The organism is Niabella beijingensis, from assembly GCF_020034665.1.
Lineage (GTDB): Bacteria > Bacteroidota > Bacteroidia > Chitinophagales > Chitinophagaceae > Niabella > Niabella beijingensis.
The window spans coordinates 345382-460724 of record NZ_JAIQDI010000001.1 but is presented as its reverse complement, the minus strand read 5'-3'; the positions used below and the strand labels follow the sequence as shown (position 1 = coordinate 460724).

General features: G+C 48.6%; 80 protein-coding genes (2 of these 80 only partly in view). 53 read left to right on the top strand and 27 right to left on the bottom strand.

Annotated features, from left to right (window positions below; all coding sequences use genetic code 11):
- A protein-coding gene (locus tag K7B07_RS01755) for an AraC family transcriptional regulator (RefSeq protein WP_223706909.1) crosses the window boundary here: on the bottom strand, nt 1-621 show its 5' portion. Its footprint begins 267 nt before the window's first position; the window shows 621 of its 888 coding nt (coding positions 1-621); its start codon is at nt 619-621; the stop codon falls past the left edge of the window.
- A 662-nt stretch (nt 622-1283) separates the two neighbouring features.
- Between K7B07_RS01755 and K7B07_RS01750 the strand changes: the two genes are divergently transcribed.
- The 12 genes from K7B07_RS01750 to K7B07_RS01695 all read left to right on the top strand — a co-directional run bounded on the left by K7B07_RS01750 (nt 1284) and on the right by K7B07_RS01695 (nt 26835).
- Nucleotides 1284-4439: a SusC/RagA family TonB-linked outer membrane protein gene (locus K7B07_RS01750; RefSeq protein WP_223706908.1), complete on the top strand. Its 3156-nt coding sequence runs from the start codon at nt 1284-1286 to the stop codon at nt 4437-4439.
- 37 nt (nt 4440-4476) lie between these two features.
- Nucleotides 4477-6276: a RagB/SusD family nutrient uptake outer membrane protein gene (locus K7B07_RS01745; protein ID WP_223706906.1), complete on the top strand. Its 1800-nt coding sequence runs from the start codon at nt 4477-4479 to the stop codon at nt 6274-6276.
- Between the two features lie 42 nt (nt 6277-6318).
- Nucleotides 6319-9153: a SusC/RagA family TonB-linked outer membrane protein gene (locus K7B07_RS01740; protein WP_223706904.1), complete on the top strand. Its 2835-nt coding sequence runs from the start codon at nt 6319-6321 to the stop codon at nt 9151-9153.
- A 10-nt stretch (nt 9154-9163) separates the two neighbouring features.
- On the top strand, nt 9164-10885 hold the full coding sequence (locus tag K7B07_RS01735) for a RagB/SusD family nutrient uptake outer membrane protein (RefSeq protein WP_223706902.1): 1722 nt from the start codon (nt 9164-9166) through the stop codon (nt 10883-10885).
- Between the two features lie 400 nt (nt 10886-11285).
- Nucleotides 11286-12893: a hypothetical protein gene (locus K7B07_RS01730; RefSeq protein ID WP_223706900.1), complete on the top strand. Its 1608-nt coding sequence runs from the start codon at nt 11286-11288 to the stop codon at nt 12891-12893.
- 125 nt (nt 12894-13018) lie between these two features.
- A complete protein-coding gene (locus K7B07_RS01725; RefSeq protein WP_223706898.1) occupies nt 13019-14644 on the top strand; it encodes a glycoside hydrolase in 1626 nt (541 codons plus the stop codon).
- Between the two features lie 22 nt (nt 14645-14666).
- A complete protein-coding gene (locus K7B07_RS01720) occupies nt 14667-17447 on the top strand; it encodes a sugar-binding domain-containing protein (protein ID WP_223706897.1) in 2781 nt (926 codons plus the stop codon).
- Between the two features lie 24 nt (nt 17448-17471).
- Nucleotides 17472-18746: a glycoside hydrolase family 88 protein gene (locus K7B07_RS01715; RefSeq protein WP_223706895.1), complete on the top strand. Its 1275-nt coding sequence runs from the start codon at nt 17472-17474 to the stop codon at nt 18744-18746.
- Between the two features lie 37 nt (nt 18747-18783).
- Nucleotides 18784-20793, top strand: coding sequence for a polysaccharide lyase family 8 super-sandwich domain-containing protein (locus K7B07_RS01710; protein ID WP_223706893.1), 2010 nt, complete (start codon nt 18784-18786; stop codon nt 20791-20793).
- A 16-nt stretch (nt 20794-20809) separates the two neighbouring features.
- Nucleotides 20810-21520, top strand: a complete 711-nt coding sequence (locus K7B07_RS01705) for an SGNH/GDSL hydrolase family protein (protein ID WP_223706891.1) — start codon at nt 20810-20812, stop codon at nt 21518-21520.
- A 339-nt stretch (nt 21521-21859) separates the two neighbouring features.
- The gene (locus K7B07_RS01700; RefSeq protein ID WP_223706889.1) at nt 21860-23071 is read left to right on the top strand and encodes a glycoside hydrolase family 88 protein; all 1212 of its coding nucleotides are present in this window, start codon (nt 21860-21862) and stop codon (nt 23069-23071) included.
- Nucleotides 23072-24012: 941 nt separating this feature from the next.
- Nucleotides 24013-26835, top strand: a complete 2823-nt coding sequence (locus tag K7B07_RS01695) for a glycoside hydrolase family 2 TIM barrel-domain containing protein (protein WP_223706888.1) — start codon at nt 24013-24015, stop codon at nt 26833-26835.
- A 124-nt stretch (nt 26836-26959) separates the two neighbouring features.
- On the opposite strand, the gene K7B07_RS01690 is transcribed toward K7B07_RS01695, so the two are convergent.
- Together K7B07_RS01690 and K7B07_RS01685 are read right to left on the bottom strand one after the other, a co-directional pair.
- The gene (locus K7B07_RS01690) at nt 26960-27118 is read right to left on the bottom strand and encodes a hypothetical protein (RefSeq protein ID WP_223706886.1); all 159 of its coding nucleotides are present in this window, start codon (nt 27116-27118) and stop codon (nt 26960-26962) included.
- A gap of 9 nt (nt 27119-27127) precedes the next feature.
- Nucleotides 27128-27679, bottom strand: coding sequence for a DUF6934 family protein (locus tag K7B07_RS01685; protein WP_223706884.1), 552 nt, complete (start codon nt 27677-27679; stop codon nt 27128-27130).
- Nucleotides 27680-28273: 594 nt separating this feature from the next.
- Between K7B07_RS01685 and K7B07_RS01680 the strand changes: the two genes are divergently transcribed.
- The 5 genes from K7B07_RS01680 to K7B07_RS01660 all read left to right on the top strand — a co-directional run bounded on the left by K7B07_RS01680 (nt 28274) and on the right by K7B07_RS01660 (nt 41148).
- Nucleotides 28274-31033, top strand: a complete 2760-nt coding sequence (locus K7B07_RS01680; protein ID WP_223706882.1) for a sugar-binding domain-containing protein — start codon at nt 28274-28276, stop codon at nt 31031-31033.
- A gap of 198 nt (nt 31034-31231) precedes the next feature.
- The gene (locus tag K7B07_RS01675) at nt 31232-32569 is read left to right on the top strand and encodes a sugar porter family MFS transporter (protein ID WP_223706880.1); all 1338 of its coding nucleotides are present in this window, start codon (nt 31232-31234) and stop codon (nt 32567-32569) included.
- Nucleotides 32570-32614: 45 nt separating this feature from the next.
- The gene (locus tag K7B07_RS01670; RefSeq protein ID WP_223706878.1) at nt 32615-35923 is read left to right on the top strand and encodes a DUF5107 domain-containing protein; all 3309 of its coding nucleotides are present in this window, start codon (nt 32615-32617) and stop codon (nt 35921-35923) included.
- 379 nt (nt 35924-36302) lie between these two features.
- Entirely contained in the window at nt 36303-39389 is a 3087-nt protein-coding gene (locus K7B07_RS01665; RefSeq protein WP_223706877.1) for a DUF5107 domain-containing protein, read from the top strand.
- Between the two features lie 40 nt (nt 39390-39429).
- The gene (locus tag K7B07_RS01660; protein WP_223706875.1) at nt 39430-41148 is read left to right on the top strand and encodes a glycoside hydrolase domain-containing protein; all 1719 of its coding nucleotides are present in this window, start codon (nt 39430-39432) and stop codon (nt 41146-41148) included.
- A gap of 214 nt (nt 41149-41362) precedes the next feature.
- On the opposite strand, the gene K7B07_RS01655 is transcribed toward K7B07_RS01660, so the two are convergent.
- Nucleotides 41363-42553, bottom strand: a complete 1191-nt coding sequence (locus tag K7B07_RS01655; protein WP_223706873.1) for a hypothetical protein — start codon at nt 42551-42553, stop codon at nt 41363-41365.
- Between the two features lie 186 nt (nt 42554-42739).
- A complete protein-coding gene (locus K7B07_RS01650; RefSeq protein WP_223706871.1) occupies nt 42740-43204 on the bottom strand; it encodes a response regulator in 465 nt (154 codons plus the stop codon).
- 90 nt (nt 43205-43294) lie between these two features.
- Between K7B07_RS01650 and K7B07_RS01645 the strand changes: the two genes are divergently transcribed.
- The 10 genes from K7B07_RS01645 (at nt 43295) to lolA1 (ending at nt 56889) form a co-directional block, all read left to right on the top strand.
- Nucleotides 43295-44437, top strand: a complete 1143-nt coding sequence (locus K7B07_RS01645; protein ID WP_223706869.1) for a ThiF family adenylyltransferase — start codon at nt 43295-43297, stop codon at nt 44435-44437.
- Nucleotides 44434-45159, top strand: coding sequence for a hypothetical protein (locus K7B07_RS01640; RefSeq protein WP_223706867.1), 726 nt, complete (start codon nt 44434-44436; stop codon nt 45157-45159). The genes K7B07_RS01645 and K7B07_RS01640 overlap by 4 nt, the downstream gene beginning before the upstream one ends.
- Nucleotides 45144-47282 (top strand): sensor histidine kinase, encoded by a 2139-nt coding sequence (locus K7B07_RS01635; protein ID WP_223706866.1) that lies wholly within the window; start codon nt 45144-45146, stop codon nt 47280-47282. The genes K7B07_RS01640 and K7B07_RS01635 overlap by 16 nt, the downstream gene beginning before the upstream one ends.
- A 14-nt stretch (nt 47283-47296) precedes the next feature.
- Complete coding sequence (locus K7B07_RS01630; RefSeq protein WP_223706864.1) at nt 47297-48385, top strand: hybrid sensor histidine kinase/response regulator; 1089 nt, start codon at nt 47297-47299, stop codon at nt 48383-48385.
- 54 nt (nt 48386-48439) lie between these two features.
- A complete protein-coding gene (gene dcp, locus K7B07_RS01625) occupies nt 48440-50584 on the top strand; it encodes a peptidyl-dipeptidase Dcp (RefSeq protein ID WP_223706862.1) in 2145 nt (714 codons plus the stop codon).
- Between the two features lie 674 nt (nt 50585-51258).
- Complete coding sequence (locus tag K7B07_RS01620; RefSeq protein WP_223706860.1) at nt 51259-52443, top strand: acyl-CoA dehydrogenase family protein; 1185 nt, start codon at nt 51259-51261, stop codon at nt 52441-52443.
- 144 nt (nt 52444-52587) lie between these two features.
- On the top strand, nt 52588-53094 hold the full coding sequence (locus K7B07_RS01615; RefSeq protein ID WP_223706858.1) for a shikimate kinase: 507 nt from the start codon (nt 52588-52590) through the stop codon (nt 53092-53094).
- Nucleotides 53087-53476, top strand: coding sequence for a DUF423 domain-containing protein (locus K7B07_RS01610; RefSeq protein WP_223706856.1), 390 nt, complete (start codon nt 53087-53089; stop codon nt 53474-53476). Before K7B07_RS01615 ends, K7B07_RS01610 begins: the two co-directional genes overlap by 8 nt.
- Nucleotides 53477-53562: 86 nt before the next feature.
- Nucleotides 53563-56142: an FtsK/SpoIIIE family DNA translocase gene (locus tag K7B07_RS01605; protein ID WP_223706855.1), complete on the top strand. Its 2580-nt coding sequence runs from the start codon at nt 53563-53565 to the stop codon at nt 56140-56142.
- A gap of 99 nt (nt 56143-56241) precedes the next feature.
- Nucleotides 56242-56889, top strand: coding sequence for an outer membrane lipoprotein periplasmic chaperone LolA1 (gene lolA1, locus K7B07_RS01600; RefSeq protein WP_223706853.1), 648 nt, complete (start codon nt 56242-56244; stop codon nt 56887-56889).
- A 48-nt stretch (nt 56890-56937) separates the two neighbouring features.
- Here lolA1 and K7B07_RS01595 read toward each other — a convergent pair whose 3' ends face one another.
- Nucleotides 56938-57951, bottom strand: a complete 1014-nt coding sequence (locus tag K7B07_RS01595) for a LacI family DNA-binding transcriptional regulator (protein ID WP_223706852.1) — start codon at nt 57949-57951, stop codon at nt 56938-56940.
- 229 nt (nt 57952-58180) lie between these two features.
- On the opposite strand from K7B07_RS01595, the gene K7B07_RS01590 reads away from it, so the two are divergent.
- The 6 genes from K7B07_RS01590 (at nt 58181) to K7B07_RS01565 (ending at nt 68430) form a co-directional block, all read left to right on the top strand.
- Nucleotides 58181-58993 carry an SDR family oxidoreductase gene (locus K7B07_RS01590; protein WP_223706850.1) on the top strand — a complete coding sequence of 271 codons (813 nt, stop codon included), beginning with the start codon at nt 58181-58183 and terminating at the stop codon, nt 58991-58993.
- Nucleotides 58994-59153: 160 nt separating this feature from the next.
- Nucleotides 59154-62357, top strand: a complete 3204-nt coding sequence (locus K7B07_RS01585; RefSeq protein WP_223706848.1) for a SusC/RagA family TonB-linked outer membrane protein — start codon at nt 59154-59156, stop codon at nt 62355-62357.
- Nucleotides 62358-62378: 21 nt separating this feature from the next.
- The gene (locus tag K7B07_RS01580; RefSeq protein ID WP_223706847.1) at nt 62379-64280 is read left to right on the top strand and encodes a RagB/SusD family nutrient uptake outer membrane protein; all 1902 of its coding nucleotides are present in this window, start codon (nt 62379-62381) and stop codon (nt 64278-64280) included.
- A gap of 29 nt (nt 64281-64309) precedes the next feature.
- Complete coding sequence (locus K7B07_RS01575) at nt 64310-65509, top strand: DUF5000 domain-containing lipoprotein (protein ID WP_223706845.1); 1200 nt, start codon at nt 64310-64312, stop codon at nt 65507-65509.
- Between the two features lie 71 nt (nt 65510-65580).
- On the top strand, nt 65581-66729 hold the full coding sequence (locus K7B07_RS01570) for a DUF4998 domain-containing protein (RefSeq protein WP_223706843.1): 1149 nt from the start codon (nt 65581-65583) through the stop codon (nt 66727-66729).
- A 135-nt stretch (nt 66730-66864) separates the two neighbouring features.
- Nucleotides 66865-68430, top strand: a complete 1566-nt coding sequence (locus K7B07_RS01565) for a sulfatase (protein ID WP_223706842.1) — start codon at nt 66865-66867, stop codon at nt 68428-68430.
- Here the strand turns inward: K7B07_RS01565 and K7B07_RS01560 are convergent.
- A complete protein-coding gene (locus tag K7B07_RS01560) occupies nt 68383-69471 on the bottom strand; it encodes a calcium:cation antiporter (protein ID WP_223706840.1) in 1089 nt (362 codons plus the stop codon). The two genes, K7B07_RS01565 and K7B07_RS01560, sit on opposite strands and share 48 nt — an antisense overlap.
- A gap of 10 nt (nt 69472-69481) precedes the next feature.
- Nucleotides 69482-70309, bottom strand: coding sequence for a 3-deoxy-8-phosphooctulonate synthase (kdsA, locus tag K7B07_RS01555; protein WP_223706838.1), 828 nt, complete (start codon nt 70307-70309; stop codon nt 69482-69484).
- A gap of 175 nt (nt 70310-70484) precedes the next feature.
- Between kdsA and K7B07_RS01550 the strand changes: the two genes are divergently transcribed.
- Nucleotides 70485-71444, top strand: a complete 960-nt coding sequence (locus tag K7B07_RS01550) for an NAD-dependent epimerase/dehydratase family protein (protein WP_223706836.1) — start codon at nt 70485-70487, stop codon at nt 71442-71444.
- A 90-nt stretch (nt 71445-71534) separates the two neighbouring features.
- On the opposite strand, the gene K7B07_RS01545 is transcribed toward K7B07_RS01550, so the two are convergent.
- The 3 genes from K7B07_RS01545 to sucC all read right to left on the bottom strand — a co-directional run bounded on the left by K7B07_RS01545 (nt 71535) and on the right by sucC (nt 78239).
- Nucleotides 71535-72989, bottom strand: coding sequence for a SusD/RagB family nutrient-binding outer membrane lipoprotein (locus K7B07_RS01545; protein ID WP_223706834.1), 1455 nt, complete (start codon nt 72987-72989; stop codon nt 71535-71537).
- Between the two features lie 13 nt (nt 72990-73002).
- The gene (locus K7B07_RS01540) at nt 73003-76608 is read right to left on the bottom strand and encodes a SusC/RagA family TonB-linked outer membrane protein (RefSeq protein ID WP_223706833.1); all 3606 of its coding nucleotides are present in this window, start codon (nt 76606-76608) and stop codon (nt 73003-73005) included.
- A gap of 419 nt (nt 76609-77027) precedes the next feature.
- The gene (gene sucC, locus K7B07_RS01535; RefSeq protein WP_223706832.1) at nt 77028-78239 is read right to left on the bottom strand and encodes an ADP-forming succinate--CoA ligase subunit beta; all 1212 of its coding nucleotides are present in this window, start codon (nt 78237-78239) and stop codon (nt 77028-77030) included.
- A 552-nt stretch (nt 78240-78791) separates the two neighbouring features.
- On the opposite strand from sucC, the gene K7B07_RS01530 reads away from it, so the two are divergent.
- The 13 genes from K7B07_RS01530 to K7B07_RS01470 all read left to right on the top strand — a co-directional run bounded on the left by K7B07_RS01530 (nt 78792) and on the right by K7B07_RS01470 (nt 91421).
- Complete coding sequence (locus K7B07_RS01530) at nt 78792-79616, top strand: purine-nucleoside phosphorylase (protein ID WP_223706830.1); 825 nt, start codon at nt 78792-78794, stop codon at nt 79614-79616.
- Between the two features lie 9 nt (nt 79617-79625).
- Nucleotides 79626-81680 carry a putative porin gene (locus tag K7B07_RS01525; protein WP_223706828.1) on the top strand — a complete coding sequence of 685 codons (2055 nt, stop codon included), beginning with the start codon at nt 79626-79628 and terminating at the stop codon, nt 81678-81680.
- Nucleotides 81681-81760: 80 nt separating this feature from the next.
- Nucleotides 81761-82114 (top strand): heavy-metal-associated domain-containing protein, encoded by a 354-nt coding sequence (locus K7B07_RS01520; protein WP_223706826.1) that lies wholly within the window; start codon nt 81761-81763, stop codon nt 82112-82114.
- Nucleotides 82115-82116: 2 nt separating this feature from the next.
- Nucleotides 82117-82674, top strand: a complete 558-nt coding sequence (locus tag K7B07_RS01515) for a peroxiredoxin family protein (RefSeq protein ID WP_223706824.1) — start codon at nt 82117-82119, stop codon at nt 82672-82674.
- Between the two features lie 55 nt (nt 82675-82729).
- Nucleotides 82730-83905, top strand: coding sequence for a PepSY-associated TM helix domain-containing protein (locus K7B07_RS01510; protein ID WP_223706822.1), 1176 nt, complete (start codon nt 82730-82732; stop codon nt 83903-83905).
- A gap of 226 nt (nt 83906-84131) precedes the next feature.
- On the top strand, nt 84132-85148 hold the full coding sequence (locus tag K7B07_RS01505) for a LacI family DNA-binding transcriptional regulator (protein ID WP_223706821.1): 1017 nt from the start codon (nt 84132-84134) through the stop codon (nt 85146-85148).
- 87 nt (nt 85149-85235) lie between these two features.
- Entirely contained in the window at nt 85236-86120 is an 885-nt protein-coding gene (locus K7B07_RS01500) for an AraC family transcriptional regulator (protein WP_223706819.1), read from the top strand.
- A gap of 7 nt (nt 86121-86127) precedes the next feature.
- Nucleotides 86128-86592: a DUF983 domain-containing protein gene (locus K7B07_RS01495; protein WP_223706818.1), complete on the top strand. Its 465-nt coding sequence runs from the start codon at nt 86128-86130 to the stop codon at nt 86590-86592.
- 268 nt (nt 86593-86860) lie between these two features.
- Nucleotides 86861-88798 (top strand): 30S ribosomal protein S1, encoded by a 1938-nt coding sequence (gene rpsA, locus K7B07_RS01490; protein ID WP_223706817.1) that lies wholly within the window; start codon nt 86861-86863, stop codon nt 88796-88798.
- 117 nt (nt 88799-88915) lie between these two features.
- Nucleotides 88916-89479: a Crp/Fnr family transcriptional regulator gene (locus tag K7B07_RS01485; protein WP_223706815.1), complete on the top strand. Its 564-nt coding sequence runs from the start codon at nt 88916-88918 to the stop codon at nt 89477-89479.
- 74 nt (nt 89480-89553) lie between these two features.
- Nucleotides 89554-89883, top strand: a complete 330-nt coding sequence (locus tag K7B07_RS01480) for a DMT family transporter (RefSeq protein WP_223706813.1) — start codon at nt 89554-89556, stop codon at nt 89881-89883.
- 55 nt (nt 89884-89938) lie between these two features.
- Entirely contained in the window at nt 89939-90766 is an 828-nt protein-coding gene (locus tag K7B07_RS01475) for a helix-turn-helix domain-containing protein (protein WP_223706812.1), read from the top strand.
- A gap of 76 nt (nt 90767-90842) precedes the next feature.
- Nucleotides 90843-91421, top strand: coding sequence for a DUF417 family protein (locus K7B07_RS01470; RefSeq protein ID WP_223706810.1), 579 nt, complete (start codon nt 90843-90845; stop codon nt 91419-91421).
- A gap of 189 nt (nt 91422-91610) precedes the next feature.
- Here K7B07_RS01470 and K7B07_RS01465 read toward each other — a convergent pair whose 3' ends face one another.
- The 9 genes from K7B07_RS01465 to K7B07_RS01425 all read right to left on the bottom strand — a co-directional run bounded on the left by K7B07_RS01465 (nt 91611) and on the right by K7B07_RS01425 (nt 98825).
- Nucleotides 91611-92282 (bottom strand): YceI family protein, encoded by a 672-nt coding sequence (locus K7B07_RS01465; RefSeq protein ID WP_223706808.1) that lies wholly within the window; start codon nt 92280-92282, stop codon nt 91611-91613.
- 135 nt (nt 92283-92417) lie between these two features.
- The gene (locus K7B07_RS01460) at nt 92418-92846 is read right to left on the bottom strand and encodes a hypothetical protein (protein ID WP_223706806.1); all 429 of its coding nucleotides are present in this window, start codon (nt 92844-92846) and stop codon (nt 92418-92420) included.
- A 35-nt stretch (nt 92847-92881) separates the two neighbouring features.
- Nucleotides 92882-95236, bottom strand: a complete 2355-nt coding sequence (locus tag K7B07_RS01455) for a multicopper oxidase domain-containing protein (RefSeq protein ID WP_223706805.1) — start codon at nt 95234-95236, stop codon at nt 92882-92884.
- 46 nt (nt 95237-95282) lie between these two features.
- The gene (locus K7B07_RS01450; RefSeq protein ID WP_223706803.1) at nt 95283-95762 is read right to left on the bottom strand and encodes a heme-binding domain-containing protein; all 480 of its coding nucleotides are present in this window, start codon (nt 95760-95762) and stop codon (nt 95283-95285) included.
- Nucleotides 95762-96337, bottom strand: coding sequence for a DUF3347 domain-containing protein (locus K7B07_RS01445; RefSeq protein WP_223706801.1), 576 nt, complete (start codon nt 96335-96337; stop codon nt 95762-95764). Before K7B07_RS01445 ends, K7B07_RS01450 begins: the two co-directional genes overlap by 1 nt.
- 29 nt (nt 96338-96366) lie before the next feature.
- A complete protein-coding gene (locus K7B07_RS01440) occupies nt 96367-97218 on the bottom strand; it encodes a DUF3347 domain-containing protein (RefSeq protein WP_223706799.1) in 852 nt (283 codons plus the stop codon).
- A gap of 107 nt (nt 97219-97325) precedes the next feature.
- Entirely contained in the window at nt 97326-97715 is a 390-nt protein-coding gene (locus K7B07_RS01435) for a hypothetical protein (RefSeq protein WP_223706791.1), read from the bottom strand.
- A 171-nt stretch (nt 97716-97886) separates the two neighbouring features.
- Entirely contained in the window at nt 97887-98330 is a 444-nt protein-coding gene (locus K7B07_RS01430) for a GNAT family N-acetyltransferase (RefSeq protein WP_223706789.1), read from the bottom strand.
- Between the two features lie 33 nt (nt 98331-98363).
- Nucleotides 98364-98825, bottom strand: coding sequence for a GNAT family N-acetyltransferase (locus K7B07_RS01425; RefSeq protein WP_223706787.1), 462 nt, complete (start codon nt 98823-98825; stop codon nt 98364-98366).
- A 248-nt stretch (nt 98826-99073) separates the two neighbouring features.
- Between K7B07_RS01425 and K7B07_RS01420 the strand changes: the two genes are divergently transcribed.
- Together K7B07_RS01420 and K7B07_RS01415 are read left to right on the top strand one after the other, a co-directional pair.
- A complete protein-coding gene (locus K7B07_RS01420) occupies nt 99074-99577 on the top strand; it encodes a methylated-DNA--[protein]-cysteine S-methyltransferase (RefSeq protein ID WP_223706786.1) in 504 nt (167 codons plus the stop codon).
- A gap of 9 nt (nt 99578-99586) precedes the next feature.
- Nucleotides 99587-100243 (top strand): DNA-3-methyladenine glycosylase family protein, encoded by a 657-nt coding sequence (locus K7B07_RS01415; RefSeq protein WP_223706784.1) that lies wholly within the window; start codon nt 99587-99589, stop codon nt 100241-100243.
- 92 nt (nt 100244-100335) lie between these two features.
- Here the strand turns inward: K7B07_RS01415 and K7B07_RS01410 are convergent, their stop codons facing one another.
- Both K7B07_RS01410 and K7B07_RS01405 read right to left on the bottom strand, forming a co-directional pair.
- Entirely contained in the window at nt 100336-100890 is a 555-nt protein-coding gene (locus K7B07_RS01410) for an NADPH-dependent FMN reductase (protein ID WP_223706782.1), read from the bottom strand.
- The gene (locus tag K7B07_RS01405; protein ID WP_223706780.1) at nt 100887-101417 is read right to left on the bottom strand and encodes a DUF2480 family protein; all 531 of its coding nucleotides are present in this window, start codon (nt 101415-101417) and stop codon (nt 100887-100889) included. The genes K7B07_RS01410 and K7B07_RS01405 overlap by 4 nt, the downstream gene beginning before the upstream one ends.
- A gap of 73 nt (nt 101418-101490) precedes the next feature.
- Here K7B07_RS01405 and K7B07_RS01400 point away from each other — a divergent pair, with 73 nt between their 5' ends.
- Nucleotides 101491-102123, top strand: a complete 633-nt coding sequence (locus K7B07_RS01400; protein WP_223706779.1) for a helix-turn-helix transcriptional regulator — start codon at nt 101491-101493, stop codon at nt 102121-102123.
- Between the two features lie 80 nt (nt 102124-102203).
- Here the strand turns inward: K7B07_RS01400 and K7B07_RS01395 are convergent, their stop codons facing one another.
- From K7B07_RS01395 to K7B07_RS01380, 4 genes are all read right to left on the bottom strand, one after another.
- A complete protein-coding gene (locus K7B07_RS01395; protein ID WP_223706778.1) occupies nt 102204-102680 on the bottom strand; it encodes a DinB family protein in 477 nt (158 codons plus the stop codon).
- Between the two features lie 5 nt (nt 102681-102685).
- The gene (locus tag K7B07_RS01390) at nt 102686-103180 is read right to left on the bottom strand and encodes a DUF1440 domain-containing protein (protein WP_223706777.1); all 495 of its coding nucleotides are present in this window, start codon (nt 103178-103180) and stop codon (nt 102686-102688) included.
- Between the two features lie 118 nt (nt 103181-103298).
- Nucleotides 103299-105806 (bottom strand): translocation and assembly module lipoprotein TamL, encoded by a 2508-nt coding sequence (gene tamL, locus K7B07_RS01385; RefSeq protein ID WP_223706775.1) that lies wholly within the window; start codon nt 105804-105806, stop codon nt 103299-103301.
- Entirely contained in the window at nt 105799-110829 is a 5031-nt protein-coding gene (locus K7B07_RS01380; protein ID WP_223706773.1) for a translocation/assembly module TamB domain-containing protein, read from the bottom strand. The genes tamL and K7B07_RS01380 overlap by 8 nt, the downstream gene beginning before the upstream one ends.
- A 290-nt stretch (nt 110830-111119) precedes the next feature.
- On the opposite strand from K7B07_RS01380, the gene K7B07_RS01375 reads away from it, so the two are divergent.
- Both K7B07_RS01375 and K7B07_RS01370 read left to right on the top strand, forming a co-directional pair.
- Nucleotides 111120-111275 (top strand): hypothetical protein, encoded by a 156-nt coding sequence (locus tag K7B07_RS01375; RefSeq protein ID WP_223706772.1) that lies wholly within the window; start codon nt 111120-111122, stop codon nt 111273-111275.
- A 78-nt stretch (nt 111276-111353) separates the two neighbouring features.
- Nucleotides 111354-113147 (top strand): alpha-L-fucosidase, encoded by a 1794-nt coding sequence (locus K7B07_RS01370; RefSeq protein ID WP_223706771.1) that lies wholly within the window; start codon nt 111354-111356, stop codon nt 113145-113147.
- A 30-nt stretch (nt 113148-113177) separates the two neighbouring features.
- Here K7B07_RS01370 and K7B07_RS01365 read toward each other — a convergent pair whose 3' ends face one another.
- Entirely contained in the window at nt 113178-114248 is a 1071-nt protein-coding gene (locus K7B07_RS01365; RefSeq protein WP_223706769.1) for an NAD(P)/FAD-dependent oxidoreductase, read from the bottom strand.
- 485 nt (nt 114249-114733) lie between these two features.
- On the opposite strand from K7B07_RS01365, the gene K7B07_RS01360 reads away from it, so the two are divergent.
- A protein-coding gene (locus tag K7B07_RS01360; protein WP_223706768.1) for a tRNA1(Val) (adenine(37)-N6)-methyltransferase crosses the window boundary here: on the top strand, nt 114734-115343 show its 5' portion. It continues 101 nt past the right edge of the window; only the first 610 of its 711 coding nucleotides appear in the window; the start codon lies at nt 114734-114736; its stop codon lies off the right edge, out of view.

Here is a 115343-nt window from a genome sequence, read left to right as displayed (position 1 = left end):
CAGGTTCTGTTTCATAAAAGTGATGCACTGCTGAATGATGTCATTTTCGTTGGCAGACAATTTTATCTGGGTGTTCTGGAAGGACGAGAGGTAGGCATGTACCGAACTGCAGCTGTAAATAATATTATCTGTATTGTTCATAAGCTCCAGGTGCTGGATGATATCATAGAATATAAGCTGACGGGAAGTGCTGACCACCGCACTTACCGGTGCTTTTCCCTGGGTTTTGGTAAGCAGCCGGGAATAAAAATCGGCATCGGCCCCTGAAAAATGAAGCCAGTAAATGCTCCAGGGATCCTTTTCATGCGCACCATAATGATGTGCAGCACCGGCAGGAATGATAAAAAATTCATTAGGGTTTACTTCGTACCGCTTTTGCTCTATAGAAAACCAGCCTCTTCCTTTTACACAATGGATCAGGATATACTGGGCGCAGCCCCTGGGACGTTCGCGCTCATGATGTGCGGCATTGGGATAATAACCGATATCGGTAATGTAAAGATTTTTGCAAAAAATATGCTGGGCACAGAATTTTACTTTGGCCTGCGGCAGGATACAGGTCAACTGGCCTGCAAAGCCTTCCATCTTTTTCTGGACGTTTTCTGAATTGAATGCATTCATGGAAGAACCGTTTTCACTGCAGGAACACCCGTTCCCGCAGTACTGTAAAAATATCCATATTTTCTATATGGCCTGCCGGATCGGGTTAAAAAATAAAGAGAATTTCCGCAACACTTTATTACTTCCCGGTGTGTAAACGGCAATCGTGACCCGTAATTTTGCGGCCGGGCAAAATAAAAGATACCGGAAACGGATCGCTGAAAGGCTTTACCTGAGCCGGTTTGGCGTGACTAGTACAGTTCCGGTTACAACAGGCGGATCAAAATATTTCAAGGGCGAAGCATAAAAAAATCCATTATTTTCCCGGGAATATCTATTTCCTCGGCATTCATTTTATTGGAATTTTACACGCAGGGATGAAAGAGAATGATAAGTGGAAAAACGGGTCGTCCGCAACGCTACTGCTGTGTAGTTACTAACGAAGTTGCTTAAACCGGTTTTTAAGACGGGGGGCATTTTTTGTTCCTTATTAAAAATATACCATGCAATGATTTTTAATAGGCGAACAAATACAGATTGTACTATTTGACATAGATATCAGAAATAAAAATTCAGCTTGCTTTGATAACGGTTGATCTTTAATCCAGATAAAAGGTATGCTCCCGCAGGGAGGTAAAACAGGCAGGGCGACGGCACCTGTATATTATATTAAAACGGCTATTATGTTATTCAGATTGTTTTTTGCCACTTTCCTGGTTGTTGCAACCGGTGCTTCCGCAACCGCTGCCGGTCGTATTGTTACCGGTGCCTGGCATAAAGAACAGCAACCGGTTTCCGGGATTGTTACCGATCAGAAGACCGGCACTCCGCTGGCAGGCGTAACTGTAACCATTAAAGGGACCGGAACCGGTGCTTCTACGGACCAGGAAGGCCGGTATTCATTAGTGGTACCGGATAATGTCGGCAATCCCGTGCTGGTTTTCTCCCTTGTCGGATACAATTCCCTGGAACAGCCGGTGGGACAGCAGTCACAGATCAATGTAGTGCTGATCGCGGAACAAAAAGAAATGGAAGAGGTAGTGGTGGTCGGATATGGCGAACAAAAGAAGCTGACCGTGACGGGTGCTATTGCCACGGTATCCGGCAGCGATCTGGTAAAAGCCCCGGTTGCCGGTATCAGTAATGCGCTCATCGGGATGGCCCCGGGACTGCAGGCGGTACAAACATCGGGCGAATTTGGTAATGACAAGGCTACTATTTTCATCCGTGGAATGGCGACCCTGAATGCCGGCGGCCGGAACCCCCTGATCCTTATCGATGGGGTGCAGCGGGATACCTATAACAACCTTGACCCAAATGAGATCGAATCCATCAGCGTTTTAAAAGATGCTTCTTCAACCGCTGTTTACGGGGTACGGGGTGCAAACGGTGTGATCCTGATCACTACCAAACAGGGAAAGATGGGCCGCCCGCAGGTAAATGTAACCGCCAATGCCGCAGCAATACAACCCACGATCCTTCCCAAATACCTTAACTCCTATGACTATGCCGTATTGCGGAATGAGGCGGAGCGGAACGGAGGAATTGCAGCAGATAAAGTGACCTTTACCCCGGAAGACCTCGAATTGTACAAATCCGGGGCAGACCCCATTTTTCATCCCAGCAACAACTGGATCGATGAACTGATCAAACCCTATTCGTTCCAGCAATCCTATAATGCCAATATCTCTGGCGGCACAGAAAAGGTACGCTATTATACTTCGCTGGGTTATTTTAACCAGAGCGGAGGCTACCAGCAGCCCGAACAAAGCCTGGGTTTTCCCTACAAACAAAAGTATGATAAGTACAATGTGCGGATGAACTTTGATTTCAAGCTGAGCCAGGACCTGCTGATCCAGGTAAAGCTGGGCAATCAGATCACCGATAACAGCATACCCAACGGGGGTGCCTGGGCGGCTTTTGACAAAGCAGCCAACCGCCCGCCGATGACCAGTCCTGTTTTTATCGATGGCAAATACATCGAACGGGTGATCGGTCTGCCGGGGGCTGTGCCCAATTTTAACCCCTGGGGGGATGCAGGGCCTACAAGTGCTTCCGGTGCCTTCCTTACCGAACAATATTCCAGCACGCTTAATACCAATCTCCAGATTACCTATAAACTCGATCGTATTACAAAAGGATTGAGCGTGCGCGCAATGGGGGCTTATGACAGTTACTATCTGAAAAATAAAAGCCAGAGTAAGAATTTTCCAAAGTGGACGGTAATGAAGGACCCTGAAGCTCCGGAAGGGTACCGCTTGTATCAAAGTGCGGAAGACGGCCCGTTTACCGGTATTTCCGAAGCAGTAGGTGATGCCAACAAATGGCGGAAAGTATATACGGAAGCGGCTATCGAATACAAACGTGGTTTTAACGGGCACAATGTTTCCGGTTTGGTACTGGGGAACTTTTCCCGCGAAGTACGGCCCAGCCTGCTGTACAAGCTGCCTCATGTGTACCTGGGTATGGTATCAAGGGTGACCTATGATTACAAGAACCGCTATCTCACCGAACTGAACATGGGGTATAATGGGTCAGAGAATTTTCCTGAAGGAAAGCGTTACGGCTTTTTTCCTTCCGTATCCCTGGGATGGGTACTTTCCAACGAACCGTTCTTCCCAAAGAACAGCTGGGTCAGTTTTGTAAAGTTCCGGGGATCTTACGGGGTGGTGGGTAATGACGAGATCGGCGGCCAGCGTTACCTGTATCTGGATCCTCCCTACAGTCTTAACAACGGAGGCAATCAGGCCGTGGTGTTCGGCAACCCGGGTGTGGATTTTGCCCGCTACAATGTATACAACGAAGGTGCCATCGGTAACCCGGATGTGACCTGGGAGAAATCGAAAAAGATGGATATCGGTGCAGAGCTGAAGTTCCTGGATGACCGGCTTTCTTTTAACGGCGATTATTTTGAAGAAAAGAGAGATAATATCCTCTGGTACCTGTCTACGGTTCCCGAGCTGGTAGCTGCTACACTGCCGCCTGCCAATATCGGCAAGGTAAACAATCACGGATACGAGCTGGAGCTCGGCTATACCGGGCAGACCGCCCAGCTGCAATACTGGGTAAAGGCCAGCTATGCATTTGCCCGTAATGAAATTATTTTCCAGGACGAGCCGGACCGCAAATACGACTATTTAAGACGTACCGGAAAACCCATTCAGCAATATTTCGGACTGAGCTTTGAAGGATTTTATAATTCCTGGGAGGAGATCAACGATCCCAACCGTCCCAAGTCAAAATGGGAGGGTGCCGGCCTGCAGCCGGGGGATATGAAGTACAAGGACCTGGATGGAAACGGCATCATTGATGAAGACGATATGGGGCCGGTAGGTTATTCCGACTGGCCGGAAGTGACCTACAGCATGTCCGGTGGTTTTTCCTGGAAGGGGTTTGATCTGAGTGTCCTGGTGCAGGGCACGGATCATGTATCGGCCAGCTTTGCTTCGGCCGCTGCTTACCCCTTTGTGTCCTCCTGGGGAAGCGCGCAGGAATGGCATATGGAGCGCTGGACCCCCGAGCGCTACGCCAACGGAGAACCGATCTCTTTTCCAAGGGTGGAGGTATCTCCGGATCGGCAGCACAACTATCAGCCTTCCAGCTTCTGGGTGCAGGACGCCTCTTATATCCGCCTGAAAAATCTGGAGCTGGGCTACCGTTTTACATCGCAGACCCTGAAACGCATGGGATTAAACAACCTGCGCGTCTATGTAAGCGGCAATAACCTCCTTACAAAGAGTCATTTCAAATACAGCAAGGATCCGGATGCGCGCGAGTTATGGGGCCGTACCTATCCTCCCATGCGGGTGTTTAACGGCGGTATCAATCTGTCATTCTAAGGTTCCATCCCCGTCATAAAAACAAAAAATAATACGGATGAAACGAAGCTTAATACATACACTGATGAAACCAATCGTTTTCAATAAACTGATTTTATGGAGCATTGCGTGCCTGCTGCTCGGTTCCTGTAACCGGTACCTGGAAAAGCCCGAGAGCAGCGACATCAAACTGGAAGATGTCTTTGCCTCACGGGAGCGCACCGAGCAATTCCTCTGGAGTGTATACCGTACCTGTTCCATTTTTGAATTCCCTTACTACTGGGCTTCCGGGGAGAACGGTTTTTATCATTACGGTGCTACCTATACGATCGTTGCGGCCGCAGATGATGAAGCGGATGCGTATTCCAATATCACCGGCGCAGAAGCATTTAATAAAGGTAACTGGGGTTCCAGCGATATTTACTGGTATGAGTTCCGCAGTGAATTTTGTTATAAAGGCATACGCAATGCAAATATCTTTATTGAGAATATTGATAAATCACCGTTCTCCGATGCAGAAAAGGCATCTATGAAGGCAGAGGCGGTCTTTTTAAGAGCACTGATGCATTTTGACCTGATGCAGCGATTGGGTGGGGTTGCTATTGTAGACAAGGTATTAAAAGTAAGCAGTGCTGCGGATATACCCGAGGTGCGGGTACCCAGAAGTACCTATGCCGAAACGGTGGATTTTATCGTGAACAGCTGTGATGAAGCGGCAAAAAACCTGCCCAGTGCCTATGAAAGCAAGTACCGGGGACGTATCGTAAAAGGTGCGGCACTGGCATTAAAAGCCCGGGTACTGTTATATGCGGCCAGCCCCCTGTTCAATACGGCGCAATCCTACGTGCCGGTGGGCGATCCCAAACTGCGCGAACTGATCGGTTATACCAGTTATGATCCCAACCGCTGGAAACTGGCTGCGGATGCCAGCAAAGCGGTGCTCGATTGGGCGGCGAATGAAAGTGGCTGGTGCGAACTGTATAAAGGAAAAAGCAACCCTGTGGATCGCTATGAGGAGATCTTTATCAACCCCAGTGTGAACGAGACCATCCTGGACGCAGGCCTGATGGGCACCAGTACCAATAACTACTTTGTACGGTTTATGACACCGGGTACGGTTGTTTATACCGGATCGGACCCGATCAATATCGGCGTTACCCTGAATTTTACCAAGTTCTATCAGAAGGCCGATGGTACCGATCAGACCTGGGACGAGCAGGAGGGGGTAGATTATCCTTATACTCAGTACCGGCAAAAATTAAAGGAGCTCGATCCGAGGTTCCAGGCATCGGTTTTTTATTCCGGTGAAGAATGGGCAAGAGGCACAGGCACCGTATATCATTTTTATGAACAGCATGGTAAACTGCTGGATGCTTATAATGGTGTGGGCTTTCTCCGCAAGTTTGCGAAGGGGGTCAGCAATGGCTCCAATCCGCCACCCAAGTGGATCACGTTCCGCCTGGCGGAATTCTACCTCAACTATGCAGAGGCATTAAACGAGATGAACGGGGATGGCGGTCAGATCGTCTGGGCCCTGAATGAAGTACGCCGGAGGGTGAACATGCCGGATTATGCCTATACCAACCAGGAAGATATGCGCCGGAAGATACGCCGGGAGCGCGGCGTGGAACTGGCATTTGAAGAGCACCGTTATTTTGATGTGCGGCGCTGGATGATCGCCGGTGATGAAGGCGTGATGCGTGGCGGGATGTACGGGCTGCGTTTAAAAGGCGGTGCCAACCCTACCTATCGCCTGGAAAAATTTGAAGACCGGGTATGGAATGACAAAATGTACCTGTATCCGTTCCGGGTCAGCGAGATCAACCTGGGGTATATCCAGCAAAATCCCGGATGGTAAGCCCGTAACGGTAATAAAAAGTACATGCACAAAAGGAATGCAATGAAAATGAAATCAGGAATAGATCAGACCGGAGGCATTGCGGTGCGCTGCCTCAGAACGGGATTGTTGTTGTGCTGCGGTTTTCTCTGGAATGCCGCACATGCACAATCGGTTCAGTATGATGTGAACCCGGATTCTTCGGTACGGGTGGCTTATGGCACGCTCTCCAAAGATCAAAGCAATGCTGCTGTTTCAAGCGTTACCGGGGCGGAGCTTAAGAAAACACAGACGGCCACATTAACCAATGCGCTGGCGGGAAAACTGCCGGGGGTGACCATTACCAATACCGGCGCGGCACCGGGCTTCGATGACCCCTCCATCCTGATCCGTGGCCAGCATACCAGTTTGAATAACGGCATCCTGCTGATTGTTGACGGGATACAGGTAAACAGCATCAGTTTTATATCTCCGGATGAAATCGAAAGCGTGTCGGTATTAAAAGACGCTGCTGCCGTGGCAATGTACGGTGCCCGGGGTGGTAACGGTGTGCTGCTGGTAACGACAAAAAGAGGGACCGTTTCTGAAAAGCCGCAGATCGCACTGAACCTGCGGTATGGCGTACAGTCCCCCACACAATTGCCCAAAATGGCATCATCCTATGATTTTGCCCGCCTCTACAATGAGGCGCTGCAAAATGATGGCTTGCCGGCGTTGTATACCGATGCACAACTGGAAGGCTACCGCCAGAAAACAGACCCCTACCTGTACCCGGATGTGAACTGGATGAATGAAATATTACGAAAACAGGCGCCCATACAGGATTACACGGTCAGCTTTAATGGCGGAAATCAGACGGCAAAATATTTTGTGATGCTTGGCTATCTGAACAACCAGGGATTGTATGCGCGCACAGACGGAGAGCACAATGCCAATATAGGATACAACCAGCTCAACCTGCGTGCCAACCTGGATGTAAACCTCACAAAAACACTTTCGGCACAGGTAGGGATCGGAGGAAATATACAGGACCGGAAGTTCCCTCCCGTAGCTACGGCTACCTTCTGGCAAAACATGCTTACTTATGCACCCAACCTGTACCCGGCGATGACACCGGACGGAAATATTACTGGAACAGCCGCCTTTCCTTCCAACCCCCTGGGCGACCTCTTGAAAAGAGGTTACCAGTCGCGGCACGACCGGAACATCCAGATGAATGTACGGGTTACACAAAAGCTCGATTTTATTACCGGCGGCCTTAATGTATTCGGCGCGGTATTATTTGATAATATGCTGCAGAACCGTTACGATAAGACCCGGACCTACGCTTATTATGAGCCGATATGGACAAAAGGTGCCAGCGGACAGGATTCTATGTATTACCTGCAACGCAGTCTGGATACGGATCTCACCGTAGTAACCGGCGGCGATTATGAGAATAACCGGCTGATCTTTCAGGGCGGACTGGACTATGGACGCCGGTTCGGGGAGCACCAGCTGGGAGGGATGCTGTTTTTTCAGCAGGATAAATATACCGTGCTGGGCAATGCTTCGCCCTTTGCCATGCAGAACCTGGCGGGGCGCCTGACCTATGGGTATAGGGATAAATATTTCGCCGAAGGGGTGTTCTCCTATAGTGGTCTCGAGAATTATGCGCCCGGCAAACGTTTTGGTTTTTTTCCTGCGTTGTCCGCCGGATGGTTGCTGCATAAAGAATCATTCCTGCAAAATGCCTCCTGGATCAATTACCTGAAATTACGCGCCTCCGCAGGAAGTGTGGGAAATGATAAAGGCTCCCCGCGGTTTAACTACAACCAGTACTGGGGCGTGGCCAGCAGTCAGGGTTATTATTTCGGAACCGGGCAAAGCTGGTACAACGGGCTGGTGCAGCTGGCGATGGCCAATCCGGATATCACCTGGGAGCGTTCGATGATCTATAACCTGGGTGTGGATGCCACTTTGTTCAACAACCGGCTAAGCCTTACAGCAGATGTGTTTAAAGAGAACCGGAAAGATATACTGGTTGACCTCTCTGCCACCGGCTCTGCACTGGCAGGTTATACTTCGGGCAGGATGGCTAACTTAGGTAGGGTGAACAATACAGGGGCCGAAATATCCGCTACTTACCGCGAGGATGCCGGTACGGTGAATTATTATGTTGGCGGGCAGTTCTCCTATGCACACAATACAATTAAGGAAAGCTGGGAGACGCCAAAGAAAGAAGCTTACAGTTACAGGCAGGGGCATCCGGTGGGGCAATACTTCGGACTGGAAGCCATCGGCTATTTTAAGGATGAAAGTGATATCGCATCCAGCCCGGTACAGACCTTTTCCATTGTTGCTCCCGGTGATCTGAAATACAAGGATCAGAATAACGACGGCCTTATTGATGTCAATGACCAGATCGCGATTGGAAAGCGGAACTATCCGGAGATCAACTATGGGTTTCAGGCAGGGGTGTCTTATAAAGGGGTTTCCCTGGATGTTTTTTTCCAGGGCGTGGCCGATAAAAGCGTATACCTGAACGGCTATTTATTCCAGCCATTCATCAATAATGCGAATATCCTTAACTGGGCTGCCGATGGACACTGGACGCCGCAAACACAGGCCACAGCTACTTATCCAAGGCTCACTACACAGGCCAATCCCAATAACTACCAGGCCTCCACCTTCTGGGTACGCAATGCCGATTTTCTCCGGCTGCGGAATGTAGAGCTGGGGTACCAGTTACCGGTAAGCCTGGTGAAAAAGGTGGGGATGCAGCAGGCGAAAATATTTGTAAGTGGTTTGAACCTGGTTACCTGGGATAACCTGGCGGTGGATGTGGACCCGGAGATGCTGGGGCAGGGCTATCCTGTATTGAAATCCTGGTCGGCAGGTATTATGGTCAAATTTTAAAACGGAGCGCATGAAAGCAATGAATATAAAACCGGTTTGGATCAGCTGCCTGGTATTGCTGCTGACAGTAGCAAACAGCAGCTGCAAGAAATTTTTAGACCGTGAAGTAGAATCCAACTATAAGGAAGATGAGGTGTTTGTGAATTATGATCGTATGCAGCAGGCAGGCATCGGCGTATACGCTTTCCTGTACAACCGCTTTGGCTTTCAACGCATCGATAATGCCATGCTGGCTGCTGCCAGCGATGAGGCGGATCATGCGATTCCGGCCTCCGCCATTCAGAAATACAATACCGGCACCTGGACGGCCGTGTCCAATCCGGAAGATTGCTGGAGTTTTTTTTACCAGGGCATCCGCAGGGCCAACCTGTTCCTGGAAAACTCAGTGAACTACAAACAAATCATTTACCGGGATACGCTGGATCCGGCCAATAAAAGCAGTTATGAGGCCAATGTAAAAGATATAGCGTGGCTGCGTGCAGAAGTGCGGTTGTTGCGGGCCCTGTATTATTTTGAGCTCATCAAACGGTATGGTGGTGTACCGCTGGTGGATAAATCCACGTATACGGATGAAGAGCTGAAACAGTTCCGGCGGCAGCCATTTGACGCATGTGCCGAATTTATAAAGGCTGAATGTGACAGCGCGTATCTCCAGCTAAAAGATACCTGGGTGGGCTTTTCCTCCGAGAAATGGCGGGGAAGGCTTACACAGGGTACAGCACTGGCGCTGAAAGCCCGCCTGTTATTGTATGCGGCCAGCCCGCTCAATAATCCTTCGGGAGATGTTGAAAAATGGATCGCTGCTGCGAAGGCGGCGCACGATGTGATCGCATTGGGGAAATATGGATTGCACAACAGCTACAGCGGTTTATTCCGGTTGGGCAATGGTGCTGATGGAAATACGGAAGTCATCTTTGCCATACAGGGCTGGGCCCGCAATGATTTTGAGCGGATGAACTACCCGGTAGGCTACAGTCAGGGTGGAGAGGGCAGTACCTGTCCTTCGCAAAACCTGGTGGACGCCTATGAGATGAAGGCCACCGGTATGGCGATCGGCGAGCCCGGCTCGGGCTATGATCCGGCCAATCCTTATGCCGGACGAGATCCCCGGCTGGGTATGTCGGTCCTTACCAATAATACCACCTTCAAAAACCGTCCGGTAGAAAGTTGGGTAGGCGGGTTGGATGGGTTGGGCAAGCTTAACGCCACAACAACGGGGTATTATCTACGTAAGTTCATTGATGAAGGCCTGGATCTGGAAAAGAACACCAGCAGTGTGCATACCTGGGTGCTGTTCCGGTATGCTGAAATACTATTGGATTATGCCGAGGCTATGAATGAAGCGTATGGACCGGAAGCTGCCAGTGGTTATTCCATGACCGCAAAGGCAGCGGTGGATCGTGTGCGGCAACGGCCGGGTGTGGGCCTGCCCTTGTTGCCTCCGGGTCTTTCAAAAGAAGAGATGCGGGCACGTATCCGCAATGAACGCAGGGTGGAACTGGCATTTGAAGAGCACCGCTTTTTTGATGTGCGGAGATGGAAGATTGCCGAGCAGACAGAGAACCAGCCCCTGATGGCCATGCAGATCACAAAGACGCCGGAAGGTACCTTCAACTACCTGGTACGGAAAGCAGAGGACCGGATCTTTCAGCCAAAGATGTACTGGTACCCCATTCCGGAACAGGAAGTATTGAAAAGCAACGGGAACCTTACACAGGCACCGGGCTGGTGATTGTTAAGGTGAATAGGGCATTATGCTGTTGGCGTTGTTTGAACCATTAAGGATTTAAGGTGATGAAGGTCTTAATGCTACTTAACTTCTTAATGTTTAATTATAAGTGATTGTTAAAGTGGATGGAATCCTGATGATGTTGGCGCTGTTTGAGCCATTAAGGAGTTAAGGTGATGAAGGTCTTACTACTACTTAAGTTCTTAATGTTTGAATTATAAGTGATCGTTAAGGTGGATGGAATCCTGATGATATTAGCGTTGTTTGAACCATTAAGGATTTAAGGTGATGAAGGTCTTAATGTTACTTAAGTTCTTAATGTTTCAATTATAGATGATCAAGGTCTTATTGCTGATTGACTTCTTAATGTTTTAATCGTATTGAATGTTAAAATAGGCGATTTATGAAAAGAATATATAGTATACTGTTTATTGGACTGAACCTGCTGTGGCTGTTTGTCGCCTGCAATAAGGCACTTACCTTTCCTCCGGGTGCAACTACTCCGTTGCCCATGCTGGAAGGCGCCAGTGCCCGCTTGCACTGGATCGGTCCAAAATATAAAGTAGCTGTGCAGGCGGTGATCAAAGATGAGAAGGGAATTGAAACCGTACAGCTGAAAAACGGTGAATGGCAGCTGGATACGGCTTTTAATGTCAGCAACCGGGCATCGTTTTCCATACAGGACAGTTTCCTGGTGCCCAAAGATGTGAACCGTACCCAGCATACGCTGGAATTCCTGATCACCAACAGTCAGGGCGGGTTGATCAAAAAATACGTGACGGTAGAAGATCTTTCTTCTGAAAACCTGATTCCGGGCTATGATCCGGATGAGCTGCCACCGAATATCGAGGTGGTAAAACCTACTGTGACCAAATTCCTCGGATTTTCGGCAGACCCCGTTAAGGTTGACTTTGAAGCCACTGTCAAAGACCGGGAGATTAATGACATCGAACTTAAACTATGGGGAGCGGCGGCGGATGGTGAGCCGGTGGATCTTTATGAAAAGATTACACCCGCAGATGATGCAGCAAAAAAACAATATACATTGACCAGGAGCCTGGAGCTGCCCGCGGGTAAACCGGGATTGTATCAGTATATTATCCGATCGACCGATGCCAGCGGTAATAAAAAAACAATGGGCGGGGAAGTAAGTGTAGGATATATCGATCGCCTTTATTTATCCGATGCGCTGAATGCAACAGAGGTGACTGCACAGGGATATGACCAGGCCGGTGGTTGCAGGGGCATTGGTACGATTTACTCCATGAAAAAGCAGGGTGCCAACAGCTTTCTTATAGACTATTATTATCCCGCTTCAGGCGCAGAAAATATCCGGTTTGTAGCATTCATGGGTAACGACAAACCATTTAACAATACAGGAGGAACCCAGGCAGGGATCAATTATACACTGGATGGCGGCAACGTCATCGGTTCAAATTCAGCGGCGCCGGGAACGCTTACGGTAAACCTGCAGGAGGCCGGCTTTAAGCTTCCGGTAACGCAGAAAGGGTATTATCACGTTACTGTTGATATGACGAACCGGACGATAAGCGCCGTACCTTATACACCTGCATTACCGGTGGATGCGGTAAAATATCCGGGCTGGTCCGATGCCAGCCCCTGGCAGTATCTTTCAGTAACCGGACCTACCATTACGGGTAGCGCCGGTGGCTGGACGGAAGCGGGAACTTCGCCCAAATTAGTAAGGGATCCCGATAACAAATATTTATTTACCGGAACATTTCAAACAACCGGAGGGTCGTCAAATATGAGTCTGAATGCACCTTTGGCCGCTTTGGGCGGGGATGTGTGGGGAAGGGGATGGTTCCGCCTGGCAGCAGCGCGTGCCGCTATGAAAGATGATTATGGAGATCTGATCACCACCGTGGGGGCGGTAGGTGCCAGCACCGGCGGGGCCAACTGGGGCTTTTCAACGAGTCCGGCCGGTACCTATAAAGCTTCTTACGACCTGGTGCTGCAACGGTTCCGGATCGTACGAACGGGGAATTAGGAGGACAATCGATTTTTCCGGTGATTAGCGCTGATCTTTTGTTTCACTGTTTGATCTGCGGAACATTCATGCGCTACGGGAACTATAAACTGTCCTTCGCTTTAAGGACGCTAACAAATAATCGGATGATATTTTTAAAAAAGAGACCAGCAGCTAAACGGACGATAAAACGAATTATAAAAAAAGCAGGGTGTGTATTTGTGCTGATGCATGTGCTGTCACTTCCCTGGGCCTGTGATAAAAAGCCCGCAGGTGATAAACCCGGTGCCATTTTGCCCCCGGAAAAAATAATAGTGACACTCTATCCTTCACAGGAACAGCAGACAATGCACAGTTTTGGTGCTTCGGATTGCTGGACGGCAAAGTTTATCGGCAACTGGCAGGATGAACAAAAAAAGAACAAAATAGCCGACCTGCTTTTCAGCATGGATACCTTAAAAGATGGAAGTCCGGAAGGCATCGGCCTTTCCCTGTGGCGCTTTAATATCGGTGGCGGAAGTTTTGAACAGGGCACCGCGAGCAATATAAAAGACGAATGGCGGAGAGAGGAATGTTTTATGAATGCCGATGGTTCTTATGATTGGAACAAACAACAAGGACAGCAATGGTTTTTGGAAGCAGCAAAAAAACGGGGTGTTGCTTATACACTGGGCTTTTCGCTGACACCTCCTGTTTTCATGACGCAGAACGGAAAGGCTTATAATGCCTCCGGCGGCACGCGAATGAACATAAAAGATGGGATGATGGATGCCTATGCCGGTTTTTTAGCAAAGGTGACGGATCATTTTAAGTTCGATTTTCTGAGCCCGGTAAATGAGCCGCAATGGAAGTGGGGAAAGGCCGACGGAGCCGGCCAGGAAGGTACACAGGCAGTGAATACGGAGATCGCTGATTTGGTAAAGGCCATTGCTCCAAAGATGGAAAATACAAGCGCAAAGATCGTAGTGGGTGAAGCCGGGCAGTGGGATTATATCTTTGGTAAAAATGAAGAAGGCTGCGGCGATCAGGCCCGTCAGTTCTTTGAACCGGGAACACCTACCTATATCGGTAGCCTGCCGCAGGTTGCCGGCATTATTTCTGCACATAGTTATTTTAGTACCTGTCCGGATGCTACAGCTGTTACCACCCGGCAGCAGGTGCGTTCTGTAGTGCAGCAACTGGCGCCTTTGCAAACATGGCAAACAGAGTTCGGTATCCTTGGTAATATCTGCAATCAATACAGCGGTGCACCGCGTAATACCGGTATCGATTACGGATTATATGTAGCAAAAGTGATCCACCATGATCTTACGGTGGCCAACACAACATCCTGGCAGTGGTGGCTGGCCATGAGCCCTTACGATTACAGTGATGCGCTGGTGTATATCAATGCCCCGTCCGGCAGGATAGATGTACCGGGTTGCAAAACAGACGGCATTGTTTCAGACTCAAAACAACTCTGGGTCTTTGGTAATTTTGCCCGTTTTGTGCGGCCGGGAATGAAACGGATCGCTGCAACGGTTTCAGGGAAAACGGATACAGGGAATGTCCTTGTATCAGCGTATAAAGAGGTGAATAAAAGGAAGACGGTCGTGGTACTGATCAATCCGTGGAACCAGGAACAGACCGTACAATTAAATGGAATGACAGATAGTTCCGTTACTACTTATACCACAGATGACACACAGAACCTGAAACATTCGATAGCAAATGCCCGCGAAATACGGCTGCCAGCTAAATCCGTGGTGACCGTAACCGGGCTCTACCAGTAATAATAAAAAAGTTTTTGAGCAGATGATGAGAAGCATTCCGGTTTATTGGATAACGGCCTTATTGCTGGGCATCGTGTTTACGACACAGGCACAGCCGTATACCCCTTCCTCCCGCAAAGCCCTGGGCCTGGAAGGCGTGTGGAAGTTTAAACTCGACCCCTTTGAAACCGGCGTTAACAGTAATGGTGTACAATTGCTGCCATCCCTGGCGGAAACGATCACATTGCCGGGGTCTACGGACCAGGCGGGTAAAGGATACAAGACACAGGGGATGACCTCCCTGCGTTTAACGCGTGCTTTTGAGTATAAGGGCATTGCCTGGTATGAAAAAGAGATCGAAGTGCCGGAGCAGTGGAACGATAAAGAAGTAGAGCTTTTTCTTGAACGGGCGCACTGGCAAACCGATGTATGGGTCAACGACCGGCCGGCCGGCAAGCGGGAGAGCCTTTCTGTACCGCATCGTTATGTGGTGACTTCGTTGCTGAAACCCGGTAAGAAAAATAAGATAAGGATCCGGGTCAACAATGATAAGATCTATGACATCGAATATGCGCACGCCATCAGTGCAGAAACGCAAACCAACTGGAACGGCATCATTGGTAAAATAGAGTTGCGTGCTTTTGACAAGGTGCATATCGCCGGTGTACAGGCCTATCCGGATGCAGCAAAAGGCACGGTAAAATTGAAGATCGATATTCAAAACAGCAGCCGCAAACCCGTGGAGGGGACAATACGGTGCAATGGTATTGTACTGCATACTGCAACGCCGCAACAGGTTCCGGAACGAAGCCTCCGTTTTTCCGGGACAGATTCTATGTCTACCGTTACTGCCGAAATACCGCTGGGAACACCGGTTCAGTTATGGGATGAATTTAATCCCGCATTGTACCGGTTGCAGCTGACATTGAACGCTACCGGAAATGCACAGCAATATAATGATGGAACCGAAGTGACCTTCGGTGTGCGTGATCTTGCAACGCAAGGCACCCGCTTTGTCGTTAACGGAAGGCCGTCATTCATCAGGGGAACGGTGAACTCTTCAGAGTTTCCGCTGACCGGCTATCCGCCTGCAGATAAAAAGGAATGGGTCCGGATCTTTACCACCTGTAAGAATTATGGATTAAATGCGATGCGCTTTCATACCTGGTGCCCGCCGGAAGCGGCTTTTGAGGCAGCAGATGAACTGGGCTTTTACCTGCAGGTAGAAAATCCTGACTGGCGGTTTACCATTGGTAAGGACAGCGCCGTAAATGGATTTTTGCGCAGGGAGGGTGAAGCCATCTTAAATGCCTATGGCAACCACCCGTCATTTATCATGTTCTGTGAAGGTAATGAGCTGGTAGGCCCGGCTGTAAAGGAATTTCTTACAGCGCAGGTTACGCACTGGAAACAGCTGGACCCGCGACGCCTTTATACCGGAAGTGCAGCGTACCCTCTTATTGATGCGAATGATTATCATGTATTGTATGGTGCCCGGCCGCACCGCTGGAAGGAAGGGCTCAAAAGCCGCTTCAATGTAAAGGCGCTGGATACCCGGTATGATTATTCGGATTATGTGGTCAAGAACAAGGTGCCGATGATCACGCATGAGATCGGTCAGTGGTGTGTGTATCCCAACTTTAAAGAAATTCCGAAATATACGGGTGTATTGAAACCGTATAATTATGAACTGTTCCGGGAGCTGCTGCGCGAACGTAACATGCTGGACCAGGCGGAAGATTTTATGATGGCCTCGGGAAAATTCCAGGTCATCCAGAAGAAAGAGGAAGTGGAGTCCTACCTGCGTACACCCGGACTCGGTGGTTATCATATGTTGCAATTGAACGATTTTCCCGGTCAGGGCACCGCACCGGTAGGTGTGGTAGACATCTTCTGGGATCCCAAGCCTTATACAACAGCGGCGGCCTTCCGCAGGTTTCAAAATACCAGGGTACCTTTATTAAGAACGGATGGTTTTACCTGGACGAATGCACAGACTTTTACGGCAACGGCGCAGTTTGCTAATTTCGACAGTGCTGCGCTGAAAGGTGCTACAGGTGAATGGTCGCTCTGTTACCAGGATGGCACCGTATATGCTTCGGGAAGTTTTGCACCGGCCGATATACCGGTGGGCAGCCTGTTCACGCTGGGAGAGATCGCCATTCCGTTGGATAAGATTGAAACGGCCGTACAGCTAAAGCTGACGATCGGCATACGTGGTACGGACTACAATAATGACTGGAATGTATGGGTATATCCGCAAAAACAGCCGGAAGTGGATCCGGGTAAGGTGCTGGTAGCCGATAGCTGGGATGATCAGGTGGCAAGGGTTTTGGAGAAAGGAGGTAGTGTATTGTTGCTGGCCGATACCGCAAAAGTAAATACCGATGCGGCACCCGGGTTCTCGGGCATTTCCTGGAACACGGTGTGGTCCGGTATGCCGCCCAACCTGTTAGGGATCCTTTGTGATCCGAAACATCCGGCCTTACAGTTCTTTCCAACGGCCTTTCATTCCGACTGGCAGTGGTGGGACCTTGTAGCCCATTCAAGGCCCATGGTGCTGGAGTATTTCCCGTTCGGATTTAAGCCGCTGGTACAGATGATCCCCGATTGGAACAATCCCCGTAAGATCAGCCTGTTGTTTGAAGCACGCGTAGGTAAGGGAAAATTACTGGTTTCAGCCATTGATCTGAAACACCAGCTGGATCAGCGTCCTGTGGCAAGGCAATTATTGTACAGTCTGAAGAAGTATATCAGCAGCAATGCCTTTGCGCCAACCGAAGCGTTGGCTCCGGCCCTGTTGCAGCAGTTATTTAAAAAATAGATCAGGACAAATTTTGAGATGGATATGAAGAATGGTTTAAAGAACGTCTTGCTCGGCAGTTGCCTGCTATTGTCAGGGGCAATACCAGTTCCGGTAAACGCCCAGAAACAGCACCGGTTAAGGCCCCGCCCGGAGATGCAGGCACTGGTAACAGAAAACTTGCAGGCTTCCGTGCGCCAGTATAACTATTTAAAACAACAGCTAAAGCCGGATCAATGGCCCCGGACCTTTGAAAAAGGAATGTTACAAACAGTAACACCTGCTGCCTGGACCAGCGGTTTTTATCCCGGCGGGCTGCTGTACCTCTATGAATTTTCGCGGGATCAGGGTTTATTGAATGAAGCTAAGGCTAAACTGAAAAAGATGGAGCCGCTAAAAACAATGACCGCACATCATGATCTTGGTTTTATGATGTATTGCAGTTATGGCAATGCCTACCGGTTGTTTGGCAGGCCGGAAGATAAAGCCATCCTGGTACGCTCGGCGCAGTCGCTGGCCCGCCGGTTTGATCCACGTGTAGGCTGCATCCAGTCCTGGGACCAGGTAAAATCCCTGGATGGAAAACGGATCCTGAAATTTCCCGTGATCATCGATAATATGATGAACCTGGAATTATTGTTCTTCGCTTCAAGCGTAACCGGGGAACCGCTTTATAAAGATATGGCGATCAAACATGCGGAGATGACCATGAAGAACCAGGTACGTCCTGATTTCAGCTGCTATCATGTGGTGGACTATGATGTGGAGACCGGCGCCGTAAAGAGCCGGGAGACGCAACAGGGTTTTTCAGATAACTCTGCCTGGTCGCGCGGTCAGGCCTGGGGCATCTATGGGTTCACCATGGTATACCGCGAAACAAAGGATCCCCGCTTTTTGCAAACAGCAACCGGCATGGCCGATTTTTTCCTGAATCATTCCAACCTGCCAGAGGATAAGGTTCCCTACTGGGATTTTAATGTGGGTCAGGCGGGCTTTGATCCGCCCTGGAACTTTGATCCTTTAAAATACCAGCCGGTGCCCAGGGATGCATCCGCAGCTGCGATCACCGCATCGGCATTGCTGGAGCTGGCAGGATATGTGGATCGTAAGACAGGCGAGCGTTACCAGCACGCAGCAGAAACCATGCTGCAATCGCTGTCGTCACCGGCTTACCGTGCAGCAACCGGGGAGAACGGCGGGTTCATCCTCAAACATGCATCGGGAGGCGTACCGGGAAATATTGAGGTGGATGTGCCCCTTATTTACGCAGACTATTACTATCTTGAAGCGCTTATGCGTTACCGGGCGCTCAAAAAATAGGAGGCAGTGCTTTTTTGAAGATCACAGAAAATAAGATATGCGCAGGATCAGTTTGAATATCGTTTTTATTTTATTGTTTGCCGTGGTGGCGAACGCACAGGCAGATACCATACTGGACCGGTACAGCAGGTATTTGTTCCAAACCAGTGTATTGCCTGTAACGCATACAGGCAGCTGGATACGTACCCTGCAACCGGATGGGCGCTGGCCGGATATTGATTATAACGATAAGGAACCGGCCGCATGGAAAGTACCGGACCACCTCAAACGGATTCGTGATATGGCTTTGTGCTGGGCGGCTCCGGGATCCCCGGACCGGAACAGTACCCGGCTGTTAATTGCAATGGAAAAAGCACTTGACCACTGGCTGTTGAAGCGGTACCAGAGTACGAACTGGTGGCACAATGAAATCGGCATTCCCCGCTATATGCGGGACATCATCATCCTGCTCCGCAACCAATTGGATCCGCAACGTATGAAGGCCGCGCTGGAAGTACTGAACCAGCTGCGGGTACACGAAGATTATCTTGCCGGAAACCTGGTCTGGTGTGCCGACCTGGGATTGCATTACGGCGCGCTTACCGGTGATGAAAAGCTGGTGCAACGTTGTCAGGCGCTGATCGTAAAGGAGATCAAAACCGGAACAGGGGAGGGCATTCAGCCGGATTACAGCTTTCAGCAGCACGGCCACCGGCTGCAGATGTACCAGTATGGAAAAGCATTTTTGTTGGAGAGCCTGCGGGTGGCCTGGCAGTTAAAGGGCACCGCACTTGCCTTTCCGGAAGATAAGGTAGCATTGCTGACCGGTATGATGCTGAACGGCTGGCAATGGATGGCCCGGGGAATTTATACCGTGCCGGGAACCATGGACCGGTCGGCCTCCCGGAAAGGTGAACTGGAAAGCGCTGATGTACGGCCGTTGATCCCTTTTATGAAAGAGCTGCAGCCTTCCAGGTCTGCAGACTGGGACCGGCTAAGTGCCGTTCAGAATGGGAAAGCGGGCTTGCAGGGCTTCCGCTATTATCCCTATTCAGATTTTGCTGCGTATCACCGGAAAGGGTTTAGCTTTTTTATAAAAACCATTTCGACCCGTACGCTGGCTACCGAATCCATCAATCATGAAAACTTAAAAGGCCGCCTGCTCAATAGCGGTGATGCTTACCTGGTCAGGGATGGAAAGGAGTATACGGATCTGATGCCGGTCTGGGACTGGTCGCACCTGCCTGGCGTAACAACTTTTAAAGGTGCTTACCAGGCAAACCGCCAGGCTTTTGCCGGCAGCGCGGGCGACTCCTTATGCGGTGTAACGGCCATGCACCTCATCATTGCGGATACAACCGGGAAGCAAACACTGGAGGCGCGTAAGTTCTGGGCCTGTTATGGGGATAAGATAATATGCCTGGCAGGCGGTTTAAAAACAGATCAGGTTTCCGAACCGGTTTACACCGCACTGGATCAATGCCGCCTGCGGGGTCCGGTAACGGTCAACAGTCCAACGCAGGTACTGCGGGGCGGAACAACGCGGCTGGATCAGGTACGCTGGATCCATCATGCAGGATTTGCCTATATCCCGCTGCAGCCGGCGGTTATGGAAGTACACGCGGAGCAAAGGTCCGGCACCTGGTATGCGATCAACAATGCAGAATCCAGGGATACTGTGCGCGAAGCTGTATTTATGCCGGTACTGCTGCATCGCGCAGGTCAACCTTCCGGCTATGTGTTAAGTACAGCAAAGACCGCCGAACAGGCCGCTGTGCTTGCGCTGAAACCGGATTGGAAAGTGCTGCGGAACGATAAGGATATACAGGCCGTTCGTTTTTCAGACGGCGTGGTCATGGCGGCATTCTATACAGGAGGTAAACTGATGCTGGATCAGCGGCGCTACCTGCAAACGGATCAGCCTTGCATGATGGTTGTTAAAAAAGGGAAACTATATATCAGCGATCCGTTGCACAAAAGTGTAACGGTAACAGTAGCGATCAATGATAAAACGCAACGGCTGCAGTTGCCGGAGAATGGAACTACGGTTGCTGCCGCTTACAAATAGATTTAAAAACAAAAAGATGAAAAACTGGATGACCCGTTTATCACTGCTTATTCTGGCATTGCACTGGGCCGTGGCCGGAATGGCGCAGGCAGATCCGCAAACCTACTTGGAGGAGCTGAAGACCGAATTGAAAAAGAAATGGCCCGCCAACCGGACGATCAACCTGGTATTTCACGGGCATTCCGTACCCAGCGGGTATTTTCAAACGCCTGCGGTGCATACGCTGGAAGCCTACCCGCACCAGGTATTGCAGCAATTGAAGGAGCTGTATCCCAATGCCGTCATCAATGTGATCACCACATCCATCGGCGGCGAAAATTCCGTGCAGGGACAAAAGCGGTTTGAGAAGGAGGTGCTGCCGCACCGCCCGGATGTATTGTTTATCGATTATGCCCTCAACGACCGGGCCATTGGCCTGGAAGCATCCCGGATTGCCATGGAGAAGATGATCCGGAAGGCATTGAAGAAGCATATAAAGATCATCCTGATGACCCCTTCTGCGGATCTTACGGTGGATATTCTTAAGCAGGATAATATCCTGAGTCAGTTCAGTCAGCAGCTGATACAATTGGCTGCAAAATATAAGATCGGTCTTGCAGACAGCTATGCCGCTTTTTACGAGCAGGCCCGGAACGGAAAACAGCTACGCGATTATATGGCGCAGAGCAATCACCCCAATGGGAAAGGCCACCGGCTAATCGCAGACCGGATTATGAAATGGTTTTAAAATGGTAAGAAGTTAATGTCAGGCCGTGGTTGGTGTTCTTATCGTATTCGTCAGGTTAATAAAGTATATCGTGCCGCTGGTACTCAGATCTCAGATAGGAGGCATTTTTGTGGAATAATCCGAATGTTCGGATCCGGAGTGGTCTGCTGATATTGGGCCTGTTGCCTTTCATGGTAACGGAGGTGTTATAAGAGGTATAGCCCCGGTCCGTGTTCCGGCAACGAACCCCGGGTCGTTGCCGGATATTCGTAAAAACGGTAGAGAGCCATAAGCTCGGACCATAAGCTGCCGCGTATGGTGTACTTACAAATCACTTGAAGAGGTACTAAATAAAATAATATGAATAAAATAAGGTTGCGCCGGATTTATTGGTTGCTTGCCTGTTGTTTTTTGTTGAACACATTAAACGCACAGCATCTAAAGACCCGGAAAAAACTGCAACGGGAGGTAGTGCAGTGTATGAATGAATCGGCACAGCAATACAAGGTAATGATGCAACGGCTGGATGTCGCCCGGTTCCCCGTAACCTGGTATGCTAAAGAGGATAAACTGGTCACCAGCGGTTCCGAGCCCTGGGTGGGTGGTTTTTACCCCGGTGCATTGTTGTATCTTTTTGAGTATACGAAGGACAGCGCTTTATACAAGGAAGCGTTGCAAAAAATGAACGTGCTGGAAAAAGAGCAATACAATAAAACAACGCATGACCTGGGCTTTATGATGTACTGCTCTTTTGGTAATGCAGAACGGCTGGCTCCGAAGCCGGAGTATAAAGAGATCCTGATCAACAGTGCACGGTCGCTGGCAAGCCGGTTCAGTGAAAAAGTAGGGTGCATCCGTTCCTGGGATTCGGATGCCGGCCGGTTTATGGTGATTATTGACAATATGATGAACCTGGAACTGTTGTTTGAAGCTACAAAGATGACCGGAGATTCTTCTTTTTACCATATAGCAGTGACCCATGCCAATACCACGATGAATCATCATTACCGTCCGGATTACAGTTCGCATCACCTGGTGATCTACAACCCAAAGGACGGTAGCGTATTAAAAAAACAAACGGTGCAGGGGGCTGCCGACAGCTCAGCATGGGCACGGGGCCAGGCCTGGGGATTGTATGGCTATACCATGACCTACCGCGAAACCCGCGACCCGAAATACCTGGAACAGGCCCGGAATATTGCTCAATTTCTGCTGTCCCATCCGCGCCTTCCTGCAAACAAGATACCTTACTGGGATTTTGATGCACCCGGGATCCCCAATGCACCAAGGGATGTTTCTGCAGGTGCGGTGATCTGCTCTGCCCTGCTGGAGCTGGCTACCTATACATCCGGAAAAGAGCGCAAAAGCTATATGGCGGCGGCAGAAAAAATGTTGCAAAGCCTGTGCTCCCCGGCCTACCGCGCCGCTACCGGTGAAAATGGTGGTTTTCTTTTGAAACATGGTGTTGGTAACTATCCGAAAAATGCGGATATCGACGTGCCGCTGATTTATGCTGATTATTATTATGCAGAGGCATTGCAACGGTACTGGAAGCTGGGAACGGGAAGGTGATATTGGTCGTGCCTATGGCACTCTGGTCTCTTAGCATGTTTTAGTCCCCGGAATAAATTCCGGAGTTATATAGCAGCAGGCCGATGGCCTTTGATGGTGTGTGGGAGAAATGTTCACGACGGTGTGTAAATACAGTGAAGGGGCATCGCCTCATTTTAGTTTTTTAACAACGAATTTCAGTACGTTGTTAACAGACTGTAGTGAAGAAGAAGAACCACAGGCTCAGATCATAATCGGATGATATTTTGAAAAATAATATTAATACAGGGCTGCGGGGCCGGAAAAGCCATAGGTCAGGCGTGCGTCTTTACTGACAATGCCGATGACACTTGCATGTTCCTTGGTATGTTTGATCCCTGAGTAAATTCCGGAGTTATAGCAGTAGAATGGTCTTTAGTGGCTTGTTGGAGAAATGCTCACAAGGGTATCTAAATACAGTTAAAAGGCTTCGCCTCGGTTTAGTTTTTTAACAACGAACTTTAGTTCGTTGTTAACGGGCTGTAGTACAGACCGAGAGCCATAGGCTCGGATCATGGGTGGATGGCGTCAAGGACAAGTGGTATCAAGGCGGAGCTGTGGGACAAATAGGACTTGGTGTACATGAGGATGCCTTTATTGATCGTGCCTACGGCACTTTGTATTCAGTAACTGTTTCGATTCCGGAATAAATTCCCGAGTTGTTAACAGGCCGGGCCGACGAACTTTAAAAAGCATACGTTAAAAAGACGACTCCCCGTTCTACTGGTTCCCGAGTTCCACAGAGAAACTGCTGCCATGAGTACTGCGGCCGGGATAATAAAAATCCCGCCGCAGCCACTGCTCTTTAACATCAAAAGATCTATCTTTTTCCGAAAATTAGCCATTGAAAGTGCACCAGATCGGTGCTATGTTTGAACACTAAATGCGAAGGATGCTTGCCGGACTGCAGGCCTGTATTTATAATGATTGATATTTTAAAAACACGTATAGCAGGAATCCTGTTATGGATATTGCTGAGTATTCATGGCAATGCGCAGCCATTTGCGCGGGAGCGCGTTTCCCTGAGCGGTAGTTGGGGGTTTCGTATGGATCCGCAAAATACAGGAGTGGTACAACGCTGGATGGACAGCCTGTTTACCGAAACGGTAACCCTGCCCGGTTCCATGGCGCAGTGGCGTAAGGGAGTCCGGAATACCCAACCTACTACACAGCATCTAAATGAATCCTGGTCCTATACCGGCAAGTCCTGGTACCAGAAACGCATCCACATACCGGCATCCTGGAAAGGGAAAATAATAGCGCTGCACCTGGAACGTACAAAAGCCACAACCGTCTGGCTGGATGGAGTTCAGATAGGCGAGAGCAGATTGCTGTCTGCCGCACAAGTGATCGAACTCGGTCACCCGGGACCCGGGTGGCATACACTAACCATCTGCGTAGACAATACGCCTTCTCTTTTTGCAGTGGGTGGTTCGCATGCGTTGAGTGAACATACACAAACCAACTGGAACGGCATCATCGGCAATATCTTCCTGGAAAACCATAATAGTACTGGTTTGGAGCAGGTGCGGGTGAAACCAGATGCAGACAAGCGGCTGTTCCGGCTCAGCATCCGCTTGGGAGGTGAGCATAAAGATCACAAAACCGCCCGTATCAAAATAGAAGCATCAGCATGGAATACGGCGAAACCGCATCGGGCAAAAACGCAGTGGTATAATCTCGCTGAACAAACAACGGATCGTATGGTAGTACTGGATTATCCGTTAGGTACTGAGGCCCTGTTTTGGGATGAATACCACCCGGCACTTTACCGCATTACGGTAACACTGTATGATAAGAATGGCGTTGCAGACCGGAGGACATTAAATGCCGGGCTTCGAACGTTCCGTCCGCAAGGTACACAATTCAGCATCAATAACCGGATCACTTTTTTACGTGGAAAAAATGAAAGCTGTGTTTTCCCTTTAACAGGATTTCCGCCCACTGCTACAGCGGAATGGCAACGCCTGTACCGTATCGCAAAACAATACGGGATCAATCAGTATCGTTTTCATTCCTATACCCCGCCGGAAGCCGCTTTTGAAGCTGCGGATATCGAGGGCATCTATATCCAGGCCGAGCTGCCCAACTGGTCCAATTTCAACAGTAAGGACAGTTTTCAGAACCGCTTTCAATATGAGGAAGGCAAAGCGATCCTGGACGCCTATGGAAATCATCCATCATTTGTGATGTTATCGCTGGGCAATGAACTGGCAGGTGATGAAACGGTGCCGGATAAAATGATAAAAGAATTACGGGCTTACGATGATAACCGCCGGCTATATACCGTTGGTACAAATGCATTTTATAACGACCCGCATCCGGGGCCGGGGGATGATTTCTGGGTAACGATGCGGACAGGTAAGGAAACCCCTGATGGCCGGTTTGATGTGCGGGGCGGTTTTGCTACAACGGAAGATGCCGGTAATGGAATTTTAAACACCATGCGCGCCAATACACGACGCAACTACAGTGAAGCCATTAAACCGTATCACCTGCCGGTAATAGGACATGAGATCGGGCAATACCAGCTCTATCCGGATTATACAGAGCTTCCGCAATACACCGGTGTGCTTCAGCCGGCAAACCTCCGGATCTTCAGGGAGCGTTTGCAAAAGGCGGGCATGGGCGATCAGGCTGCTGATTTCTTTAAAGCATCAGGCATGCTGGCCGTACAGTTGTACCGGCGGGAAATTGAAATGGCATTGGGAACACCCGGCTTCGGAGGCTTTCAGTTGCTGGACCTGCAGGATTTTCCCGGACAGGGCACGGCACTGGTAGGTTTGCTGAATTCCTTTATGCGGAGCAAAGGACTGATTACCCCGGAGGTCTTCCGGCAGTTTTGTAGCGACCGTACGCTGCAGGTGCTGATGGATAAGTATACCTGGGCAAACAATGAGCAGTTTACGGCAGACATACAGCTGGTAAATTATAGCCCGGAAAATCTTTCGGGAAGAACCGTGTACTGGAAAATAGTCAACCTGCAGGGTCAGGTGCTGGGCAGCGGAAAGCTGAAGATCGGAAAAGACCATAAAGGTGTTATTCCTGTGGGAAATATCCGTTTCCCGTTATCCGGCATTAACGCAGCTGCAAAATTGATGGTGCAGGTTGCACTTGAAGGTACTTCTTATAGCAATCATTATCCCGTTTGGGTATACCCATCCAAACAGGAGCTGGACATGTCGTCCGGGATAGTGATCTCAAAAAAGCTGGATGATAAGACCATCGAAGCCTTACGGGAAGGAGCAAAAGTATTGCTGTTCCCGGATCATGAAAGCATAAAAGCAAAATCAGTGGGCGGACAGTTCATTACGGAATTCTGGAACTGGAAAGTGTTTAAAGAGGCTGCAGAAAAACAACAGCGGCCGCAATCAGCCGGTACATTGGGGATACTTACACGGCCGGAATTGCCGCTGTTTGATCATTTTCCCACGGAATATTATGCCAGCTGGCAATGGTGGAGCATTATCAAAAACGCACGCCCGTTGATACTGGATGCCCTGCCGGCAACCTACCGGCCGCTGGTGCAGGTGATTGATAATATCGACCGCAACCATAAGCTGGGACTGATCTTTGAGTGCAGCATGGGAAGAGGTAAATTGCTGGTGTGCATGACACCACTGGATCAGTTGAAGGGAGATCCGGCAGCAAGGCAGTTGTATTACAGCATGCTGCGGTATATGAGATCTGAGCGCTTCCGCCCGGTAACGGGTTTGAGCACCGCGCAATTAAAAGAAATTTTGTGATGAATGGATACTCTTTGTCCCGCCGGTCGCCCCAAACAGCAAAAAACTTGAAAAAAACAAACGTATATCAATAAAAAAAGGCATCAATAACTGACACCTTTAAAATTTATTTTACACTTTTGTTTTATACAGATACAGTTTTTACTTTTTGCAGATAGTTTTTTGCATCCTCCACTTTTTTGGTAAATAAAACCTTGCCTTTAAGTTTAGCAGCAACTAAAGACAAGAGCCCGGCTTCGGTTACCTTCACCATCTTTTTTGATTCTGTCTTTTTAGTTTTCATACTGTAAAGTTATATCTTTTTTTGAAAAATGAATACAGAATCGTATGTTTTATAACGTTCATAAGGCTCTAACAAAATGTGCTGTGCCTGGTCTTTTTTGCCTCCAAAGAAGTGATATTCAGTTGTTAATGCTTCGTAATGCTTATTGATGTACCCACGGTATATGGTGATTCTTCTGTTATGATTTTTGCATTCGTTCAGGCATTTTTTCCTGCACGTTAGTCTGCAATGCTCAGGAAACTCCGGTCTTCCGTCGCTGCCCTGCACCATTAGAATGCTGCCATCATAGCTTTTAAAGAAACCGGGAATGGTGCTTAAAATGGTATTAAACACTTTATAAGCATCTCCATTATTAGTGTTGATATGATCAATGATAACATCGTTATCTAGATCATAATCATCAAAGCCAAGGTTATATACATTTCTGCCGTTTAACTTTTGTACAAATGCATACTGAACCACTTTTACAACATCCTGCCTGCCTTTGCTTATAAAAAAGAACTTAAGATTGAGAATAGATTTATCCTCCTGCAGTTCGTAAATATCTTTTAAATGACTCATCTGGTGTATAGGTTTTGAGCAACGATTTTTGATGTTCTGCCGGTTTGTTTTGCTAATATACTCATTTTTCAATAGTTGAAAATCGTGTTTCGGGTGTTGTATAAACCTGCATAGGGGGCAGGAGGGGCCTGTAACTCATGCCGGCGTTTTATTGGCCATGCCTGCGGCACTCTGATGTTCTGTAGCATGTTTGTTCTCCGGAATAATCCGAACGTTCGGATCCGGAGTTGTTAAGAAAGCCCAGGCCGATGGCCTTATATAAAAGTAGTTTAAGTAGGCTTACTAAACGGTAACTCCCTGTCCCACCAGTCGCTGCGCTCCACAACCAGCTGCCCTGTATTGAGGTGCCAAAGAGTGCGACGCAAGACCGCCGCCATAAGCATTGCAGTCGGGACAATAAAAAAAGCAGGTAGCTCAACCAGCCCAACCGCATTCAGCATCAGAAAATCTATCTTTTTCCGAAGATTAGCTATTGAAAATACAACAGGTCAGTGCTATGTTTGATCATAAATTTGCGGGGTATGCTTGCCGGAGTCGGCCCTGGGTCCCGTACAGTTAAAGAAACTTTGTAGTGCGATGAAAAAACAAATGAGTATGTTATTACCAACAACGATGCGAACCTTTTTAGCATACCTTTTTCTTTTTTGCGTGGCGCAGGTAAATGCGCAGCAGGATATTTCCCTGGCCGGCACATGGAACGTAAGGCTGGATAAGGAGGATCGCGGGATAGGAGCAGCATGGTTTAAGAAGGACGAGGGACAGGCCATACAACTACCCGGCACGCTGGATGATGCCGGTATCGGTGAAAAGATAAAGCAGGACACGAACGTGATGAATAAGGACGTGATGCTTATGCTCACCCGTAAGCATTCGTATATAGGACCGGCCTGGTACAGCAAGCGGGTGGTGATACCCGCAGGGTGGAAGGATAAGCAGATCCGGTTGTACCTGGAGCGTGTGATCTGGAATACCCGGGTTTGGGTAGATGGCAAAGAGGCAGGAACCGATGAAAGCCTGAGTACACCCCATGTATTCGAGCTGAGCAACTACCTTACCCCCGGAACACACCTGTTAACGATCCGCATCGACAACCGCAAGCAACATGATATCTCAGTAAGGGATATGGCGCATGCCTATACGGATGGAACGCAGATCATCTGGAACGGTGTTATCGGTGCCATAAAATTGAGTGCCCATAACCGGCTTTCTGTAGGTATGGTACAAACGTATCCGGATGTGACACAAAAACGGGTAGGCCTGAAAATAAAATTGGAGAATCATAATGCCGGTATTCAGAAAGCCGTTTTAAAAACAACCGTATTCCTGGGAGGCAAACAGGTGGCTGTCCGCAACATGCCGGTTACGGTGGCACCCGGGTCATCCGGTAATGAGATGGAATTATCCCTGGGTAATAACGCAAAACTGTGGGATGAATTTGATCCGCAGTTATACAGGGTAGAAGTGGCGTTGCAAACCACCACCGGAAAATTGCTGGACCGGAAGGAAACCCGCTTTGGGTTAAGGGCCATGACCAACGATCAGCAAACCCTTCGTATGAATGGCCGTCCGGTGTTTTTAAGAGGCACGCTGGAATGCAATATTTTTCCATTGACCGGGCACCCGCCGATGACGCATGAGGGCTGGCTGAAAGTATTCCGGGCTGCTAAAAGCTATGGATTGAACCACCTGCGTTTTCACTCCTGGTGTCCGCCACAGGCGGCTTTTGAAGTGGCCGATTCTATGGGCTTTTACCTGCAGGTGGAGCTGCCGTTCTGGAACCTGCATGCCGGTGAGGATGCGGCCACCAACCGGTTCCTGGAAAGTGAGGCCGCAAGGATCAGTGAAACTTATGGCAACCACCCGTCATTTTGCCTCTTGTCCCTGGGAAATGAATTGCAGGGCGATTTTAACTGGTTGCATGGATTGCTGACCAAAATGAAGCAAAGAGACAAGCGGCATTTATATACCACCACCACGTTCACGTTTGAGAAGGATCATGGCCGCTGGCCGGAGCCGGGAGATGATTTTTTCATTACCCAGTATACCAAAAAAGGATGGGTAAGAGGGCAGGGGGTGTTTAATGACCATACACCGGATTTTTCCACCGATTACACTGCAGCCGTTGAAGGCGCTGCTGTGCCCCTCATCACCCACGAGATCGGACAGTATTCTGTTTACCCGAATCTGAAAGAGATTGGCAAATATACCGGTGTGCTGGATCCGCTGAATTTTAAAGCCGTGCGCAATGATCTCCGTAAAAAGAACCTGTTGCAGCTGGCCGATTCTTTTACACTGGCCAGCGGCATCTTTGCTGCGCAGCTGTATAAGGAGGAAATGGAACGTGCGTTAAAAACAAATGGCATCAGCGGATACCAGTTGCTGGACCTGCACGATTTTCCCGGTCAGGGTACGGCGCTGGTGGGCATCCTGGATGCATTCTGGGACAGTAAGCAACTGGTAACCCCGCAACAGCACCGGATGTACAGCTCGGAAGTAGTACCCTTGCTCCGGTTTAGTAAGGCGGCATACACGAACGATGAAACCTTCAGCGTTGCGGCGGCGATCGCTAATTTTAGCTCCGGTACCCTGAAACGGGCGTTGCCGCAACTCACCATTAAAGACCGCTCCGGGAAAGTGCTGTTCAAAAAAGACTGGCCCGCGGCCGACCTGCCGGTGGGCAATGGCAGCCGGATCGGCGAAGCACAGTTTGTTTTAAATGGAATAAAGAAAGCAGCAATGCTTACTATAGAATTGGAGTTGAAAGGCACCGCGTATAAAAACCAATGGCGGATATGGGTATACCCGGCAACGGTTGAGGATAATGCGGACAATATAGCCTTTACGCGTTCTTTTTCCGAAGCTCAAAAATTACTGGAGGAAGGAAAGAGCGTATTGTTGAACCCGGATACATCCGCGCTGAAAGGCGTTAACGGTCGCTTTGCCCCGGTGTTCTGGAGCCCGGTACACTTCCCGGATCAGCCGGGTACCATGGGTATCCTGTGTAACCCGCAGCATCCGGCCCTGCAACAGTTCCCTACCGCATTTCACAGCGACTGGCAGTGGTGGGACCTGATCACTTCTTCAAAAACGATGATCATCGATTCCTTACCGGCAATGACACCGGTGGTACGGGTGATCGATAATTTTTTTAAGAACCGGAAAATGGCCAATGTGATCGAAGCGCGCGTGGGAAAAGGAAAGCTGCTGATGACCTCCATGAATATTACAGACCGGTTGGATCAGCGGCCGGCAGCACGTCAGTTGCGTTACAGTTTATTACAGTATATGAACAGTGTGCAATTTGTGCCGCAAACGGCATTGAGGCAGGATCAGCTACTGTTGCTGAAAAAATAAAATGGTTACTTTTTTTTCGTTAATGGGGCTTGCAAAAGGTAAGATATATAGTGCGATTGGTATGCGGCCCGGATCCTGCCTGTTCACCAGAGCAGGTGCACAACGCCTTCTTCATAAGATCATCCTTTTTTTTCATAAGGATATCCATTCTATTTACCTTTTTATGTGCGCATCTTTGTGTTTCTAAATCGCTTCTGTATGCAAAGTCAGTATCAGTTTAATACTTCCTATATCATCGGCATTTCGTTTATTTCTGCATTGGGCGGCTACCTTTTTGGGTTCGACTTTGCAGTGATCGCCGGGGCACTTCCGTTCTTAAAGGAGCAATTCGGTTTTAACGAGGTGCAGGAAGGGTTTGCAACAGCATCGCTGGCATTGGGATGTATTGCAGGATGTTTGCTGGCCGGCAGGCTCTCCGACCGCTGGGGCCGCCGGAAGGGGCTGATGCTGGCAGCGGCCGTGTTCTTTGTTTCTTCTCTGGCGATGGCCTTTTCACACAATAGTGGCCTGTTCATAGCGGCCCGTTTTGCTGCAGGGATCGGAGTGGGGATGGCGTCCGTCCTGTCGCCTATGTACATCGCGGAAGTGGCGCCAACGAATATGCGTGGCCGGATGGTGGCCATCAACCAGCTGACCATCGTGATCGGGATTTTTATTACCAACCTGGTAAATTATAGTCTGCGGAATGAAGGGGCGGATGCCTGGCGCTGGATGGTAGGATTGGGAGCCGTTCCATCCGCGCTTTTTTTAATAGGTGTTTGCTGGCTGCCCGAAAGTCCCCGCTGGCTGGCCAAGGCCGGGAATTTTTCCCTTGCAGAAAAAATATTAAAAAAGATCGGCGGCGGGGATTATGCGGTGCACACGCTGGAAGCGATCCGCAGATCGGTTGCCGGTGATATGGTGGTGCGTTATAAAGATGTATTCCAGCGGTCCATCTTCCCGGTAGTGCTGATCGGTATTGGCCTGGCAGTATTCCAGCAGCTCTGCGGTATCAACGTAGTCTTTAACTACACCGCAAATATTTTTGAAAGCGTCGGCTTTAGTCAGGATGACCAATTGAAACAAACCGTGTTTATCGGGTTGGTGAATATGATCTGTACCCTGGTGGCGATGTGGCAGGTGGATAAACTGGGACGCCGGCCACTGATGTTGCTGGGGTCCGTCGGACTGACATTGTTGTACCTGATAAGCGCAACCTTGCTGAAACAGAAATCTGCCGCTGCTTCCTGGTCGCTGCTGGCCGCGATCGGACTGTATGCAATGACGCTCGCACCGGTTACCTGGGTACTCATTTCGGAGATATTTCCCAACAAAGTAAGAGGAGCTGCTACCTCCATTGCAGTGCTGGCCCTCTGGGCTTCCTATGCGGTACTGACCTTTACCTTTCCGATACTGGCAAAAAACCTGGGGACCTACACGCCTTTTTATATCTACGCGGGTGTCTGTGTGCTCGGCTTTTTGTTTTTGAAATTCCGGGTGAAGGAAACCAAAGGAAAATCACTGGAAGAAATGGATACCGTTTTTTCCGGGCATTAATCATAACAACTAAAATTAATTTTCTACAATCATAAAAAGAAGACTATGGAAGTGCATGCTTGGCAGGAAGTGGTTAAGATTCCTACCTATAAAACCGGACACCCCGACAAGAATCCTATGTTCCTGGAAAAACGCGTGTATCAGGGAAGCAGTGGCGTGGTATATCCTTACAAGGTGATCGATAAAGTATACGATGAAAAAGAGGAGAAGGAATGGACCGCTTTATACCTGGAGAACGACTATCTGAAGGTGATGATCCTTCCGGAGCTGGGCGGGCGGATACAGATGGCCTACGATAAAACCAATGATTATCATTTTGTATATCATAATAAGGTCATCAAACCGGCGCTGGTGGGCCTGCTGGGTCCCTGGATCAGCGGCGGTATCGAGTTTAACTGGCCGCAACACCACCGTCCTACCACGTTTGATGCAACCGACTTTCAGATCATTGAAAATAAAAACGGCAGCAAGACGGTATGGGTAAACGAATATGAGCAGCTATTCGGCACCAAGTGTGCGCTGGGTTTTACCCTGTATCCCGATAAAGCCTATATTGAGCTGGAAGCAAAATTGTATAATCGTACACCGTTCCCGCAGACCTTTTTGTGGTGGGCCAACCCTGCGGTTGCTGTGGATGAACATTACCAGAGTGTATTTCCCCCGGATGTAAATGCCGTTTTTGATCATGGCAAAAGGGATGTAAGTTCCTTTCCCATTGCAACGGGTACCTACTATAAAGTAGATTATGCACCCGGTACCGATATTTCGATCTATACCAATATACCGGTACCTACCTCTTATATGGCGGTGAACAGTGCTTTCAATTTTGTGGGAGGATACCACCATCAGAAAAAGGCAGGGCTCATGCACGTGGCCGATCATCATGTGAGTCCGGGTAAAAAACAATGGACCTGGGGCTGTGGTGAATTTGGTAAGGCCTGGGATCGTCAGCTTACAGATGAAGATGGCCCTTACTTTGAACTGATGTGCGGCGTGTACACCGATAACCAGCCGGATTTCAGCTGGATCATGCCCAATGAAGTAAGAACATTCAAGCAATACTTCATGCCCTATAAGAACATCGGGTATGTAAAGAATGCTTCTATAGATGCGATGGTGAACCTGGAAACCACGGAACAGGCGGCTACAGTACAGGCATACGTAACGCAGGAACGGACGGTGACGATACGGCTGATACAGGAAGGGCAGGAGCTGTTTGCAGATACTGTTGTGTTATCCCCCCTTAAAAGTTTTGAAAAGCAGATCAAGATTGCTCAGTTTGAAGCCCGGCAGCTGACAGCAGAAGTGCTGGATGAGAACGGCAAATTGCTGATCGCCTACACACCTGTAGAACGCAATACGGATGCCATACCGGATCCTGCAAAGCCCATACTGCGGCCGGAAGCGCTTTCCACTACCGAAGAACTTTATCTTGCGGGTCTGCATCTGGAGCAGTACCGGCATGCTACGTATTCACCGTTGGATTATTACCAGGAAGCGTTGCGAAGAGATGCAACGGATGTACGCTGCAACAATGCAATGGGACTCTGGTACCTGCGCCGCGGTCAGTTTGAAACGGCGGAACCCTATCTGCGTGCGGCGGTGGAAAAGCTTACGGCGAAGAACCCCAACCCTTATGACGGTGAACCCCTGTATAACCTGGGTCTTTGTCTGCGATACCTGCATCGGCTGGAAGAAGCAAAGACCTGGCTGTATAAAAGCACCTGGAATGCCGCAATGCAGGATAACGCCTACCTGCAACTGGCATACATTAGTGCGCTTCAGAACGACTGGGAGGCCTGCGCGGAGTTTGCTGAAAAATCTGTTTTAAAAAATTATCACAGTCTGAAAGCGCGTCATATAAAGGCTGTGGCACTGCGGCAATTGCAACGGACAACGGATGCCGCGGCTTTACTGGAGGAAACACTGATCATAGATGGATTTGATTTTGCCGCCCGGTTTGAATGGTGGCGGCACCTGCAACAGCAGGGAAATACGGCGGCGGCAGAACAGGAGCTACAGCAACTTCAACAGCAGATGCGTAACCGTTCCTATTCTTTTATAGAAATGGCCTTACAATATGCCGCTGCAGGTCTGTACGAAGATGCGATAACATTTTTATCATTGACGGCAGATCATACAACGGATCCGTTGGTGTATTATTACCTGGGCTATTTCAGCCACCGGTCTGGGAACAGTGAACAGACGGGCGTATGGTTACAAAAGGCGTTCGGGATGGACCCGGATGGTGTGTTTCCCAACCGTATAGAAGACATAAAAGTGCTGAAAACAGCTACGGAACTGCATCCCGGAGACTACAAAGTCCTGTATTATTTGGGTAATTTTTATTACGGGAAAAGGTTGTACGATCCGGCCCGCAGCTGCTGGGAGCAATCGCTGGCCATCAATCCGGATTTTGCTACCACGAACCGGAACCTGGGAATTGCCTATTACAATAAGTTTGATAAAAAAGAAGAAGCGCTCTACCTGTTCCAGAAAGCATTTGATGCGGACCCGTCTGATTCGAGGGTGTTGTTTGAACTGGATCAGTTAAAGAAACGGTTTAATATCGATCCCGAGTCCAGGCTGTCCTATTTAAACCAGTATTCCGTACAGGTAAGAGAACGCGATGATCTGTATATTGAATACATCGGGCTGCATTCCCTGCTGGGCAGGTTTGAAGAAGCCGGCCAGTTGCTGAAAGCCCGTAATTTTCATCCCTGGGAAGGTGGCGAGGGCAAAACTTCCGGTCAGCACATGCTGATCCATGTGGAACGCGCCAAACAGTCGCTGGCAAAGAATGACCTGGACGATGCAGGAAGTCTGCTGCATAAGGCGCAGGAATACCCGGAAAACCTGGGAGAAGGAAAATTATACGGTGCACAGGAAAATGACATCAACTACTGGCTGGGATGTGTGGAGGAAGCCGGGGGCAACATGCCTGCCGCAAAGATCTACTGGGAAAAAGCAGTGGTGGGTCTTTCGGAACCCACACCGGCCATCTATTATAACGACCAGCAGCCGGATAAGATCTTCTACCAGGGAATGGCATTGCAGAAATTGGGAAGGAGCGGGGAAGCGGCGCAGCGGTTCCGCAACCTGATCCGGTACGGCGAAACACACCTGGAGGATACGGTGACCATCGACTTTTTTGCCGTGTCGCTGCCGGACCTGATGATCTTTGATGATGACCTGGACCTGCGCAACAGGATCCATTGCTGCTATCTGATGGGACTGGGTTATCTGGGACTGGGCGACGCCGCAAAGGCAGATCAATACCTGGGGCAGGTGCTGGAACTGGATCCGGCGCACACCGGTGCCATTATACACCGCAGCCTGATGCCGGTATCCTGAGCTTGTTGAACGCTTTAATGAATGATAGCCCGGATTTATTGATAAATCCGGGCTTTTTTTTTGGCACCTGCAGCTGCCTGCCGGGAAATGCGATCCGGTTTTGTAAAGACCGGGCTTTCCCTGCTGATTTTACGGGTAGGTACCCGTAAGTAAAAAAGACGTATTTTGTGTATGCATTGCTGTAGAAAAACTGCCGGGAATACAGGGAACAGGAAACTGCGGTACAGCAGGCCTGGTAACAAGAAAATAATACGGAGGCAGGGAGTGATCAGCAGCGTGGTGAAGCTGCTGGGAAGGAGGCATCAGCGAATGGGGTCCGAAGACAAACGGTTGCATAAACAGTACCCGGCAGGATTAAGTAAATTCGAAAAAAAGATACATGAAAAGAGATTGCTTCTGTATGATAGTGCTGGTGTTTTTGAGCCTGCAGCTGGCAGCACAAAAAAACGCAGTCATCACAGAATTTAAAAAGGAGTATGTCACTTACCCGTTTTCAGATCCGAACCCCGTTCCTTCTTTTGGCAAAATTTATCCCTACTTCCGGTTTGACGGGTTTACGGCCACATCCATCCGCAAAAAATGGAAGGTGGTACAGCTGGAAAACGACTTCATACGTATAGAAGTATTTCCGGAGATCGGGGGCAAGGTATGGTCGGCCTACGACAAGGTACACAAACGGTACTTTCTCTACAACAATAATGTGGTAAAGTTCCGGGATATCGCCATGCGTGGTCCCTGGACGAGTGGTGGTGTTGAATTTAACTACGGCATTATCGGGCACACACCGAATACGGCCACGCCTGTTGATTACAAACTTGAAACGGGTGTGGACGGGAGCGTGCGCTGCATTATCGGATGCCTGGAAATGCTTACCCGTACCCGCTGGAACGTGGAGATAAAGCTGGAAAAGGATAAAGCGTTTTTTACAACCCGTTCGTTCTGGTTCAATGCCACCGCCACAGAACAGCCGTATTATCAATGGTCCAATTCGGCAGTCTATGCTAAAAATGACCTGCAGCTTATCTATCCCGGCACTGCTGCTATCGGTCACTCCGGGGATGTCGTTCAATGGCCTTACGATTCTGTTGCCGGTAAAGCGGTGGATCAATGGAAGGAAAATAATTACGGCGGCTCCAAATCCTTTCATATCATTAATAGCGGCAAACCGTATTTTGGTGCGCATTGGAAGGATGAAGATTTCGGAATGCTGCATTATACTGCCGGCGACGAAAAACTGGGCAGGAAAATGTTCTCCTGGGCATTAAGCGACCAGGGTGATATCTGGAAAGAGCTGCTCACCGATAAGGACGGACAGTACGTGGAGATGCAGAGTGGCCGGCTATTCAATCAGAATTCCATACCCAGCAGTTTAACACCTTTTAAACAGACGCAGTTCATTCCTTATGGCACCGATCAATGGACCGAATACTGGTATCCGTTCGCCGGAACGCGTGGTGTTACGGATGCGAACGTGCTCGGCGTTGCAGGGATCAGTGGTGCGGAGCTGCGCCTATCTCCCCTGGCTTTTGTAAAAGACACCTTGTATATACGCGATCGTAACGGTTCCCTCCTGTTTGCACAATGGGCAGAACTGCAGCCCCTGGCTACAAAAATCTTTCAGACCGGTCTGTCTGCCGCTCAGTGGAAAGAGGCTGCAATCTACCTGGCAGGACAGGTATGGACGGTGGATGATAAAGCACTGCAACGACCGCTTACGGCACCTGCCGACTTTAACTGGGATACTGAATATGGCTTGTACGTATATGCACGGGACCTGGCGGGACTAAAGAATTACCCGGAAGCGGAAGTAAAAGTCAGGCAGGCACTTGATAAGAATAAAAATTATGTTCCTGCGCTGGCTTTGTTGTCGCAGCTGCTGTATAGCCGGATGCAATACGATTCGGCGTTTGATATTGCAAAACGGGCGCTGAGTGTAGATACCTATGATGCAGCGGCCAACTATTATTATGCATTGGCGGCGCTTAAAACAAACCGGATCAATGATGCGATCGACGGGTTCAATGTTGCGGCGCTCACTTCTGCTTTCAGGAGTGCAGCCTGTGCCGGGTTGAGCAGGATCTTTTTTATACAGAAAGACTATACCCGGTCATTGGAGTATGCGGAAAAATCGTTGCTTAATAACCGGCAGAATATGGAAGCGCTGCAGTTGCAATACCTGGTCAACCGGATAAAGGGAAATGAAAATGCGGCGGTCGAAAAAATGATCCGGGAGGCCGAGCCGCTTAATATGTTCCTGTTGTTTGAAAACCATCGCAGGAACGAAGGCGCTGCCACTGTAAAAGCACTGGAGGCTCCTGTTCAGAACGAATTCCCGTCACAAACCTACCTGGAGCTGGCGATCTGGTATTACCAGCTGGGTTGCGTGGAAGAAGCAACGCAATTGCTGTCCCTTGCGCCGGATAACAACGAAATACAATACTGGCGGGCGTATTTAAACCGTGATCAACCTGCAGGAGCGAACTTTCTGAAGCAGGCCGTTGACGCGGATCCCGGGTTCGTATTCCCGTTCCGGGAGGAGTCGAAGCCGGTGTTCGACTGGGCAATTGCGCAGACAAAAAACTGGAAGCCCGTCTACCTGCTGGCATTGCTACAGCTGTCGAAGAACAACCGTAATGAAGCGCGTCGATTGCTGAATGGAATAACGGACGTACAGGGGTTTGCTCCTTTCTATATCGTACGGGCTTCGATGCATGAAGACACGGCATTGCAGGAACAGGACCTGCAACAGGCGATGAAGGCAGATAACGGATGGCGGTATAAAAATTACCTTACACGCTATTATCTTGCTGCCGGGGCCTATAAAAAAGCATTGGAGGTGATCCGGCCGTATTGTCAGAAGCATCCGGAAGATTATATAAACGGGATGCTATATGTGCGCGCGCTGATACGGAACAACCATTATGAGCAGGCTGATGAGGTGTTGGGAAAGTTGCGGATCCTGCCTTTTGAAGGAGCCGGAGAAGGAAGGAGGCTGTATGAAGAAATAAAGCTGATGCGGGCATTGGACGCCCTGGGACGAAAAAAGTATACTTCTGCACTTGGATATATAGATGCGGCCATGCAATGGCCCCGAACTATGGGTGTGGGTAAACCCTATGAGGCCCTTGTGGATAACAGGCTGGAGCAGTTTTTTAAAGGCATTACGCAAATCGCAATGAAAAACAAGCCGAAAGGAAGCGAACTGCTGCAGGAAATGGCCGGTACTGACAAAGCGGTGAATGCAACGGGTACACTGGCACAGGTAGCAGCGTTGGCATGGCTGAACCGGAAAGAGGCGGCGGAAACCCTTTTTGAAAAATGGACTTCCGGTCAGAAGAAAACAGAACTGGTTAACTGGGGGAAACGCTTTTTGAATGCACCGTTGGAACCGGAAAAGTTGGATACCGATTTATACAGGCAATTGGTAAAACGGATCACGGAAACGGAGGATAAACGATTATTTTAATATGAAAAATAGCAATACTAAACGTGTTAATTAAAGGATCATGATCAAAAAGTTATTATTTGTAGCTGTTGTTTTTTCTTTTGTGAAGGGAGCTGCACAAAGCAGTGCAGACCTTTACCAGGTGGATGCCCTGGAGAAAGTGTTCAAGGAAAGAGCTTATTTCCCGCCGTTGCAGGAGGATACCATCCGTGCAGCGGCAGGAGAAACGGCTTCCATACAACTGGTGCTGCGGGCTAACAAACCGTTAAGGGGCCTTTCGGCAGATGCGGTATGTTTACCAGGCAATGCTTCCGTACTCAAGGCTAAAACAGGGTGGGTGACCTATGTTCCTGTAGGAAGGGGATATACGCCCGCCTCAAAGGATCTGCTGCGCTCTGTTTCGGGTTATTTTCCTGATCCGATCGTGGATGACACCCTGCTGGATCTCTCGCAGGGAGAGATCAATCCACTTTGGATAACGGTTCCCGTTTCTGCCCGCACCACGGCCGGGATTTATAAGATACAGGTAAGTGTTACCGGATTGGTGAACGGGAAAAAAGAACAGTTTCGCCGTACGGTTCCCATCCGGGTCTATCCGGTGAAAGTACCGGAAACATCCCTGTGGATCACCAATTGGTCGGCCCATTTTAACCCTGTATCGCTGGAATTGCTGAACAAAGGGAACAAGGTAGCTTTGTATTCGCCCCTGTACTGGGAGTTGTTAAAAGTGCACGCCGATATGATGGCATCACACAACCAGAACGTGCACCGGATCTATGCCGCCTGGAATACTAAATTCACCTTGCACAATGGTACCTATACCTTTGATTTTTCCAATTTCGACAAAGAAGCGGAGCTGTTTGAGAAGGCAGGTGCCTTAAAACGGATCGAAGGCGGACATCTTGCCTGGCGGTCCGGAGCCTGGGATGATCCATTCTTTGTGGAAGTGCCGCTGGAGGATAATGAAGAGACAAAAAAGCTGAAGCAGGCACCCAATCCCGCTGCTCATCTGTATGGCATGCGGTCGGTATTATTGCCGGTAGAGGATGCAAGGGCACAGAATTTTCTCAACCAGTTCCTGCCGGCTTTAAAAGCACACCTGCAACAAAAAGGCTGGCTGGGGAAATACATGCAGCATATCTCGGATGAACCTACGGCCAAAAATGCCCCGTCTTATGTGGCCATCAGCAGTTATGTAAAAAAATACCTGCCAGGGATAAAGATCATGGACGCTGTGCTGACCTCAAAAGAGTTAAAGGACGGTATCGATGTCTGGGTGCCGGTTCTGGATGTATTTCACAAGGATTATGCATTCTACCAGGAATTGAAAAAGAGCGGTAAAGAAGTGTGGTTCTATACCTGCGTAGGTCCGCGCGGGAATTACGCCAACCGTTTTATTGAGCAACCGCTGATCCAGACCCGTTACCTGCACTGGATCAATTATAAATATGGAGCGACCGGGTATTTACATTGGGGACTGAATTACTGGGGCGGACGGGACCCCCTGAGGGATGATGCTTCCAGGGACCGCGGCAAACTGCCTGCGGGGGATGCCAATATTGTGTATCCGGGATACAGGAAATTGTATACTTCCATTCGGTTTGAGGCGATGCGCGATGGTATTTATGATTATGAGTTGCTGAAAATGCTGGAGCAGAAAGATACTGCCAAAGCAAAAGGATTCGTAAATGAACTGATCATGAACTTTAACGAGTATGATAACAGCATCTTCTATTTCAGAAAAGTGAGAAAACAATTGTTGGAGGCACTAAGCAATTAAGGAAACGGGCCGCGGAACAGCGTTTTACCACAGGGACCGATCCAACTATCCACATATCAATGCCATTCAACCGATACCGGAGGAGACTTTATGTGGCTGGTCTGATCGCTGTAATGGCAATCCTTCCTTGTACCACAGCCTGTCTCAAAAATCAATAACGCGACCTGCACCATCCGATAGCGCCAGCCGCGCTCTCAATTCTGATAGCTGATGCTTAAACTTTATACATCCGGTTGGCAGAATTGATGTATTCCAGCGGATCAAATGTTTTGTCAAAAGATTCCTGCAATTCTTTCATTTTAATTTCAAGATCCTTGATGCGGCTGCCCAGTTGCGGATCGCTGCGGTATTTATCAAACAGTTCTTTGTATTTTAAAAGATTCTGGCTGATGCGGAAAGTGACCTGTCCGAAACGCTGTTTGAGGGATTGTACATCATTCATCTGAATATAGGCCGCCTGTCGCCATTCCTTGGGGTTGCTCTTTTTTTCATTGGAAACAAACCGGGCTGCTTCATCTCTTAGGCGGGTAAGATACTGATACCGCTTTTCGGCATCGTTTTGTTTGGAAAAATTATTGTCGAAATCAGCCGGTGTTATTTTAATGATGCCCAGGTTCTCTTTCAGCGATTTGTCGTATTTCTTTTGAAGATCCTGGAGCTCTGTGGTAATGGCCTCCCACTCGTTCTCGATCTGGCCGTTGTCAAAATTGAACTGGCTGATCTTCATGGTAAGCGTCAGCATTTCTTCACTTTGTGCCTTCAGGGCTTTTTCTTTTTTACCGATATTATCAATATAAGAGGTCATGCTGGTAAAAAGCGCGGATGTAATCGGTCCTGTAACCGGAACGCCCTTGCTGAACCCGCTGGCAAATGTGAGCAGGTTGCTGGTCACATTCAAAACAGGACTTTCGGTTTTTTTCTCCTTTACGAAGGCGGCGTAAGAGTTATACCATTTGGTATAGCCATCATAGTTCATGGGGTTGCCGGTTTCACTCAGGGAATTAAAAAATGCCTTGGTAGAGTTGAACAGCACCAGTGGTTTGATCTCGCGTTCCATCGAAACGAGGTTCACCATGGCCGATTGATAGTTGGCCTGAAAGATATTCAGCTCATTTTGTTCAAGGGCCTTTTGCTTTTCTTCAACAGCCTGAACGCGTAGTACCAGCTTGTCTGCTTTGTCCTTAACATCTTTTGATTCGTTGATGGATTTGTCCAGTGCCGACATGCGCTGGTCCAGCTGGGATACCGTAGAATCAAAGGATTTCGTCTTTGTGGTAAAATTTTTCTGAATATCATCCAGTACTTTATCTCTGAGCGACTGCGCCCCTGCCACAGAACTGTCCTGTGCTCCGGCAAGGGCATAAATACAAAGTGCACTCATCAATACTGCAAACTTTTTCATCATGTACGTTTATATTTTTATAATAGCATTCCGTTTACAACTCTCTGAAACCGGTACCTGCAGTTTGAAAAAATACAAATAACCAGCCAAATTGGCCTTTTTAAAGGAAAACAAACAGGCAAGCGAAAAAGAGAACTGGAAATCAGTAGTTTAGGCAAAAATAAGGAAAAGCAGGGAATATTAAAAAATTCAGGAAAGAAGCGATTGGCGAAGCAGGAATTCCATTTGCCGGTTACTTTCTTCCAGCTTCTGGGTCATTTTTTTGTTATTCATGCTCCGGGTATAAAGGTCGATCCCTTCGTGGATCAGCTGCCGGAGATGATTTTCTTCCCAGGGCTTTTGGATATAACGGTAGACCTGCCCCTTATTGATCGCTTCGATAACAGCGTTGATATCGGCATAACCCGTCAGGATCATCCGCACGGGATCGGGATGCTGGGGGATTATAGAAGTCAGGAACTGGATACCGGTTGTTTCCGGCATACGCTGGTCCGTAATGATAACATGTATTTCATTTTGTTGCAGGATCTGTTCGGCCTCTTTTGCACTTTGAGCAGTAAATATGGTGAATTCCCTTCTGAAGCAGGCTTTGAAGGAATTTAAATTATGAATCTCATCATCCACATATAAAATATTTGAATAGGATCCGTCCATATTCACATTAATTAGTATCCAGGTAATTTATCCCTATTTTTGTGAAGTTTCTGTATTCAAATTTACTCATTTTTCATGGGAAAAACTAATATGGCTGAAATTAATCCAGGGGAGGGTTTTGCCTCCGGATCCGATACCTATCGCCCGGTTTTCCTCCGGATCGGCCAAAAAGCTGATAAAGACCTGTTTGATGAGTTGGTCAGCACAAAGAATTGTACGATTTTTGATACTATTGACCGGCAGCTGATGGAATTGATCCGGATCATGAATCCGTCGGAGAAGCTGGATCAGCATCAGGTCAGGTTATTAACAGGGAAACATTTAGGCAACCGGGCGCCTGATACCTATGGTGTATGGGTCTATTATCCCTGGTCGGGGCGCATGGTACACCTGCTGGACGAAGATGAATTTATAAAGGTCCGGACAAACAGGAATGTATATAAAATCACCCCGGAAGAAACAGCGCTTTTCCGGGGTAAGAAGATCGGGATCATTGGTCTTTCTGTAGGACAAACGATTGCTATGACCATTGCTACCGAACGGATCTGCGGGGCCCTGCATCTTGCGGATTACGATGATATCGAATTGAGTAATATGAACCGGTTACCGGTTGGGGTGCACGAGCTGGGTATGTCGAAAGCGATCCTGTCTGCCAGGAAAATAGCGGAGCTGGATCCTTTTATCAGTGTGACCTGTTTTACGGAGGGGGTTCATGCCGAAAATATGGATGCTTTTTTTACAAAGAACGGACCGCTGGATCTGCTGGTGGAGGAGTGTGACGGATTTGATATCAAGATCCTCAGCCGTATGAAGGCGCGTGAATTGGGTATCCCGGTGGTGATGGACACCAATGACAAAGGCATGCTGGATATTGAACGTTTTGATCTGGAAAGGGAACGGCCCTTGTTTCACGGAGGGATCCCCGACCTTGAGAAACTGGATCAACAGACACTGGCGGCTCAATTAACGCAGTTGACCCCGGCGGATAAAATCAGGTACCTGGGTGCTATTGTCGGTATGGATAATTTGTCTGATTCCATGAAAAGATCACTTACAGAAATAGGAAAAACGATCACCGGATGGCCACAGCTGGCTTCCGCGGTGACCCTGGGCGGAGCAATTGTTACGGAGGCCTGCCGGAACATATTTTTAAACCGGTTTAACGCATCCGGTAAATACTTTATTGATTTGGAAAAAATAATTGTAAACCCAAACGGTACCAATCCTGCATGATCCGTGTCAGAACTTTCCGGGCGCCCGATGATCCAGAAACAAGCGAAAAGTTCCTGATCGGCCACAGGCGTATCCTGGAGATCCATTACGGTATAATAAAGGTGACATCGGATAATACCGAATGGCTGGAGGATCCCTATTCGGTTGTAATAGTGGTGGAGGACCCGCACACCGGTAAGGTACTGGGGGGGACGAGGATGCAGGTACTTGAGCTCGGGAAACAGCTGCCCATAGAAACTGCTGTATCAAAATATGATGAACGGATACACCAGGTTGTGGCAAACGATACGTTTGCCGGTGGTACCTGCGAAATGTGCGGTATGTGGAACTCGAAAGAGATCGCCGGTATGGGTATTGGTAGTCACCTCCTCGTGCACCTGGGGGTTGCCGTTTCGGCACAGCTGAATGTCAAAAGTGTTTTTGCACTCTGTGCACCCAGTACGGTAAAGGCCACGTTAAGAAGCGGGATGCTGCTTGAGGAAAGTGTGGGTGATAATGGCACTTTTTTATATCCGAAGGATAATTTTGTAGCAACAGTTACCCGCCTAAGGGATATACAGGACCTGTCGCATGCAGGCACCGAGGAAGCCGCGAGGATCATCCGGCTCCGGAATAATTTGACCCAGGTTTATATGGAAAAGGGCCCGCGGGGAACTTTTGAAGTGGAATACGACTTGTTTCTTAAAAACTGGCATCAGGAAGGAATATGGCAAAATCATTAAATCTTTTCTTTTTTGTTTTTATATTTCTGACAGTAACCCAACTTTCTGCAAATGATAAGAACAAGATAACCCCGCAGGTGGCAACCGGAGCGCTACCGGTTGAGCATTTCAGGATACTGACCGATAAAAGCGATTCGCTCGACATACAGCAGATCGTTCAGCTTCCTGAATCTGAATTTAAAGAAGAGAGTCCGGGAATTAAAGATGCTGCTATTTGGGTGCGTTTCGATCTGGAGAACAGCGCTGATTTTGATTCGCTTTTTCTTGAGCTGGAGAACCCTGTTTTACAGGAGGTGACCTTTTATACCTACCGGAAAGGGGCGATCGAAAATAAACTGGTGCTGGGCGCCCGGTATGACTTTGATCAGCGGCCGCTGAATATCATCAACTATGTATACCCGTTTTTTCTGAATCAGGGAGAAACAGCCACCATTTTTGTGCGGATAAAGTCGCCTACCTCGATGCACCTCCCTTTTTTTGTAAGCAATAAGGTAACGGTATTCCAGCGGAATGCTACCAGCAACCTGCTGTTTGGTATTTATATCGGTATTATCGTGATCATGCTGCTGTATAACCTGCTGCTGAGTATTGTGGTGGAGGACGACAGTTATTACTACTACATTGCTTTTATATTTTTTGTCGGGATCACACAGGTAGTGCTGCAGGGCTATGGCTTTAAATTCCTGTGGCCCGGTAATGAATGGTTCCGGGCCAATACAGTGAACCTCTGCGGTATTTTTTCCGGTATCGGTACACTTTTGTTCAGCAGGAAATTCCTGCATTCCCGGCGGTATACACCCCGGCTGGACAAGGGCTTTACCCTGTTGATCTGCGCCTATTCCGCCATCCTTCCTATTCATTTTGCAGTAAGTCCTTATATTGCCATCAACCTCATCAATGTAGTTGCATTTGTAACATCGATCTATTGCCTGTATGTTGGTTACCGGGTATTGAGAAAAGGGTTCCGTCCCGCGCGTTTTTTCCTTTTGGCCATCTCCGCTTTTCTTACAATGGTGATCATCTATGTGCTGAGGACCTCCGGTGTCATTCCCTACAATATTCTTACTTCACGTACCCTTGAGATCGGATCGGCCTTGCAGATCATGTTGTTGTCACTGGCCCTGGCCGATAAGATCAATATCTACCGCAGGGACCAGGAAGCAGCGCGCAAAGAGGCATTGCGGGTATCTGTGGAAAATGAGCGCCTGATCAAAGAACAGAATATCCGCCTGGAGGAAGAAGTACGGCACCGGACCGAAGAATTGTTACATATCAATGAGGAGCTGAAAGTGGCGATGAAGCAGATCCAGAGCACCCAGGCAAAGCTGATCGATACCGAAAAGATGGCATCACTGGGTCAGCTTACAGCAGGGATCGCGCATGAGATCAATAACCCGATAAATTTTGTTACCTCTAATATCCGGCCGCTGGAGGCAGATGTTACGGACCTGCAGGCAGTCATCAGAATGTATGAAAAACTGGATCCTTCAGGGGATATCGCATTCCAGATCCAGAAAATTGAAAAACACAAGAAAGACATTGACCTGGAATACCTCTATGAAGAAATAAGCACCCTGCTTTCGGGAATTAAGGAAGGAGCGCACCGTACTTCGGAGATCGTAAAAGGACTACGGAGCTTTGCAAGGGTGGACGAGGCCAACTGGAAAAAAGTAGACCTCAACGAAGGCATCGAATCCACGCTGCTGCTGGTAAAAAGCACCTTTCCGCAGAACTTCAAGCTGGTAAAGGAACTGGGCGAACTGCCAAAAATCGAATGTGCGCCCGGAAAGATCAACCAGGTGTTTATGAACATCATCACCAATGCTGTTCAAACCATACAGGAGCGGATCCTTAAGGACCAGCAGCCGGGAGTGCTGATCATAAAAACCTGGGAGGAGGACGCACAGGTCAGGGTTAGTATAACGGATAACGGACAGGGAATGACGGAAGAGGTGAAAAATAAGATCTTTGACCCGTTTTTTACGACAAAGGATGTGGGAGAGGGTACAGGACTGGGACTTTCCATCGTGCAGGGGATCATCGAAAAACACAACGGTACCATCCAGGTAGATACAGAATTGGGAAGAGGTACTACCTTTGTGATTAGTTTACCCATCCGTTAAAATACTATTGCTACATGACGCCCGAAATTAATGTACTTTATGTGGATGATGAGCAGCAAAACCTCAACTCCTTTAAAGCCGCCTTCCGAACCAGGTACAGGATCTTCACTGCGCTTTCAGTGACCGCAGCACTCGATATCCTTGACCGCGATGAGATCCATGTGCTGATATCTGATCAGCGGATGCCGGAGATAACCGGTGTTGAGTTTTTCAAAATAACCAAGGAGCGGTATCCGCACATCCCCCGGGTATTGCTGACGGGATATACAGACATCGAAGTGCTGGCAGAAGCCGTGAACCAGGGCGACATCTACCGGTATATCACCAAGCCCTGGGACGATCTTGAATTGCACAACAGTGTGCTGAATGCCTATGACCATTACAAGGCCAACAAAGAACTCCGCGAAAAAATAGCAGAACTTCAGAAGACCAACGACGGGCTCAACCGCTTTGTATACAGTCTTTCCCATGAACTGCGGGCCCCGATCGCCTCTGCCACCGGTATTCTCGACCTGGTAAAAATGGAAGGCCGGATGGACGATTCCGGTGACTACTGGAAGCTGATGGATGCCTGTATCCAAAAGCTCGATTATTATGTATCGCAGACGGTGCAGTTCTATAAGACCGCACGATTCAAAGTGGAACACGAACGGATCCGTTTTGAGGCGCTCGTCCGGTCGCTGCTGGATCTGTACAGTACGTCCAACGGCACAAGGGATATCTCATTTAATGTACAGGTAAATGAGGAGGTACCTTTTTATGGCGATGTTTTCCGGATCGAGATCGTTATAGCCAACCTGCTTTCCAATGCCATAAAATGCCAGCGTCCGGAAGAACCGGATAAAAAGATCTCCATCGGAATCCGGACCCGGACAGCCGGTGCCGCTATTACGGTTACCGATAACGGAACAGGTATGGATACCGAATATGTACAAAAGATCTTTGACCCGTTTTTTAAAGGAGCGCAACCCGGCGGACTGGGACTGGGTTTGTACATTCTGAAAGAGGCGCTGGAAAAACTGAACGGCACCGTGACCGTGGAATCCGAGAAAGGCAAGGGGTCCGTTTTTGAAATCAGTATTCCCAATAACCCGGAAAAATAAAACCAGCGTATCCTGTTTGAAATGACCACGCTATTTTTACTTAAAATGAATTTTATGAAGCAGCACTTATTTGTAATTTGCACTTTTTTAATCATCAGCTCCTGTAATATGCCTGACAGTACATCCGACAATTCCGATACGACCAACACTGAAAACCCGTTGTTTACTGAAAGCACGCTTCCCTATCATACGATCCCGTTCGACAAGATAAAGGAAACGGATTTTGAGCCTGCTTTTGAAAAAGGAATGAAAGAGGAAATGACAGAGATCGACAGTATCATAGTCAACCCCGCAGCTCCTACCTTTGAGAATACACTGGTAGCCCTTGAAAGATCCGGACGGCTGCTGGACCGTGCGGGCAGCGCATTCAATGCATTGACGGGCGCCAATACCAACGACCGTCTTCAACGCATCCAGGAAGCCCTGGCACCCCGGCTGTCGGCACATTCGGATTTGATCTATATGAACCGGAAGCTGTATGAGAAAGTGGATGCCATCTATAAACAATTAAACACATTAAAGCTGGATGCGGAATCCAAAAGACTGGTGGAATATTATCATCAGAAATTTTTGATGAGCGGTGCAGCGTTGCCCGACACCAGTAAAGTGCAGCTTAAAAAATTAAATGAGGAAGAAGCTACATTAAGCACCAAGTTCAGCAACCAGCTGCTGGCCGCCGCCAAATCGGGCGCACTGGTGGTGGATGGTATCAGCGATCTGGCCGGCCTGCCGGAAGCAGAGATACAGGCCGCAGGCGAAGCTGCTAAAAAGAACAACCATGAGGGTAAATACCTGCTGACGCTGACAAACACCACACAACAGCCGGCCTTGCAATCGCTGAAAAACCGGGAAACACGCCAAAAACTTTTTGAGGCCTCCTGGACCCGTGCGGAAAAGGGAGACTCCAATGATACCCGCCGCAATATATTACGGATTGCCGCCATCCGCAGGGAGAAAGCCCGGTTGCTGGGTTTTCCGGATTATGCTTCCTGGAAATTACAGGATCAGATGGCAAAAACGCCACAGGCGGTAAATGCCTTTTTAAGTAAACTGGTACCACCGGCACTGGCAAAGGCAGCGAGCGAAGCAGAGGACATCAAGGCCATGAAGAGCCGTGAAAATGATACCACTGCACTTGCCTCTTATGATTGGGACTTCTATGCGGAAAAAGTACGTAAGGCCAAATATGATCTTGATGAATCGGAAGTGAAGCCCTATTTTGTACTGGATAGTGTGTTAAAGAATGGTGTTTTTTATGCCGCCACCCAATTGTACGGGATCACCTTTAAAGAACGGACCGACCTGCCGGTATACCAGGAGGATGTAAAGGTATACGAAGTGTTTGATAAAGATGGTTCACCCATGGCACTGTTCTACTGCGATTATTTTAAACGGGATAATAAAAATGGCGGAGCCTGGATGGATAACTTTGTTACACAGTCAAAGTTATTCAATACAAAACCGGTAATTGTGAACGTGTGCAATTTTCCAAAACCGGTTAAAGGACAGCCGGCCCTGCTGAGCTTTGATGATGTTACCACTATGTTTCATGAATTCGGACACGCGCTGCATGGCCTTTTTGCCAGTCAGCAGTATCCTTCCTTATCCGGTACCAGCGTCTCCCGTGATTTTGTGGAAATGCCTTCACAGTTCAACGAGCACTGGGCATTGGATACATCGGTGCTAAAGAACTATGCCCGGAATTATAAGACCAACGAAATTATACCACAGACGCTGGTTGAGAAAATAAAAAATGCCGCAACCTTTAACCAGGGATATGCCATGACGGAACTGCTGGCTGCGGCGGAGCTGGACATGCAATGGCACCTGCTGTCTGCAAAAGACAGTGCCGTAACGGATACCGATGTATTTGAGCAACATGCACTGACCAAAAGCGGTGTGAATATAGCCTATGTGCCGCCGCGGTATCGCTCTTCTTATTTTTTACACATCTGGGCAAACGGTTACTCTGCCGGGTACTATGCTTACAGCTGGGCGGAGATGCTGGATCATGATGCGTATGCCTGGTTTAAGGAGAATGGCGGATTGAAACGGGAAAACGGCGATCGTTTCCGCGAGATGATCCTGTCCAGGGGAAACTCGGAGGACCTGGCTACATTGTACAAAGCCTTCAGGGGAAAAGAGCCCAGTATTACACCGTTGCTGGAGAACAGAGGATTGATCCCCGCAAAAAAATAGGGTGCTGTTACGAGGCCTCAGTGTTTCAATGCGTCAGCGGTAGCGCTGCCACAACGCCTCAAACGCAAAGCAGCACGAAAGAAAACAAAAGATCTTGGTGTTTCTTAGTGTCTTCGAGCCTTGGTGGCAATGAGAATTATGAAGCCGTACTAGATCAGTAGCGAGTCTTCTGTGCGAATCGGTGAAATCTGTGAGAATATCCCCCGTGTGTTTTTGTGGCTTTGTGTTCTTCGTGGTAAAGGCGGACAAAAGATCTTGGTGTTTCTTAATGTCTTGGTGCCCTAGCGGCAATGAGAATTATGAAGCCGTATAAGATCAGTAGCGAATCTTCTGTGCGAATCGGTGAAATCTGTGAGCCCCCGCGTGTTCTTTGTGTCTTCGTGGTAAAAAGCGGACAAAAGATCTTGGTGTTTCTTAGTGTCTTAGCGCCTTAGTGGTGATGAGAATTATGAAGCCGTACAAGATTAGTAGCGAGTCTTCTGTGCGAATCGGTGAAATCTGTGAGCCCTGCGTGTTCTTGTGTCTTCGTGGCAAAAGACGAACAAAAAACTTTAGTGTTTCTTAGTGTCTTAGCGCCTTGGTGGCAATAAGAACTATAAAGTCTTTTTGTCTTTGGAACCTGCTCATCGCGGAGCCCTAAAATCTGCTACCTTTGAGGTCATCAAACTTTTATTATGTCTGTAAAAGCTGATCTGTTCCAGAGCCCCGATTATTTTGCGGTAGACGAACTCCTTACCGAAGAGCACCGTATGATCCGTGATGCTGTGCGTACCTATGTTAAAAAAGAGATCACGCCCGTCATCGAACAATACGCGCAGGATGCCGTATTTCCGGAGCATATTGTAAAACAGCTGGGGGATTTGGGATGTTTTGGTCCCACGATCCCTGCGCAATACGGGGGTGGCGGACTGGACTATATCAGTTACGGATTAATGATGCAGGAACTGGAGCGGGGAGACAGTGGTGTGCGCTCAACCGCTTCCGTGCAGGGTTCGCTGGTGATGTACCCGATCTTTGCCTATGGAAGCGAAGCGCAAAAAACAAGGTACCTGCCCCGGCTGGCGAGTGGAGAATGGCTGGGATGTTTTGGTCTTACGGAACCGGACCATGGCAGCGATCCCTCCAGTATGATGACGCATTTTACAGAAGACGGAGACACGGTGATCCTGAATGGTGCCAAAATGTGGATCAGCAATGCCCCTTTTTCCCAGGTAGCCGTTGTCTGGGCCAAAGATCCTTCCGGTGTGGTGCGCGGGGTTATCGTGGAACGCGGAATGAAAGGTTTTACAACGCCCACCACACATGGTAAATGGAGCCTGAGAGCTTCGGCCACCGGTGAGCTGGTATTTGACAATGTACGGGTGCCAAAAACAAATATCCTTCCGGGCGTACAGGGAATGAAAGGGCCGCTGAGCTGCTTGAATAAGGCCCGTTATGGCATTGCATGGGGCGTGATCGGCGCCGCTATGGATTGTTATGATACGGCGCTGCGTTATGCAAAAGAGCGGGTGCAGTTTGGAAAACCGATCGGAGCGTTCCAGTTGCAGCAAAAAAAACTGGCAGAAATGATCACGGAGATCACCAAGGCGCAGCTGCTGAACTGGCGGCTGGGAGTGCTGATGAATGAAGGCAAGGCATCGCCCCAGCAGGTGAGCATGGCCAAACGGAATTCCTGTACCATTGCCACACAGATCTGCAGGGATGCCCGTCAGCTGCTGGGCGGGATGGGTATTACCGGGGAATATCCGGTAATGCGCCACATGATGAACCTGGAAAGCGTGATCACCTACGAAGGAACCAATGATATCCACCTGCTGATCACCGGTATGGACATTACAGGGTTCAATGCCTTCAAATAAGGATAAATGTCATCCTGCATCGGTTTTTAACAGACACGGCAGGATATCAACGGATAATTGTATTATGTTTGCTGCGGGCAAGAGCTGTCGACCGGAATACTGACAGCCTCAATTTGTTTTGATGTGTAGATTTGTTTGGTTCTTATGCGTATATATTTAATCGGCTTTATGGGGGCAGGGAAAACGCACTGGGGAAAGATCCTCAGTAAAAAGCTGGAGCTGCCTTTCTATGACCTGGATGATCTTATTATTGAATCCGAAGGAAGGTCTGTTGCAACAATTTTTGAGGAAGAAGGGGAAGAGTATTTCCGTATGAAGGAAAAAGAGATCCTCTATATGATCACCGACAGTCACCCCAGCCTGCTGCTTTCCTGTGGCGGAGGGGCACCCTGTTATTTCAATAATATTGATTACATGAATCAGAAAGGGACCACGGTATGGCTGAATACACCTTTTGAAATCCTGTTGGGACGGCTCCGCCAGCAAAGGGCACACCGGCCGTTGTTAAAAGACCTGGATGATGAACAATTACAGGCCTATATTGTTAAGAAAAATAATGACCGGCGGATCTACTACGACCAGGCAAAGCTCAAAGTGGACGATAGCCATATCAAACCGGAAGAATTTGTAAAAAAGATCATTGATGCATAGATTTTATCTTTCCCTGGGAGCCGCATTATCCGGACTGGGAGTTATACTTGGGGCGTTCGGGGCCCATAGGCTGAAACAGATTGCACCCGACTCGGTGCCCACATTTCAGACCGGTGTGCAATACCAGATGTATCATGCGATCGCCCTGATTCTTGTAGCCATTCTTTATGAAAAATTCCCCGTAAAACTAATGTCGTGGGCCGGTATCGCCTTTTTTATCGGTATCCTGCTTTTTTCCGGATCACTCTATGCCCTGGCGGCCCTGAAAGCGACCGGGAAAGTAGGGCTTGGCGGACTGGGGATACTGACGCCGGTAGGCGGATTGTTCTTTATTGCCGGCTGGCTGTTCTTTTTGCTGGCGGTGCTTAATAATAAGTCATAACCGGTTCATCCCCCGCGCCGTATACCCGAAATAATTTGCGTTTTTAAACGAAAAAATCTCCGCAGGTATATAGTATCTTTGCCTCTATGGCGACTAAGAGTAAACCGAAGAATAAAAAACCAACAGAACGGAGTAAGAAAAATACGACTGGCACCTGGAAAATAGAAAAAGAAGAGCGGGTTCGGTTGAAGGAGCTGGCTAAAGACGAGCGTACCTGGAAAATTGCGGGTACCACTTTTCTGCTGATCGCCGTTTTCCTGATCATTTCTTTTATTTCCTATTTTTTTACCTGGAAACAGGATTTTACACAGATCTCCAGGGGAAGTGAGATCCTCTGGGATCCGGATGTCAGCATGCAGAACCTGCTGGGCAAGGTAGGCGCACTTGTGGCGCATTATTTTATTTACCGGTTGTTCGGGATCGCCGCTGTTCTGATCTGCACCTTCTTTTTTGTGGTAGGGGTGAACCTGCTGTGGAGGCGCCGGGTCTTTTCGGTATGGAGGAACCTGAAATATGTGACACTCGGTATGCTGGTGGTATCTGCCATCCTGGCCTACCTGCTGCCCAATGAAGAATTCCGGTGGGGCGGGGGAGTGGGCAATGTGATTGTAAACTGGCTGGCCGGTTCCCTGGGATATATCGGTGCCGGTGCTGTGCTGGGGTTAATTGTAATCGCCTATTTCATCTGGCAGTTTAACCCCGCCTTCAGCTTCCCCAAAAAGATCAGACGCGCACCTCAGGAGGCGCCGGCAGCAGCGGAAAATGAAACGGAAGCAGTGGCGTTGAAAGAGCAGGAACTGGTGCCGGAAACCTTAGTTGGCACCGGCCAGGGCGCCCGGCTGGTGATCGACCCGGAAGTGGAAAAGCCGAAGTATGATCTTAAGCTGATCAATAAAGAACCCGTTATACAGGCCAAGGAAGAGGAAGAAGGGTATGAGCGTATCACGGTGCTGAAGCCCGAGACCAGAAAGACCGTACCGGTTGAAACAAAAGAAACAGCGGAAAACGAAAGCTACAGCGAGCCGGAGATGCCTGCGAGTATCAAACCCGTGAAGCCGGCGAAGCCTGTTTCAGATGACGACCTGAAACTGGAGATCAACTCCGGGCCCATCGCTCCGGCGCCTGCCACAGCAGCGGCAACCACACCGTCAGAAAAAGGCAAGGCATATGAACCCACCCTAGACCTCAAACATTATAAGAAACCTTCTGCGGATCTGCTGGAATCGCATGGCAGTGAAAAAGTAGTACAGGATCCCGCCGAACTGGAGAACAATAAGAACCAGATCATAAAGACCCTGGCAAACTATGATATCGAAATACAAAAAATAAGCGCCACGGTCGGTCCGACAGTTACCCTGTATGAAATTGTGCCGGCCGCCGGTGTCCGGATCTCAAAGATCAAGAACCTGGAAGACGATATTGCGCTGAGCCTGTCGGCGCTCGGGATCCGGATCATAGCTCCCATTCCGGGGCGCGGTACCATTGGTATTGAAGTGCCCAATGCCCGCAAAACCATAGTGAGCATGAAAACACTGTTGTCTTCCGATAAATTCCGGAACAGCAGTATGTCGCTTCCCATCGCATTGGGGAAACGGATCGACAATGAAAACTTTATCGTGGATCTGGCTACCATGCCTCACCTGCTGATGGCAGGTGCCACCGGTCAGGGAAAGTCGGTAGGGATCAATGCCATCCTCGTTTCCCTCTTATACAGCAAACATCCTTCACAGCTGAAGTTTGTGCTGGTCGATCCCAAAAAAGTGGAGCTGAGTGTATACAGTCAGATCGTGAACCACTTTCTGGCGCGGCTGCCCAATGAAGAAGATGCCATCATCACCGATACAAAAAAAGTGATCAATACACTGAATGCCTTATGTATTGAAATGGATAACCGTTACGACCTGTTGAAAGATGCGGGTTGCAGGAACATAAAAGAATACAACGCCAAGTTCGCGGCCCGCAAACTTAACCCGGAGAAAGGACATTTGTTCATGCCCTTTATTGTGCTGGTGGTGGATGAGTTTGCCGACCTGATCATGACGGCAGGTAAGGAAGTGGAAATGCCCATCGCACGACTGGCCCAGCTGGCCAGGGCTGTAGGGATCCACCTGATCATCGCCACACAACGCCCGTCTGTGAATATCATTACCGGTATCATCAAGGCCAACTTCCCCGCCCGTATCGCCTTTAAGGTGAGCAGTAAGATCGACAGCCGTACCATCCTGGATGCCGGCGGTGCCGATCAGCTGATCGGCAAAGGGGATATGCTGATCAGTTTAAACGGGGAAATTTCCCGTCTGCAATGTGCTTTTGTAGATACACCTGAAGTGGACAAAGTAGTTGACTTTATTGCTTACCAGGAAGGGTATCCGCAACCGTTCCTGCTGCCGGAATATATTGATGAAAAGGACCTGGAGAACGGAGATTTCGATCTTGATGACCGGGACTCTCTTTTTGAAGACGCTGCCCGGCTGATCGTAGCCAACCAGATCGGTTCCACGTCCCTGTTACAACGCCGGATGAAGCTGGGGTACAACCGTGCCGGGCGGCTGATGGACCAGCTTGAACAGTCCGGCATCGTAGGCCCGAACCAGGGCAGTAAGGCCCGGGAAGTGCTGATTAAAACCGAAGCAGAACTGCAGCAGCACCTCGATATGCTGGGTTAAAATCTGTTAAAATCTGTTAAAGGCCGCAACCCGGTATAAATCTTGACGTCTAAGAAGTGAAAATCAAAAATTCGTAAACAAATTCTAAGAAAATATCATATGAAGAAATTATATCTGGGCACTGCTTTTCTGTTCATGGGACTTATTTCATTTGCGCAGCAACGGGATCCGAATGCGAAAGCCATTCTGGATGCTGCCAGTGCCAAATTCAAATCGTATCAAACGGTAACCGCAACATTTGCCTATGCCAATCAGAATGCGCAGGGAAAAGTGATGGCAAAAAAAAGCGGAACGATCAATATGAAAGGCGATAAGTTCAATATCAGTTTTGGAGATAACAAGATCTTCAGCGATGGAAAAACGGTATGGAATTACGACCCCTCCAGTAAGGAGGTCACGGTGAACAATGCAAATAAATCAGAAAGCACCATTACCCCCCAGAAATTATTTACTGACTTTTACAGTAAGGATTTTATGTATGTAATGGGGAATGATTCAAAGGTGGGAGGTAAAGCGGTAAATATTATTATCATGCAGCCTATCGACAAGAATAAAGCATTCAGCCGGTTGTATCTTGCAATTGATAAGGCCAGCAAAACGGTTACCAGCGCCACCATCGTGGAAAAAAGCGGTAACAAAACCGTATACAGCGTGGGCAGCATGAAAACCAATGCACCCCTCGCCGATGCACAGTTTACTTTTGACCAGTCAAAATATCCTGGTGTGGAAGTAGTGGATCTCCGCTAAACGGATCCGGTCAAATCATTATAAAGTGCTCCGGGAACGGGGCATTTTTTATAGGTGATGGATGATGAGTTTACACGGAATACGAACCGTAGAGACCGGAAGCGGCTCCTCACGTTCATTTTCGATATGCTTCAGCAACAGTTCTGCGGCAGTGGTACCCATATCGAATGAATTTTCATCAATGGAAGCACTGGGCTTGTTATCGAGGTACTGGATCAGCGGCAGGTTGCCAAAGCCGACAATATCGACCTCCTGTAGTTTTTGCGGGTATTTTTCCTTGATGAACCGTAATGCATCCAGGCTGACATAGCTCTTGAAGGTAAAAAAGGCAGAAGGCGGATCCGGCAGGGCAAACAGTGCCTCCATCACTTCATCCGTTTGAGAAACTGAAAAATCAATTTCCTTTACAAGCGCCGCATCATAGGTGATCCCTCTTTTCTCAATGGCCTTCCGGTATCCTTCGTGCCGCAGGTGACTGGTGCCCAGGGCTTTTGGTCCCATCAGGTGCGCGATACGGCGGTGCCCTTTCTTACAGAGATAGTCGATGGCCAGTTCGGCTGCATTTTCGTTGTCGGTAGCCACTGCATCAAAGCCCGAATCGTTCAGCGAACGGGAAAGAAAGACGACCGGGATGCCCGTTTGTTCCAGGCGCTGAAAAAGCTCTGTTTTCTTGGTATTCTTTGAAATGGCAATGATCACACCATCCACCCGGCTGCTGATCAGGTTTTGAATGATCTGGGCCTCCTGGTCGGCATCTTCGTGTGATTGTGCCACGACTACCTGGTATTTATTCCTGCCGGCAATGGCTTCCACTCCGTTTATGGCCAGTACATAAAACTGGTCCAGCAGGTCCGGGATCACCAGTCCGAGTGTATAGGATTTACTTTGTTTAAAATGCCTGGCCGCTTCATTGGGTATATAATTCCATTCATTGGCCTGTTTTACAACACGCTCTTTGGTAAGTGCACTGATACTTGGGTGGTTGCTCAACGCCTTCGAAACAGTGGAAACGGACATGTTGAGTTTTGCAGCAATATCTTTTATGGTAACTCCCTTTTTCAAAATAAATATGATCAAATGTTCTAAAAAAAAACGTGATTTTCAAAAAAAGTTTTTTTTGTTCAAACGTTGTAGTATTGAGTTAGCGGGGTTTTTACCCGCACTCTGTTGAAACCAGTAGTTTTAAATAATATATTCGTGCTGTTTTAGAAACTGAACTGATTCATTGCAATGCCAGAGAAAATGTGAACTGACTTTTGCCTGGTTTTGATTTTAGCTATAAATGAACGATATGACAGCGTTTGATCTTACAGGAAAAGTTATCGTGATCACCGGGGCTACTGGAATTCTGGGTAAGGCTTTTGTGGATGGTATTGTAACGGCAGGGGGCACGGTGGTGATCGCCGGCAGGAATGAAAAGGTAGCGCTGGAGCGGGAAAAACAGGTAAAGGCCAGAGGTGGTAAAGCACTTTCAGTCATCGCGGATGTTACCCGGGAAGAAGAACTGAATGCCGGCTGTGCCAGGATACTGGAGGAGTTCGGTCGTATCGACGGGCTGGTAAATGCCGCCGGCGGTAACATAAAGAACGCCATCATACAAAAGGACATGGGACTTTTTGACCTGGATATAGCCGCATTGCGCGAAGTGATGGATCTGAATTTAATGGGTACGGTACTTCCAACGCAGGTCTTTGGAAAAGTGATCGCATCCAACGGAGGGGGCAGTATTGTCAATATCTCCTCAATGGCATCCCAGCGGGCCATAACCCGGGTGCTGGGATACAGTCTTGCCAAAAGCGCGATTGATGCCTATACAAAATGGTTTGCCATGGAACTGGGTAACCGGTACGGAGATGCGGTTCGCATGAATGCCATTGCACCGGGTTTCTTTCTTACAGAACAAAACAGAGAACTGCTGACGAAACCCGGCGGGGGAATGACCGGCCGTGGTGAAGCAGTAGTGCAACATACACCATTCAAACGATTTGGAGATCCACAGGAATTAACGGGCGCGCTGGTTTGGCTGCTGAGTGATGCGTCCCGTTTTGTAACAGGAACTGTCATAAATGTTGATGGAGGCTTTTCCATCTTCAGCGGGGTGTAGCAGGAAACGCACCCTTCCTAATACTACTGAATGATGTGTCCTGGTTTGAGACAGGAACCGTCATCAATGTTGATGGGCGCAGCTCCATCTTCACCTGGGTGTGGCAGGATGTACACCCTTCATGATACTGCTTTTAACATAACGAATGCAATTAATGAGTATGAGAACTTTATGGGTGCATTGCCTTTTCATGTCGGTAGGTGTACTGACTGCACTGACTGCAACTGCAAATAACAAAAAAAAGGATGCCTGTCTGCCGGGGGGGGACAGCATCATACCGGCCACAACGTATGCCGCAGATACATTGATTTCCGGGATCGTAAAAAACGCAAAGGAAGAACCGATGGAAGGCGCCACCGTCATGCTTAAGACCACAGGAAGGTCTGTACTGACCAATGGAAAAGGAGAGTTTTCCATACTGGCAGGAGAGAAAGACACCCTGGTCATCTCTTATGCAGGGTATGAAACGAAGGAGACCGCCATCGGCGGCAGTCGTATTTTTGCGGTAACACTGAACACCGCAGGTGAAAATCTTTCGGATGTGGTGGTGGTGGCCTTCGGGACCCAGAAGAAATCCGAAGTCGTTGGGTCGGTAACACAAATAAAACCGGAGGAGCTGAAGATCCCTTCCAGCAATCTTACCACTGCACTGGCAGGGCGCGTTCCGGGAATGATTGCCGTCCAACGGACGGGAGAGCCGGGTGCAGATAACGCAGAATTCTACATAAGAGGGATCACTACTTTCGGATATGGAAGAGGCCCGCTGATACTGATCGATGGGATCGAATCGACCAGCAACGATCTGGCCCGGATCAATGTGGATGATATCGCCAGCTTTAATATCTATAAAGATGCCACCGCTACTGCATTGTATGGCAGCCGGGCTGCAAACGGTGTGATCTCTATTTCAACCAAAGAAGGGAAAAGAGGGAAGGCCCAGATCTCGCTGCGGGCGGAAACCAATCTTTCCATGAATACTCGGGATGTGGAACTAGCAGATCCCGTAACCTATATGAAGCTGAATAACGAAGCGATCCTCACGCGCAATCCGCTGGCACCGGTACTGTACTCCGATGAGAAGATCGATAATACGGTTGTTGGATCCGGTTCTTATATTTTCCCTTCCACCGACTGGCGGAAGGAGTTGTTCAAAGACCAGACCCTTAACCAGCGGTTGAATATGAGTGTGAGCGGAGGCGGTGATGTGGCCAAATACTATGTAGGCGGTACATTTACCCAGGACAATGGTTTGCTGAAAGTGGATCCGCGGAATAATTTCAACAACAACATCAATTTTAAAACCTATTCGCTGCGTTCCAATGTCAACATGTTTGTTTCGCCTACTACCGAGATGATCGTGCGGCTTTCCGGTGTTTTTGAAGATTATAACGGCCCTATTTATTCCGGCGGGGATATGTACACAAGAGTGATGCGCGCCAACCCGGCGCTGTTCCCCGCTTATTATCCAAAAGACTCTGCACACCGGTTTGTGAATCATATCATGTTTGGTAATTATGGTAATGGTGATTACCTGAATCCCTATGCCGATATGATCCGCGGGTACCAGGACCGCGGCCGGTCGAAAGTGGGCGCACAGCTGGAACTGAAGCAGGACCTGAAGGGGATCACCCCGGGTTTAAAAGTACGCGGAAGGATCAGTACCGACCGCCATGCCTATTTTACCATTACCCGGCAGTACCTTCCTTTTTACTATGGATTGTCGAACTATAACCTGCGGGAAGGAACCTACAATACCTATCTGATCAATGAAGAAAAAGGAAGGGAGACACTGGATTACGATGAGGGTACCAAAGAGATCAATTCCACCATTTACGGAGAGGCCGCTATTGACTATTACCGGACCTTCAATACAAAGCATACCTTAAGCGGAATGCTGATCGGCTATCTTCAGGAGCGTCTTAATCCCAATGCGGGCAGTATCCAGGAATCCCTGCCTTTCCGCAACATCGGTTTGTCCGGGCGGGCTACCTATGGCTTTGCGAACCGTTATCATATCGAATTCAATTTTGGCTATAACGGGTCAGAACGTTTTTATAAAACACAGCGCTGGGGTCTTTTCCCGTCTGCAGGTATCGCCTGGACCGTGTCCAATGAACCCTTCTTTGAAACTATAAAAGACAAAGTGAATCTGCTGAAATTCCGTGCTACTTACGGATATGCGGGTAAAGATGATATCGGTGATGCAAAGGACCGCTTCTTTTACCTGTCGGAAGTAAATTTAAGTAACCCCTCTTACGGCTCTGTTTTCGGCAGGGATAATGGTTATTCCAGGCCGGGTGTTTCCATTTCACGTTATTCTGATCCGAATATTACCTGGGAAACCTCACGTGATGCGAACATTGCTATTGAGTTGGGCCTGCTGAATAAACTGAACCTGATTGCTGAATATTACCGGAGGAACCGCTATAATATTTTGCAACAGCGGGCGTCCACACCGGCATCCATGGGATTATGGGCACAGCCGCAGACCAACATCGGGGAGGTCACCGGACAGGGTGTGGATGTGGACCTGAGCTTTAACCACACATTCGCCAACTCTATGTTCATACAGGCGATGGCCAATTTTACCTATGCCTCGGCAAAATACAAAGTGTTTGAAGAGTATGAATATCCCGGTGCCTGGTGGCGGTCAAAGATCGGTTATCCCATCAACCAGCAATGGGGATACATCGCGCAAAGTCTGTTTGCAGACGAAGCCGAGGTCGCCAATTCCCCGGTGCAGGGCTTTGGCCAGTACATGGCTGGTGACATCAAGTATAAGGATGTAAATGGCGACGGCCGGATCACGGAACTGGATATGGTGCCGCTGGGGTATCCGACAACACCGGAGATCGTTTACGGATTCGGACTTTCTTTTGGTAATAAACATTTTGACTTCCAGGCCTTCTTCCAGGGAGCCGGAAGGACCTCCTTCTGGATCAATCCTGAAGCAACGGCACCGTTCAACAGCTATTACTATAACGATGCCGAGCGCACTTCGGGTGTGCAGTATGTGAACCAGCTGCTGCAGGCTTATGCAGACAGTTACTGGTCGGAGGATAACCGCAATCTGTATGCCCTCTGGCCCCGGTTAAGCACCTTCCCCATTGCGAATAATACGCAGACCAGCACCTGGTTTATGCGGAATGGCGCCTTCCTGAGACTGAAGCATGTGGAGATCGGGTATAAACTTCCTGCTAACTGGATCAGCCGTATCGGTATGAAAAGCGCAAGGATCTATGTAAGCGGTATGAATCTTTATACCTGGAGCAAATTCAAGATCTGGGATATCGAAATGGGCGGCAACGGGCTCCGGTATCCCAATCAGAAAGTATATAACCTGGGCCTGCTGGTAGATTTTTAAACCGTGAAATCTGTATAGAAAATGCGAAATAAATTATTGATAACAATCCTCATCGTGTCGGTGGTTACCTCCTGTAAAAAATACCTGGATGTAGTGCCGGATAATATCGCCACTATCGATCATGCCTTTAATATGCGGCAACAGGCAGAAAAATTCCTGTTTACCTGTTACAGCTATATTCCCCGGCAAAGTATCATGTCCGGGTCTGCCAATGAAAACCCGGCGCTGGGTGGCGGGGATGAACTGTGGTTCCATGAGTTTTATATTCCCAGTTCCTGGAATATTGCCCGGGGATTTCAGAATGTGGTGAATCCCTACGATAATTTCTGGCAGGGAAGTGGTGGCGGAAAAGACCTTTACCAGGGCATCAGTGATTGCAATATCTTCCTGGAAAATATTGTCAATACACCGGATATCGATCCCGGCGAAAAGAACCGGTGGATCGCAGAAGTTAAGTTCCTGAAGGCCTATTATCATTTTTATCTGACACGGATGTATGGTCCCGTTCCCATTAAGCGGGTGAACCTGCCGATCAATGCCAGTCCGGATATGGTGAAAGTATACCGGGATCCGGTAGATTCCTGTTTTAATTATGTGGTGGAGCTGATCGATGAGGCGGTGCCCGATCTGCCGGAGACGATCCTGAATGAGGTGGCCGAGCTGGGACGGATCACAAAACCCATTGCCCTGGCCATTAAAGCAGAAGTGCTGGTTACGGCAGCAAGTCCCTTATTTAACGGCAATGCCGATTTTGCAAATTTCAAAGACAACCGCGGCATCACATTGTTCAACACTACCTATGATCCGCGAAAATGGGAACGGGCCAGTGAAGCCTGCAAGGACGCCATCGATGCCTGTCATGCTGCGGGCAATAAGCTATATTATTACAGCCAGAGCAATAAACAGTATGAAATACCCGACACGCTGCGCACCCAGATGAATATCCGGAATGCCGTAAACGAAAAATGGAATGCCGAAATTATCTGGGGAAATACCAACAGCATGGTAGATAACCTGCAGATACAGGCTACTCCAAGGGGGCTTGATCCCTCCAAAAGAGCATCTCAAAGCACCCTGGGAAATTGCGGCGTACCACTGAAAATGGTTTCAAAGTTCTATACAAAAAACGGGGTACCGATTGATGAGGACAAGACCTGGGATTACAGCGGAAGGTTCTCGTTGATCCAGGGCGCGGCGGCATCAAGGAATTACCTGGTCCCCGAGTATACGACTTCAAAAATGAACTACGACCGGGAGCCGCGCTACTATGCGGATCTGGGCTTTGACGGTGGTGTCTGGTACGGTCAGGGTAAGTTCACCACAGCGGATATGTGGTATGTATCCTCCAAGAAAGGAGATCCCGCTGCCAACATCGCCAATGGCAGTTTTAACAGCACGGGTGTGTGGCCCAAAAAATATGTGAACTATGTAAATGTTATACAGGATAACACCTACTCGAGAGAAAACTACCCCTGGCCGGTAATGCGGCTGGCAAACCTTTATCTCTTATATGCGGAAGCGCTGAATGAAACAGCAGGACCTTCACCTGAAGTGTATTCGTACCTGGATCAGTTACGGGAGCGTGCGGGTTTGCAGGGAGTGGTGGCTTCCTGGGCAGCTTTTTCTTACAATCCCACAAAACCCGCTACCAAAGAAGGCCTGCGGGAGATCATACACCGGGAGCGGACCATTGAGCTGATGTTTGAGGGGCAGCGCTTCTGGGATCTGAGAAGATGGAAAACCGCGCTGCAGGAATTGAATCAGCCGGTGACCGGATGGGATATTGAACAAAAAACACCGGAGGGGTATTACCGGGAGCGCCTGTTGTACCAGCAAACCTTCAGTCTTAAAGAATACCTCTGGCCCGTGCGTGAGGTAGAGATATTTGCAAACAAGAATACTGTTCAAAACCCCGGCTGGTAATGATACGTTCAAATCAAAACGCATACAAAATGGCTAAAAGATATATATCCACCTTAAGTGTTATCTGCTGCTTTTTCCTGTTCTTCTCCTGTTCCCGGGAGAATTACATCGATCCTATGGCCGACGACGGAGGAACGCCTTCACCTGTAACACAGGTGGCTGTTAAACCGCTTCCGGGCGCTGCAGTGCTGCGTTATAAGTTGCCGCAGGACGGGAACCTGCGTTATGTAAAAGCTGTTTTTGAGATACGGCCGGGTGTGGAACGGGAAACCATCGCCTCATTGTACCAGGACAGTCTGATCGTAGACGGCTTTCCGGATGTAAAGGAATATGAAGTACAACTATATACCGTAAGCTATGGCGAAAAGCGCTCAGAGCCGGTGACGGTGAAAATAACCCCGCTGACCTCTCCTTTACAGGAGGCGCATAATACCTTCCGTTTTGAAGAGACGTTTGGCGGCACTACCATCAGCTTTGATAACAGTGGGGAAGCCAGTCTGGCCGTAACCATATTAACGCCGGACTCCACAGGAATATTAAAGGCCGTACAAACCTATTATACCAAGTCCAGGGAAGGGAGATTTTCTGTGAGGGGATTCGCCGACGAACCCCGCCTGTTCGGTGCGGTGATCCGGGACCGTTGGGGCAACCTTTCGGATACACTCACCCAAACGCTTACCCCGGTTTTTGAAGAGCTGATCCCCAAGAACCTGTTTAAAGGATTGGTATTACCTACGGATGTCGTAGGAGGACATGCCAATGCCTCCTGGACGCTTGATAAGATATGGGATGATAAGTATGGCGCCGGGTCCCTGCAGTTTCATACAAAACCGGGCTCGGGCATACCGCAATGGTTCACTTTTGATATGGGAAGGCCCTGCCTGCTGAGCCGGTATAAGTTTTATCACCGGGCGGGCAGTCAGTATGTATACCAGCTGGGAGCTCCCCGGAAATGGGAAGTGTGGGGAACGGCCGGTACACCCGATCCTTCCGGCAGCTGGAATGGCTGGGTCAAATTAATGGACTGTGAATCGTATAAACCTTCCGGAGAAGGCCCGGTAACGGCTGAAGATGTGACCTATGCGGTTGACCAGGGTGAGGATTTTATTTTTCCGGAACAGATCCCGGTACGGTACCTCCGTTTTAAAGTGAACGAGACCTGGGGCTTTTTAGACTATATCTATATTGCGGAAGTTACATTCTGGGGGGATGCGGATATCACTCCGTAACCCATGGGATGCTTTTCAAAAATAATCGCACTTGTTTTAAGATAAACGGCCCCCGATAAAAATTTAAGAACATGAAGAAGACAGAATTTTTACTATTGATCCTGCTTGTGCTGGGTACGGCAGCCGGTTTTTCGGGCTGCTCCAAAATGGATGCTACCTATAAGGAATTCCTGGATTACGGGCAGCAGAAATATCCCGGGAAACCGGTCAATGCCGTTGTCTCCCCCGGTTATAAACGTATGATCCTCTCCTGGGCAAATTCATCTGATCCAAAGGTTACAAAGGCAAAAGTGTACTGGAACAATCGTGCCGATTCGCTGGACGTGCAGCTCGATCCTTCAGAAGATTCGACCTATATACCGTTCAATGATATGCCGGAAGCTACTTACGTGTTTGAGATCTATACGTTTGACGGAGATGGCAACCGTTCTGTAAAGACGGAGGTCATCGGGAGAGTGTACGGTGATTTTTATAAATCCACGCTTTTATCCCGACCGATCTATGATGCCACGGTTGTGAATGACAGTCTCTGGATTTCATGGGGCGGCATATCGGATACCGCTATTATAGGAACTGAAGTGACTTTTAAAGATAAAAATGACGTGCTTCAAAAATATTTTGTAGATAAGACCATTTTGCTCTCGCAATTTCCTGATTTCCCGCGCGGGGACATTCAATACAGGACCGTTTATGTTCCCGGTCCTTATGCGATCGATACTTTTTATACAGAATGGACCACGATGTATGTAAAGGGACAGCGCTATGCATTGCCCAAAGCGGGATGGACGGTCACCGCCTCCAGTTTTGATATAAGATCCGGGGCCAGCTACCGGCCGCCGGAGCTGCTGATCGATAATGATCCGGCTACGATCTGGGTGAACCAGATAGGTGCGCCCAATGCAACGCCTCCCATCGCACAAACCTATTATCCGCATTGGGCGGCAATAGATATGAAGCAGGAATATAACCTGGAAGGCATTATTGTACAACAGCGGAATTCAGCAACAAACCTGGTAAAGGATATTGAACTGTATACCAGCACGGATGGACTGAACTGGACCTTCCAGCTGCGTTATTCACTGGAGAACAGGATCTCTGCCGAGGCATTCATCGATCTGCCGCAGGCAACAACGGCGCAGTACATAAAGATCATCGCCCTGAATGACTACGGGAACTCGAACAATGTGGCGCTGGCAGAATTCGGGGCATATATAAGGTAAGGAACGGATACAGTAGCGCTGAAGCGGGCGATGGCTTTTGATCAACGGCCGGGTTGTTTAAATGAATAACGGATCCGGACAGCGCGAAATTTTTCTTATCTTGGTTTTTTACAAGAATAATAAAACGGCCGGCGAATGAACCCTGTTCCCTGTATCATAAAACGGACAAAACTGTTTTTATTGATGCTATTGCTGCTTTATACGGATGTGCTGTACGGGCAACATCAGGAGCGCAGCAGGCATCCGAATATCCTGTTCATAGCAGTAGATGATCTTCGCCCGGAGCTTGGGGCCTATGGCCGGGCTTATATGCACACACCGCATATGGACCGGCTGGCCCGTGAGGGCCGGGTATTCCTGAACCATTACGTGAATGTGCCCACCTGCGGTGCCTCGCGCTATTCCATGCTCACCGGCCGGTTGCCGCAAACACCTGCAGCACTGAGTAATGATGCCTTTGAAAAGTTAACGGCCGGCAAACCTGCTGCCGAAGAGCCCGAATCCTTTGTGGAACTGTTCCGGAGGAATGGTTATTATACCGTGGGGATCGGTAAGATCAGTCATTCGCCGGATGGTAATGTATACGGCTATAATCAGCCGGTGTCTGATAAGCGGGAGCTTCCCCACAGCTGGGATGCTTTTTATTTTGATCATGGTAAATGGCAAACCGGGTGGAATGCCTTTTTTGGATATGCAGGCGGAGAGAACCGTCAGGGAAGGAAGAATGAGGTCCGGCCTTATGAACACAAGGATGTTCCGGATACGGCCTACCCGGATGGTCTTACAGCACAGCTGGCAGTGGAACAACTGGCGGTATTAAAAGAAAAGGATCAGCCCTTCCTGCTGGCGGTGGGATTCTTCAAACCGCACCTGCCTTTTACAGCGCCGGAGAAATACTGGGATCTGTATGATGAACGTAAGATACCCTTATCGGCCTCACCGGGTATACCGGCAGCTGTTAACGAGAAGAGCCTGCATAACAGTAATGAATTTAACCAGTATAAACAAGGGGAGGAGAAGCCCTCGCTGAAGGCGCCGGTATCCGATGCCTATGCGCGCAAACTGCGGCATGCCTATTTTGCTGCTGTAAGTTATGTGGATACACAGATCGGGAAAGTGCTGGAGGCATTGAAGCAGGCGGGTCTGGATAAAAATACGGTTGTGGTGCTATGGGGTGATCATGGCTGGCACCTGGGGGATGAACGGGTGTGGGGAAAACATACCCTTTCCGACTATTCATTACGCAGTCCGCTTATCCTGCGTGTTCCGGGCATGCCTGCGGCCGGCATGTCTTCCCCGCAGGTGGTACAGTCTGTCGATATTTACCCCACGTTATTGCAGCTGGCTCATATTTCCCCTAAGGGGATACTTGATGGCCGGTCGTTGTACCCGGAATTGTTCAGAACCGGACGCGGTCATGCTACGGTGGCACGGAGTTATTTCAACCGTGGCATCAGTCTGCGGACCTCCCGTTACCGCCTCACAAAATATTACCGTCAGGAGCAGCCGGTGACGGAATTGTATGATTATACGAACGATCCGTATGAAACGCGGAACCTGGCTGCTTCTTTTCCCGGGGTGGTAGATTCCCTGCTGCCGGTGGTTGAACATGCCGGAACCACTATTCAGCAATACTGGAAACCGGGTAAGGGATCAGGGAAAGATGGTAAGGAACAGGTAGGCCGCAAAAATGACCAGTAGCACCACGCCATAAAGAATATTTGTTTTTCCTGTTACAAGCGACAACATCACTGTAAATATGGACAGGATCAGCAGCACAACAGATGTGGTGTCGATCCCCAGCAATACAGGGCTATGACTGAACAGGGTATAAATGGCAACCGCGGGGATCGTAAGTCCGATACTGGCCAGCGCAGATCCCAGCGCCAGGTTCATACTGGTCTGTAAACGGTTGCGGCGTGCCGCCTGGATCGCGGCGATGCATTCGGGCAATAATACTACCATGGCAATAATGATACCTACCAGCGAATTGGGTGCACCAATGGAAGCAACACCCGCTTCAATGGCAGGCGACAGTTTTTTGGCAAGCAGCACCACAGCTCCCAGACAGGTGATCAGCAATACCAGGCTGGTAAATGTAGTTGCACTGGAAGGCGGTGCGGCATGCGCTTCCTCGTTTTCTTTTCCTTCTGCATCCGCGGGTAAAAAATAATCACGGTGGCGAATGGACTGGATCATAATGAAGCTGGCATAAATGATCAGACTTACAATGGCTGCAAAGATCAGCTGTGGTTGTGTGTATTGCGGACCGGGCTGGCTTGTGGTATAATTGGGCACCACCAGTGTGAGCACCAGTATCGCGGTAAGCGCTACCAGAGCGGAAGTGGCTGCATGTTTTGTTACGAATTGCTCCCGGTACTTTGCGCTTCCGATCAGGATGCAGATCCCGATGATAAAGGTGAGAATGATCATGATAGCGGCGAATACCGTATCCCGGGCGAGGGCTGCAGTCTTTTCTCCTCCTGAGGACATCAGCGAGACCAGCAGGGAAACCTCGATAACGGTTACTGCCAGTGCCAGGATGATGGTGCCAAAAGGTTCGCCCACCCGGTGGGCCACCACTTCTGCATGATGCACCGCCGCCAGAACACCGGCGATCAATAAAAAGCAAAGAACGAGCTGCGGGAAAGTGCCCGACATGGAGCCCATGGTAAAATAGGCGATCCAGGCAAGGATGGGGGTAAGCAGGGTCCAGGTTGGTAGTGACAGGTTGAACTTCATACAACAGGTTTTAAGTGGCAATAATGGCTTTTCTGATCCGCACCAGCTGTTCCAGCAGGGGCTCGAGGTAATCCAGCTTCAGCATATTGGCACCGTCGCTTTTTGCCACAGCCGGATTGGGATGGGTTTCTATAAACAGGCCATCTGCGCCTGTGGCGATAGCCGCTTTGGCAATCGTGCCGATGAGTTCCGGGTTGCCGCCGGTGACGCCCGAGGTCTGATTGGGCTGCTGCAGACTGTGGGTACAATCCATAACTACCGGAACCTTATGTTCTTTCATCCAGGGGATATTTCTGAAGTCCACCACCAGGTCCTGGTATCCGAACGTATTCCCCCTCTCGGTAAGGATCACTTTTTCATTGCCTGCATGTTTTATCTTGTCGGCTGCAAACTTCATAGAAGGGCCGCTGAGGAACTGTCCTTTTTTTATGTTAACGATCTTCCCGGTCCGGGCTGCCGCCTCCAGCAGGTCTGTTTGCCGGCTCAGGAAGGCCGGTATCTGCAACATATCTACATATCCGGCAGCAATGGCAGCTTCTTCGTGTGTATGGATATCACTCACCGTGGGAAGATGGAAGGTTTGGCTGACCTGTTTCAGCAGTTTTAATGCAGCTTCATCGCCGATACCGGTAAAAGAGTCCACGCTTGTCCGGTTGGCCTTCCGGTAGGAAGATTTGAACACATAGGGGATCCCCAGGTTCCTGCAGATCGCCGCCACTTTTTCCGCTACTTCCATAACCAGCGCTTCGCTTTCTACCACACAGGGGCCCGCCAGCAGAAAAAAGCTGGCCGGGTCGTACTGCTGCTCTTTAAAAAGATCCGTTAAAAATTTCTCCATACCTGCAAATATAACCTCTAAGATCCGGTTCGGCCAAACCGGGTTCGGAGTACAAACAGCCATCCGGTAATGTTGCGCACTTTTTTTTGCACAGGAAAAAGCATATTTCAAACGATTGCGCAGTATTAACAACCTGATTTGTTCTGCCATTATATTTGCAGTCTAAAGTTATTGCATGACAAAAGAAAAAATCCTGGTTATTGGCGCCTCCGGGCAGATTGGGGTTGAACTGACCCTTGCGCTGCGGGAAATTTACGGAGCGGGGAATGTGGTGGCATCTGATTTAAGAGAGGAAAACCCGCTTTTGAAAGGCTCCGGCCCTTATGTAAGCCTGGATGTAATGAATAAAGAGATGTTGCATGTGCAGGTGATCCGGCAAAACATCACCCAGATCTACCTGCTGGCAGCGATCCTGTCGGCAACGGGTGAGAAGAATCCCGGTCTGGCCTGGCACCTGAATATGCAGGGATTGCTGAATGTGCTGGATATTGCGCGCGAGGAAAATATCAGAAAAGTGTACTGGCCTTCCTCCATTGCAGTGTTTGGCCCTACTTCGCCCAAACAAAACTGTCCGCAGCAAACCATTATTGAACCTACCACCGTTTATGGTATCAGCAAATATGCAGGGGAGTTCTGGTGCAATTATTATCATATGAAATATGGAGTGGATGTAAGAAGTATCCGTTACCCCGGACTGATCTCTTATAAATCGGCACCGGGAGGCGGAACGACGGATTATGCCGTTGAAATTTTTCATGATGCGCTGGAAGAAAAAAAGTATACCAGCTTTTTGAGCGAGAATACTTATCTGCCCATGATGTATATGCCGGATGCGATCCGGGCAACGGTGGAGCTGATGGAAGCGCCGGCGGAAAAGATCTCCATCCGCACTTCCTACAATGTGGCCGGTATCAGCTTTTCGCCGAAAGAGATCGCTGCGGAGATAAAAAAACACATTCCGGAATTTGAAATTGTTTATGAACCGGATTATCGCCAGGAGATCGCAGACAGCTGGCCGCAGAGCATTGATGATACGGTGGCGCGCAACGACTGGGGGTGGAAGCACGAATACGATCTGGCGGCGATGACGGAAGATATGTTAAAACACCTGCCCGAAGTGATCGAAACCCTATAAAGCTGTTGCTGTACCATAAACACCTGTTATTTAAAACGATAACCGCCATGCAAAAGCACGGCGGTTTTTTCTAAATCTAACCTAAACCTGTTAAAATTTCTGCCACCAGAGCTTTGTGCCCTTGGTGTCGCCACCAATGGCCGCTGCAGCGGCGTCTTTATTTCTTGCATTGGTATTGGTTTCCACCACCGGATATGTAAGCCGGTTGGGCACCATCGTTACATTAGGATCCAGTGAGCCGGCAACCGGGGCAATGAACAGCGGGGTGCCATCCGGTTTGGTAAACTGTAACCGCAGGCGCTCATACCAGGATTGTAATCCCTGCATATACATAGCGATCCATTTCTGTGTGCCGATCACATTCTTCCAGCCGCTGCTTTTGTAGGGAACAGAATTGATATAGGTTGTGGCGGCCGCTTCCGGAACTTTCCAGAAATCCATGTTGGCTTTGATCCCTGCCTTGTAAAATACTTCAGCCGTTCCTCCTACATTCATACCTCGTGCAGCGGCTTCCGCCAGCAGGAACTGGACTTCGGAGGAGGTGATCAGGATACCCGGGAAATCCGGAGCATAAACACGCACACCGGGAGTGGAATATTTCTGGGCATCGGAAGCGGAGTTCGTTCCAAGACCATAGGGCTTACCAATAATTGTTTTGGAATTTGTTGCCGGGCGGGCATATATTTCAAGCCTTGGATCTTTAAGTCCCTCCATGTAGTTTACAAGGGTTTCACTTACTACAAACTCTGTTAATTCTCTTCCCAGTTCGTTGTATGGATAGGTATTGGGTGCCTCTCCGGTATATGGGAACAGTGCTTCATCGGTATTGTCTGTGATTACCCCGTTCTTTACCGCCATTTCAATTGCGGTTTTTGCTTCTGCTGGTTTTACCTCACTCATCCGCATAGCAATACGTACGATCAGCGAGTTAGCCAGTTTCTTCCATTTGGTGACGTCTCCCTTATAAAGGACATCACCACTGGAATAAGAAGGTGCTGCTGCATCGAGCGCAGCCTGATTGTTGTTCAGTTGCTTGATGAGGTCTAAATAAATTGTTGCAGCATCATCATAAGGCGGCATCAATACATCAGGCTTTACCGCTTGTGAATAGGGGATGTTTCCATAAGTATCTGCAAGTGTTTGTATGATCCATGCCTGGAGAATACCTGCAATGGCATTTTGATTGGGTACTGATTCAGGAAAAGAAGATGTTTCATTTAACCTTTCAATTTCTTTCAAATCTTCCAGCGGGCCATTGTATAAGGACCATAAGGTGGAATTGCTACCTTCATCCAGCTGATAGCGACTGCCTTCTTCTTTATCAGTGGCTGACCAGTATTGTGCGTAATGCATTCCGACGCGATTGTTCACGATCGAATTGTACAGTGCATCCATAGCACTTTTCTCCGCAGAAAGCAATAGTTGCTCCGGACTGGTATCTGCAGGTTTAACTGGATCTGTATTTAACTCATCAAATTTTTTACAGGAACAGATGCTTGCCGTCAGTGCAAACAGGAATAATATATTATAAATGGAATATTTCATTTGTAAACAGGTTTTAGAATCCGATATTCAAGTTTAGACCCATGGAACGTATGGAAGGGAGTGCGCCACCTTCTAATCCCTGTATGTTTCCGGTACCATTGGTGATATTGGACGGATCCACATTGGGAGCATTGGATTTGATCAACCACAGATTGCGGCCATAAAGAGAAAGGGTAATGTTACTTGCCTTTATCTTTTCGGCCCACTTCAGGGGTAGCTGGTAACCAAGAGTTACTTCCCTTAAATAGATATAACTGGCATCGTATACATTTGCGGCATTAATATATTTACCGAAGTTGTTTTTAAAATGATCTATGGCTGTTATATGTGTTGAATAAGGCGTGCCATCCTGCAACACACCTGAAATGTCAACACCATTTTCCCGGATATTCCCTTCTGCCGTTTCCTCGAGTAGCCCGGAGGCCAGGCCATACATGTTGGTATAGGAGAAGAATTTTCCACCCTTACTAAAATCGACCAATGCACTCAGGCTAATGTTCTTGTACGTAAAACCATTGCTCAGCCCGCCAACATAATCGGGGTAAACACTTCCCAGCGGAACAACAGAGCCCGTTCTTACATAGTGACCTGCAGAATCTATTACTTTTTGACCATTCATATATGTATAATCATAACCCACCAGCGTTCCAAGAGATTGTCCTTTGATGGCTTGTATGGAAACTGCATTCAACCTTCGTTCAGTGCCGATATTGACCTTATCCACAACCTCGTTTCCGTTTTGTGCTAGGTCTAATACCTTATTTTTATTTTTGGAAAAGTTCAGGCCGATATTCCATTTAAAATTTTCAGTTTGAATTGGAGTTCCGTCTACCCTTAATTCGATCCCCTTATTGCTCACTTTCCCAGCATTTAATATAAACTCTCCGAAACCGGATGCCGGAGAAACATTCACAGGAATGATTTGATTCTTTGTAATGCGGTCATAATATGTGAAATCAATACCAGCACGGTTGTTAAATAATCTTAATTCAATACCGGCTTCTTTTTCAGTGGTCTTTTCGGGAAGAAGATTGGGATTGCGTTTCCTATTATCAACGGTTACATAAGGGATTCCATTAAAAAGAAGTGGTGAGCTATACACATTGAAAATGTTATATGGGTCTGTGTCACTTCCCACCTGAGCAATGCCTGCACGGAGTTTTCCGAAACTCAGCCATTTAGCATTTTTGATCCACTCCGAAAAAATAATAGAGGTTGAGGCCGATGGATAAAAGTACGACCGATTAGCTGACGGCAGGGCAGATGACCAGTCGTTTCTTCCTGTTAATTCTACGAATATAGTATTGTCATATCCGACAGTAGCAGAACCAAATAAGGAATTGATCTGTTTCCTTGGTCGCGCTTCTGAAAGCAATGGAGGAGCGGAAATATTCGATAGGGTATAAACACCGGGGGCGATCAGACCGGCCTTATCAGGTGTTGATCCCGTAAAGAGACGTACATTTTGCTTCATAATATTGCCACCCACCGTAGCTCCAATGTTGATCTTATCGCTAATATCTTTTTTGATATTGGTGGTGAACATATAGTTCATTTCCCGGAAATCGATTGTGTTTCTTGTATAGCTTCCGAGGAAATAATCTTTGGCCGTTCTTTCCTCCTGTAATGTATTATAACTATCCATAAAGGCCTGTGCATTAAAGGACAGCCAGTCAAGTGGCTTATATTCCAGACCCACAGAACCGAACAGACGGCTCCGGTCATCACTCTGGTATTCCATATAACGCGTCCAGTAAGGATTGTTGGCAAAGTTGGGTGTAGGGTCGTCAAAACGCTTCCGGTTCCAGCTGATCTGTGTTCCATCCGCATATTTGTAATCTTTCATCCGGCTCATATCCCATTGCCGCTGCCCGTATTCACTGAACAGGTTCATCACATTCTGCCCTGTGAACCCTGTCCCGGGACGTCCTTTTGCCGTAGTGTAAGAATATTTTATACCTGCAGTAGCTGTGAGCTGATCCGTTAGTTTATAACTGCCGTTAATACCCGCGTTGGTGCGTGAAAGTTTTGAATTTGGCAATACAAATCGCTGCCGCGTATCAGCCATTGCAATTCTTATAGATCCTTTGTCACTGCTGCCCCCCACGCTTACACTGTTGGTAACGGTTACCCCAGTCTGAAAAAAGTCTTTGATATTGTTGGGTTGCGGCGACCAGGGCGCAGTAACACCGAACAATGGGTTGGCTTTGTTTTTATCAAAAGACCAGTAATGCCGTACCTTACGGCCGTCCAGCGCAGGCCCCCAGGACTCATCCACCGCAAATTCCGGCATCAGGTCATAGCCCCCCAGAACCGGATCCTGGTAAGCGGGAGAAGAACTGCTTAAAAACTGTTCGGGGTTTTTGTTATAAAAAAGAGTGTCGAATGTTGTTTTGGAACCGCCTCCGTATTTATTCTGATAATCGGGCAGTACATACACTTTGTCTGTTTGTACATTCAGACTATAGTTCACACCTATTTTTTTACCACCTCCATTTGTCTTTTTTGTAGTTACCAATACCACACCGTTTTGTCCGCGGCTGCCATAGAGCGCCGTGGCCGCAGCTCCTTTCAACACAGATATCTGATCAATATCATCCGGGTTGATATCCTGTACAGGACTTCCATAGTCGAAGCCACCGCCACCAATTTGCTGACCATAAGAGTTGGTGTTCAGATTGCTGAAGGGGATCCCATCCACAACAAACAATGCATTATTGTCTCCCAGGATCGATTTGGGACCACGGATCGTAACTTTACTGGAACCGCCCATAGAGCCGCTGTTGGAGCTGATCTGTACACCGGGTACCCGGCCTGCGAGGTTGTTGACAAAGTTCACTTCCTTGGCGGTCTGGATCTCTGAGCCCTTGACCTCTGATACTGCGTATCCTACGGAACGGCTCTTCTTTGAGATCCCCATGGCCGTTACGGTTACCCGTTCCAGTTCTTCTGAAGTTTTTTTTGTGACCAGCCGGACGGAAAGCGGCGCATCGGCATTGTTCAGCACCACTTCCTGATCGGTTGCCCCCACACTGGAGAAAACGACCTTTAATCCCTGCTGGAAGGGAATGGAAAAAGCACCGTTCTCTCCGGCGGTATAGATCTTTCCGTCGGGGTAGGTGATACTGGCATTTGATAAGGGCTGCCCCGCACTGTTGACAACCGTTCCTTTTACAAAAACGGTATCCTGTTTAGCGGCGCCGGTCTGGGCCGCAGCAGGCACTGTGTCCGCCGGTGTACCAGCGGCTGTTGTTTCCTGTGAAACGGAATCTTTAAAGGCTCCGGAAGAACTGCTCCATTGCCCGGTAGTGATGCTGTTGTTCTCAAAACGGATCAACAGGCTGTCAAATCCCGGAAGCGCGATCGTGTACGGCTGCGGAAACAATGCATTCTGAAGTTGCACCGAATCGCCTTTTCCTGCTTTCAGGGTAAAGATGCCATTGGTATCTGTCTGCGTCGAATCGCCGGAGGCAACCATCCGCAGCACTGTGTTTCCCAGGCCGAAGCCCGTTCTTCCGATGATTTTTCCATGGATGGTCTGACTGGTTTGCGCATGCAGGGAGCAGGTGAGTCCACATAGAACGGCAATAAAGAATAGCCGGATAGGTCTGCAAATCATAATAGAATTTCAGGTTTAGTAGAATAAAATAGATCAGATCTGATTAAGATAAAATCAGATCAGGACTTAGGTTATTCATCTTTAACGCTGCATTAGTATAAAGATTGCCTTAGAGATCGTTAAAATTGGCTTAAAAGGAAAGCTGTGAGTTATCAGCCTTCAGTGGTCAGCTTTGAGATTTCAGAATTGGGGTATGAGATAGGAGAATTGAGATAGGAGCATTGAGATTTCAGATTTCACCGGATCGTAACCAGAATGCGACATCCTGCATTCGGTAAGTAAAAGGTTGCCGGGTATTCACCATTCCACTTTTTACATCCCACACCTCGATTCTCATATCTCAATGCTCTACGCGCTCGTCCCTATAAAAAAAGAGATCGCTTAAAAACGATCTCTTTCCCAAGTATATGTAAATAAAATTAAGCAACTGCTTTCTTTACCAGGTCGGCGGCTTCACTCAGCAGGATGGCTGATTGCACTTTGAGCCCGCTTTCATCGATCAGCTTTTTCGCTTCTTCGGCATTGGTACCCTGAAGACGTACGATGATCGGGATATTGATGTTGCCAAGGTTTTTATAAGCGTCGATCACACCGGCTGCAACACGGTCGCAGCGTACGATGCCTCCGAAAATATTGATCAGGATCGCTTTAACGGCAGGGTCCTTCATGATGATTTTAAAGCCGGCTTCCACCGTCTGTGCATTTGCCGTGCCACCCACGTCCAGGAAGTTGGCCGGCTCACCGCCACTTAATTTGATCATATCCATTGTGGCCATGGCCAGCCCCGCACCATTTACCATACAACCCACATTGCCATCCAGCTTTACAAAATTGAGATTGTACTTACCCGCTTCCACTTCCGTGGGATCTTCTTCTGTTACATCTCTCAGAGACGCCAGGTCGGCATGCCGCATCATGGCATTATCATCAAGATTCATTTTACAATCAACCGCAATGATCTTATCGTCCGCTGCTTTGAACAGCGGGTTGATCTCAAGCATGCTGCAATCCAGTCCTACATAGGCATTGTATAAATTGGTAACGAATTTTACACAGCTTTTAAATGCAGCGCCGGTCAGTCCAAGGTTAAAGGCAATTTTACGTGCCTGGAAACCCAGCAGTCCACCGGAAGGATGTACCCATTCCTTAAATATCTTCTCCGGTGTTTCATGTGCCACGTCTTCAATGCTCATACCGCCTTCCGTGCTGTACATGATCACATTCTGTCCCTTGCTCCGGTCCAGCAGAATGGAAAGATAGAATTCCTGACGTTCAGACGGACCATCATAATACATATCCTGTGCCACAAAGATCTTGTTGACTACCTTCCCCGCAGGTCCGGTCTGAATGGTAACCAGCGTGCCGCCCAGGATGCCTTTGGCAAACTCTTCCACTTCTTCAAGCGACTTGGCCACTTTTACCCCGTTGATCCCGGTTTCCTTAATTGCCCCTTTTCCCCGGCCGCCGGCATGAATCTGTGCTTTGATCACTGCAAATTTGCTTCCGGTCTCCGTTTTTATTTTCCGGTAAGCTTCTTCGGCTTCCTGCACAGAACTGCAGGCATAACCTTCCTGTACCGGAACATCGTATTTTTTCAATAATTCCTTGGCCTGGTATTCGTGAAGATTCATCTGTAAATATTTTAAAAGTTTATTTATTAAGCAGGCACGAAGATAAGGATTCAGGTGAAACTTTCGGGTGGTGTTTTCCGGGAGCGGCAACCGTTCCGGCTTCGGAAATGCCGGTTGAAAAATAAGGGCAGGTATGATAAAATATCCCCGGGAAAAATAAAGAAGGGCTCCGCCGGTTTCATCAAAGGGCCGGAGTTTTATAAAGCGATCCTGAAACAAACGAGCTGAATCGGCGGCAACCGGACCAAATTCGTAACGGTTCTGAAAAAGGAAATAAAAAAATACTTCTTCCGGTAACACCGAAACGGGGCTCCGTTCCGGCCTTACTACCATGCAGCGGAACCGTTCAAAAGCCTGCAACAGGTTCAACAGGCGGGGCAGGAAGGTCGCAAAGCTGCTATGTTCCACCAGGCACCAGTCGCTGCGTGGCCCATTTGATTCGTGGCTAAGGCTTTGAATGTTAATAGTTTTAAAAGAAACAACTGTTTCCGGCTACCGGCGTGTGTATAGCTGTTTCTTTCGTTATATTTGCCCACACTTAATGAGCAATTTATGTCAAAGTCAGTTGTGGAACAGGTTCAGGAAACGGTAGCCTTTTTACGGTCCCGGTATCCTGAAACACCGGAGGTAGGTATTGTGCTGGGGAGTGGCCTGGGAAATTTTGCAGCCCATATCCGCGTAGAAGCGGAAGTGCCCTATTCAGAGATTCCCCATTTTCCGGTTTCTACGGTAAAAGGCCATTCCGGCAAACTGATCTTTGGCGAGCTGGCCGGGAAAAAAGTAGTGGCAATGGCCGGACGGTTTCATTTTTATGAAGGGTATACACCACAGGAAGTGGTTTTCCCTGTAAGGGTATTTAAGTTGCTGGGGATCCGCCAGCTGCTGCTCAGCAACGCCGCGGGTGGAGTGAATCCTGGTTTCTCCGTGGGCGATATCATGATCATCAACGACCATATCAGTTTTGGAACACCGAATCCCCTGGTCGGGAAAAATATAGAAGAATGGGGCACCCGCTTTCCGGATATGAGCGAACCCTATAAGAAATCACTTATCGCAAGGGCCCGGGAAATTTGCAGTGAGGCCGGTATCGATGTGCGGGAGGGCGTTTATTATGCGGTTACAGGACCTACATTTGAAACCCGCGCAGAATATAAAATGATCCATACCCTGGGTGCTGATGCAGTTGGAATGAGCACGGTGCAGGAGGCTATTGTGGCCAACCATATGGCACTGGATGTTTTTGCGGTAAGCATCATTACGGACCTGGGTATCCGCGATGAGGAAAATGTGATCACCCATGAGGAAGTACTGGAGGCAGCAAAAGCGGCAGAACCTAAACTGGCGCATTTATTTACAGAAATGGTAGCCCGCGCATAAATTGGATAAATGAGGTTTTATTTTGTTTTATTTCTTCTGATAACCGGGATCTGCGCACAGGCGCAGGACCCGCTGGGTGGTGTCGGCAACCGGTTCCGGGGTATTAAAAATGCCGGTTCGGGGAATGACAGTCTGGCCAGAAGAAATAAATTTGAAGATTCCATTACCATTAGTTACCGCTACCTGGATACGGCGCGGAACTATAAGATGGATTCCTCGATCAATGATTTTACCCGGTACTATCCGATACCGGCGGATTATAATTACCTGGGCAACTTTGGGAATGCGGCACAGTCCTACCTGTTTACTCCCCGGATGAAAGCAGGATGGGATCCAGGTTTCCACGCTTATGATATTTATAAGTACACGGTTGAAAAAGCACGCTTCTTTACCACCACCCGGCCGTATTCGGAGTTGAATTATCTGCTGGGTCCCCGTTCAGAACAGTTCATCGAGCTGATGCATACTCAGAACATCCGCCCCAACTGGAATGCCCATTTTGCCTATCGTTTGCTGAATTCACCGGGGATGTTCCAGAACCAGAAGTCGGCGCACAACAGCTATTACCTTACCAACTGGGTGCAGTCCATAAACAAACGGTATAACAACTACATTATTATTGCGGCCAATAAGCTGCAGAATGCAGAGAACGGAGGGATCGAAAACAGTTTGCTTATCGACAGTGTGGATTATGCCCAGCGGGATTATATTGGCGTGCGACTGGGCGGCAATACGGGCTACTCGGCCAATTTTTTTAATACCAATGTGGCCACAGGAACCAAGTATGCTGATTTTAATGCGGTGATGCGCCAGCAATACGATTTCGGCCGCAAAGATTCACTGGTAACGGACAGCAGCGTGGTGCCCCTGTTCTTTCCAAGGATCCGGCTGGAGCATACCATCCAGTACAGTAAATATACCTACATGTTTACAGATGCCAGCCCGCAGGAAGATTACTACCTTCAGTATTATGATTATGTATTCGGAGGCGGCACCACATCCGGGTTCACAAAGCGGGATGACTGGAGGGAGCTGACGAACGACTTCTCTATTTATACCTTCCCGGATGCAAAGAACACCCAGCAATTCATCAAGCTCGGCGCCGGTGTTCAGAATCTTTCAGGAGTGTTTGATACCCTGCAGCGGAGTAACCAGCTGGAGCTGATCGGGGAGCGGCAGAAGAAGAATTTCTATAATATTTTTGGTCATGGGGAATACCGTAACCGCACCAAAAACCAGAAATGGGATATGGCGGCCAACGGAAAGATCTATTTTGCAGGTCTGAATGCCGGGGACTATGAGCTGGGCGCCAGTGTTCAGAGCCTGCTGGGGAAAAAGATCGGAAGCCTCATGCTGGGGGCGCAGAATGTGAACCGCACACCTTCTTTTATAATGCAGAACCCCATCAGCAGTTTTAATTTTATGCGTGGGGAAAGCCCGGATCTGAAAAAGGAAAATGTCACGCATCTTTATGCCGCTATTTATCAGCCGCTGCTGAAGCTGGGGCTTACAGGGCATTATTACCTGATGACGAATTATACCTATTACACGGATTTTTACAAGATCAATCAGTATAACTCATTGTTCAATATGCTTCAGATCGGCATCAATAAAGTGTTTGAAGCTGGGAAGACCAAACAATGGAAATGGCGTACCGAAGTATACTTCCAGCAGGTAGTGGGAGGGGCTCCGCTGCATGTGCCAACGATCTACACCCGTAACCGGCTGGGCTATGAAGGAAAACTGGGTTTTCCCAAGCTGAATATTGCTATGGGATTTGAGGCCAAGTACCGGACCAATTATAAAGGAGACAGCTATTCCCCGCTCCTGGGACAATTCTTTTACCAGGATGATCAGACCGTACAATATAAATTACCGAATATAGCGGCATACCTTAACTTCCGGATCAATTCATTCAAAGCGTTTGTACGCGCAGAGAACCTGAACACTTTCCGCAACCTGGATGGAAGCTGGGGCTTTACCAATAATAACTTTGCATCAACGGATTATCCGTATCCCGGTCTGCTGATCCGCCTGGGCATATTCTGGGGATTTGTGAATTAATCCCGGAATTACCGAACAATTTCCGGGGCAACCTGTTTTCACAGAAAGGCGTCTTATTCCTGATATATAATTTTATGTATATGAAAAAAATCGAGGCATCGTTGCTGGGTATCTTTATGATACTGGCGGCTCAGGTAGCAACCGCACAGGCAAAAACAGAGAAAATACCGGTTTCCGGAAACTGTGGTATGTGTAAAAAGACCATCGAAAAGGCCGCACAATCTGCCGGTGCAGCTGAGGCTTCCTGGGATATTGCCTCCAAACTGCTTTCTGTGAAGTACGACGATAAAAAAACGAACGGAGAGAAAATTCAACAGGCCGTTGCCGACGCAGGATATGATACAAAATCAATCAAAGGCAATGATGTCGCTTATGAGAAGCTGCACGCCTGTTGTCAGTACGAGCGTACAAAGACCTATACCACCAAGCAATAATATTGACAAGAAAGCAACAGCAGCGATCCGGCATTCTGAAAATGCGATGGGCCTTTTTTTGTGGTTTGCTATGCACCGGTATTTATACAAAGGCACAAACCATTATTAAACCAGTCCGGGCAACTTCCTTTGAACTGCCGGGCGCGGATGGAACACCTGTATCATTGAGCAGCTATAAAGGGAAAACGGTGCTGATCCGGTTCTGGGTCTCCTGGTGCCTGCCCTGCCGTATAGAGAACCGCAAACTGGTAAAACGATACAACCGGTTCCGCGACCTGCCTTTTGAAATCATCAATATTTCACTGGATACCGACACTGCGGAATGGCGTGCTGCGATCAATGAAGATAAGATGAACTGGCCGCAGGCCCTGGATTACCCCGATCTTCAAAGGAGTACGGCAAATAAGTGGAATGCTGCGGCGCTTCCTGCCTCTTTTCTGATAGATCCCCGCGGAACGGTTATTGCCGCAGACGCTGCTTTATTGCCGGTACAGGATCCCAGGGGGTTTGAAAACCTGTTAAGGCGGCTCTCCGCCGGAAATGGGACCGCCGGCCGGTGATTTTTTCCCGATTTCGTAAATCTTTACGGAGGCCTGCCGGGTAACTTTGCAGGTTATGGCAAAAGGAAAGATTAGGATTTTTTTTAATGACATCCATCTCTGGCTGGGTCTGGCCAGTGGTATCGTGCTGTTTTTGGTGTGTTTGTCCGGAACGGTGTATACATTCCGTACCGAGATAGAAGAGCGGGTCAACCGGAAAATCTATTTTGTGAATTATGACGCGGGTACAAAACCGCTGCCGCTGAGCACCCTTGTTACGCTCGTAGAAAAAAGCAAAGGAGTGGTTACCGCGGTTACCATCCCGGCCACGCCTCAAAAAGCCTGGGCTTTTTCGCTTAAACCCCAGGGTGCAGGAAAGGGCCGGGGAAAAACAGTACTGGTGAATCCTTATACAGGTACGGTTACCGGTGATACGGAAACAGGGAGCAGTAAATTCTTTATGACGGTAATGAAGCTGCACCGCTGGCTGCTGATGGAACAGTCCACCGGCAGGGTGGTTGTAGGCATTGCCACCCTCATTTTTGTGGTACTGCTCCTCTCCGGGATTATTTTATGGTTACCCCGGCGCCTCCGGTACTGGAAACAGGGATTTGTGATCCTGTTTTCGGGAAAATGGAAACGGATCAATCATGACCTGCATAATGTGCTCGGTTTTTATTCTTTTTTCTTTTTGCTGATCATGGCGCTTACCGGCTTGTGCTGGTCATTCGACTGGTATCGGAACAGTGCTTCAGCGATGTTGGGTGCCACAGTATTCGGAGCGAAAAAGGAAAAACCGGTAAGATCGCAGGCGGTGGGAACTGCAATGCTTTCACCCGATAAAGTGCTGGAAATCGGAAATGGCCCGCTTCGTTATACCGGCATCACCCGTCTGGGCTTTCCCGCCGACAGCACAGGCACCTTCAGCATTTCAAAGAATGATGCCGCCTCCTGGAACAGTGCTGCCACAGATAAATTGATTATTGATGCTTATAGCGGAGCGGTTTTAAAAACGGATCTGTTTGCTGCTAAAACGGCCGGGCAAAAAATAGCCGCCAGTATCCGCCCCATTCATACCGGGGAGATCTATGGCCTGGTGTCAAAAATTATTTATTTTATCTGCTGCCTGATCGCCACCAGTCTGCCCGTGACGGGCACGCTGATCTGGCTGAATAAACTAAAAAAGAAAAAGCCCGCGAGTAAACGTACAGTACTGCGGGCAAGACCAGAGCCGGCTGCCGCAGCTGTTTAGAGATCAGTGCTTACCGATCGGTCCGGAGTCTTTCACGTTCGATTGTAAGCGTTTAATCCCGGCCGGAACCGGGCGTTGCAGGGATTAAAATCCTGAACGTTAAAGCTGAAATACCGCTGATGGCAACGTTTCCGTAATTATTGGATGAGCGGGAGCGGGAAGCGGTATTTGCCATCATTAATTCCTTATCTTCATTCCTGAAAAGGATTATAAAAAAGGGATAAGGATGAACATGGAACCGATCAACTTAAAAAAGCTGGCATCTCTTTTACATCTTTCTATAAGCACTGTTTCAAAAGCACTGCGTGACAGTCACGAGATCAGTGCGGATACCAAGAAACGGGTGATGGACCTGGCGCGCGAGTTGAATTACGAACCCAACCCCTATGCGGGCAGCCTGCGCAAATTTAAAAGCAAAACCATTGCGGTAATTGTTCCGGATATCATCAATAACTTTTTCATTTTTGCGATCAAAGGAATCCAGGAAGCAGCACATGCCAAGGGATACCATGTACTGATCTACATCACCAATGAAAATCCGGAATATGAGAAAGAGGTGGTGCGCCACCTTACCAATGGAAGGGTGGACGGATTGGTGATCTCCCTTACAAGTCCGATTGATGATACGGCTCATCTGCAGAGCCTGCAGGAAAAAGGGCTGCCGATCGTTTTTTTTGACCGCGTGGCAGAAGGGTTTAAAAGCAGCGTTATCACTACCAATAACTATGAGATCGCTTATAACGGAACGCGCTACCTCATCCATCAGGGCTGCAAACGTATTGCGCATTGCCAGGTGTCTGATAAGATATCCATCGGCATCGACCGGCTCAACGGCTATAAGAAGGCACTGGAAGATGCAGGGATTGAAGTACGGCCGGAATGGATCCTGACCAGCCGGAAAGACTATATACACGACACTGCATTGATCGAAAATGCACTGTTGCAAAAAGATCCTCCTGATGGCTTGTTTACTTCTGTGGAAACCCATGCCCTGATCACCTACGATATCTGCAGGAAACATAATATTGATATTCCGGGAAAACTGAAACTCCTGAGTTTTAGTAATATGCCCACCGCCCACCTGCTGCAGCCCTCGCTTTCAACCATTACACAACCGGCCTTTGAAATAGGGCTGACCGCCGTACAACAGCTGATCCTTGCGCTGGAAAAACCGGCCCGTTTTGTGCCCGAGAAGATCAATATGGACTCCACACTTTCCGAACGGGAATCCACCAAAAAATAGCACACCGGTAAAAAGTGCCATAAAAAGCTTTTTTTGACCGGTATCTCTTCAGCAATGGGTTGTACCTTTGCGGCATAAATCCAACTGGTGGCGCAAAAAGAAAAAATACCTGTTTATTCACTCCGTAACCTGCTGCAGGAACCCCGGCAGCAGGCCGATTTTCAGGCAGAACATTTTTCTTCTTATCTCAGGAAACATTATGAACACCTGCATCGCCCGCACCGGCATTCGTTTTATCATATGGTACTTTTTACTTCCGGCAGCGGCAGTCATACAATCGACTTTGAACGCTTCGAGGTAACGCCCTACCAGTTATACTGTATGATTCCCGGGCAGGTGCACAGCTGGCATTTTACCACCCCGGTAAGCGGGTTCGTGGTCAATTTCCCGGATAGTTTTTTTAAGGATTTCCTTTACAATCAATACTATCTGGAGCGGTTCTTTTTTTTCAGCGGCATCAGTACAGATTGTGTGTTTCAGCTGCCGGTACTGCTTCAGCAAAAGCTCCCGGCATTGTTTGAAGAATTGATCGGTTATGCTTCGGAGGAGGAGGCGTCTCCCGATCTGGCGCGTGTGTTGTTGCTGCAGATCCTGCTGCTTATCGGTAACGAAGCCGGCCCCCGGCCGGCAAAGGCGGTGCCGGAGCAAAAGAAAATGGTGCTGCATAACCTGCGGCGGCTGATCGATACGCATTACCGGTCGGTGCGGTTGCCGAAGGAGTATGCCGATCTGTTGTATATAACCCCCAATCATCTCAATGCACTTTGCAAGGACCTCCTGGGTAAAACGGCGGGCGAGCTGATCCGCGACCGGGTGTTGCTGGAGGCAAAGCGCCTGCTGATCAATGAAAGCAAAACCGTGGCTGAAATAGCCTATGAACTCGATTTCCAGGACAATTCTTATTTTAACCGCTTTTTTAAAAAATATGAGGGGCTGACGCCCGATGAATTCCGAAAACAATTTTTCAAGTAACGCAATTATGGAACCTGTAAATACAATTGAAACAGCCGGCGATGACCGGGACAAAGTGCCCAGCTACCTGAATGTGATGGCCTCCAAATGCCCCAGGTGCCGGCGGCATGCCATGTTTGAAGTAAAAAATCCCTATAAGTTAAAAACCACGATGCGCATGTATAAAGAGTGTCCGGTATGCAAACAGCCGTTTGAACTGGAGACCGGATTTTATTTTGGTGCCGGCTATGTCAGTTATGTGCTGACGGTTGCGCTGAGTGTTGCCACCCTGGTGGCCTGGTGGGTATTTATCGGACTCAGCATCTATGACGACCGCTGGATCTACTGGCTGATCTTTAATGCCGTGTTCCTGATCTGCCTGCAGCCGGTGCTGATGCGCATGGCACGGAGCGTCTGGCTGTCGTTTTTTGTGCGATATGATCGCAAGTGGTATGTTAATGCACCGTCAAGGGTTAAGAAACAGGGAACCTGAGCTGACTGAAAGGACGCTACAAACAAAAGCGCGAGGTGATCGGAGAGACAAGGAGACCGGCCTCGCCGGCCGCTCAGGTCCCCGAAGACAGGTATCAGTTGCTGCTATAGGTGCTGCAGCACAAGAGTGCGACGCAAGGAAGCCGACCAGGGTTACAGGTGCTGATCCAAGTGAAAATCAGCGACTTATGCCGGTCAGGGCCAATTAGGTCATTCCCCGGGAATTTCGTAACTTTGCAGTCCGAATTTAAAAACCTTCGGATTTATTTATGTTCCAATTATTTTTTAAACAATTAAACGCTGATGCACAGGAGAATGCGGGCGCTGCCGATCAACCGGTAGAAGAAGCATCTACAGCGACAACCACTGCACCTGTAGAAGCCGCTAAACCCGCAGAAGAAGCACCTGTTGCCGTTGAAACCGCACACGATGATTTCGACTGGAGCGTGGATAAGCGTAATGTTTCTGCTTATTCCAAAGAAGAAAAAGAAAAGTACGACAAAGTGTATGAAAATACCTTCATACAATTAAACGACGGGGAACTGATCAATGGTACTGTTGTTGGTATTACCAATACAGATGTAGTGCTGAACATCGGTTTTAAAAGCGATGGCCTGATCTCCCTGAACGAATTCCGCGATCTCCAGGGATTAAAAGTAGGAGATGAAGTGGAAGTGATGATCGTTGAAAAAGAAGACAGGGACGGACACCTGAACCTGAGCCGTAAACAAGCCCGCACTACCCGTGCATGGGAACGCATTGTTGAGGTGAACAAAACAGGTGAAGTGGTTACCGGCCAGGTTACTTCAAAAACAAAAGGCGGTCTGATCGTGGATGTATTCGGAATGGAAACCTTCCTGCCGGGTTCTCAGATCGATGTGAAACCCGTTACCGATTACGATCAGTTTGTAGGTAAGACCATGGAATTTAAAGTGGTGAAGATCAATGAAACCATTAAGAATGCCGTGGTATCGCACAAAGCGCTTATTGAAAGTGATATCGAAGCACAACGTGCAGAAATCATCGGTAAACTGGAAAAAGGTCAGGTACTGGAAGGTACGGTTAAGAACATCACCGACTTTGGTGCGTTCATGGACCTGGGCGGACTGGATGGTTTGCTGTACATTACGGATATTTCATGGGGACGCATCTCTCATCCGAACGAAATACTGAAGATCGATCAGAAAGTGAACGTGGTGGTACTGGACTTCGACGACGAGAAAAAACGGATCAGCCTGGGTCTGAAACAACTGACCCCTCATCCATGGGATGTATTACCGGAAGGCATTGTAGAAGGTAATACCGTAAAAGGTAAAGTAGTAAATATTGAAGATTACGGTGCATTCCTGGAAATCACTCCGGGTGTGGAAGGGCTGGTTCACGTAAGCGAAATTACTTGGGCAAACACTCCGGTAAATGCAAAAGACTTCTTCAAACTGGGTGATGAGCACGAAGCGAAGATCGTGACACTGGATAAAGATACCCGCAAAATGAGCCTTTCTATCAAACAACTGACAGAAGACCCCTGGAGCGATATCGAAACCCGTTTTGCTGAAGGTACCAAGCACACCGGCGAGGTGAAGAACATTACCAACTATGGTGTGTTTGTAGAACTGGCACAAGGTATCGGTGGTATGATCCACATCAGCGATCTGAGCTGGCTGAAGCGTTTTAACCACCCGGGTGAGTACACCAAGGTTGGAGAGAACATCGATGTGGTGATCCTGGGTATCGACAAAGAGAACCGCAAATTGCAGTTAGGACACAAACAACTGGAAGAAGATCCCTGGAATACCCTTCAGGATACATTTGCTATTGGCAGTATTCATGAAGGAACCATCGTTCGCAGAGATGACAAAGGCGCCACAGTACAGCTGCCTTACGGTTTAGAAGGATTCGCTCCGAACCGTCACCTGGCAACGCAGGACGGAAAATCCGTAAGTCTGGATGAAACCGCTCCGTTTATGGTGATCGAATTCGATCGTAATGAAAAACGCATTGTTCTGTCGCACGCCCGCGTGTGGGAACAGGCGGCATACGACGAAAGAGAGGCGGTGAAGAAAGATGCACGTGTGGAAGCTGAAAAAACCAAGAAAGCAGTGAAGACTATTCAGAACAAAGTTGAAAAAGCAACACTGGGTGATCTTGGCGTACTGGCAGATCTTAAAAAGAAAATGGATCAGGAAAACGCGGGTAAATCCGAATAATTTTCCTTTTTCTGATATTAAAGCTGCTCCGGTTTTCCGGAGCAGCTTTTTTTATTTGTCCGCGACCCGTGAAGAAAAAATGTTTAATTTAGGCGCTGTACACCGATCAAACACAAGATGCAGCTGATACAGATCGTACAACAGGTAGCTCCTCTTCCGGATGCTTCCCTGGAAAAAATTATGGAGCAGGTACGTGAAACCGCATTTGCAAAGAACCACCTGCTGATGCGGGCCGGAAAAATCGAGCGGAATTTATATTTTATAAAAACCGGTATCGTCCGGGCCTATGCGCATACGGAGGAACATGAGATCACTTTCTGGTTTGGAAGTGAAGGGGAGACCATCGTATCCATGAACAGCTATGTGGCGGGCAAAGCCGGCTATGAGAATATTGAATTACTGGAACCCTGTATCCTGTACGAACTGAAGACGGAAGCCCTGCAACGGTTGTACCAGGAAGACCTGCACATTGCCAACTGGGGCCGGAAGTTTGCAGAAAAGGAACTGATCAAAACGGAAGAGCGGCTGATCTCCCGTCAGTTCCGTACGGCAGCGCAGCGGTATAAAGAACTGCTGGAAGAAAATGCCTACCTGCTGCAACGGGTCCCTCTGTGTCATATTGCTTCCTATCTCGGCATTACGCAGGTCAGCTTAAGCCGGATCCGCTCGGATATCCGTTAGGGCGTTGCGTTATTTATCATTTGTAAAATTTTAATCCGGCAGAACGGCGGAACTTTGCCGTAAATTAAAAATATATGAACTGGATTATTCTGATCATTGCGGGATTGTTTGAAGTGGCATTTACCTCCTGCCTGGGGAAGGCCAAGGAGGCTACAGGAGCGGAGGTGTATTGGTGGTATGCCGGTTTCCTGGTTTCGATAACCGTGAGCATGCTGCTGCTGATGAAGGCGATACAGACCCTGCCCATTGGCACGGCCTATGCTGTGTGGACGGGCATCGGAGCGGTGGGCGCGGCGCTGATGGGCATTCTTGTATTTAAAGAGCCGGCTACTTTCTGGCGCTTGTTTTTTATTACCACACTGATCGCCTCGATTGTTGGGCTGAAAGCTGTTTCGACACACTGATCCTGTAATTGCAGCCGTTGTCTGTGATACAAACGGCATTATAAATACTGCAACATTGAAAAAAGAAGAGCCCCATTTAAGGATCGGCAAACAAAAAGGCAGCGCTTTCCGCAATCCGCAACCTTCTGCTTTTTACCAGCTGATCGCATTTGAAGGTCCCGGCCGCTTCAGCGTGGATCTGACGGCTTATAAATGTTCCGGTTGCACGGTATTATTTTTAACACCTTACCAGCATTTTCAATGGAAGGGCGCAGCTGCAAGGGAAATGGAGCTGCTGCAATTTCACGGCGATTTTTATTGTATCGAATATCATAAGGAAGAAGTAGCCTGTAACGGACTGCTGTTTAATAATGTTTACCTGAGTCCGCAGGTGCGGCTGGCACCGGCTGTGTTTGCTGAAGTAGGTACAGTGTTTTCAAAAATTAAAAAAGAGCAAAGAACCGGCGGCGACTATTCAGTTGCTGTACTTAAGGCCTATCTCCAGTTGCTGCTGGCCCTGTGCAGCCGGGAGAAAAAAGCACAGCTGGAAAAAGACGCGGTGAAAACCCGGGAAGGCGACCGTGATTTTCAACAGCTGCTGGAACGCTATTATCTTACCGAGCGGAGCCCGGCTTTTTATGCGGCACAGCTTTCATTGTCTGCAGACAGTTTTAGTAAAAAAATACGGCACCGGTTTGGCAAAACGCCCTCGCAGCTGATCCAGGACCGGGTGATCCTCGAAGCCAAACGGCTGCTGCATCTCACTCGTAAATCGATCAAAGAGATTGCCGCGGAACTGGAGTTTGAAGATGTGTTTTACTTCAGCCGGTATTTTAAAAAACATACAGGCTGCGCACCATCCTATTTCCGGGAGCAAACAGGTATCTCCATCGTGGCAAAATAATCTATCGAAAAGCCGGGTCTGTCCATGTTCCCGGTGGTAAGGACGGTTTATTTTTGGAGCCTTTAAACGCAGCAATATGAACCGACTTCTTTCCTTTTTAGTGCAGGGCCGTTCCGGTTTTGTGAACCTGATGCGCATCGCTGTTTTTATAGTGATGGCCTGGATCGGCGGACTAAAGGCGTTCCAGTATGAGGCGGATGGTATCGTGCCCTTTGTGGCCAACAGCCCATTGTTCCAGTTCTTTTACAAAAACCCACCACCTGCATACAAAGCGTACAAAAATCCGGAAGGGCAGGTGGTAAACAGGAATATCCAGTGGCACCGCGAGAACGGAACCTATGTTTTTTCTTACGGGCTCGGAGCTTTCATTATCCTGATCGGATGTCTGACCCTGGCCGGTATCTGGTTTCCCCGTACCGGCGTTGCGGGAGGACTGCTGACCGTTGGTATGGCGCTTGTTACTTTGACCTTCCTGGTAACGACGCCGGAAGCCTATGTGCCGGCGCTGGGTGGTGATGCACCAACACCGCATGCGGGATTCCCTTTTTTATCCGGCGCAGGCAGACTGGTGGTAAAAGATATCATCATGATGGTGGGCGGACTGATCGTGGCTTCGGAGGCGGCAGAGCGGGTTTTGAAGCGACGGCGCCCCTGATTGGAATGATCTCTGATCCGACCACCGGAATGGAAAGAGGCTGCCTTGTTTCAAGACAGCCTCTTTGCTGATATTGTGTAATGAATAGTGAAAGAAGGAGCAAAAGGTCAATATTCCTGTTTAAGGAAGTTCCTGACAGTGGTGCCCCTGTTGGTTTTTACTGTTTTCTATTCATCGCTGAGTTCACGTTTACTTCTTTGCTGCTTTCAGGTTGAAACCTACTTCCACATCTTTACTGATCACCCAGTTCTCAGGACTGCCTTCTGTTTTGTAGTGAATGCCCCATGCAGTACGGTCGATCGTGAATTTAGCGCGGGCAACAACTTCATTGTCTGTAATGGTCACCTGTGCGGGGAAGGTAACATTCAGGGTGCTGTCTTTTAAAGTAAGGTTCCCGCTGATCAGGTTGGTAGCTCCGGGCAGCAGGCTTTTTTGTTGTGTGCTGTCGTAAGGCGCCACTTTGGTGATCACAAATTTGGCCTGCGGATATTTGGCTACATCAAAAAAGTCAGGACTTTTCAGATGCGCTTCCAGGTCTGCAGGTTTTTTGTCGGGCTCTGTTACAGATGCCGAGTCTACTTTTAAGCCGGCTACATTTACGGTGAAGTTACCACCTGTAACGGCGCCGTTCTCTACAGAGAGGGAGCCATCGTTTACACTGATAATCCCAAAACGGGGAGCGAGGCCTCCTTTGTGGGTAGCTTTCCAGTCAACAGTAGTGGCAACAGTATCGATAACATAAGAACTTCCGGTAGCCGCTGCTGCTTCCTTTTTCTCTTCGGTTTTTGCCTGGTCACTCGATGCATCGCCACAGGCAGCCAACAATAATGTGAGGCTGAGGATTGAAATTGTTTGCTTCATAAATACGCTTATTTTTTAATATTGCCCACAAAAATAATAGGATAATTGATAAAAAATATTGGTGTACAACAAATATGACAATTTCATAACCATTCGGATCCGCGCGGAAAAGTTTTAAGTAACAGCCGGTTGCTTTTATTGATTTGGAGCAGTTTTTTTATAGGAATTTTCATTTTCAAAATAGGAGACCTCCCCGTTGTCGCCGGTGATCACGATGTAGGCTGTAGCCTTGTCCACTGTCTTTCCCGTGGCCGGATCAACTGCTTTCCGAACCGCAGCGTCCTTTGGGATACGGTCCCTGCACATTTCGCAGCAGCCATAATAGGTCCTGCCTTCCAGTGGCACCGCGATCTGTTGTTTGCCCATAAAGGCGTTGTTTACCATACATACCAGGTTAGAAGGAACCGGGTCCCCTTTTTTGTAAGCGGCAGTTGTTGCCGCGGGCGAAACCGCAGGCGCTGCTGTGGTGGCTGCAGGAAGGGTTTTCTGTTCTTCAGCCTGATTGCCGCAGGCCGCCATTACAAGCAGGAGAGCGCAGATGCCCCATTGTTTGAATGTATTCATATTTATTTATTTTATCGTGAATGTAATACGATCCATTAATACGTTAATACCAGTCCGCCACCCAATCCGTATTCGGTATTATAATTGGCGGATACGCTGAGGTTCCGGTTAATGATATACCGGAGGCCACCCATGTACTCCCGTTGTGTATCAAAAGAGAAGGAACCCCTCAGTCGCCGGGTAAGCGGAATGTCTTCCCTGCTTAATTCAACGCGTACGATCCCCCGGTTATCTACCTGACTTTGCACCACCACCAGCCAGGGCAGGGTATAGGCGAAGCCGACCGTGTATCTCATTTTACCGTCGTGGCTAAATGACTGTCCGAACATATTCCGTTCCTCATGGCTGTCCTTCTTGTAGCGCCATTCGATACCGACAAAAGGACGGAACCACTGCATCTGCCCCAGGAAGCGGCCGAAGTTGGCTTCTATCTCGTGGCCCCTGCTTCCGGTATATCCGAGCCGCCATTCGGCATTTAGCGCCCAGCGGGTATTGTGGTACAGGGCCGACCCGAAATTGCCATTGGATGCAAATTCATTTTCTGCCATCAGGAAAAACATCCGGTCGTCATGGTAGAGCTTTTTGATGGTTTTCTGCGGATTGGGAATGTAGGGATTGGCGGCCTGCCCCTGGTAGGTAAAGATACGTCCCATCCCCGCCATCATATGATAGAGGATATGACAGTGGAAAAACCAGTCGCCTTCCACATTGGCCTCAAACTCGATCACATCGGTTTCCATGGGCATGATGTCGATCACGTTCTTCAGCGGGGCATATTCCCCTTTATCATTCAGCACCCGGAAATCGTGTCCGTGCAAATGCATCGGGTGGCGCATCATGGAAGCGTTGTATAATTTAATACGGACGATCTCGCCTTTTTTGATCAGAATTTTATCTGTCTCAGAAACGACTTTATTGTCGAGGCTCCACACATAACGGTTCATATTCCCCGTAAGTGTAAACGTCAGCTCCTTAACCGGCGCGTTTTCTGGTAATACCGTTTTACGCGGGGCTTTCAGCATGTTGTAGTTGAGTGTAACGATGGCCGGGGGCATTGCCGGAGCGGACTGCATGGAATGTTGCGCATGGTCCGCCGTACTGTCTTTCCGCTCCCTGGCTGCATGATCCTGCATGGCCTCATGGCTGGCCGGATGTGCCGCGTGCTCCGTTGCGCTTCCATCTGGTTGCTCCTGCTCTTTATGTTGCCGCTGCTTCCTTTTTTCTTTCGGCGAAAGGGCCGGTCCGCTTATTTCGGGATACATCACCGTATTCATATCCATCTGCTGCAGACTCATGTCCATGCCCATGTCATTCATGCTCCCGTTCATCCGCATCATGCCGTTCATCATCTTCATACCTTCAAAATACTTAAGCCGGCCGAGCGGTTGGGCCAGCTGTTTTTTGCCTTCACCGATGAAGAGGGAAGTTGCATTAGTGCGGTCTTCCGATGTGGCCAGCAGTTCGTAGGAAGTGCCCTGTTGCGGGATGGTGACCACAATATCGATGGTTTCTGAAGGCGGCAGAATAAAGCGGTCCACATCAACAGGCTCCACATCATTGCCGTCATTGGCCACGATGGTAATTTTTCCTCCGGCATAGTGCACCCAGAAATAAGTGGATGCGCCGCCATTGGAAAGCTGCAGCCGTACTTTATCACCTGCTTTAAATTGAGAGAGCTGGCTTTCATTCTTCCCGTTGATCAGCATCTTATCGTAATACACATCACTGACATCCATAGCCAGCATACGTTTCCATTCATTCACCAGCTTGGTTTTGAAATGGCCGGCCTTTATTGCCTCGGCATAGCTTTGTACCGCGTTCTTTTTTATGGCCGACCAGTCATTGGCATTGCGCAGCATCCGGTGAATGTTGTGTGGCATAATGTCGGTCCATTCACTCAGGATCACCGGAACAGAAGGAAGATTGTCGATGCCTTTTCTGAAAGTGCTGTCTCCGGTTTTTTTATGAAAGATCATCGAGCCATACATGCCGATCTGCTCCTGGAAGCCATAATGGCTGTGATACCAGTGGGTACCGTTTTGAATGATCGGGAACCGGTAGGTATAGGTAGCACCCGGGTCAATCGGCATCTGGGTAAGATAGGGGACACCATCCTCTTTGTTGGGAAGGAACACCCCGTGCCAGTGCAGCGCCGTAGGCTCTTTAAGCCGGTTGTGCACTATTATTTCCGCCGTATCGCCTTCTGTGAATTCCAGGGTCGGCATGGGGATCTGCCCGTTGACGGCAATGGCCATTTTATGCTTACCGGAATAATTTACCATGGTATCCGTCACATAGAGATCATACCGCTTTACGCGCTGCGCTGCTGTGTGCAACACCGCCATTGTAAGGAGTAAGAAGAACCCTGCTATTTTTAGTTGTTGTTTCATTTTCTGTCTGCTTTATCAGGTTAATTCAACCTGGTGGTCTGTAGTATTATCCGGCGGGTTGGCTGATGCCTGTCTTTTTCCCGATACGGTCTTTGAGGTCGGTAAAATAGCGGATCAGCACCTGTTTTTCCCCGGCATTGAGCGTACCGTGTATCATTCTGTAGGAAGGCAGCGGCATTGTTCCATCGCTTAGTGCATTTATGATGCCGTTGAATTGCGTGCGTTGCTTTCGGAGGCCATACTGTGCCACTTCATCAAAGTTCAGCTTTTTCTTTCCCTTTTTGATGTGCCGGGCCAAAAACGCGTTTACCGGCTGAAGCCTGGCATACCAGGGATAGCGGGTGTTGTTGCTGTGGCAATCGAAGCAGGCGGCTGTTAATACCTGCAGTACTGCTGCCGGAGGATGGAAGCGTTCCGCAAAGCTGCCTGCTGTTGCCGCTGCCCTGTTCTCCGGTGCCCGCGGAACAAATTGCGCTCCAATCACCAGCAGCAATACGATGCCGACCACGATACGGAACGGTTTCATTATTTTATTGTTTCTGTGATGTTGCCGCAATCAGTGTGGGCTGCTCCTGTGTAAGGATTTTTTACCAGTTGCTGATCGCTGAGCCAGGATGTTTCTTTTTTGTCTTTTGATGCCGGACATACGAATTTGTAAATGACCTTTCCAGTACCGGCTGTTTTGACCAGGTCGTACAGGTCATCGCTTAATAATTGAAAGTGCTCCCGCTGGTGACCGGGTTTGTCCCTGCTTGCGGCAATGTGTTCCGCATTTTCCACCGAGGCTTCAATGATCTCCTGTATTTCCTTTTGCTGCGCCGCCGGAAGTGCGCTTGTATGCCGGACCTTTAACTTTTCCCCGAGCATTGTCGCGGCATCGGTAATGCCGGCCGGCTGCTCCTCAAAGAGGGCTGTTCCCAGTGCAAAATAGGCGTTCAGGATCCCGTCTGCGGAAAAAGCCTGTTTTGCAGCGGTGTCCTGCGGGGTTGTTGCTGCCTTTTGATTGACGGAGTCAGCCGCTGTTCCGCTGTTCGTGCTGCCGGGGGCATTGCAGGCCGCAAGGGCTATAACGATCCATCCCCATAGAAATAACTGTTTCATGAGTGCTGTTTTGGAATGAGGAAAGATTGTTACTGAAGCGTTTCCCTGGTGGAGCCGCAGGTCATCATCTTTGAGCCATAGTAAGGATTTTTGATCCCCTGCTCATTACTGAGCCAGTTGGCACCACCTTTGTACATCGGGCAATGATTGTAGTAAACTTTATAAGGCAGTTTGGAGGCCTTTATCAGTTTATAGACCGTCCCGGAAAGCGGGGCAAAGGCGGCACGCTGTTTTTCAATGCTGCCGGCAGATTGAAGCGCTGCTGCCTGTTTCTGCAGGTCGTTCATAACGCTCATCCATACCTCGTGTTCATCATTGTTCAACGCACCCATCTTTACGGCTTTTACCAGCCCGTTCAGCTCACCGGCTTTTTGAGCAACCGTTTTGCTATCTGATTGTACCAGGGCACTATTAATGCTGAAATAGGCTTTGTACAAAGGTTCTAATGCAGATGCAGCGGTTGCTTCAGCGGATCTTGCGGAAGGATCGTTCTGCTGTGTTTCCGAATGGGCCGCATGTGGTTGCATGGCTTCCGGTGCACCCTTGTACCAGCAGGTTGCGGGTAGTGTGCGATAGGTTTCCTCCGGTGCATTGTAACCCTCATTGTCAAACCCTGCAAGTGCTACCCGTTTTAGGACAGCGTCTTTTGACGTGGCATGACTGTTATAGACCAATGCCGCTTTTTGCGTAGCGGCATCCCATGTTAAGCGGGACAGCTTTTTCTGTGTTCCCGCTTTTTCGATCATCGCTTTGCAGGATTCCGTACTGCCCTGGATGGATACCGTTGTTGTTTTTGAATGCTTTATTTGTCCGTGCGCGTAGGAGAATGTGGCCGCAAGACCCATCAGCAGGGCCAGGGACATGTTTTTTAATAATTGCATGATTGTATTGTTAATCAGTGAATAGATGGTATGCTGCGACAGCATACAGAACAGGAGTGCGTACAACACGCCTCCAAAAGGGCATAAAACGGCCCTGAAGAAACTGATTAACCAGCTCGGGGAGGTTGCCAGATCGAATACGCGTAAGAAGGGAGCTGTGTTTTATTACGCCCGATACGGTGATCGGCTGCAACGGCCGGAAGAGAAGTGATCTCCAGTTGATTTACGGTGTGCAGGCTGTATATGGAAACAGGGTGACAGCTGTTATCGGTACAATTGTCGTGTGTACAGTGCCCCTTTTGCTGGTGTGCAGCGGAAGCGTGATCGCAACAGGCGGACTTGTGATGGGTATTGTTTTTTTTAAGATGCGAATTGCCTGCTGATGAAGCAGGCTGCTCTGTTTTTTTATTCATTTCACAGGCACTGGATCTTGATGCCGGCGCCATAAATGAGGCAACCAGAAACAAGACCATTACTATGAAACGCGTTTGCAACATAGCACAAAATTAAACCTTATTGTTTTCTGAACAAAAAAAATGAGGCGGAATTGATATTCTAACAGATCAATAACAATTGAGGCCCATTTACTTATCATTTCAGTAAATGATACAAGAAATCCCGTGAATTTTGTAAGAGTGGCCTGCGGAGAATTTTATATTGGTTTTGCCTTATGTGTTTATTTTTTTTACATAGCCGGTTGATGTTGCTTCAAATCCCAGTTTCGGATAGAACTGATGGGCTTCTTTCCGTTCCGGCCGGTTGCCGGAATTTAATAATACGGCACCAGCTTTAATTGTTGTTGCATGAAGTATTGCGGCCTCAATCAACTTCCGCCCGATGCCGGCTTTCCGGTGATGATGATGTACTACCAGGGCCTGTATCCTTAAAAAGGAGCCGTTCTTTTCCCAATAGAAACCCTTTACCATGCCGGCATAGCCCACCACACTGTGGGCTTTAACGGCTACCAGGGTGCGGCAGTCATCGCGCCCGGAAATATGTTCCATCCGGCTTTTCATTTCATCTGTTGTGGTGGGATAGCCCAGCTGGCTGGTGAGTTCTGTAATCGCTTCCAGGTCCTGCGGTTGGTAGTTTCTGATAAGGATCGTTTCCATTTTTGTGTATTTATAATGACCGCTGTTGCAGGGTCATAGTTCTTGTTTCAGGAGTATCATATCCTTTAAGCGGATGCCGTTCTCATAAATCGGTTGCGGATAGTTGTTGATAAAAAAGTTCTTTCGCCGCGCGTATTTCCGGAATCCGTTACGCTCATAAAAACGGAGCTGCTGGTGTCCGGTAGCTGCTGTTCCAACTATAAGGGTCTTGTATCCCAGCTCTTTTGCAAGACGAATGATCTGTGTAATAAAAAATGATCCAATGCCTTTTTTCTGATACGGGGAAGCTATAGCGATATTTTTTATTTCCATTTCATCCGCTGAGTGCCGGTATAAGGCTGCTACACCAATGGTCTGCTGCTGATCTGCCAGTATATAAACTTCCGCCTCATAGATATATTTTTCAATGGCTTCGATGGTTTCATCCGCCAGTAATAGTAAACGGAACGGGAGCGCATCGGTCGGCCGGAGTTTTATGAATTGAATATTTTGCATTCCTGTTAGGGAATTTTAGCAGGCAGCAAATTAACGCAATCCGGCGAAAACGAACCGGAAGCGGTAAAAATTTATGATCTGTATAAAAGATATCTACTGAAACACACCGGTTCGCGCTACTGTGTGAACACAAATAATACCTGCTTGAACGGGCGGAAGAATAATTACTGAAACAAGTTGGGTATGCTATAAGAAAATATAACAGGGAATGATGTATTTTAGACGGATGAACCGATGATCACAATTGCATGGAACAATATTTTTATAAAGAAGTAGCATCGCCCACGGGGCCGTTACGCCTGATCGCAACAGCAGCACACCTGGTAGGGGTACAGTGGCGTACCGGTGAAAAATATGTGAGTGGGGAGCAGTTTGTTAAGGAAGAACTGCACCCGTTGTTATTGGAAACAGAGCGTCAACTGGATGATTATTTTTCAGGAAAACGAAAACTGTTTGAGTTGCCGGTAATGCTTACCGGTAGTGATTTTCAGAAAAAAGTATGGGAGCTGCTGGCGGATATCCCCTTTGGAAAAACGATCAGCTATGGTGAAATGGCCCGGAGGATAGGTGATATAAAAACCGTTCGTGCTGTGGGCGGCGCACTGAATAAAAATCCCGTGCCGATCATTATTCCCTGTCACCGGGTGATTGGCGCCGACGGAAAGATGATCGGCTTTGGCGGCGGCGTGCAGCGAAAAACGTATTTACTGAATCTTGAAAACCCAAAACCACAGCTTGATCTGTGGACATGACCCGGTTCTATGATCCATTCCTTTTCTGAAAAAACATTCAAACGCATCTGCAATCAGCTTGCAAAAAAAGATGTACACCTGGCAGAGGTATTGAAAACATACGGGCACCCGCCGATGTGGACGCGGACAAATAGTTTTGAATCCCTGGTGCATATCATCCTGGAGCAACAGGTGTCGCTGGCCTCTGCCCTGGCGGCGTTGAAAAAATTACAGGCACATACGGGACAATTGATACCGGAAGCGGTTTTAAAACTGACCGATGCAGAGCTGCGGGCCTGTTATGTAAGCCGGCAAAAAGCAGTATACATCCGCGGACTGGCCGAAGCGATCATCAGCGGAAAAATTGATCTTGACGGAATGCACCGGTTGCCCGATGTGGTGATCCGGGAAAAGCTGACAACTTTAAAAGGGATCGGCAACTGGACGGTTGATGTATACCTCATGTTTGTATTGCAGCGTGCCGATATATTCCCGGCCGGTGATCTTGCTGCAGTAAATGCACTGAAGCGGCTAAAGACATTGCCTAAGGATACATCAAAAGAAGAACTGATCGCCGTCGCGGAAAAATGGGCGCCGCACCGCACTGTTGCTACCATGATCCTGTGGCATCATTATCTGTCTGCGGGAAGAAAGAAGCAGCCGGAAGCTGGCAGCAATCAGCCCTGAGCGATCGGCTTTCAGGATAAATAGCAATGTGCCCGGCAAACAACTCCCGGTAATGGACTGCAAGCTGAGGGCGCACTGCTGAAGGCAGACAGCTAAATGGTCACCACGCGTTTGGAAGTAATGATATTGGTAAGCAGGTTGATCTTGTTTTTATATTCCTGGGTGATCTCCTGATAGTCCGGAGCAGTAAATAACGCATTACGGACGATCGGAACGCTAAAAGGTACGGGCCAGGCACGCAGCGATTTGGCCACGGCGTCCATCGCATTGATGCCCTGCACAGCCTGTCCTCCGTCCGCCCAGCAAATCAGTCCGATGAGTTTATCGATCAGATAGGGACGCTCTTCTTTAGAACTGAGCTCCAGCCAGTCGAGGCAATTTTTCATCACACCCGTCATACTGCCGTGGTATAGTGGGGTCAGCCAGATATGGGCATCAGCATTTCTGAAGAGATTGAGCATTACCTGAACGCCGTTGGGCACTTTCTGTAATGTATAGTCAAACAGCGGAATACCCGATTCCACCAGATTGAATACAGTAACCTGGGCTTCCTGTGCTTCCAGGTGTTGTTTGAGATAGGCAGCAAGTTTTGCCGGTGTTGATCCTTCGCGCTGATCCAATGATCCGTTTAGTACTAATATATTCATGATATGGTTCCTGTTGTTGGTTTGTACGACTTATAAATAACTTTTGGCAGCCCCGGTTCGCCATACATAAGGGTGGCCACCAATGGCATTAATTTCTCTGTAGCTTTCATGTACACCTCCTCCGGAACTTTTATGTCAGCGCGGAGGGTTACTTTTTTCCCTTCCAGGTGACTGAAATCCGCAGCATCAATATTTTCGACCCAGCATTTTTTTCTATGGATCTCTGTGCTGCCAAATATAATGCTTTTTGCGAATGGCCGGAGCTTTACAGACAGCAGCATGAATGCCCACTGCGGCAGTATGGCATCAGACGAACAATAAACAGATACACAGCTTTCCGCATATTGTGTCCAGTCGATCGATTCCATTGCCGCCCTGAATTCCTTTTCCTTTAACACCAGCCCGTGGAAGAGATACGGTGTGATATCAAAATCCGCAAACCGGTCGCCCGGTGCATAATCCGTCAGGGTAAGTCCTGCGATACCGGACTGTACCACTTTATTTTGTATGCCGCCCCGGTCCTGCATAGGTATCATTTTAATCTCAAGTCCGGCAAAAATACTAAATTTGTATTTAAAATAAATAATTACTTTGTTTATTATGCATAATAATCTCCCTGAAAATGAGAAAGCACTGGGCATCATAAAGACCAAAGGGCCACAGACCCTGCTGGACCTAGCCGCTGCAATGGAGATCACTGTAGAAGGCGCCCGGTTTCATTTGCTGAAGCTGGCAAAAGAAGGACTGGTGACCGCCACCACAGAATCAAAAGGACGGGGCCGTCCGCAACAGATATGGGCACTGACAGATCTGGGGCATGCGCGTTTTCCGGATATGCATGCAGAATTAACTGTGAAACTGATCGAAACGATCCGCAGCACGCTCGGGCAACAGGCACTGGATAAGATCATTGCGGCCAACGGAAAGACCGGACTGGAGCGATATATGAAAGAACTGGAGGGACAGGCCGGTTTGAAAGAACGGTTGAAAGGACTGGCCGCCATCAGGACCCGGGAAGGATATATGGCCGATTTTAAAAAGGAGGGAGAGGGTTACCTGCTGGTGGAGAATCATTGCCCGATCTGTGCTGCGGCAGCCAGCTGCCAGGGATTCTGTGCGGCGGAGCTCAAAACGTTTAAAGCGGTATTGGGCAAAACGGCTGAAGTGGAACGTGTGGATCATATTTTAAAGGGTGCCCGGCGCTGTGCCTATAAAATAACCCCGGTGGAATAATATACTTTCCGGGTATCATTACCAAAGAACAGACCGGAGCAATAATGCCCCTTGCAACCCTGCAAAATGTTCAATTCCTGTTAATGAATGATGTCGGTATCTGCAGGAGTGTATCCCATCAGCCGGCTGATGGTAAGGACCTGCCCCTTGTGATGGAATTCATGCGTGGTTGCATGGCTGAAGATCTGGAAAAAGGAGGTAGTGCGCTGTACGTTATTTAATGAAAAAGGAATGTTATGTGCCGTCAGCGTTTCCTTCTTTAAAAGTTCGGTGATCAGTTCGTCGATGGAGTAATAAAGGGAGCGGATCGCATCAATACTTTTAAAATCCCCGTATGCGGCATAAGATATTTCTTTATGCAGTGCAATGATACCCACCCAATGCTGGTATACATTGGCAATATGCACCAGCAAATTACGGATGCTGCCTCCATTGCTGAAAGAAGGGAATTCGCGTTCCAGTTCACCGGGTTTCAGGGCTTCCAGGTAGGTCAGTAATACCTCCCGGGAATTTTTTATCCAGCCGTATTGTGCCGTGCAGTATTCGCTCCGTTTCATTTTTTTTATTGACTGTTTCTTTCCCGTGAAATAGCGGCAGGATCGTTCTTCCGGTAATAACGGCTGACGATAAAAGAAAGGGGGATGCCGATGGCAATGATCAGTATTGCTGCGTTAATGAGCATCCCCGAAACATTGGCCGGGAACTTCCCGATCCGCGACAAGGGTACTACGATAAGATTCATGATGATCCAGATAAACAGCCCATAAAAAACAGCAGTGGCAAGGCAGTTGCGCTGCAGTATTTTCAACTGCGGGTACAGCCAGAAGAAAAATACAGTAAAGCTGAATGCTACGAAATAATGGAGCAGCAACCCGGCCGCGTACATTTCAGTGCCTCCCGAAAACGCCTCCGGCCCCAGTACCGCACTGGTGATATATTTAAGGATAAATAACGGATCCTTGCCAGTTGCAACATAATAATGCAGAAAGGCGGAAAGGATATCCAGGGTTCCAGCCAGGAGCCCGGCTTTTATGATTATGGAAATCTTCTTTTTCATATGCTGTTGTTTGCTGGCAATAAAACAGGTGATGGCGGCTCTCGGGACCGGTATGCTGCGGGCTGACCCGACAACGGACTAGCCGGTGCCGGTGTTGAAACCTGACCGGCCGTGGCTGCTAGAAGGGATACCCGATACCGATATTAAATATAAGATTTTTTTTGCGCCATTCGGGATCACTGAACCGGATCTGGTCAAATACCCATCGTTGTCCGGGGGGTAACCAGGGTTTGCGGAATGGCATGGCCAGGTCGAAGCGCACCACGAAGATCGAAGCGTCCACTCTCAGACCAACACCACCGCCAACAGCGGTTTCGCTTAAAACACCCCCGAGCCGGAATTGCCCCCCGGGACGGCTGGTATCGTTTTTTGCCAGCCAGATATTACCGGCATCTATGAATACTGCCCCCTGGATAATACTGAACAGTTTTGCCCGCAGTTCGGTATTGAGCATGACTTTGACATCTCCCCCCTGATCAGCAAAGAAATCCAGGCTGTCTGTATTGAAGTAAAAACTGCCAGGCCCCAGGGACCGGGACCGGAATGCCCGGATATCATTACTCCCTCCTGCAAAGAACTGGCGTATATAGGGCAATACGGAACTGTTGCCATATGGAATGCCATAGCCGACGTTAAACCGGTTGGCCCAGATAAGACCGGGTTTTATTTTATAATAATCCCTGAAGTCGGCCTCCAGCCGCACGAACTGGTTGGTGATCGTCTGGAAGAGCCGTTTTTTCCCATCTTCATCTTTTGGGATAAAAGCATTCACCAGATTGCCTGCGGATTCCACAGCTCCCATGAACAGGAAATTGTTTCGGGCCTCGGTCTTCATCTGGTTGCTGTAGGTATAGGTATAATTGGTACCGATGATAAACTGGTTCTCGAAGTTGTTCTTTAATGTCGGTACTTTTTCCAGCATCCGGTTAAAACTGTCGGTGGTATTTGCGGTACGGATATAACTTATCGAAATCGGGTTTAGCTGGTGTTCGTTGAATTCGTTGCCCTTCCATAAATAACCAAATTCCCCCTTGCCGGAAAGAAGGGTATAATAATTGGCCCGGTTTAACAACTGGGATCCAATGGTGATGTGGGTTTTGGGCACATAGGCATTATGCGTTTTAAAATTGAATATGGGAAGTATGATACGCGGGAATAATAATTTTGCTTCCGCACCCAGCGAATAAGAGGTAAGGTTTTTCTGCTGTCCGCTGAACTGTTTTTCAAATCCCCCTGAGAGACTGAGGTTGAATTGTTCCGCCCCGCGGAATGTATTTTTATTGGTATGCGTGACCTTGATCTCCGATCCGATGAAATTATTGGATTTGCTGGTGCCTGTTACCGAAAGGGACATCGCATTCTTTTTGGAAGAGGTAAGGAGGAAATCCACATCCATATTGTTGCTGGTAGCGGTGTCCATGGGGTTGAATTCTGCCTTTACAAAACGGAAGGTCCCGATGTTCACCAGCCGGTTCAGGCTTAAGGAATGGTCGGTCCGGTTATAGCGGTCACCTTTCTGGAAAAAGATCAGATGTTCGAATAATCGGGGTTTGTATTTATGATTGGGATCGTAGATCGTAAAGTCTTTGAACTGCACCGGTTCGGAGGACCTGGTGACCGAATCCCGCCGCAGGCTGTAGTCCGGGTAAATGTTTATATTGCGGATGAAATAAGGCTGCAATGCCGCGCGTGGTGCATTGTCCTTTATTTTCAGATTGATATCAACTTTCTGATCACCGATCGTACTGTCTGCCTGTATCAGCAGGTAATCGGGATTAAAATAGAAATACCCGTTTTCTTTGAGCTGTACATCGATGCGTTCCCGTTCGGCTTTAAAGACATCCAGATCGTAATAATTGCCTTCTTTTAATAAGGTCTTGTTCTGCACATTGCGGATGAGCCCGGCGATCTCTGCATTGCTGTCGCGTGGGAAACTGATGGTATTCAATGTGTAGCGCGGACCGGAATAGACCTGGTAAAAGGCCTTGCCCATTTTGCCTTCTATAAGGGTGTCTCCCGAGCCGGAGGCCTGTAAAAAGCCTTTGCTGGCAAGGTAACTGGTCATTATATTTACATTGTTCTGCAATTTGACCTGGCTCATTAAAACGGGCGGCTCTCCCAGTTTATACTTTACCCAGTACTTAAATCCTTTCTGTTTTTTGGGTTCGCTGACAAGGTTATAGAAAAATAATTTATAACGCCAGCCGAGCAGCTTTTTGTTGGGCCCGGGTCGTACTTTTTCTTCCAGCTGGCTTTTGAAATCTTTCTGACTTTTAACAGCAGGCGTATCGGGGTTCAGGTTTATAGTGGCGCCGGTATAAAGCACTTCACCGGGTTTTAATTTTTTTGTAGAGCTGCAGGAGGTGAAGAATACCATAAAGAGCAGAACGCTTACAAAATAAACGAAAGGACGGGATTTGATGATCGGGTATTGCGTATTGAGATTCGGGATCCGGGATTTAAGCGCTGAGATTCGGGATTTAGGATTTGAGATTTCAGGTTTCAGCGCCGGGATTTGAGTGCCGGAAATTGCATCCGGGCTGAAGGCCGCCACCTGCGCCCTGGCAGCTGATAACTGACGATCCCTGCGGGTAAAAAACAAATATGAAAAATTCCGTTTACTCATCTCCCTTGTTTTCTCGGTTACTGCCATTGATACTGCCGGAGCCACGGCGCTGATCCCGCTTTCTGAAACTGCGGAACACTTCTCTGAACCTGTTATAATCTACCACTATGATAAAACCTACACCGGTTTCGATGATCTGTCCTTCAATGATGCCTTCTGTTTGATTGCGCCGGTAAGCGCGCAGACGGTAACGCCCGTCCCTGGAAAGCATGTATTCTATGTTTACATTACTGGCCAGCTGGGCTGCGTTCTGATTGGCATTGGCGCCTTCAAGCGCAAAATTATTTCCCACTGTTACGCTGAGACGGTCGTTCAGAAGCCGTTTGGTAAAGGCTACATTCAGGTCGGTCTTTGTTTTTTCCTGCCCGGTGGAATAATCCTCCTGCGACGTGAGGTCGAAATTGATGTCCACTCCCTTGATCAGGTCGGAGGCGAGGTTGTTCAGCTGTTCAGTAAGCAGTTTGCTTACACTCTGCCGGGCCAGTGCCCCTGCTGAAGTACCGCCGGCAAGACTTTCAAACGGATTATCGGAAATAAAACGGTTAAGAGCCAGCAGGGCAAAGACCTGTTTGTTGAGTTCACTTTCATTGGCATTGACCTGTTGCAACCGGGTATAAACGATGCCATCAAGGGCATTGCGGTCGCTCTCCCTCATATCGATCTGGAAGCTAAGGGTGGGTTTTAATAATTCCCCGTTCATTTTCAGGTACACATAAAATGGCAGTTTTTGCCGCGATTTGGTGCGGGTGATATTATCGGCGGGATCGATCTGCCCTGATACCAGGTCGATCGGGGAGGTATTGATCTCATAGATAGCAGTGATATCAGCATTAGCTTCTGTAGGAGCCCCTGTCCACTGGATCGAGCTTCCCTGCTGGATCTTGAACTCGCGTTTCGCCAGCCCGCCGATGGTAAGGTTATAACCACCTTCCGTAATTTCGTACCTGCCGGTTAAAGTAATGCGGCCACTGGGATCCATCTGCAGACTGAGATCGGCTTCCCCTTTTACACGCAGTGCATCCCCGTTCTGCGGATCTACCACGATGGTGATCTCCGCTTCCTTATCGATCGTTATATCACCCGAAATATCAACGCCGGTAATGGGCGAACGGGTAAGACTGTCCACATTCAACGGCTGCCGGCCATTGAACGGGGGCGCATCTTTATCAATAAACTCTACAATGCCCTCCTGGCTTGCCACCAGCGGGTCATCATCGGGGATCACAAAATTGAATTTGGTGCCTTTGTTGATCCGTACCTGCATATCAACCTTGGGCTTGTTCAGGTCGCCGTTGATCCGGGCATTGAGGGTGACCAGCACAGTACCATAAAATAATTCGTTATCTGCAATCGTGGAATTCATGACCCTGAAATTATTGGCGCGCAGGGTCAGGTTGAAACCCGGATTGGAAAAGTCACGTGTAGTGATCATCCCGTCCAGCGTCAGCGGCTGATTGGCGGAATCCCGTATGGTGAATTTATTAAAGGATATACCGGACTCCACAAAGCGTACGGTCTCATTCCTGAGCTGGTAGTAGCCGTTCAGCTGTGCAATGTTCAGTCCCGCATCTTTAAAAGTGAGGGCGCCCAGGATGACGGGTTTACTTACCGGGCCTTTGGCCGTGAGGTTTCCGGTAAGGATGCCTTTGCCGTTCCTTATCTGACCGCCCGTAACGCTTTCAATGTGTTTCAGGTCGATCTTATTGACGGTGATATCCAGGTCCAGTGAACCGGTTTCCCCGGTATAATAGAATCCCGTTACAGCAAGATCGTGCAGACCGGTCAGGCGGACATCCGCCTGGTAGGCATTGGCGGTGTTGTTGTTTACTTTTATGGTTGCATCACCTAGGGCATCTTTCTGGTACCGGAGCTGGTTGATGGTAAGATCTGCTTCAAACTTCGGGCTGGTGGCTATATCGGTAACATCCACGACGCCGTTGAGTTTTCCGCCTACCATTGCCGTATCCTGGTCAGCGTACCTGGTCAGGGTCTCCAGCATGAAATTGGTGAATTTAACATTGACAGGGGCATTGGGCTCGGCAGACCGGCTGTTGATGGCCAGCGACTGCCCGTTGTTGCTGATCTCAAAATTGCGTACATACACCCCTGCCTTACCATACTGGATCATATTATCGGCGGCTACCTTCCAGGGGTCATAGTTCAGGAGCAGCTTTTGCGGATCCAGCATAAACTGATAGGTTTCATTGATCGATTTGAACTGGCCGCCTACCTGGTATTTATCCTTGTTGGCACGGTCTCTTAAAAAGAGATTTACATCCAGCAAATTATTTGCAGCAGCCCCGCTTACTTCCGCATTGTAAAGATTTACAGAAGGACTTTGGATGGCCTTTATGTTCAATGCATAGTCAAGTTTTGTTGAATCCGTATTGCCCGCCTTTAATTGAATATCTTTTATATCAAAGCTGTCGTAGACCACATGAGGGAAAGCGGCATTCAGACGAAGACTGTCGTTCAGGGTATTAATATTTCCGTCGATGGTGGCGGGTGCCAGCGTGGTGAGCGCGGGAACAAATTTCTGGATCAGCCCCGGATCGGTAATGACAATATTGAATTGCAGCTGCTGGGGCGCTATTTTCTTTGTGGGAGCAAATGCATAGTATTTGTTGATCTGGTTGATAAAGGCCTGTCCGGTCTGGGTCAGCTGGTATTTCCCGCTGAACCGGGCTGTCATGAAGTCTGAAGATAGTGTCAATTCGTTGTGTTCCCTGGTCGATACGGCATTGAGCGTTAAGGTATCAATATTATAGATGGATTCGTTGAAGCCGATCTGAACACTTTTCAGGGTGGCTGATCCGTTGAGGTAGTCCGGGTCCACGGAACTGAAATCCATATCAACCAGCCCCGCCAGTTTCAACGGATCTGTATAAAAGTTCAGTTTTTGGAGATCGATGTTTTTCAGGTCGGCTGTTCCTTTTATTGCCGGGGTAGCTTTATTAAGATCGACCTTTGTGTCTAAGGTGAAATGCGCGTTGCTGTCGTTGCTGATGGCGTTAAGGGTGGCTATATTGCCGGCGTAAGAGCCTTCCAGTTTAATGTTTTTATAATCGTACCTGTTATAACGGGCATGATAAATGGTCCCGTTCAACTTTGCACGCATTTTTTTGGGGTCCAGGCTCTGGCCGCTTATATTGGCCAGCAGCGAAATGGTGCCCAGCTGATCCTGTTGTTTCAGCAGCCGCCCCAGGTTAAAGTTATTCAGCTGCACCTTGGCACGGTAGATCTCCCTGTTCTTTGGTCCGCCCATGGCGGCCTGCAGCGTGGCACCGCCCATATCTGTTTTTAATTGTAATCCGGTGGTGAAATTGGTAAGACTGCCGTTAAATTTTCCGTTTGCCGAAAGATAACCGGGCAATTCAATGCTTTGAGGCATCGTTGTTGCCGGTACCAGCGAAAGGAGATCGCTTTTGGAAGTCTGCAGTTTCCGGAGGTTTAAATTGAACACGGTCTTTTCAAGATCCGGCAATCCTTTGATGCCGCCGGCAATGTCGATATTGGTGCTGTTCAGGCCATGGATCTGCAACTTATCAATATCGAGGTCATTCAGATAGCCCGTAAACGCTGCTGCCAGATTGATCTGCCGGCTGCGGTAACTGGCCGGTACCGACGGCAGGAGGTAATACAGGTCCTGCATCCCGATCCGGGTATCCCGGAACTGAACGTCCATCTTTACTTTTTCCGGATGTTTGCTCAGGTCCTCCTGCGAGGTGTAGCTGAGCAGGCTGTTGTTGTCGATCCGGGTATAAGGGGTTTTTAAAATAAACCCGTCCACCTTCAATTGCCGGTCATCATACACGATGTCGCCTTTGAGGTCATTCAGTACAAAGCCACTGGTGTCTTTTAATTTCCCGCCGAGTACGGCGGCTTTTATACCGGTGCTGTCAATGGAAATATTGTTTCCGGTAAGTCCCAGTTCTTTTATGTTGAGGTGATTAAAATCCAGGTGTCCCGGCGTACGGGCAGCTGCCAGGTTATCGTATCGCAACCGGTTATTGGCAAAGATCACTTTTCCCAGCAGCAGACCGAAAGAAGATGCCGCTGCACTGTCTGCAGCGGTTTCCACCGCTTTTTCGTTGGTCGGTGTAGGACGGTAGGCAAAATCGATCAGAGAGTTCTGCAACAGGACCTCTGAAGAGCGGTAGCTGCCATTGGTAAGATCGAGTGCGAGGTCATCCAGGTGAAATGCATTCAGCTCCGCAAGAGCCCTGGTGTCTGAGAGCCGGTCGTCGTATTGAAGCGATACATTGTCCAGCGCAAGTTTTGCGAATTCGATCAATGGCAGGCGACCTCCCTTTTCTGTGGCGGTTTTATCGATACTGGAATCTGCTTTTTGCTGCAGCACGGTGAGCGGTTTGTTCTGAAAATAATGCAGCCGGGTATTTTTAACTGCGAGTGAACGCAAGGCATAATGCATCTTATCCAGGTCGAATGTTTTTACCCGGGCATCCAGGTTGCCCAGAAAAACGCCTGCATCATTGCCAGACACATCATCCCGGAACCGGATCCGGATATCGTTAAAAGTGATCTTGTCCAGGCGGAAGCGAAGGGTGGAGGTGGTGTCTTTTTTTTCATCCTCCGGTGTCTTCTCTTCGTTGGATATAAGCGAGTCTACCAGGAACTGGTAATTAAATACCGTATCCGGATGGAGTCGGTACACATTCGCCCGCACTTTATCCAGTTCGATACTGTTTATTTCCACCCGGTTCGAGAGCAGGGCCAGCATGTCCAGGTCTACTCCCAGTTTTTCGGTATAAAGCAGGGTGTCCTTTTTTTTATCAGCAACATAAAGTTTGTTCAGCTCCAAGTCTTTCGGAAAACCGATACGGATGCGTTCCAGGCTGATCTCGGTATCGGTCTTCTTTTTCAGGTATTGCACAACCTTGTTCTTAATGAGATTTTGTACAAATGGAAGGTTCAGCGACAGGATAAGCAGAATGACAAGTACAATAATACCTGCAAGTATTTTCAGAATTATTTTTATACCTTTTTTTACTGCTTTGTTCAAGTGTGCAACGGGTTAATTCAATGAATGAAAAGGGTTCTGCGCTGTTTTTGCAAACCTAACAGATTTCTTAGTTTCTGCCTGCTTTTTAATTAAAAATCTCCAAATATTAAACCAAAATTTACACGTGCTGTGATTTGTCTTCCGCTGGCAAAAAGTAAGCGGTAAATTATGATTTGGCCTGAAATTCGTAGTGCTTCTGATGAAGCAGGAAATTTGCTGTGGTAATCGCTTGCCGGCGGTTGCCGGTAAGGTCTTGTGAGGTGGTTGTCTAACCCTTAAAAAGAACAAATATGAAAAATATTCTCTTTTATATGATACTGGCCGGCATGGCGCTGCTTCAAAGCTGCAGCGCTGTTGAAGCGATTTTTAAAGCAGGTATGTGGTGGGCCTTTTTCCTCGTTGGGATCGTCCTTCTCGGAATTTTCCTTTTATTGCGCCGGAAATAACGGCCGGATGGCGCCGGTGTTCCGGCAATGATGTTGCCACTGTAAAAGTTACGTATCTTAGCCGTAATCAGGTTTGTTATGAAAAATAAGATCGTTTTCTCTTTATGGATGGTATTTACTGCTTTTGCCGTTCATTCCCAGTCCGGTGCTGCAGCTGCTCCCAAGACCCGGTGGTTTACGGCCGCACGTTTTGGAATGTTCATTCATTGGGGTTTGTACAGTGCTGCTGAAGGGATGTGGAAGGGAGAACGGCTGCGCTACGGGAATAACTATGCGGAATGGATCCGTTACCGCAACCGGATCTCAAAGGATGAATACGGGGAACTGGCCAGGCGGTTCGACTGGAACCGGATCCGGCCGGAGGAATGGGTGCTGCTTGCAAAAAAAGCGGGAATGAAATACATAACGATCACGTCAAAGCATCATGATGGGGTAGCCCTCTGGAACAGTAAAGCGAGCGATTATAACCTAACAAAGCTAAGCGGCACCAACCGCGATGTGATCAAGGAACTGGCCGCCGCCTGTAAGAAGCACGGGATCAAACTGGGCTTTTATTATTCGCACTGGGTTGACTGGGACCATCCTTACGGATGGGATCATAATAAGGAGTTGACCGGAATTAAGGATGAGGACTACGATAAATACTGGCAGGAGAAAGTTATTCCACAGTTAAGGGAATTACTGACCAATTACGGCGACATTGCCATGTTCTGGTTTGATATGTGGCTGGACTATAAAAAGACCGTGGTGAAGAAAGAGCAGCTGGACCAGGTGGTGCGGCTGATAAGAGAGCTGCAGCCTAACTGCCTGATTAATTCCAGGATTGGCCTGCCGGCTTCCGACCCGGGTGTGGATTTTGAATCAAAAGGGGATAATGAATTCGGTTCCGTTTATACGGCGCATCCCTGGGAAACCTCCGGTACGATTGCGCATTCCTGGGGATATTACGGACAGGAAAATGAATGGAAATCGACCAGTCAGTTGCTGCAATCATTGATCGGGAATGTAAGTCTTAACGGAGATTTTACGCTGAATATCGGTCCGCGTGCCGATGGGTCGGTTCCTTACGAAGGCGTGCGTCGCCTGGAGGACCTGGGTACCTGGCTGTCAAAAAACGGTGAAGCCATCTATGGCTGTACGGGCCTCGAATTGCGGGCAGGCCAGCACGATTGGGGCAGGATCACCACCAAAACAGCCGGGAATAAACAGCTTGTTTATCTGCATGTTTATAATTGGCCGCTGGATAAGGTATTGCGTTTGTCGGGGATCCTTTCAAAACCGGAAAAGGCAGCACTGATCACGGCTTCCGGCAAAAAGCCCCTGAAGTTTACACAGAACGGGCCGCTCACGCATCTGCAGTTACCGGAACAGGCGGGGGATCCTTTTGTTTCTGTTGTGGTATTGCAATATCCGGCACCGGTGTCGCTGGATGGTGAGATGGTGGCGGAGTCCACCTTTGGTGGTTTTGCGCTTACGGGCGCCAATGTCTGGGAAAAAAACAGGGACTTTAAGCTGGAGCGCTATGACGGACTGCGTCCGACCCGTCTTGTTATCGATAAAGAGGGCATGCTGAACTGGGAGGTTTATATACCGGAGGCGGGCAGTTACCAGCTGGACCTGTCGTATCATAACCACTCGAAGGAAGCGGCCACCGTAGCGGCGCGTGTAACCGACCAGTACCTGGAGCAGCAGTTACCATCATCCGGTACCATTGTGGCAGAACCGCATCAGAGTTATACCGATGAATTTGTGGATACCCGGTTGGGGCAGCTGCGTTTTCCGCAAGCGGGTTTTTACCAGATCTCCCTCAGGGCAGTACCGGGTGCGGGGCCTTTATATTTTAACAGGATCTGGATCAGCAAAACCCGGTAACCGGCACTGATCACGCAAGGTATTGCACGACTAAAGCGGCTGCCGGCTTAGTATATTTTTGAAGCGGCTGATATCCACTTCAGGCAGGAGCGGCCGTTGATGCAACAGGTGCTCAACCAGCTGGTGCGAAAAATAAGGTGCCAGTGAGCAACCCTTTGTCCCCATACCATTCAGGATGCCGATGTTTGGATAAACCGGGTGGAACCCGGCAAAAGGCCTTCTTTCTACGGTTGCGGGCCGCACCGCAGCCTTGTGGTCCAGGATCCTGAAAGGAACTTTCAGCCATTGCCGGAGCGTTTGTTCCGTCGCCTGCCGGAATGCTTCGGTTGGGGCTTCATCTGTAAAATCCCAGATATAATTTGTTCCTGCCCAAAACAGGCCTGTTTCTACCAGCGGCGCCAGCAGCATTGATTTTTTGAAAAGCAGGCCGGACGGGAGTTCCGGTGCTTCTATAATTACTGCTTCTCCTTTATTAAGCGCAAAGGGAAGCAATGAAAAATAAGGATTGGCCGCGCCTGCGGCGCCATCACAAAACAGGATCCGGTCAGCTGTATGTTCCCTGTACTGAATAACCCGACCCGCTGCATCCAGTTGTGAAAAATCAAAGGGCTCTTCGATCAGTTTGTGCTGTTGCCTTAAAAAATTGCGCCAGGCAGGAAGCAGCCCTGCCATATTTACTACATAAGCGGGTGCAATGCAGCCGGCACCGAATTCGTAATTAAAATACGGGGCAAACTGCCGGTCATCTTCCAGCAGGCGGATATAATCCTCTTTCTGCGAAAGCTTTTTCAGAAAACTTTCTTTCATAAAAGGATTGGGAAAAAAATCAACAATAGCGGTTTTGGTTATGGCGGGTATATCCAGGAATGTGCCCATTGCAGTGTATGCTTTTTCTGCAAAAGGCAGAAGGATATCGTCGAGCCAGACCTTTACCACGCGGCGACCGGTAACCGGGTTGATGATGCCTGCTGCGACATTGGAAGGAGTTCCTTCCCGTTGCACATCGATCACGGTAAAGTCAAGACCTGCCTGATAGCAAAACCAGGAAAGAAAAGTGCCACTGATGCCCTGTCCCACAATGATAACCTTTGGCTGATTCATGAGCGAATGTATCTAAATATGTAAAACCGGCAAATAGTTGTATAATATTGTTGCGGTGTTTTTGAACCATTAAGGCATTAAGAATAGTTAAGTTTTTAATGTGCTTCATGTTCTTGAATCGCTTAATGGTTCCTGTAATGGTGTCGGTTTGTTGTGGTGTTTTTGAACCATTAAGGCGTTAAGAATAGTTAAGGTTCTGATGTGCTTAATGTCCTGAATCGCTTAATGGTTCCTGTAATGGCGGTGGTCTGTTGTGGTGCTTTTTAACCATTAAGGCATTAAGAATAGTTAAGGTTTTGATGTGTTTCACGTTCCTGAATCGCTTAGTGGTTCCGGTAATGGTGACAGTCTGTTGTGGTGTTTTTAAACCATTAAGGCGTTAAGAATAGTTAAGGTTCTGATGTGCTTGATGTTCCTGAATCGCTTAATGGTTCCTGTAAATGACCTTGATTTTGCGATAGCAGACTTATTCTTCATCTTTGCGTATGCCGAATCCGTATTTCCGTTTTAAGCAGTTTATTATTCGTCAGGACCGGTGCGCCATGAAGGTTACTACGGATGCCTGTCTTTTTGGTGCATGGGTGGCGGCACATTTGGCGGGCAGTTCCGGCACTGTGCTGGACATCGGAGCGGGAACCGGGTTGCTGAGTCTGATGATGGCCCAGGCAGCGCCTGTTGCTATTGAAGCCATCGAAATACAACCGGCGGATTATGAACAGGCTGCTGAAAATATTGCTGGAAGCCCCTGGTCGCAGACGATCCGCTTATTAAAGGGGGATGTGTTGCAGTACCCCTTTGAAAAAAAATACAGGGCTGTTGTAAGCAATCCACCGTTTTACGAGGGCGACCTGAGATCGGCGGAGCCGCAAAAAAATATAGCCCATCACAGTGCGATGCTGCCGTTACTGCCGCTATTGCAGGTAGTGCAGGCGCAACTTGAAGCGGAGGGCGACGCCTTCCTGCTGCTTCCGGCCAAACGTAAAGCAGCACTGGTGCGGTTGCTGGGCTCTTCAGGGCTGTATTTAAACGCGCTTTGCTATGTGCATCAAACGGAGCTGCATGATCCGTTCCGTATCATGGTCGTCTGCGGGCGCC

Bases quoted from the DNA above. Each gene is read 5' to 3' on its own strand.
- K7B07_RS01660 (WP_223706875.1), top strand. From the start codon at position 39,430: ATGATCAAAAAGTTATTATTTGTAGCTGTTGTTTTTTCTTTTGTGAAG.
- K7B07_RS01450 (WP_223706803.1), bottom strand. From the start codon at position 95,762: ATGAAACCGTTCCGTATCGTGGTCGGCATCGTATTGCTGCTGGTGATT.
- K7B07_RS01690 (WP_223706886.1), bottom strand. From the start codon at position 27,118: ATGAAAACTAAAAAGACAGAATCAAAAAAGATGGTGAAGGTAACCGAA.
- K7B07_RS01675 (WP_223706880.1), top strand. From the start codon at position 31,232: ATGCAAAGTCAGTATCAGTTTAATACTTCCTATATCATCGGCATTTCG.
- kdsA (WP_223706838.1), bottom strand. From the start codon at position 70,309: ATGGAGAAATTTTTAACGGATCTTTTTAAAGAGCAGCAGTACGACCCG.
- K7B07_RS01495 (WP_223706818.1), top strand. From the start codon at position 86,128: ATGGAACCTGTAAATACAATTGAAACAGCCGGCGATGACCGGGACAAA.
- K7B07_RS01390 (WP_223706777.1), bottom strand. From the start codon at position 103,180: ATGAAAAAGAAGATTTCCATAATCATAAAAGCCGGGCTCCTGGCTGGA.
- K7B07_RS01745 (WP_223706906.1), top strand. From the start codon at position 4,477: ATGAAACGAAGCTTAATACATACACTGATGAAACCAATCGTTTTCAAT.
- K7B07_RS01725 (WP_223706898.1), top strand. From the start codon at position 13,019: ATGATATTTTTAAAAAAGAGACCAGCAGCTAAACGGACGATAAAACGA.
- K7B07_RS01650 (WP_223706871.1), bottom strand. From the start codon at position 43,204: ATGGACGGATCCTATTCAAATATTTTATATGTGGATGATGAGATTCAT.
- K7B07_RS01715 (WP_223706895.1), top strand. From the start codon at position 17,472: ATGAAGAATGGTTTAAAGAACGTCTTGCTCGGCAGTTGCCTGCTATTG.
- K7B07_RS01570 (WP_223706843.1), top strand. From the start codon at position 65,581: ATGAAGAAGACAGAATTTTTACTATTGATCCTGCTTGTGCTGGGTACG.
- K7B07_RS01455 (WP_223706805.1), bottom strand. From the start codon at position 95,236: ATGAAACAACAACTAAAAATAGCAGGGTTCTTCTTACTCCTTACAATG.
- K7B07_RS01565 (WP_223706842.1), top strand. From the start codon at position 66,865: ATGAACCCTGTTCCCTGTATCATAAAACGGACAAAACTGTTTTTATTG.
- K7B07_RS01645 (WP_223706869.1), top strand. From the start codon at position 43,295: ATGGCTGAAATTAATCCAGGGGAGGGTTTTGCCTCCGGATCCGATACC.
- K7B07_RS01590 (WP_223706850.1), top strand. From the start codon at position 58,181: ATGACAGCGTTTGATCTTACAGGAAAAGTTATCGTGATCACCGGGGCT.
- K7B07_RS01630 (WP_223706864.1), top strand. From the start codon at position 47,297: ATGACGCCCGAAATTAATGTACTTTATGTGGATGATGAGCAGCAAAAC.
- K7B07_RS01560 (WP_223706840.1), bottom strand. From the start codon at position 69,471: ATGAAGTTCAACCTGTCACTACCAACCTGGACCCTGCTTACCCCCATC.
- K7B07_RS01440 (WP_223706799.1), bottom strand. From the start codon at position 97,218: ATGCAATTATTAAAAAACATGTCCCTGGCCCTGCTGATGGGTCTTGCG.
- K7B07_RS01680 (WP_223706882.1), top strand. From the start codon at position 28,274: ATGTTATTACCAACAACGATGCGAACCTTTTTAGCATACCTTTTTCTT.
- K7B07_RS01460 (WP_223706806.1), bottom strand. From the start codon at position 92,846: ATGAATACATTCAAACAATGGGGCATCTGCGCTCTCCTGCTTGTAATG.
- K7B07_RS01370 (WP_223706771.1), top strand. From the start codon at position 111,354: ATGAAAAATAAGATCGTTTTCTCTTTATGGATGGTATTTACTGCTTTT.
- K7B07_RS01520 (WP_223706826.1), top strand. From the start codon at position 81,761: ATGAAAAAAATCGAGGCATCGTTGCTGGGTATCTTTATGATACTGGCG.
- K7B07_RS01710 (WP_223706893.1), top strand. From the start codon at position 18,784: ATGCGCAGGATCAGTTTGAATATCGTTTTTATTTTATTGTTTGCCGTG.
- K7B07_RS01545 (WP_223706834.1), bottom strand. From the start codon at position 72,989: ATGAAATATTCCATTTATAATATATTATTCCTGTTTGCACTGACGGCA.
- K7B07_RS01550 (WP_223706836.1), top strand. From the start codon at position 70,485: ATGACAAAAGAAAAAATCCTGGTTATTGGCGCCTCCGGGCAGATTGGG.
- K7B07_RS01620 (WP_223706860.1), top strand. From the start codon at position 51,259: ATGTCTGTAAAAGCTGATCTGTTCCAGAGCCCCGATTATTTTGCGGTA.
- K7B07_RS01365 (WP_223706769.1), bottom strand. From the start codon at position 114,248: ATGAATCAGCCAAAGGTTATCATTGTGGGACAGGGCATCAGTGGCACT.
- K7B07_RS01405 (WP_223706780.1), bottom strand. From the start codon at position 101,417: ATGCAGGACCGGGGCGGCATACAAAATAAAGTGGTACAGTCCGGTATC.
- K7B07_RS01655 (WP_223706873.1), bottom strand. From the start codon at position 42,553: ATGATGAAAAAGTTTGCAGTATTGATGAGTGCACTTTGTATTTATGCC.
- sucC (WP_223706832.1), bottom strand. From the start codon at position 78,239: ATGAATCTTCACGAATACCAGGCCAAGGAATTATTGAAAAAATACGAT.
- K7B07_RS01430 (WP_223706789.1), bottom strand. From the start codon at position 98,330: ATGGAAACGATCCTTATCAGAAACTACCAACCGCAGGACCTGGAAGCG.
- K7B07_RS01735 (WP_223706902.1), top strand. From the start codon at position 9,164: ATGAAAGCAATGAATATAAAACCGGTTTGGATCAGCTGCCTGGTATTG.
- K7B07_RS01705 (WP_223706891.1), top strand. From the start codon at position 20,810: ATGAAAAACTGGATGACCCGTTTATCACTGCTTATTCTGGCATTGCAC.
- K7B07_RS01410 (WP_223706782.1), bottom strand. From the start codon at position 100,890: ATGAATATATTAGTACTAAACGGATCATTGGATCAGCGCGAAGGATCA.
- K7B07_RS01605 (WP_223706855.1), top strand. From the start codon at position 53,563: ATGGCGACTAAGAGTAAACCGAAGAATAAAAAACCAACAGAACGGAGT.
- K7B07_RS01400 (WP_223706779.1), top strand. From the start codon at position 101,491: ATGCATAATAATCTCCCTGAAAATGAGAAAGCACTGGGCATCATAAAG.
- K7B07_RS01470 (WP_223706810.1), top strand. From the start codon at position 90,843: ATGAACCGACTTCTTTCCTTTTTAGTGCAGGGCCGTTCCGGTTTTGTG.
- K7B07_RS01425 (WP_223706787.1), bottom strand. From the start codon at position 98,825: ATGCAAAATATTCAATTCATAAAACTCCGGCCGACCGATGCGCTCCCG.
- K7B07_RS01575 (WP_223706845.1), top strand. From the start codon at position 64,310: ATGGCTAAAAGATATATATCCACCTTAAGTGTTATCTGCTGCTTTTTC.
- K7B07_RS01445 (WP_223706801.1), bottom strand. From the start codon at position 96,337: ATGAAACAGTTATTTCTATGGGGATGGATCGTTATAGCCCTTGCGGCC.
- K7B07_RS01510 (WP_223706822.1), top strand. From the start codon at position 82,730: ATGGCAAAAGGAAAGATTAGGATTTTTTTTAATGACATCCATCTCTGG.
- rpsA (WP_223706817.1), top strand. From the start codon at position 86,861: ATGTTCCAATTATTTTTTAAACAATTAAACGCTGATGCACAGGAGAAT.
- K7B07_RS01485 (WP_223706815.1), top strand. From the start codon at position 88,916: ATGCAGCTGATACAGATCGTACAACAGGTAGCTCCTCTTCCGGATGCT.
- lolA1 (WP_223706853.1), top strand. From the start codon at position 56,242: ATGAAGAAATTATATCTGGGCACTGCTTTTCTGTTCATGGGACTTATT.
- K7B07_RS01580 (WP_223706847.1), top strand. From the start codon at position 62,379: ATGCGAAATAAATTATTGATAACAATCCTCATCGTGTCGGTGGTTACC.
- K7B07_RS01540 (WP_223706833.1), bottom strand. From the start codon at position 76,608: ATGATTTGCAGACCTATCCGGCTATTCTTTATTGCCGTTCTATGTGGA.
- tamL (WP_223706775.1), bottom strand. From the start codon at position 105,806: ATGAGTAAACGGAATTTTTCATATTTGTTTTTTACCCGCAGGGATCGT.
- K7B07_RS01730 (WP_223706900.1), top strand. From the start codon at position 11,286: ATGAAAAGAATATATAGTATACTGTTTATTGGACTGAACCTGCTGTGG.
- K7B07_RS01740 (WP_223706904.1), top strand. From the start codon at position 6,319: ATGAAAATGAAATCAGGAATAGATCAGACCGGAGGCATTGCGGTGCGC.
- K7B07_RS01435 (WP_223706791.1), bottom strand. From the start codon at position 97,715: ATGTTGCAAACGCGTTTCATAGTAATGGTCTTGTTTCTGGTTGCCTCA.
- K7B07_RS01670 (WP_223706878.1), top strand. From the start codon at position 32,615: ATGGAAGTGCATGCTTGGCAGGAAGTGGTTAAGATTCCTACCTATAAA.
- K7B07_RS01610 (WP_223706856.1), top strand. From the start codon at position 53,087: ATGCATAGATTTTATCTTTCCCTGGGAGCCGCATTATCCGGACTGGGA.
- dcp (WP_223706862.1), top strand. From the start codon at position 48,440: ATGAAGCAGCACTTATTTGTAATTTGCACTTTTTTAATCATCAGCTCC.
- K7B07_RS01665 (WP_223706877.1), top strand. From the start codon at position 36,303: ATGAAAAGAGATTGCTTCTGTATGATAGTGCTGGTGTTTTTGAGCCTG.
- K7B07_RS01480 (WP_223706813.1), top strand. From the start codon at position 89,554: ATGAACTGGATTATTCTGATCATTGCGGGATTGTTTGAAGTGGCATTT.
- K7B07_RS01505 (WP_223706821.1), top strand. From the start codon at position 84,132: ATGAACATGGAACCGATCAACTTAAAAAAGCTGGCATCTCTTTTACAT.
- K7B07_RS01585 (WP_223706848.1), top strand. From the start codon at position 59,154: ATGAGAACTTTATGGGTGCATTGCCTTTTCATGTCGGTAGGTGTACTG.
- K7B07_RS01525 (WP_223706828.1), top strand. From the start codon at position 79,626: ATGAGGTTTTATTTTGTTTTATTTCTTCTGATAACCGGGATCTGCGCA.
- K7B07_RS01530 (WP_223706830.1), top strand. From the start codon at position 78,792: ATGTCAAAGTCAGTTGTGGAACAGGTTCAGGAAACGGTAGCCTTTTTA.
- K7B07_RS01635 (WP_223706866.1), top strand. From the start codon at position 45,144: ATGGCAAAATCATTAAATCTTTTCTTTTTTGTTTTTATATTTCTGACA.
- K7B07_RS01640 (WP_223706867.1), top strand. From the start codon at position 44,434: ATGATCCGTGTCAGAACTTTCCGGGCGCCCGATGATCCAGAAACAAGC.
- K7B07_RS01700 (WP_223706889.1), top strand. From the start codon at position 21,860: ATGAATAAAATAAGGTTGCGCCGGATTTATTGGTTGCTTGCCTGTTGT.
- K7B07_RS01375 (WP_223706772.1), top strand. From the start codon at position 111,120: ATGAAAAATATTCTCTTTTATATGATACTGGCCGGCATGGCGCTGCTT.
- K7B07_RS01615 (WP_223706858.1), top strand. From the start codon at position 52,588: ATGCGTATATATTTAATCGGCTTTATGGGGGCAGGGAAAACGCACTGG.
- K7B07_RS01695 (WP_223706888.1), top strand. From the start codon at position 24,013: ATGATTGATATTTTAAAAACACGTATAGCAGGAATCCTGTTATGGATA.
- K7B07_RS01420 (WP_223706786.1), top strand. From the start codon at position 99,074: ATGGAACAATATTTTTATAAAGAAGTAGCATCGCCCACGGGGCCGTTA.
- K7B07_RS01465 (WP_223706808.1), bottom strand. From the start codon at position 92,282: ATGAAGCAAACAATTTCAATCCTCAGCCTCACATTATTGTTGGCTGCC.
- K7B07_RS01415 (WP_223706784.1), top strand. From the start codon at position 99,587: ATGATCCATTCCTTTTCTGAAAAAACATTCAAACGCATCTGCAATCAG.
- K7B07_RS01395 (WP_223706778.1), bottom strand. From the start codon at position 102,680: ATGAAACGGAGCGAATACTGCACGGCACAATACGGCTGGATAAAAAAT.
- K7B07_RS01720 (WP_223706897.1), top strand. From the start codon at position 14,667: ATGATGAGAAGCATTCCGGTTTATTGGATAACGGCCTTATTGCTGGGC.
- K7B07_RS01750 (WP_223706908.1), top strand. From the start codon at position 1,284: ATGTTATTCAGATTGTTTTTTGCCACTTTCCTGGTTGTTGCAACCGGT.
- K7B07_RS01685 (WP_223706884.1), bottom strand. From the start codon at position 27,679: ATGAGTCATTTAAAAGATATTTACGAACTGCAGGAGGATAAATCTATT.